The organism is Candidatus Tumulicola sp. (assembly GCA_035601835.1).
Taxonomy (GTDB): Bacteria; Vulcanimicrobiota; Vulcanimicrobiia; order Eremiobacterales; family Eremiobacteraceae; genus DATNNM01.
The window spans coordinates 1-95,550 of sequence record DATNNM010000014.1 but is presented as its reverse complement, the minus strand read 5'-3'; the positions used below and the strand labels follow the sequence as shown (position 1 = coordinate 95,550).

The following is a 95,550-nucleotide window of genomic DNA, read 5'->3' as shown; positions in this document are numbered from 1 at the left end:
TGCATCTGCAGCGCGCTGATTTCCTCGAACAGAACGGCACGCTGTACATCGCGCTGCGCGCGGTGACCAAGGCGGTCGGCGCGCAAGTGCAATTCGATGCGAAGAAGAACGCCGTGACGGTCACGACCGTGCTGCGGCAGATCGTCATGCACCTCGACGATGTCAACGCGACCGTCAACAACGACCACGTGAAGATGGATTCGGCGCCACGCAAGATCGCGGGGCGCGTGCTGGTGCCCTTGCGCGCGTTGAGCACCCTGCTCGGCGGCAATGTCAGCGTGGATCCGAAGAAGCATGAGATCGACGTCGCGTTTCGCGCCGGCTCCTCGGGCGATCAGCGAACGCCGCCTCCCGCTAGGACTGCTGACACCCTTGAGGGGACCGTTGTCGCGGTGGCGACAGACAGCGCGCCGCCGGCGGTGCAGATCGACGTCAACGGCGAACAGTACACGATCACCGTTCCGGTCGGCACGAAGATCCAGTTCCGCGACACGCGCGGCGCGACCGCGGGCACAGGGATACTGGCGCAAGTCAAGCCCGGCGACACGCTGATCGCCACGCTGGACGCGGCCGGCCATCTGCTTTCGGTCGCCGACATCTTCTCAGGGACGACCGGCACCATCGCGAGCGTGTCGGGAACGAGCATGGTGCTCACCAACGGCAAGGTGATCGCGGCTGACGCAACCACGACCAGCGTCGAGCTGGACGGCAAGAAGGCCGCCATGCGAGATCTCAAAGCCGGCGATCTCGTCACGGTGCGTTCGGATCCGAGGTCGAACAAAGTGCGAACGATTGTGGCGCTCACGCCGGGCGGTATGGCGACCAGCGGAGCAGCCACACCGAACCCGCTTCAGTCGGTCGTCGGAGACGTCCGCATCGGTGACGTGAGCGACAACGCGCACCGGCCGTTCCGCGCCGGCCAGTCGGTGCAGGTGTCGATGGATGGCACGCCGGGCGGCGTGGGCGCCTTCGATTTGGGCGATGTCGTGCTCGACAATGCGATGAAAGAGATCCGGCCTGGCCACTACGAGGGCGCGTACGCGGTAGCGGTCGGGACCAACATCATCGATGCGCCGATCCTCGTGAAGCTGACCAAGGGCGGGCTGACGGCGCACGCCGTCGGACCCGATCCGTTAAGCATCTTCACGGAGCCGCCGCAGGTGAAGGAAACCGCCCCGCTATCGGGAGCGCGCATCAACACGACCCGGCCGAGCATCTACGTGACGTTCGCGACCATCGGCGGCAAGGGGATGGACCCGGGCTCGTTGCAACTTCTCGTGGACGGCAAAGACGTCAGCGCGCAAGCCACGCGCACCTCCGCTTTCGTCACGTACTTTCCGGCCGCGGATCTGCACGCGGGCAGGATCAGCGTTGAAGTGAAGGGCTCGGACGTCGCCGGCAACCCCCTTGACTATACGTGGTCGTTCGTCATCGCAAACGGGTCTTGATCAAATGAACTTCGACTTGCGGACACGCCGCTGGGGCGCGATAGGCGCGCTTGCGTTGTGCGCGCTGGCCTACGGCTGCAGCAGCAGCAGCGCGCCGACCGACACGCTGGTCTTCGGCCGGAATAAGGACGCGGTCAAGCTCGATCCCGCCGTGGTGACCGACGGCATGTCGCTCAACGTCTCGATCGTGACGATGGAAGGCTTGACCAGCTACAAACCCGGTTCGTTCGAGATCGAACCCGGCCTTGCGACAGCATGGACGATGAGCCGCGACGGCATGCTGTGGACGTTCACCCTGCGCCGCGGCGTGAAATTCCAGGACGGCACCGATTTCAACGCGGCGGCGGTGAAGATCAACTTCGATCGCTGGCGCAACAAAAAAGACAAACTGCACCTGCTGCTCAAGGGCGACTACTCCTATTACGAGAGCCAATTCGGCGGCTTCCCCGGCGTCATCACAGACGTGAAAGTGCTCGCTCCGGACAAGGTGCAGATCGTTTTGACCCATCCGGTGGCGCCGATGCTCGCTAACCTGGCGATGCCGACGTTTGCGATGTCATCGCCGACGGCCATGGAGAAGGAGGGGGAAGATTATTTCCGCCAGCCGGTCGGCACGGGTCCGTACCAAGTGGCCGAGTGGGTGAAGGACGACCACATAACCTTAAAAGCGTTTGACGGCTACTGGGGCGGCAAAGCCAAAGTGCCCACCGTGGTCCTGCGCGATATCCCCGATGCCTCCACGAGTCTGCTCTCATTGCAGCGCGGCGACATCGACGGCTGGGAATATCCGCAGCCGAACGATCTCATCGTCATCGCCAAGGATCCGAAATTGGTCATCTACCATCAACCGGCGAACAACCTCATGTACTTGGCGATGAACAATCAGAAGAAGCCTTTCGACAACATCTACGTGCGCCGGGCGATCAACGAAGCCATCGATGCTCGGGCGCTGGTCAAGAATTTTTACGACCCGTCCGCCATCGTCGCGGACGAGTTCTTGCCGCCTGCGGTCTGGCCGCACGGCGTCAAGGTGAGCTATCCGTACGATCCGGCCGATGCGCGCAAACTGCTGGCGCAGGCAGGACCCGAGTACGCACACGGCTTTTCGACCACGCTGTGGTACATGACGCTGCCCCGCCCCTACCTGCCGCAGCCGCAGCGCGTGGCTGAAGCGATTCAGGCCAATCTCAAAGCGATCGGCATCAGCGTCAAATTGGAAGCATTCGAATGGGGCACGTATCTGCAAAAGGTCCAGAACGGCGATGCGAATATGGCGCTATTCGGCTGGACGGGCGACAACGGGGACCCCGACAATTTCATGTATGTGATCCTCGATAAGGATAGCGCGACGCCGCCGGGAGCGCAAAACGTGTGCTTCTGGAAGGACGAAGACTTCCACGCGCTCATGAAGCAGGCGCAAATCGCGCCCGATATGGCGGCGCGCTCGGCGCTCTACAAGAAGGCCCTGCAGCTGATCCACGATCAAGCGCCGTGCGTGCCGTTGGTCCACACCTCGCCGCCCATCGTGTTCAATAAGCGGGTGAAGGACTACCGGCCGAACCCCGACAGCGCGGAGCTCTTCCAGCACCTCTCGCTCTCGGCGAACTAGTCGATGGCTTCCTCCGCGCTCGAGACATGCGTGTTCTGCAGCATCGTCTCCGGCAAGATCGCGACGCCGTTCGTGTACGAAGACGACGCCGTGGTCGCGTTCGCCGATATCCGTCCGATCGCGCCCACGCACATCCTCGTCGTGCCGCGCGAGCATCACGAGACCTTGGCGGAGTTGGTGAAGACCGGAACTGCGGGCGATCTGTTGGGCCGGCTGATGAAAGTCGCCGGCGAGCTCGGCGCAGCTCGAGCCCCCAAGGACGGCGGCTATCGGGTCGTGGTGAACAACGGCGCCGCCGCCGGCCAAACGGTCTACCACGTGCACGTGCACGTGCTGTCAGGACGCCACTTCGCGTGGCCGCCGGGTTAGCGTGATGACTGAACATCCAAAGAAAATCGGGATCGTCGGCGCCGGCCGCATGGGCGCCAACATCGGCCGCCGCCTCAAAGACGTCGGCTACACGCTGAGCGCGGTGTTCGACTCGCGCCCTGTGGTCACGGCCGGGGTGGCGAGCGAACTCGGCGCGGAGGCGGCGTCCTCCCTGGCGCGCGTGAGCGAGCTCGCCGATACGATCGTGACTGTGGTGAGCGACGATCGCTCGATGCGCGAGATCTTCTCGCCTTCTGAAGACAGTCTGCTCTACCGCGCGCAAGGCAAGCTCTTCGTGAATTGCGCGACAGTTTCTCCGCAGGTACACGTCGACGTCGAGGCGTTAGCGTTGCGCGCCGGCGCGCAGTCCCTCGAAGCGTGCATGGCGAGCTCGATCACGCAGGCGCGTGACGGCACGCTGTATCTCATGTGCGGCGGCAGCCGCGAGGCCTTCGACCGCGCGCGGCCCATGCTCGAGAAGATGAGCGGCTCGTTGAAATACATCGGACCGGCGGGCTCCGCTGCGAAGGTCAAAGCGCTCGTCAACATGGTCATGAACATCAACACCGCGGGCTTGGCGGAAGGGCTGGGCCTCGGCGCTGCGCTGGGTCTCGATCTCGACATGCTGCGCGAAGTGTTCTCCCAAACCGGTGCGAACTCGCGCGTCTTGGAGACCGACGGCGCCGATATGCAGAACCGGGAGCACGAGGTGTACTTCTCCGCGGCGCACGCGGCCAAAGACTCGGGGATCGCCCTGGCCCTCGCGCAGGAGGCCGGGCTGGAGGTGCCGCTGGCGGAGGCTGCGCTCGGCCAGTACGAGCGCATGAGGGCGCTGGGATTGGGCGAACTGGACAAGTCCGGCATAGCCGAACTCACATTCCGGGGCCGAAAAGGCTCGGTTAGGCCGTAACCACGGACCTTTAGGTCCGTGTACCGGGACGAACTTCGCAAACCCAGGTCGGTTTATGGCGCCCGCTGAAGTACCCCAAGACTCCGAAAATGTTGCGGGCTGGTGCCCGCATCTTGCGTCAGGAGGGGCCGCGCGGCTCCTTGACGCGGAGACGTAATAGAGCGAAAAAGGGGGTGTCCCAATATGGAAACGAGAGTCGGATCCAACGAATCCATCGACAGCGCCCTCAAACGCTTCAAGAAGATGTGCCAAAAATCAGGCGTGCTCGCCGAAGCGCGCCGTCACGAGCACTACGAGAAACCGAGCGTGCGGCGCAAGAAGAAGTCCGCCGCAGCGCGCAAGCGCCGTTCGTAGTCCTTCGTAGTCCAAAGAGCAAAGGGGGCGACCAAGGGTCGCCCCTAATTTCTGAGAACGCATGGAAACAAAGACCCCGCACGAGCGCCTGAGCAATGACCTGAAGACCGCCATGAAAGCCCGCGACGCCGAACGGATGGCGACCCTGCGGATGGCGATCTCCGCGATGAGCTATCGCCGCATCGAACGCAACGCCGAGCTGACCGTCGACGAGCAAGAAGACGTGCTGCGCAAGCAGGTCAAGCAGCGCGATGACGCCATCACCGAGTATACGAAGGCTAAGCGCGCCGATCTCGCCGACAAAGAAGGCCGCGAGCGCGTGATCCTGATGGAATATCTGCCGCCGGAGTTGAGCGAAGCCGAACTGCGCCGCCAGGTGGACGAATTATTGAAGCCACTCGGTCCGCAAGTCAAGTTCGGTGACGCCATGAAAGTGGTCATGCCTGCCTTGCAAAAGAAAGCCAACGGCAAGGCCATTGGGGAGGCTGTGAAAGCAGCGTTGGCCGCGAGGGCGTCATGAGAAAGTTTTCCGGGGCGCTACGACTTGCGTTTGTGGCGTTCTCCGCCGGCGCCTTGCTGCTCGGTTTGGCGGGGCTCGGAGCGCGCGCAAAAGATTCCTCGCTGGTGCAGGTCGTGAAGATCGACGGGAACATCGACCCCGGCATGGCGCATCGCGTGCAGCGCGCCGTGGACGACGCCAAAGCCAACGGCGCGCGCGCGATTCTGGTCGTCGTCAACACGAACGGCGGCGTGGTCGACGATGCCAACGACATCAAAGATGCGCTCTCGACCTCCGGCATCCAGACGATCGCGTACGTCTCAGGCCGCGCGTGGTCCGCGGGTGCGCTCATCTCCCTGGCCTGCGACAAGATCTACATGGCACCCGGCTCCAGCATCGGCGCCGCGGAACCGGTGCTGTTGCCGCCCGGCGGGCAGATGGCGCCGGCGGGGGAGAAAGTGATCGCCGCGCTCCGCTCGGAGATGATCTCGCTTGCGGAAGCGCACCATCGCAATGCAGACATCGCCGCCGGCATGGTGGATCCGAACGTCGTCATCCCTGGGCTGAAGAAGAAGGGGCAGATCCTTTCGCTGTCCGCGCAAAAGGCCGTGCAACTCAAGTTCGCAGACGGCATCACCAGCAGCGACGTCGCCTCGCTTGAAGCCGCCGGCATTCGCCAAGCGCGGCTTTCCACGACCGAACCCAGCCTGGGCGAGCGCATCGCGCAGTTCGTCACCGATCCGATCGTGTCGGGGCTGCTGCTCACCATCGGGTTTTTGGGATTGCTGATCGAGATGCAGACGCTTCATCTGGTCGCGGGCGTCATCGGCATACTCGCGTTGGCGCTCTTTTTCGGAGGTCACATCATCGCAGGCGCATCCACGTGGGTGATCACCGCGTTGTTCGCGCTTGGCGTTGTGGCGCTGCTCTTCGAATTGCACGTGCTGCCCGGACATGGCATCGCGGGGCTCGTCGGGGGCTTGCTTATCCTTGCGAGCATCGTCCTCGCATTCGGCGCCGCCTTTTGGGTCCAAGGCTTGCTGTACACGTCGCTGTCGCTGCTCCTGTCGGTCGTGGTGTTCTTCGTGATACTCCGCTGGCTGCCGGAAAGCGCGTTCTTGCGGCGCCTCGCGTTCGCCGGCGCGCAAGCGCCCGGAACCGGCTACACCGCCGTGCCCGCTCCGACCCACCTGATGGGCAAGCAAGGCATAGCGGACTCTTTGCTGCGCCCGGTCGGCGTCGCCACCATCGAGGGCGTGCGCTACCAAGTGCAAACAGCGGGTGAGTTCATTCCCGCGCAGACCCGCATCGTGGTGTCGCGGATCGAAGGCGGCACTATTTTCGTCACCCGCGCTCCAGTATAGAAGGGGACCACCGTGACCCTAGGCGTTATCGGCGTTTTCATCGTCGCCATCATCGTCCTCGTCGGATTCTTTTGGTTTCTATGGCTGTTCCCGTTCGGTCTGTGGATCCGCTCGCAGGCGGCAGGCGTGCGGCTGGGCATCCTCAGCCTGGTGCGCATGCGCCTCATCAACATACCGCCATCCATCATCGTGGATGCGCTCATCATGGCGCGCAAAGCCGGTCTCGACGTCACGGATGCGCAATTGCAGGCTCAGTACTTGTCCGGCGGACACCTCGATCGCGTGGTGCTCGCCCTGATCGCCGCGCAGCGCGCCGAGATCCCCCTCGAGTGGCAGCGCGCGTGCGCAGTCGACCTGGCGGGGCGAAACCCGCTCGAAGCCATTCAAACGTCGGTCAATCCCAAGGTCATCGAGACGCCGATATTCCAGGGCGTCGCCAAAGACGGCATCCAGCTGAACATCAAGGCGCGGATCACCGTCCGGACCAACATCGATCGCTACGTCGGCGGCGCGGGAGAGCCGACCGTGATCGCGCGCGTCGGCGAGGGCGTGGTCGCGGCCATCGGCGGCAGCGAGAACTATAAAGAAGTGCTCGAGAACCCGGACCACATCAGCAAGACGGTGCTCGCCAAGGGTCTGGATGCCGGCACCGCATTCGAAATCGTTTCCATCGACATCGCCGACGTGGACGTCGGGCGCAACGTCGGCGCCGATCTGCAGACCGCGCAAGCCGAAGCTGACCGCCGCGTCGCCCAGGCGAAGGCAGCCGAGCGACAGTACGCTGCGATGGCGCAAGAACAAGAGATGAAGGCGCAGACGCAAGCCATGCGCGCGAAGGTCGTCGAGGCGGAAGCGCTTGTGCCGGCGGCGATCGCCGATGCGTTCCGCAGCGGTCATCTCGGCGTCATGGATTACTACCGCATGCGCAACGTGCTCGCCGACACCGAGATGCGCCAATCGATCTCGGGCGGCGGTACGTCGGGCAGCGGCGGCCAGGTGCCCCCACCCACAACGCCGCCGGCATCCGGCTCGTAGCCCTTGCTCCCACTTTCGCCGCCGGCGATCATTTCGCAGATCACTCGCGCCGACGACGGCGGAGGGGCGGTGGTCTTTTGGGTCGTCGTGGGCATCATCTGGTTGGTCTCACAGATAGCCAGCAGCCTCAGAGGGGCGCGCGCGGCACGCAGCAGAGCGCAGGCAGCCGCCGGGGCGCCGCAGGCCGGACGGCCGACGCGCACGCACTCGATCAAGGCGACAGCGCGCACGTTCCCGACTGTAGCCTCGCAGCAGACGGCACTCGAGGACTCCGAAACGGCACAAATCCCTGCGGCGCAGTACCTGGCCGGCGCGCCGCTCGGGAGGCAAGCCGACGACGCCGAACGCAGAAAGGTGTACGGGGACTTGCTCGCCAGCTTCGGCGGCAGCGCCGTTTCACCGGATGCGCCGCAGCCGCCGGCGCCGCCCGTCGCCGCTCCAGGCACCGCCGCGATCGCAGAGGCACAAGCGCCGTCACGCGGTGCGCTGCTAGGCGATCTTTTCGGGTCGCGCGGGCTGGCTTTCGCCATCGTCGCTTCGACGATCATCGGACCATGCGCCGGTCTTAAGCGCGAGCCGCAGGAGCCGGGCGGCTGGTAGGCCGCGCAAGAGTCACAAGAGCAAGCGTTTGGCGCAGGCATCGCACTCGGCGCGCATCTCGATCGCAAGTCTGCGCGATCGCGTGCGGCTGTTCGGGCAGCTGGACGAGAATCTCAACGCTCTCGAACGCCACGCGGACGTGACGCTTCGCGTGAGCGGAGACGAGCTGACCGTGACCGGGCGAGCGACCAACATAGAGTTGGCCAAAACGGCGCTTGAAGCGATGATCGCCTCCGCCGCCGGCGGCGCCGTGCTCACCCAGGCCGACGTCGTCGCGGCGATAGACTCCGTGCGCAGCCACGGCTCGACTACCGGTTCGACCAAAGTCAAACATGCCGCGCCCGTAGAGGACGGCGCAGCGCTGGCGACCACCCGTCGCGGCCGGCCGGTGCGGCCCCGAACGACGGGCCAGCGCGCGTTCGTCGACGCCGCCGAGAAAAACACGCTTACGCTCTGCATCGGTCCGGCGGGAACGGGGAAGACTTTTCTGGCGGTGGTGCTCGCGCTCGCCGCGCTCCGGGCCGGCCACGTCGAGCGCATCATCCTTTCTCGGCCGGCGGTGGAAGCGGGGGAGAAACTCGGCTTCCTGCCGGGCGACTACCAGGCGAAGGTCGATCCGTACTTGCGCCCGCTCTTCGACGCGCTCGCCGAGATCATGGAGCCGGCGGCCGTCACGCGAGCGGTCGAGCGCGGTCAGATCGAAGTGGCGCCGCTCGCCTACATGCGCGGCAGGACGTTGGCCGAGGCCTTTATCGTCCTGGACGAAGCGCAGAACACCACCAACGAGCAGATGAAGATGTTCCTCACGCGCATCGGTCAAGGCTCACGCATGATCGTGTGCGGGGACGTCACGCAGATCGATCTGCCCGCAGCCACAGAATCAGGCTTGGTCGCAGCCGCGCGCATCTTCGGAGGCGTCGAGGACGTCGGCGTCGCGCAGCTGACGGAAGCGGACGTCGTTCGTCACCCGCTCATCCGCCGCATCATCGAAGCGTATGCGCGCGCGAAGAAGTAAGGCTCCACAAAGCGGTCCGCGCGTCTACGTGCGCGGCGCTCGCCGCTACCCCGGTGCGGCGGGCGCGCTGAAGAACGCCACGCTTGCCGCGCTGGCCGCGGCAGCGCCGCACGTGCGCGGCGACGTGACGGTCGTGCTCACGGATGACGCCGCGATTCGGCGCCTGAATCGCGACTACAGAGGCAGCGACAAAGCCACGGACGTGTTGTCCTTTGAGATCAGCGACGGTGCGAAGCCGGAGGAACCGTTCGGCGACGTGGTCATCTCGGTCGAGACTGCAGCGCGCCAGGCGCGTCGCTATCGCGCGCGCCTCGAAGAAGAGATCCTGCGGCTCCTGGTGCACGGCACGCTGCACCTGTGCGGACACGATCATCACGAGCGCCGCTCGGCCGGGCGCATGCACGGGCTCACGAATCGGCTGCTCAAAAGTCTTTCCGCGGTATGACGAATCGCTCGTTCGCTCAGGCAGTGCGCGACGCGGTAGACGGCGTGGGGCGCACGCTGCGCGAGCAGCCAAATTTTCGCATCCAAATAGTGCTCGGCGCGCTCGCTGTCGGCGCGGCGGCGCTCATGCATTTCGCTGCCTGGCGCTGGGCGGTTCTCGTGTTGACCATCGCACTGGTGCTCGGCGCCGAACTCTTCAACACCGCACTCGAGCACGCGGTCGATTGCGCATCGCCAACGGAACACCCCTTGGCCCGAGCGGCCAAGCACGCGGGGGCGGGCGCCGTGCTCGTGATCTGCCTCGGCGCCTTGGCGGTTGGGGTTTGGCTGTTCGGCGGTGCGTTCTGGCACTTCTAATGAAGCTTGTGGTATGCCGGACTTTAGTGCGGCTTTGTCGAATCCGGGTGAGATAAATGGCGGATCCTAGGTTGCCGGCCCTCCTGGGTATTTTCTTCCTCGTCGTTCTCGCAGGTCTGTTCGCTGCGTCCGAAGCCGCGCTGCTCGGTTTGAGCCGCCTTCGGCTCCTGCGGCATGACGAAGACGCGGTCAACAAGTCTCTCGCCAAACTCCTCGACGATCGCAACCACTACCTGACGACCATGCTGGTCGGCAACACCATCGTCATGCTGTCGGCGGACTCGCTCGCGACGTGGCTCGCGATCCAGTACGGGCACGACATCTGGCAGCCGGTGCTGCTGGCGACCGTGATCATGACGCTGTCCATCCTGATCTTCGCCGAGATCCTTCCCAAAATGGTGGTGGTTCAGGACCCGCTCAAATGGGCCCCGAGACTGTCATGGTTCCTGCACGTCATGGGAATCGTGCTGCGGCCGATCACCTGGATACTGGTGGGCTTCACGTCCTTCATCATCCGGCTTTTCGGCGGCGACCCGAGCGCACACGGTCCCTACGTCACGGAAGACGACATTCGCGCTCTCGTGAACGTCGGCGAGACACAAGGCGCGCTCGAAGAAGAAGAAAAGCAGATGATCCACTCGATCTTCGAGTTCGGCGACACGATCGCGCGCGAAGTCATGACGCCGCGAACGGACATCGTGGCGGCCGACGTCGCGGATCCGGTCTCCACCGGCGTCGACCTCGTCATCCGCGAAGGCTACTCGAAGCTGCCGGTGTTCGAAGAGAAAATCGATCATATCATCGGAGTCGTGCACGACCGCGAGATGCTGGGAGCGGTGACCCGGGGTGAGCTGTCGCGGCCGCTGCGCTCGCTCATGCGTCCCGTTAAAGCCATACCCGAGAACAAGAAGGTGCACGAACTGCTGCGCGAGATGCAGGCGGAAAAAGTATCGGTGGCGATCGTGGTCGACGAGTACGGCGGGACAGCCGGCTTGATAACCATGGAAGACTTGCTCGAAGAGATCGTCGGGGAGATCATGGACGAATTCGATGCAGAGGAACAGGACCACCCGCCGGTCATCAAACGCCTGGGCGACACCGAGGTGGTCGTGGATGCCCGTATGAGCATCGACGACGTCAACGAGCAGCTTGGGCTGAACCTTCCGACCGCTGACTTTGAGAGCATAGGCGGCTATGCGTTCGGTATGTTCGGTCGTGTCCCGGCGCCGGGCGAGCAAGTGGCGATCGGCACCGGTCTGACGCTGGTCGTTGAGGAAACCGCGGGAAGAAGGTTGCGTTCAGTCCGCATAAAGAAAGCACCATCTACAAATGGCGCCGGTTTCGCAGTGCCGAGCGGCGAGCAGCAACCGATTCACAACGGCAAATCCTAACATCTGAGGAGACCACGGTGCCCAGACTCGACGAGAAGCAGATCGAAGCGCTCGCCAAAAAAGCCTGGGAAACCTGGCTTTTCGCGTACGCTCCCTATTCGCAATTTCGCGTCGGCGCCGCGCTCTTGGGCGCCGACGGTCGCGTGTTCACCGGAGCCAATGTCGAAAACGCGTCGTATGGGCTGGCGATGTGCGCGGAGCGAGTCGCCGTAGGCGCCGCCGCGGCTGCAGGGGTCCGCTCGTTCGTGGCGATCGCCGTCGCCGGGGATGATCCCGATGGCGTGATGCCATGCGGAGCGTGCCGCCAAGTGCTGGCCGAGTTCTCGGAAAACATGCTGGTGCTGCGTTGCCGGCCAGACGGCTCGTACGTCAAGACGTACTTGCGCGCTCTCATGCCCGCCCCGTTCTCGGGGCACACGTTCGCGGAAGCCGAAGAGCGCCTCGAAGTCGCCGGCCGCTCTTAATCTAGTCCAATCCTTTTTGTAATGCCGGGGCTTTAGCCCCGGAGTCCGAACCCAACCCCTGATGAAAGAGTACAGCGTCGAAGCATTCGTGCTGCGCTTGAGGCCGCTCGGCGAAGCCGATCGGATCCTCACCTTGTTTTCACGCGAGCGCGGCAAGTTGAGCGCAGTGGCAAAAGGCTCGCGCGCCACGCGCAGCAAGTTCGGCGCCCGCCTCGACTTCTTCGCGCGATCGCGTTTGACGCTGCACACGGGCCGCAACTTGGACATCATCACCGGCGCCACGCTCGTAGCCAACGCCTGGGATAAGTTGGTGGACCCCGATGTCTTCGCGTCGGTGGGGTATGTCGCAGAGGTCATCGACAGCCTGTGCGAGCCGGACATGGCCGTGCCCGAGATCTACGATTTGCTATGCGAGCTGCAGACGCTCGTCGAACGAGGCGAGGCCACGGCATCCATGCTGCCGGCGATCGATCTTCGATTGTTGGGCGCGCTCGGCTTGGCTCCGGAACTCGAAGCGTGCGCGCGCTGCGGCTCCGCGCTCGGCCGACGCCCGCTGTCCGGTGGGCGATGCAAGCTTTCTCCGCAGGCGGGTGGGCTTGTATGCCGGCGCTGCGCGCTCGGTCTTGGCGGGGTTGCGGCGGATCGAGACGGCACTGCGGTCGCGGACAGAACCGCTTTCAGCGTCAGCGCGAGCGAACTACGCATGCTTCAAGCATTGCGCGGCATGCCGTTGCAGCTCGCAGCCGCTCGGCCCGAAATCGCGGCGCTGCGCAGCCGCACGCGCCCCTTCGTCGAGTATCAACTCGGGCGGCGCTCCAAGGCGTTGTCCGTGCTCGACGTGCACGCGCGACCGCGCGGCGCTCGACGAAACGTGCGGGAGCGGGCGGCGGGCGCGTGAGCGACGCGCTACTCGGGGTAGATGTGGGCAGCGTGCGCATCGGACTCGCGATCAGCGAGCACCCGGATCTGCCGGCGATGCCGCTTCTGACCTTCAAGCACGAGAGTCGCGCGCGCGACATCGAGCGCATCGTGGAGCTGGCCCAAGCGCGCGGCGCGCGCCGCATCATCGTGGGCAACCCGATGCGGCTTGACGGATCGGCCGGGCCGGCCGCGCAGAAAATGGACAAGTTCGTCGCGGAGCTGCGCGCGCGCTTCGCGGGAGACGTCGTGCAGGTGGACGAGCGGCTGACCACGGGCGCAGCGCAGGCGAAATTGCTTGGCGGGGAGCTATCGCCATCGCGGAGGCGTGAAGTCGTGGACCAGCTAGCCGCGGTGGAGATCCTCCAGACGTACCTGGCGCAAGCGAAGCACGGCAGCTGACATGCGGCGAGCGATCCTTATCATCGCCATCGTCGCCGCAGCGTTGGGACTGCTCGTCGCGGCGGCGCTCGCGTGGTTGGTGTATGGCGACCGCTCGCTGCCCGCGCAAAGCGTCACGCTTATGGTCGAGCGAGGCAGCGGCGTAGCGCAGATCGCTTCGCTTTTGAAAGAACACGGCGTGGTGCGCTCGACCCGGCTGCTGTCCGCATATCTGCGCTGGCGCGGCACGGCGACGCGGATCAACGCTGCCGAGTATACGTTCAGTGCGCGCGAAACGCTGCCGGAGGTCACCGCCGTTTTGGAAAGCGGCGGCCGTCCGCCCACCACCTGGATCACGATTCCGGAAGGCTTTACGGCGCTGCAGATCGCGCAGCGGCTCTCGGCTATGCGCTTGCCCGCGGCCGCCGATTTCATGCACGTCGTGCGGACGCGAAGCGTGCGCTTCGGCGCCGCGCACAGCAACGGGCTGGAGGGCTTTCTGTATCCCGAAACTTATCAAATCGCGTTGGAGGCAAACGCTGAAGACATCGCTGCGCGCATGACCGAGCAATTCGGGCGGGAGCTGCCCCGCGACTACGCCGTCGCCGCGAAGCGGCTGGGCTACAGCCTTCCGCAAATCGTCACGATCGCGTCGATCATCGAGCGCGAGGCGAAAGCCGACGCCGAACGGCCGGTCATGGCGGGCGTGTATTACAACCGGCTGCGGCGGAAGATGCCCCTGGAGGTCGACGCGACCATCGAGTACGCATTGCCCAAGCACAAGTACGCCCTTTCGTTTCGCGATCTTGCGGTGGACAGCCCATATAACACCTACACGCACGTGGGCCTGCCGCCGACGCCGATATCCAACCCCGGTAGGCGCTCGATCCTCGCGGCTCTCCACCCGCGACCCACCACCCACCTGTACTACGTGTACTGCGGCAAAGGACGCCATGAATTCTCCGACACGCTCGCCGAGCAGCAGGCGGCCGAGCAGCGCTGCTTGCACTAGGGCGCTCACGCGGGTGCGTTGAAGGGGGGAACGACATGCACGAAGAGGTACACGCGCGCGCTGAACGCGTCGAGCTGCAAGACAAGATCGTGGTCGCGACCTCGCGCGAGGGCGCTTTGGACTCACCCGAAGAATTCGAGTTCGAAGTCGTCGGTATCGTCGAAGAAGCCGGCAGCGCGGCGAACTACGCGGTTTGCTATAGCGAAGGGCTCGATGAGTTCATCGTCACCGACGACACCGGTACGCTGCTTCCCGATGACAAGCTCGCCCAAGAGATCCTGAACGATTTTCTCGCTCAAGCATCCGACGGTTCGAAGGAGAACGGCTCATAGAGTCTGGCGTGGCGCTCCGTATGAAGCACGGGAACGGGTTGACGGAACGCCGAGAGCGGGTCGTCTTGTTCCTGTCGGCAAGCGTGGGGGAGGGGCACACGGCAGCCGCCCAGGCGGTCTGCGCTGCGCTGCGCGAGCAGAGTTCTCAGACGCGCTGCGAGGTCGTGGACTCGTACCGCTACGCGTCTCAAGTGTTCCACAAGGTTGCGAGCAACGGGTACATCGGCATCGTCAAAGTGCTGCCGCAGTTGTACAAGTTCGTCTACGACCAAGCCGAGCGCGCGACCAAGGTGTCGTCGTTCAAGAAATGGCTGCATCGCTACACCGCCGTCAATCTGCGCCAGCTGGTCTCGACCATGCGGCCCGACGTCGTGGTCTGCACGCATGCGTTTCCGTGCGGCGTCATGGCCGAATACAAACGCGAGTTTTCAGACGCCCCTCCGGTGGTCGGCATCGTCACGGATTTCGTCGTGCATCCGTTTTGGATCCACCGCAACATCGACGGCTATGCCGTGGCCACGCCGGCCATGCGTCAGATGCTCATCGCGCGCGGCGTTCCCGAGGGCCGCATCGCCGTCACCGGTATCCCGGTGGATGCGCGCTTCGGGCGCAGCGTTTCCAAACGAGAGGTGCGGCGGCGGCTCGGCATCGACGTCGATCGAACCACGCTGCTGCTCATGGGAGGCGGACTCGGCATCGGCCCGCTCGAGAAATCAGTCGTCGGCTTGGATCGCTTGCGCTGCGATTTTCAAACCGTAGTGGTCGTCGGCAAGAACCCGGCGCTGGAACGGCGCTTGAAGGCGACCGCGCGCACCCTGCGCCACCCCATGACCGTCGTCGGCTTCGTGCCGAATGTCTTCGATTACATGCGCGCGGCGGACGTCTTGGTCAGCAAGCCCGGCGGTCTCACGAGTTCCGAATCGTTGGCGGCCGAGTTGCCGATCGTGATGCTGAAGCCACTGCCTGGTCAAGAAGAGCGTAACACGCGCTATCTTGAGGACAGCGGCGTCGGAATCCGGGTGCAAACGTCGAAGGAGTTGGTGCACGAGTTGGACCGCTTGTTGGGCGATCCTGAGGCGCTCGAACAGATGCGAGTCGCCGCGCGCAGGTTGGCCAAGCCGTTCGCCGCGCAGGCCGTGGCGGAGATGATCGCGTCGCTCGTTCCGGCTTGAAGTCGGGTCAGCGGCTGTGGTACACTGACGAACGTCCCGCGGAGAGATGGCCGAGTTGGCTGAAGGCGGCGGTTTGCTAAACCGTTATAGTGCTGTAAAGGCGCTATCGAGGGTTCGAATCCCTCTCTCTCCGAATCATCAAGTGCGTGCGCTCGTAGTTCAGCTGGATTAGAATGCCAGACTACGAATCTGGAGGTCGGGGGTTCGAGTCCCTCCGAGCGCGATCGCAACAACTGCGGCCGTCGGCAGCGCCCGGCGGCCGCACCTACGTCTTGCTAGTCGAACGAATGTAGCGACTCGAGCGAAGCTCGAGTGTAGTGCCGGGGCTTTAGCCCCGGAAAGAATGTAGCGACCCGAGCGGAGCTCGGGTGTAGTGCCGGGGCTTCCCCGGAAAGAATGTAGCGACCCGAGCGGAGCTCGGGTGTAGTGCCGGGGCTTTAGCCCCGGAACGAATGTAGCGACCCGAGCGGAGCTCGGGTGTAGTGCCGGGGCTTTAGCCCCGGAGCGGGCCTCGGTAGCTCAGAGGTAGAGCAGGGGACTCATAAGCCCTTGGTCGCAAGTTCGAGTCTTGCCCGAGGCACACGCTTTTTCTTGAGGTGAACCACGCGTCGCGAATGCATAATGCGCCCGTAGCTCAATTGGATAGAGTGTCGGCCTCCGAAGCCGAAGGTTGGTGGTTCGAGCCCACTCGGGCGCGCGGTACTGTCGAAACACGGAGACGATGAGCGTCACGACTTCCACCGACACCGGCTTCATGCGTAAGGCCTTGGAACTTGCCGAGACCGCGCAGCGCCACGGCGACGTGCCTGTCGGCGCCGTGCTGGTCATCGACGGCAAGATCGTGTCGGTCGGGTTCAATCAAAAGGAAGCCAATCACGATCCGACGGCGCACGCCGAGATGGTCGCACTGCGCCAAGCATCGGCGCATCGCGGCGGGTGGCGCTTGTCGGGTGCGACGATGTACGTCACCAAAGAACCCTGCGTCATGTGCGCCGCCGCATGCGTGGCCGCGCGGATCGATCGCATCGTCTTCGCATGCGCGGATCCCAAGGGCGGTGGAGCCGGATCGGTGCTCAACGTGTGCGATGATCCGCGACTGAACCACCGCGTCGCGGTCGAGCGCGGCGTGATGGAAGAGGAAGCTGCAGAGATGCTGCGTGCATTTTTTAGAGACCGTCGCGCGGACGAGCTTTGACCCGCGACGATCGGCAAAGGGGCGGCCGAGGCCCTCTTTGAAGGTCAACTATGGAGAGGTGGCAGAGCTGGTCGATAGCGCTCGCCTCGAAAGCGAGTAACGGTTAAACCCGTTCGTGGGTTCGAATCCCACCCTCTCCGCCATGCGTGACCAAGGAACCTAAAGACCCCGGTGTGCGTTACCGCCGTAACGGGGGACAATCGTACGTGGTCAGACTCGTTCGGGCTGTGCTCGCCGCCGGGCTGTTGTTGCTGCCGGGCATCGCATCCGCCGATGGCGACGGCGATATCGACGATTTCGCTGGCGGCATCCGATTCACGCGCGGCGGGACCACCTTCGTGAACTACGATTCGGCGTTGAAGACGCAGCTCGATGGGTTTTGGAACACGGCTCGCGCCGGCGTGTGCACGTCCATTTGGCAGCAGTTGAATGGAAGCGGCTATGCGATGCCGAGTCAGCAGGATTTCTTCACATGCTCGTTTCCGCCAAGCGGGGAGATGCGCGCCAAGGCGTTGACCGGAAACCGCGTGGGTGTGAAGTATGTCCTGCACGGCGCAAAAGTTCAAAGCTCGCATTATCCCGCGAACCCGAAACTCGTGCCGCCGAGCGCTACCTATGCAGCGACGTTCGACATGGAGATCGGGCTCGAGATCGACGTCAGCAACACACCGTTCACTATTGTCGGCGGCGCAGGATCAGTCGCACCGGCACCCGGTTTCTCGCTGCAGGCGCAGCCTCAGCCGCACGGCACCGTCGCTAATTTCGGTGCCCTGCTCACGAGCGCCGTGACGGCAAGCCATTTCTTGGACTCGTGGAAGCACCAGCTGGATATCTTGAGCGCGATCGTGCTGCAAGACCCGGCCAATAAACAGTACCCGCTGATCGCGCTCGGCATCAGCGGCGGCCACGTATTGGTCGCCCTCGATCAATTCAAGATCAACCCGAAGGCGCTCAGCGGGATGGCGTTGACCTCCGAAGGGCCGAGTCTCTCGTATCTGGAGTGCGCGAATCCGGTATCCGGCGATGCGGTTTTGCTTTCGGTCACCCCGTCGGCGGGCGAGACATCCGCCGAATTGCTGCTCCAGTATCTCGCGAGCGCGGGATGGCAGGACTACCCCGGCGTCGGAGCGCTGAAACCGCCGGCCTGGAAGGCGACCTTTTCGGTCGCGACGCTGCGCGCTCGTGGGGCGTCGTGGCGTTGGTCGAGCAAGGCGCTCGGAGGCGCGCACGGCGGCTGGGTGCCGTGGTGCGGCTTTAGCGTTGGCCCCGCGCGGGTGCGCATTTAAGGAGAGGTCGATGAATCGCTCCGTTATCGGGATAACGCTCGCCGTATTCCTCGGCGTGGTCGCCGGGCCATCGCTCGCGTCCGGGCCAAAGGCAAACGCGGTCATCTTTCCGGATCAGGGGCCGAGCGGCACGAAGATCATGCTCTGGGCGTGCGGCTTCGACCCGCATCCCTGGCCCAACGGCGCAACGCCCGACCATTTCGAGATCACCGTGGACAACACGACTGTGGTCGCGACCGTTCCGGTGAGCCGATGCAACAACGTCAGCGTGGGTTTTGGGCAGAACACGCAAAACCCGCCGAGCATCACCGTGAGCGGCGCGCCGGGGAAGCACAACATCTTCGTGACGCTCATCTTTTCTAATGGGGTTGGGCTGATGGCTCCTGCGGTCCCATTCACGATAACGGGCTCGCCCAAGATCCTTTTCTGTTCCAGCTGCATCGCTGCGACGCCGACGCCGACGCCGGCGCCTCTCGGGGCGCAATTCAGCCCGCCGCCTCCCGGCGCTTTCACGCTGACGATCACCGGCATCAATTCGTGGGCTCCAAGCTCTGGGCAACCGTTCACGCTGAACTACTCGCTCACCGACAATTGGAAGACATTTGGGCCCAACGCCAGCACCGCGGTCGCGGCTAAACTCGATGGCGTGCTGCTCAACTACTGTCAGCCCATCACCTCGTTCAACCTCGGACAAACGATCAATGGAGGCGTGACTGCGACCGCGCCGGCCCCGGGGCAGCACACCATCGATCTGTATTACGTGCTCGGCCTAGTGCCGGCATGCCCAGGTTACACGCCGTCCGGCCGGCTGCGGCTGATCGGAAACGGGGTACTCGCGCAAGCCAGCCTGACGTTCATGTCGAGATAAAAGAGCATGGATGGCTGGGTGCGCGCTTGAACTTGACGTGCTTGGCCACTGGGGGAGAGGTGCTGGAGTGGTCGATCAGGCACGACTGGAAATCGTGTAGGCGCTAAAACCGTCTCGAGGGTTCGAATCCCTCCCTCTCCGCCATTTGCAAGGAACCTGTAGCCGCACGGCTGTAACCATGCCGAGCCCCGGGCCCCGCGCGACGAAAACCCGCTAACCCCGTCAGGACCGGAAGGTAGCAGCGGCGTGTGGGACCTTTCGAGTGCCGCGGCCAGCTCGGGGCAAAAGCTCCCCCGCCTTTTTATTTTCATAAGGCTGGTGAGGCTTTGGTGGGACACTTGGATGACGGTCACAGGCGCGTTAGAGGGAGGAGTGGTATGCTTGGTTGCGAAGGCAGGGTGGTGCCTGTCCCGTGAATGACGTTAGCACGTCTTTAGGGGCTGGGTTGAGCACTGCGGCAATCTTTCTTATCGTAGCTTTATGCGCCGCATGCTCCATCGCCGTAACGGCGATCTACCACTGGGCCGTCGCGCGGCCGAGGTTCCGATCTTCCGGGGACACCGTATCTGAGACGGGCCCGGAAAACAACACGGAGAGCCTTGGAGCGCTGCGCGACCGGATGGCTGCCCTTGAGGCGGCTTCCGCAGACGCCCTGCAACACGTCGGGTTCGTGCGCTTCAACGCATTCCCGGACGTCGGATCAGAACTCTCATATGCTTTGGCCGCGATCGATGGGCGCGGTAATGGTTTTTTGATTTCGAGCATCTATTCGCGCGAAGAAGTGCGGACGTATGCGAAGGCCGTCCGGAACTTCGCCGCCGACAAAGAGGTCAGCGCTGAGGAACAGCGCGCGCTCGAGATCGCCGTGACCGCTTCTAAATCGAAAAAATAGGGGGAGATGGGTGCCGAAGGGATTGTTATCGCCGGATAAGCGTATCGTCATCAAGATCATTCCGCATGACGCCGCATCCGTGTACAAGCTCGAAGTGACGCACCGTCATGTGGCAATCGGGCTGACCTGCGTGCTGGCTGTCGTCGCGGCGCTGTTCTTCGATCATGAAGTGCAGGTGCGCGCCGCTGAAGCGCAGGTGAAGGCGCTCCAGAAGGTGACGACGTCTCAGCGTCAGCAGTTGGTCAATTTCTCGAACCAGACCAACTATATGTGGCGCCAGCTGCACCAGATCCAGCATGAGAATCAGGTCATCCGCCGCCTGACGGCCACTCCCGCGCCCCACCCGCCGGTCGGAACGGCGAAGCAAGCCAAACCGTTTGCGATGCTTGCGCCGGAGCCGGTCGCCGTTGCGCCGCTACCCGTCGCTGTAGTGCCGATGCACGCGCCGCCTTCGCCGACGCTGTGGGCACAAGTGGTCGCGCTGGCCCGCGCCTACCAGGACAGCACGGTGACGTTTGCGAGCGAGTCAGCGCAGATGTCGGTGCTCGCGATCGAGCTGGACCACACCTATTCGGACGCGCTGGTGCTCAAGGGCAAGGCGCTTGCTTTGGCCGAGGCTCGGCGCGAAGAGGCGATGGCCCGGCAGCGCGCGCTCGACGCGATGCCGTCCATCTGGCCGACCGAGGGAAGCATCACGGGTTGTTTCTGCTATCGGAGCTACCCGGATCGCGAGTTCCACCCCGGCGTCGATATCGTCAACGACTACGGCGCACCGGTGTACGCCACCGCATCCGGTACCGTCATCCTGGCCGGCTGGGATTCTGGGTATGGCGAGAAGGTCGAGATCGACCATGGCAACGGCTACGTCACGTGGTACGGTCACAACACCGAGTTGCTCGTGAGCGCCGGGCAGAGCGTGCATAAGGGCGAGCTCATAGCGCGCGTCGGCTCAACCGGCTTCGCGACAGGACCGCACGTCCACTACGAGGTCTTGCTGAACGGAACCCCGGTGAATCCCGAGCCGTTCTTGTCGGGCAGCGTCCTGCCGCAACTTCCCCAGATCAGCTCGTAAACCTCAAGCCCCGGAATCGCGACGCCGTTCGGCGAACGCCTGCGGTGTGCCTAACGCCGCCCATCCAGTGTGCGCATGTCCCATCGCGTAGCCGTCTCGCGCACGAACGCACGCGTGCGCAATTTCTGCATCACCGCTCACATCGATCATGGCAAGACGACCTTGTCCGACCGGCTGCTGGAGATCACCGGCACGCTGGCCGCGCGCGATATGACGGATCAGGTGCTCGACTCGATGGATCTCGAGCGCGAGCGCGGCATCACGATCAAAGCGCATCCGGTCACCCTGCAATATCAGGCTCGCGACGGCGAGACCTATGAATTGAACCTGATCGACACGCCCGGGCACGTGGATTTTTCGTACGAGGTGTCGCGTTCAATGTCGGCGTGCGAGGGGGCGCTGCTGGTGATCGACGCAGCGCAGGGCATCGAAGCGCAGACGCTCGCGAACTATTACTTGGCGGATGAGGCGAAGCTCGAGATCATCCCGGTCATCAATAAGATCGACTTGCCTTCGGCGAATCCCGATGCGGTGATTCGCGATGTGGAGGAGACGTTGGTGATCGAGGCGTCGCGCGCCATCAAGGCGTCGGCGAAGGAAGGCATCGGGATCGAGGAGATCCTCGAGGCGATCGTGCGCTACGTGCCGCCGCCGAAGGGCTCGGCCGAGCACCTGCGGGCGCTGGTCTTCGACTCGCACTACGATGCGTATCGAGGCGTGATCTGTTACGTGCGCGTGGTGGATGGAGCGCTGCGCTCGGGTATGAAGATCCGCTCGATGGTGAGCGATCGCGTTTTCGAGGTCATGGAGGTCGGTACGTTCCAGCCGGAGATGCGCCCCGCGGAGATGCTGGATCTCGGCGAGGTGGGCTACGTGATCGCCAACGTCAAGTCGCTGTCCGAGATCGCGGTCGGCGATACGCTGACCGACGCGAATTCACCGGCGCACGTGCCGCTGCCCGGCTACCGTAAGGTGACGCCGATGGTGTACTGCGGGCTGTATCCGAATGAGGGAGTGCACTACGGCGACCTGCGCGACGCGCTGGAGAAGTTGAAGCTGAACGACGCGTCGCTGTCGTACGAGCCGGAGTCCTCGATCGCGCTGGGGTTCGGCTTCCGCTGCGGTTTCCTCGGGCTGCTGCACATGGAGATCGTGCAGGAGCGGCTCGAGCGCGAGTATGGGCTGTCGCTTATCGCGACGTCGCCGTCGGTCGTGTACCACGTACGCACAAATGCCGGTGTGGAGATGACGATCGACAACCCGGCGAAACTGCCGGCGCCGCCCGAGATCGCGAGTCTGCAGGAGCCGTTCGTGCGCTGCTCCATCATCTCGCCGGCGGAGTATATCGGGCCGATCATGGATCTGTGCCAAAGCAGGCGCGGTACCATGCTGTCGATGGACTACATCTCGCCCCAGCGCGTGATCTTCCAGTACGAGATGCCGCTGGCCGAGGTGATCATCGACTTCTTCGATCATCTGAAGTCGCGCACGAAGGGCTATGCGAGTTTGGATTACGAGCTCATCGGTTACCGCGAGGGCGATTTGGTGAAGCTCGATATCCTGTTGAACGGCGAGTCGGTCGACGCGCTGTCGTTCATCATCCATCGTGACAAGGCGCCCCTGTGGGGCCGCTTGCTGGCCGAGAAGTTGAAGGAAGTGATCCCGCGGCAGATGTTCGACGTGCCGATCCAAGCCGCGATCGGCAACAAAGTCGTCGCGCGCGAGACCGTCAAGGCGATGCGCAAGAACGTGCTCGCCAAGTGCTACGGGGGCGACATCACGCGCAAGCGCAAGCTGCTGGAGAAACAGAAAGAAGGCAAGCGGCGCATGAAACAGGTGGGCAACGTCGAGCTGCCTCAAGAGGCGTTCATGGCCGTGCTGCAGTTGGAACGCAGCGGCGGCTAGTCTTGACGCTGCGGCTCGATCCGCGGGTGGCTATCGCAGTCGCGACGCGCAACGCCGACAAGTTTCGGGAGATCGCGGCTGTGTGGGGCGACCGGCTGCCGCTCTTGGTGCTGGCGGGTGACGAGTATCCCGATGTCGACGAACGCTTCGAAACGTATGAAGAGAACGCAGTGCTCAAGGCCCGCGCGTTGGCGCAAGTGCGCGGCGGTCCGGCGCTTGCCGACGACTCCGGGATTGAAGTAGAAGACCTGGATTGGGACCCGGGCATACGATCTGCGAGAACGCCTTCGCCGGATTCGACCCCGGAGCAGCGCAACGCCGACCTCTTGCGCCGGCTTGGTTCGATTCCAAGCTCGAAGCGCCGCGCGCGCTATGTGTGCGTGTGCGCGCTTGTCGTACCAGACCACGAACCTCTGATCGCGAGCGGCGAGGTCGAAGGTTTGATCGCCGACGCACCGCGCGGCACTGCGGGATTCGGCTACGATCCGATCTTTTTCTATCCGCCGTTCGCGTGCACGTTTGGCGAGACCGACGGTGAGAAGAAGAACGCCGTATCGCATCGGGGCAACGCGGTGCGCGCACTGCTACAAAAGTTCCAATAAAACACAAAACGGATTAGACATGTTCACGCGCGTGCGTGATATCGTTTACATGGATCAACTCTCGCTTGTCAAGAAATGCGCCAGGTGCAAACAGAGCAAACTGCTCCGAGAGTTCCCTCTTCGGCGACGGAATGGCTACTCCAGAAACGCCTACTGCTTTCCGTGCAAGCTAGCGTACCAACGAGAGAACTATCACAAGTATTCCGAGAACCACCAGCGGCTAGTCCATAGGAACTCGAAACGATACAGATCTCGAAATCGGGAGCTCATCACAGCGTACTTACTAGCGCACCCTTGTGTCGACTGTGGTGAGTCCGACCTGAGAGTGCTTGAGTTCGACCACGTGCGGCCTGACAAAGTTTCGTCGGTCAGCCGCTTGGCGGCACAGGCCGTGAGATGGGAACGCGTTTTGGCGGAAATGGAGAAGTGCGAGGTAAGGTGCGCGAATTGTCATCGCCGAAAAACGGCGAAGCAATTTGGATGGGAGGCGGGACTCGAGTTGCGGATAAGGGAAGTGAAATCCCACTACGGGCGGTAGCTCAGCTTGGTAGAGCGCTCGGTTTGGGGCCGAGAGGTTCGCAGGTTCAATCCCTGTCCGCCCGATTTTTCGTGCGCCCGTAGCTCAGATGGATAGAGCACCCGCCTTCTAAGCGGGTTTTGTCGTGGGTTCGAGTCCCGCCGGGCGCGCATTTTCAAACGGTGCAACCTCGCTGACACGCGTGACAACCATTCTCGGATCGCTCGTGTTCCTAGTCATCGCACCGGGAACCGTAGTGGGTTTCGTTCCGTGGTGGATCTCGCGATGGCATCGGCAGCCGCCGTTACTTGGGGTCGAAGCGATTCCGTATATCGGGGGCATTCTGATCGCGATCGGCTTGTACGTTCTGCTCGATTCATTCGCGCGTTTCGCGCTGCAGGGCATCGGCACGCCGGCGCCGATCTTGCCGACTCGGCACCTCGTGGTCTCCGGTCTATACCGCTTCGTCAGAAACCCGATGTACCTCGCCGGTTTGGCGTTGATCGTGGGCCAGGGCTTGCTTTTCGGCGATCCTCGCCTGCTCGTCTACGGCATCTGTGTCTGGATCGTGGCCCACCTGTTCGTCCGGCTCTACGAGGAGCCCACTCTGCAGAGAACCTTCGGGGCCGAATACCGCCGCTTCTGCGACAACGTGCCACGCTGGATTCCGCGCCTGACGCCCTGGCGCGGTAACGGCTGAGTAAACCACCGCCGCCGGTCGCGATTCGGACGGCCCGCTGCTAGACTAAGCAAGAGGGGAACTCGCAATGAAATTTCGCTTTGCGCTTGCGTTGCTTGGTCTTGCTGCTCTCATCGGCTCCTTCGCGCCTGCCCAGAAGGCGATCGCCGACCTTCCGATCCGCCCGTTCCCGGTCTACGACAACATGTTCTTCCGCGGAAAACTCGACACGACCGGAGACGGCCTGATCATCTCCAACATCCTCTACGAGGGCTCCATCTGGCCGCATCACACAAACGAAGGCAAACTGCCGGACCGAAACGCCTACCGCAAACTCGTGCGCAGCCACAACAAGAACCCCGGACCCTTGGTCATCGACATCGAGCTCTTGCCGGTGAAGGGTCCAAACGCCAAAGCCAACATGGAAACGCTTGCCACCCTCGCCGACTGGGCGCACGAGGACGCGCCGGGCAAGGTCATCGGTTTCTACGGTAGCGAGACTTTGACCAAGGTCCCGGCCGTCGATCTGCCGCTTGCGCGCGAACTAGCCAAGCACGTCGACGCGTTCTTCCCGCCCATGTACACTTTCGACGACGATAGGGCGAAGTGGGCCCAGCGCGCAAAACAAGAGGCCGACGAAGCGCGCGACCTAGGACCCGGCAAGCCCGTGTACTTCTATCTCTGGCCCCAATATCACGACAACACGCCGAAGCAATTCCAGTGGGTGGATTCGTCATACTGGAAATTCCAACTCGATAACGCGCGCCGCGACGCGGACGGCATCGTCCTGTGGGGCTCGAGCAAGTTCGATTGGGACAACTCAACCGGCTGGTGGACCGCGACGCAAGCCTTCATGCGGTCGCTTCAACCGCCGCCGGGTGCGCGCTATTGAGAAGCCTTGGCGAACGAGTCTGAGAGGCGCTCGAAGGTGAGATCCGTGGTGATCGAGTTGGCTCCGTCCGCCGAACTCGCCATTCCCCGCTCTTGGAGCGTGCCGGAGATCGGCACGAGAAGCGCGGGACTGTATCTGATGCTGCCGCGCGTGGTGAGGTTCATCCCGCGCGCAGACTTGAGCTTCACCTGCTGCAGCTCGTCCAAGAGCACGGTCGAACCTTCCGCTTTCGAAACCGTGTAGTCGTCGATGACATCCACGACATCGTTGCGCGACTCGACCTCCCATTTCGACCCCTGATCGAACGACCGGCCGCCTCCTCCGAACAGCCTGCCGAAGAACGGCATGAGGTAACGGCTGCAGATGCTGACGTCCATATCGCCGAAATTCGTCACGCCGTTCGGCGCCACGATCAGGTCGAAGGTCGCGGGCGTGCTCCTGCCGTGCAAGGCTTCGACGACGCGCACCAGCAGATTATCGTTCTGGATGCCCATGATATCCACGGTCACCGTGCCGTCGTCGCGCGAAAACTTGCGATTGGACGTCGGATTGGGATCGAAGATGACCGGGCCGCCGGGAATCGGATTGGGCATCGCGCCGCCATAGTGCTCGACAGCGACTTCCTGCCTCCGGAAGAACGACACTTTATACACCACTTCTCGCAGTGGTTGAGTCGCCCCCGCGGGCGCCGGGGCGGGCGTCGCATTCAGAGCAATCGCGAAAACAAATGGCACGATCATGTTCGCACCTCAGCTGTTGATCGAATCGGAAATGCGTTCGAAATGCACGCTCGTGACGATCTGGTTCGTCGACTCCGCAGTGCTTCGCGAGGCCCGCTCCTCGAAGTCGCCTGACAGCGGCGCCTGCTGGGCTGGGTCATACCTCACCTTGCCGCGCGTGACGAGATCCATGCCGCGCGCCGCGGTCACCGAAACAGTCTGTAGTTCGTCGAGCAGCACCGCCGAGCCGGCGACGCCGGTGACGGTGAAGAGGCTGACCACGTTCGCGGCCTCCGTGCGGATGTTGAGATCGAACCGGGTGCCGGGCGAGAACGATCGGCCGCCGCCAAAAGCCCGGCCGAAGAACGGAAGCGTCAAGCGTTCAAGGACGCTGAAATCTTGGCCGTTGAAAAGCGGCACGCCCTCGGACGTCACGAAGCCCGTGAACACGTTGGGTCCGGAATGCGAGCGCAGATTCTCCGTGATGCGAACCGATACGGGACCATCGCGCACGTTGAAAAACTCGACCTTGAGCGTGCCGTCGTCCAACGTCATCGCGGTCTTAGCGCTGGGCGCCGGTTCGTAGATGGAAGGCATGACGGGTCCGGATCCGCCGTAGCCTCCAGACGTATTGCTGGCGGCCGGCTGCGACACCAAGCCGCCGTACGTCTCCGTCGTCAGTTCTTGACGGCGCGCGAACGCCACTTTGAACACGACCGTCCGATACGGCGCTGCTGCAAGAGGTGCGGGCGTAGCATCGAGTGCGAGTGCGAACACGAGCGGGGCGAGCATAGCGGCTCCTTGCGCCCTGACCGGCATGGATCCGTGTGCGATAAGGGGGTTCAAGCCCGTGCAGGGAAGGTCCCGCGTGTTTTGGAGAGCAGGAACGGAGTATGCTGAACACCACCATCGATGCCGTCGGTGTGGAAGAGCGGGCCGCAAGTCTCGCGACGCGCAGCATCAAGACCTCCGCCAAGATCACGGGCCTGCATCTCGCGATATCCATGACGGATCTCACCACGCTCGAGGGCAAGGACACCCCCGGACGCGTTCTCCAACTCTGCCGCAAGGCGGTGCGGCCGGACCCCGATTACGCAAGCGTCCCCTCGGTGGCCGCGGTGTGCGTCTATCCAAACCTCGTGCCGGCCGCGAAGAAAGCGCTGCAAGGCTCCGGCGTGCGGGTTGCCTCCGTCGCGACGGCGTTTCCAAGCGGCCAGGCGCCGCTCGACGTAAAATTGGCGGAGACTCGCGATGTCGTGGCCCTCGGCGCCGACGAAGTGGACATGGTGATCGATCGCGGCGCGTTCCTGGCCGGTCATTACGCGCAAGTCGCGGAAGAGATCGCGGCCGTGAAGGTCGCATGCGGGGGCGCGCTCCTGAAAGTTATTCTGGAGACCGGCGAGCTCGAGACCTACGACAACGTGCGCCGGGCCAGTCTGCTCGCGATGGAGGCGGGCGCCGACTTCATCAAGACCTCGACCGGCAAAGTGATGCCGTCGGCGACGCTTCCGGTCACCTTGGTGATGCTCGAGGCGGTGCGCGATTTCGAAGCGCGAACGGGGCGCAGGGTCGGAGTCAAGGTTGCCGGCGGCATCCGCGCATCGAAACAAGCCTTGCAATACCTCGTCGTGGTGAAGGAAACCCTGGGTGATGATTGGCTCACCCCGAACCTGTTCCGCATCGGTGCGAGTTCGCTGCTCAACGACGTGCTGATGCAACTCCACAAGCAGCGCTCCGGAAGTTACCAGAGTGAAGACTATTACACGCGCGACTAAAGCCGAGCTGGCGAAGGGCTGGGAGTATGCGCCAGCCCCCGAAGCGCACGACTACATCAAGTTGCGCTCCCGCTACGGCCTCTTCATCGGCGGCAAATGGCTGGCGCCCCATTCGCGCAAGTACTTCGCGACGATCAACCCCGCGACCGAGGAGAAGCTTGCCGACATCGCGCTAGGCGATCCGGAAGATGTGGATCGCGCCGTGAAAGCCGCGCGCCACGCATACGATCGCTACTGGCGCCGCCTCGCACCGGCGGCTCGCGCGAAATACATCTATCGCATCGCGCGCGCGATCACCGAGCGCAGCCGCGAGCTCGCGGTGCTCGAATCGATGGACGGCGGCAAACCGATCAAGGAGTCTCGCGACGTCGACATTCCCCTGGCCGCCGCGCACTTTTTCTACTACGCGGGCTGGGCCGACAAACTGGACTGGGCCTTTCCTAACGCCGTGCCGCGCCCGTTGGGCGTCGCCGGCCAGATCATCCCATGGAACTTTCCTGTGCTCATGGCGGCGTGGAAGATCGCCCCGGCGATCGCGTGCGGGAACACGGTCGTGCTCAAACCGGCGGAGACGACGCCGCTCACCGCGCTGCTCCTGGCGGAGATCATCGAGCAGGCCGACCTGCCTCCCGGCGTGGTGAACATCTTGACCGGTCCCGGCCCTACGGGGAGCGCGCTCGTCAACCACCCGGCGTTGGACAAGATCGCTTTCACGGGATCGACCGAAGTCGGCAAGATCATCGCAAAGGCGTGCGCGAAGCGCAACCGGCACGTCACGTTGGAACTCGGCGGCAAGGCGGCCAACATCGTGTTCGACGACGCGGCGATCGATCAGGCCGTCGAGGGCATCATCAACGGCATCTTTTTCAACCAGGGCCACGTGTGCTGCGCCGGGTCCCGGCTGCTCGTTCAAGAATCCGTGCACGAAGCCGTGGTGGAGAAACTGCACCGGCGCATGCAGAGCCTGCGCGTCGGCGACCCGCTCGACAAGAACACCGACATCGGCGCGATCAATTCGAAACAGCAGTTGAAGAAGATCGAGGAATTGGCGGCCAGCGGCGACCAGGACGGCTGCCGGCGTTTTCAGACCGAGTGCGCCTTGCCCGCGCGCGGCTACTGGTTCCGTCCGACGTTCTTCACCGGGGTTGCGCTCTCGCATCGCATCGCCCAAGAAGAGATCTTCGGCCCCGTGCTTTCGGTCATGACGTTTCGCACTCCCGAAGAAGCGGTGGACAAGGCGAACAACACGCGCTACGGCCTCTCCGCCGGGGTGTGGACCGACAAAGGCAGCAAGAATTTCAAGATCACCTCGCAGCTTCGCGCCGGGGTCGTGTGGGCGAACACGTTCAACAAATTCGATCCAACGTCGCCATTCGGCGGCTACAAAGAGAGCGGCTTCGGTCGCGAGGGCGGCCGCCACGGCTTGCTTCCGTATCTGGAGCTGACGTGAAGCCCGCGCGCCTGCCGGTTCGCAAGACCTACAAGCTGTTCGTCGGCGGCGAGTTCGCGCGTTCGGAATCAGGCCGAACGATGGCGATTGCGCGGCGCGACGGCACGCATCACGTCGCGCGCGCCACGCGGAAAGATGTGCGCGATGCGGTGCGAGCCGCGCGTGGAGCGTGGGCCGGCTGGCGCGGCCGGACCGCCTACAACCGCGGACAGATCATCTATCGTCTCGCCGAGATGATGGAGTCGCGACGCGAGCAATTCGTGGACGTGCTTCTGAGCGGAGGCGCGACGGCGCGAGAGGCAGCGCGCGAATTCGAAGCCGCGGTCGATCGCGCGATCTGGTACGCGGGCTGGTGCGACAAGATCGAACAAGTGCTGTCCACCAAGAATCCGGTGGCGGGCCCGCATTTCAACGTCAGCAGCCCTGAGCCCACCGGGGTCGTGGGCGTGCTCGCGCCCGCGCAGCCCTCGCTGCTCGGCCTGGTATCAACGGTGATCCCTCCCTTGAGCGGCGGCAACGTGGTCGTCGCGCTCGCCCCATCGTCAGACCCGCTGAGCGCCATCGCCTTCGCTGAAGCAGCGGCCACGAGCGATATGCCCAAGGGCGTGTTGAATATCCTGACGGGCGAGCCGGCGGAACTGCTGCCGCACGTGGCGGCGCATTTCGATGTGAATGCATTGGACATCTGGACGGCGGACTCAGGCCTAGCGGAGCGCGCTCATGTGGCCGCGTGCGAGAGCGTCAAGCGCGTGCGTCGCAGCGGCACGCGCGATCGCAAGTTCTGGTTCGGCGACGCTTCGCAAAGCCCGCGCTGGATCGAAGCGTTCATGGAAATCAAAACGGTGTGGCACCCCGCCGGCGTGTAGAGCGGCAACGTATAAGAATTAGACAATTCTGCATCGCGCGTGATAATACGCGCATGTGGAAACGTTGCCCACGGTGCTCGCAGCTATTGCCGAGTGACCGGTTTGATACGCGAAGTCCCAGGGCGTCAAGACTACGAAGCTACTGCAAGCCCTGCCAAGAGGAGTATCAACGGTGCTACTATCGAGCCAACGCGGCCCGGTACAACGGGCACAGACGTCGGAACATGCGGCGCTACCGGTTGCGAAACCAACAGAAGGTCGATGCGTACCTTTCCTCTCACCCTTGCGTCGATTGCGGTGAATCGGATCCCGTCGTCCTCGAGTTCGACCACGTCAGAGGATTGAAGCTGGAGAGCGTAGCCGTCTTGGTCGGACACGGTGACTCTTGGGAACTTATCGAGGAGGAGATGGCCAAATGCGAAGTACGTTGCGCGAACTGCCACCGACGAAGGACGGCACAACAGCGCCGATACAAGGCGGGAGCCCGAAAGTACGAGGAGGAATAGAAAGTCGCAGCGCGGTGAGTGTAGCTCAGTTGGTTAGAGCGTCGGCCTGTGGCGCCGAAGGTCGCGGGTTCGACCCCCGTCATTCACCCCATTCCCCCTGCGCCTGTAGCTCAATTGGATAGAGTTCCAGACTTCGAATCTGGCGGTTGAGGGTTCGAGTCCCCCCAGGCGCGGTCAAGCTGCCCCGTTAGCTCAACGGTAGAGCATCCGGCTTTTAACCGGGTGGTTCCGAGTTCAAGTCTCGGGCGGGGCACATCACTTCATCGGCAGACCAAGCTCATTCGCGAAGAAAATGTATTGCGCCGAGCGGTCGCCGAGCCGCTGGCTGAACGATGCGCCGATGCCGTGGCCAGCCGCGCGGCGCGTCAGCAGCACGATCGGATTGGCGCCCGCGTTCGCCGCCTGCAATCGCGCGATCATCTTTCTTGACTGCCACGGCGCGACGCGCGGATCGTTCTCACCGGTCACCATCATCACGGCCGGATACTTCGTGCCCGCCGTCACGTGATGATACGGCGAGTAGCCATACAACGCGTCGAAGAGATCCTTGTTCTGCACGGTGCCGTACTCGCTGACGTTGAAGCGTCCATTAGGCGTGAGCTCGACGCGCAGCATGTCGTAGATCCCGGCGAAGCTCGCCACGGCGCGGTAAAGCTCCGGATGCTGCGTCAACGCTGCGCCCATCAGCAAGCCGCCGTTGCTGCCGCCGACGATGCCCAGCCGTCCGGGCGCCACCCATCCCGAAGAAATCGCCTTTTGAGCGACCGCCGCAAAGTCGTCGTAGTCGTTCTGCTTGTGCGTGAGATTGCCGCCCAAGTGCCACGCTTCACCGAGTTCGCCGCCGCCGCGGATGTTGGCGACGATGTAGACGCCGCCACGTTCGATCCAGAACAGAGCGGAGCCGATGAAGAAGGGCCCCTGTTCGAGCCCGTAGCCGCCGTAGGCCGTGAGGATGCCCGGTGCCGTCGCATTCGCAGCGGCGCCGCGCTTGTGGAGGACCGTGAACGGCACCCGCGTGCCGTCGCGCGACACCGCATACTCCACGGTGAAGGCGACGTCCGAATAATCGGCCGCGGGCTTCAACTGATACAGCGTCGTGAGCGCGCCGCTTTGCGCATCGTAGCGCACCCAGCGCTCCGGTGTGGTCCAGCCCGCGTACTCGATGAGCGCGGCGGAGCTTCCGGGCTCAGCCGCTATGGTGCCCACGCTGATGCCGCGCGAGGGCAGCGCGACCGTGCGCACCAACATGCCGGCCGCCGTGAACTGCCGCACGCGCCACGCGGGGCCCCACACCTCCCGGGTCAGGAAGCCCCCGCGAATAGCATAGATCCCGCGCACCGCCCAGTCGCCTTGCGCGAGCACCGTGCGCGATTTTCCGTGCGGATCGATCGCTACGATCTCGCCGCGCGGGTGCCCGGTAGTCTCGATGACGTATAGCCGGTCGCCGACGAACGCAGCGGTGAGGACGCGCGTCTCGTCATCGCCCACCAACACGCCCGCGGAAGCGTCGACGACTTTGACCCAGCGTCCGCCTTCGCGCAGATACACGTTGCAGTACGAGCCGTCGCCGTAGTGCACGAGCGCCGCGGCTCGACCGTCGGGTGAGTCCATCGCATTCCACTCGGCCACAGGCGAGAAGCCCTTGCCAAGCGCGAGCGTATCAGCACTCGCGGCAGAGCCAAGTTTGTGATGGAAAAGAACCGAATTGAAGAACTCTTGTCCCTTTGGAACGCTGCCCGGAGCCGGCACGTGCGTGTAGACGAAGCCGTTTGAGTCGCCATCCCAAGCCAGCGCGTCGGTCGACGTGCCTCCCCCGACGCGCGGCAGGCTCTCCGCCAGAATTCGACCGGATCCGACCTCCACGACGTGCATCGTCGTCGCTTCGGCGCCGGCTTCTTGGGTCGCATACGCGACATAGCGCCCGTCCGGTGACGGCCAGTAACCTTCGATCGACACGAGCCCGCCCGCCGGATTGGTGTCCACGAGCGTTCGCAAGGCGCCGAGCGGCCACGCTTGGACGGCGAGCACCGGCTGCGCTTGCGGCGGAACCTCCCGCAAGGAGAAGAGCTTGCCCGCGACCACCTTGGCGCCGAACTGCTGTGGTCCGGTCAGCGCCAACTGCCGAAGTCGCGCGTTGATGCCGGCCTGGTCCTTGAAACGAGCGAACACGCCGTCGGCGTATTTGTTCTGCGCATCGATCCACGCGGATACCTGCGGCGAGCGATCGTTCTCAAGCCACCGATATGGGTCAGCCACTGCCGCGCCGAAGAACGTGTCGCTGACGCTTGCAACGCGCGTCGGCGGCGGACCCGAGGCCGCCAGTGCGAGCGTCGACGCAAACGCGACGAAAGCAACGACAAAAACGAGACTCCGTATCATCGCTAGACCTCCTAAGAAACGAAGGGTACAATTCGTGCGCATGTAGTAATATCCGCTTCGGCGAAATGCGCCGCGCGCGTCGTTAGCTCAATTGGTAGAGCAGCGGACTCTTAATCCGTTGGTTGTGGGTTCAAGTCCCTCACGACGCACCACTCGAACAAAACGGGGGCGACAAGTGGACACTCGACTTACAAGCGGAATCGCTTCCGCGGCACTCCTGGGAGCAGTCGCCGGCCTGATCGCGTCTCCGCCTGCCTGCAGGTTGGAGATGGCGCGCCGGCTTCGCTACGGCACCGCACGTCTTGCCCGCGTACTGCGCTCCGATCAAGACCGGCTTACGGCGGCCGTTTACGTCGGCGCGAGCACCATGATGCGCGTGACCGAGCAAGTCTTCGCGGCCGTGCGCGAAATGATTGCGAAGTCGCATTCGCCGATCGCAAAACTGCGCCGGGCTTTGGGGCAAGACGACCGGCTGCGCGAGCGGCCTATCGTCGTCGATGCCGTCGGGGACACGCTTTTGCTGCAGGGCGTCGTGTCTGACGACGAGGAGTGGCGCCGGGCCGATCTGCTGGCACGCGATGCGTCTCCGGACGGCACGGTGCGCAATCTCCTACGCGTGGAGCATCACGCCGAGGGCTAGCGCCCCGAACTGAGAGCAGTTCATGGAAAACGTAGATTTCCCATCGCTGGATGACCTGGAGTGGGCGGACCGCCGGGACGCTTGGATAAAAACTTACTTTGAGGAGATCGGAAAGGTAGCCGGGTCAACGAATTCGAGCGGCGCATCTCGAAGATTCGGCGATTTTGAGTTCGGCTACCGCGCGGTTGACGCTGGTGTCTACGAATGCTTCGTGGCGACAGATGCAAGCCTGCCTCCAATTTCAGGTGTTATTAGGGTCCGATGGGACCAGGAAGAGCCGGCAGACGTAGCGGCGGCAATATTGGCTCATTGGCGGCGAATCCGAGAAAATCCAATATAGGCGTGGGCAAGTGGCGGCATTACTGAATTTCCCTAACCGGTTTTGTCAACGCTGCGACGGCGGCAGCCAGGAACATCAAGACGGCGGAACTGACGAACATCGCCGTGAGGTTCCATTTCACTGCGAGACCCGCGAGCAGCAGCGAAACGGGTGCGAGTCCAACGGCCGCAAACATGAGCACGCTGGTCGCCCGGCCGAGCATTTCGCGTTCAACGCGCTGCTGGAACCAAGCGATGATGTGCACGTTCAAGAAGCCGGCCGCAGCGCCCATCGCCAGCAGAACGACTGCCAAGAGCCACGCGTGCGCCAGCAAACCGAGAAGCCCGGTGAACAACGCGATCAGCGCGCTCACCACGATCATCGTGACCCCACGCCGGCGCGGTTTATAGAGCCCAGCGAGAGCCGCGCCTATTAGCGAACCGAGGGCCACGGCTGAAACAAAGATGCTGAATGCCACGGGCGACGCAAAGTTCTGTTTGGCGATCCAGGCCAAGCCTATCGAGATCGGCCCAGAAAGGCAGAAGTTCAACGCCGCCGCGAGGATGAGCAGCGAGCGCAACGCAGCATCGCTGTTGATGTAGTGCAGCCCCTCAGCGATGGAGTGCAGCAGTCCTTTCTTGGCGGCGGTTTGTGAGCGTTGGGGGTCAGGCAACCGCCAGAGCGCGGCCATGACGAAGAGAAAACTAAATGCATCGATGAAAAATGCCCAAGCCACGCCAAACGCTCTGATGACGAGCCCGGCCGGTGCCGGACCCAGGATGGTCGTAAGCTGCTGGGTCATTTGCGTGACCGAGTTTGCTGCCGGCAATTGTTCCCGGTCCACAAGCGAGGGCAAGAACGTCTGAGCAGCGGGAGCCGCAAAGGCGTCAGCGACTCCAAAGAGTAGCGCGAGCACGTAGACGTGCCAGAGCTGGAGCGCATGGAACCAGACGAGCAGGCCGACTAAGGTGACGGACAGCGTGCGCGCAGACGTCGTCAGCATCCAGATTTTGCGCGCCGAAAAACGGTCGCTGACCGCTCCGCCCACCAGCATGAGCACGGCGACGGGGATCGTCGCCGTCATCATGATCGTGCCCAGCGCGAGGCTGGAGTTGGTCAGTTGAAGAACGAGCCACGGCAGCGCGACGAGGTAGAATTGATCTCCGAGATTTGAGACCGTACGGCCGATCCATAGCAGCCGGAAGGCAGGACTGCGTAAGGGGTGCCGGGCGGCATTCGAAGCGGAAAGGATTGTGCTTGCCATGAATGTAAATGTAAACCTACATTCACGTTCTGTCAAGACCCGATGGACGAGAGCGTTGGATTGAGCAGCGATGGTCCGAAAAAAGACCCTTGAACCGCAGCAGGCGCGCAGCAAGGAATCTCAGGCGCGCCTGATGCGAGCAGCCCGTGAGATCCTGAATGAAAAGGGGCTCGAAGCGGCGACCGTCCCGCGCGTCGCCGCTCGTGCCGGGCTTTCCGCGGGCTCGGTGTACCGGCGCTTCCCCGACAAGGACGCCCTAATACGAAGTGCGGTGCTGGATTTCGTGCAGCGGTTGGAGGCGGCGAACGCGGCGGTCCTGACGCCGAAGCTTGCCAAGCTTGGGTCGCTGTCTGACTTCGCCAAGATGGCCGTGAAGACGAGCCTTGCAGCCCACCGCAAGAACGCGCGGATGCTGCGCGCGATCCACCAGTTCATCTTGGCCCACCCGGACACGGCCTTCAAGAAGAAGGTTGTCGAGGTTGAGGTGCGGTCGGTTCAGCGTGTCGCCGACTTCTTGTTGCTCAAGCGGAAGGAGATCCGGCACCCGCATCCGGCAAAAGCGGTCACGTTCGCGCTGATGCTCCTCGGAGCCGCCTTGCAGGAGATCGTGGTGCTCGATGTCTTGCCCGAGATGGAGGACCCGCGCCTCCCGCGGAATGACGATGAACTAGCCCGCGAACTCACCCGCGTCTTCTTGAGCTACCTTGGAGTCAGCTACCGCGCCTAGCGCTATTTCAGGAAATCTGGTTACAAGAATGATTGCAGAAGCGCGATGGATGGCACCGATTAGCCGCGAACCCTTTTAAAATTAGCCTGGGCAAGTGGCGGAACTGGCAGACGCGCCGGACTTAGAATCCGGTGGGGTAACACCCTTGCAGGTTCGATTCCTGTCTTGCCCAGCCCGAGGCGCGACATGGACCTAAAGGTCCGTGGCTACGGTGTTGATCGGTCCGCGGCTACGGCCTAGCCAAAACGCTACATTAGGGGCTGTTTTTGGCCGATTATTAAGGAAGGGCGCGGCTGTAACCGCAAGCCTGCGCCGCAAGTCCTATAGAGGTCAGATGAAGAACCGCTGGGTCGTCGCGCTGGCCGGCGTGCTCGTAATGGTATGCTTGGGCACCGTGTACTCATGGAGCCTGTTCACCCAACCCCTGCTCGCGAGCTTCGGCTGGTCGAACACGACCACCACGTGGGCGTTCGCGCTCGCTAACCTCTTCTTAGGCATCGGCGCCGCTGTCGGCGGCCGCTGGCAAGACGTCAGCGGGCCGCGCTTTGTGCTTCTCGCGGCTGTGGTGATGTGGGGCGCGGGGAACATCCTGGCAGGCCTCGGCACACCGCAATTTGGTCCGCTGTGGCTGTACGCCACCTACGGCGTGCTGGGCGGATTAGGATTGGGCTTCGGATACATCGCCTGCGTGTCCGCGGTGATCAAGTGGTTCCCCGACGCGCGCGGTTTCGGCGGCGGCCTGATCATCATGGGCTTCGGCTTGGGAAGCTACATCTACAACAACGCCCTGAAATACATGCCGACGTTCACGGACGTGGCGAAGGCCGCGGGCGTCTACGCAAAGGCCAAAGCGGACGCGCTCGCAGCGCACGTCGCGTTCGATCACTATCGCTACTCGTTGGCGCCGAGCCAAGTCCACGATCTCATGACGATCTTCGTCATTTCCGGCATCGCGATCATCATCGTCGGCCTGGCCTGTGCCGTGTTCGTGGACAATCCGCCGGCTCTCTACATCCGCCCCGGCAGAGCCGCGGCTGCCACCCTGGCGACGCGTCCCTTCACGACCGAAGAAATGCTGACCACCGGGCAGTTCTACATGCAATGGCTGATGCTGTTCCTCAACGTCAGCTGCGGCATCTTGCTCATCAGCAACGCCGTGCCCATCATCCAAGAATTGAGCAAAGCGCCGGTCGCTGTCGCGGCAGCGGCGTACGCCACGGTCGCGCTCGCAAACGGCACGGGCCGCATCGTCTGGGGAACCCTCTCCGACTACATCGGCCGGAACGCCGCCTTCGTCTTCATCTTCGGACTTCAAGTCGCGGTGTATTTCACGCTGGGGCACCTCACCGACATCACGTTCATCGCGGCATCCTACTTCATCGTCTTGCTCTCGTACGGCGGCGGATTCGGCGTCATGCCGGCGTTCAACGCCGACTACTTCGGCACCAAGCATTTCGGCGCGAACTATGGCTTGGTGCTCACCGCGTGGGGCTGCGCTGGACTGCTCGGACCGCTGTTCATCTCGGCGGTGAAAGACGCCACGGGCTCGTTCAGCGGCGCGATCGTCCCGGCCGCAATCCTCCCCATCGTCGCGATGATCATCCCGTTCATCATCCGCAAACCCGAAGAGACGGCCGCCCCGGCGACCCTCCCGGCGGCGCAGTGACCGGCTCAGGCGCGTGAACGAGCGCTCCGTTTGGATCCGCATCGCGCAAAACGTCGCCACGACGTTGTGCACCCTTGCCTTCATCCTTTCGCTGGCGGGAGTCATCTTCTACGACGACGCGATCTCGCAGCGATCGCAGACACAAGCGATCCAAGTCGACGCAGCCGAACGCGAACGCATGCTGTCACAGCGCGTTCCGGAATTGCTGCTGGCAGTGCAGACCGAAGCCTCGGGACGGAAGTCCCCGCAAGCCGACATCGCAAACCTGCTCACGGCCTCGGAGCAGTTCGATACCGAACTGAACGCCTTCGTGCGCGGCGGCATCCTCACCGACTCGAGCGGCGCGCAATTGAACCTGGACCCGCTGCCGTCAGGTCCCGGCTTGACCGCTGCGCAACAGGCCCAAGCCTTGTGGCAGCCCCTCGCGCGTTTGATCGAAAAACTCAAAGGCGGCGATGCAGCCGCGCTGCCCCTGGCGGTCGCATACGCCCGCAAGAACGCAGGACCGCTGCTCGACCAGACCACAGCGCTCTCTCTAGCGGTGCGGGCCGCCTCAGCGCGCGCGCTCGTGCCGCTGACGGCACCACGCAATCTGTTCGGCGTCATCGGCATCCTCGGTTTTGTAGCTTTCGTCGGGCTGCTGTTCTTGCGAGTACAGGAAGGGCAGCGCGAAATCGAAGGCTACGCCATCAATCTCGAGGACAAAAACGTCGAGATCGATGCGCGCTCGCGCCAACTCGCGGAAGCGCAAGCCGGCACCGACCTGATCATGAACACGGTCACGCAGGGTCTGCTGCTGATCGATCCGCTGTATCGGATCTCCAGCCAATACTCGCGTGAGGTCAAGCAGATCCTCAGGCTGCCCGAGCCGGCGGGCGTGAACTTCCTGGCGATCATGCAGCGCATCCTCACCGAGAAGATGTACAACACGACGAAGGACTATTTGGCGCTGCTCTTCGATTCCGCCAAGAAAGAACGCGCCGTGCTCAAAGTCAATCCGCTCGACGAGGTCGAGGTCAACTTCCCCGATCCCCAGGGCGGCTTTCTCTTGCGTTTCCTCGAATTCACGTTCCGCCGCATCTACGATGGGACCACCATTCCGCGCGTGTTCGTCGCGGTAACGGACGTCACGGCCCGCGTCCAACTCGAGAATCGGCTGCGCGAATCGGAACAACTCAAGCGCCGGCAATTCGAGCTGCTCTTGAGCATCCTACACGTCGACCCCGTCCAGCTCGATGAGTTCATCAAGTTGGCCGAGGAGCAGCTTCACCAGATCAACGCCGCGTTGAAGACCGAGGATCTCACGGCCGGCGGGACCCCGCAGCTCAACCTGATGCGCGAGCGGCTCAACACCGTGTTCCGCTGCGTGCACAACATCAAGGGAAATGCTGCTTACTTGCACCTCGACTATTTCCAGGAAGTGGCAGAACAGTTCGAAACCAAGCTGTCCGACCTGCGCAGCCGTAAATCGCTCAGCGGCGACGACTTCTTGGCGGTCGCAATCGCTCAGTCGCAGATGCGCTCAGACCTTGAGGAGCTCGGGGAACTGCGCGAGAAGCTTGTGGGCATCCAGCGCGTGGTCGCCGCGCCGGCGCACGCAACGCCGCCGGCTCCGGGGTCCGCCGCACCGGCCACTCGCGACGACATCCTCGCCGGGGTCGAGGGACTCGCCCGATCGCTGGCGCTCAAGCTCGGCAAAGAGATCAAGGTTGAGACGAACGGTTTCGACACGCGCGACGTGGCGCCCGATCGGAGGCCGCTGCTGCGCGACGTGCTCATCCAACTCACGCGCAACAGCCTCGCGCACGGCGTGGAAGACCCGCAAGAACGGCTACGCTTGGGCAAGCCCCGCTCGGCGACGATCAGCATCCGCAAGCGCGATAAAGTCCCCGCGAACTTCTTCGGGTTCACGTTTCGCGACGACGGCCATGGCCTCGACCCGGTCAAGATCAGGTCGCGCGCAGTCGAAAGCGGCTTGCTCACCGATGCCCAGGCGCGCAGCGTCGATGACTCTCAACTCGCGAGTCTTATCTTCGCGCCAGGTTTCTCGACCAGGAACGGTTCGACCGCCGAAGCCGGCCGCGGCATGGGCATGGATATCATCAAGCAGCGGGTGGTCGACGAATGGGGCGGCGAAATCTCGGTACAAGCCGTGCCCGGGCGTTTTTGCGAGTTCTCCTTCATGTTGCCGAAATGACCGCGCGCGGCGAGACGAGGATGATGAAACTGCTGATCGTCGATGACTCGAACGTGATCAGGCGCGCGATCGAGCGCATGATCGGCGGGCAGCGCTTTGAAGAGGTCCGCACGGCCGGCAACGGCGTGGACGCGCTCAAAGAGTTCGATGCTTTCGAGCCCGACGTCGTCACGATGGACATCACGATGCCCGAGCTGGACGGACTGTCGTGCGTGGATGCGATCCTGGCCAAGAAGCCGGACACTCTCATCCTCGTCATTTCAGCTCTAGCCGACAAGGCCACGGCGGTCGAAGCGATCAAGCGCGGCGCGCAGGGGTTCCTGCTCAAACCCTTCACCCCCGAGATGCTCGATACAGAGCTCACGGAACTGTTCGAGAACTGACAGCATGACGGAAGAAGAGATCCGCGTGTTCATCAACGGGACGGCCAACTATTTCAAGACGATAGCCGAAGTGCCCGCGCAGATCGGCACGCCGTTTTTGAAGGAACCGGCGGACCAGATCATCTCCGACTTTTCGGCCATCATCGGCATCACGGGCCTGCACCGCGGCTGCGTCTACTACACCGCACCCCGCCTGATGGTCCAAAAGCTGGTGCAGCAGCTGGGTGAGACCGACGTCTCCGACGACATGTGCGCGGACTTTGTGGGCGAGATCGCCAACACCATCTCCGGCAACGCGCGCGAACACCTGGGCCGCAACTTCCTCATCTCGGTCCCGGTGGTGCTGCGTGGCCGTCCCGAAGCCATCCACTTCCCGAACAACGTCGCGACGTTCGTGATCCCGGTGCTGTGGGACGGGCACCGTTCGTCGCTCATCGTCTGCCTGAAAGATGAAGAGCCGCTGTCGATGAACGGAGCCGTATCGTGACGGACAGCGACCTCAATCTCTTCGTCGGGATCGTCGTCAACTATTTCCAGAAGATCGCGCGCCAGAAACCGCATCTGCGCGAGCCGGTCATCGAATTCCGGCCGCCGAGCTTCCTGGACTATAGCGGCTTCATCCGCTTGTCCGGCTCGAACGAAGGGTGCATCTATATCACCATGCCGAGCGCTTTTCTGACCGAAGTGCTGCATCGCATCGGCGAGAAGGATGTCGACGACAGCTTGCGCCGCGACTTGGTCGGCGAGATGGCGAGCACGATCGCCAGCAACGCGCGCGAGCAGTTCGGCAATCAGCTGCATATCTCGGTTCCCGAGACCATCCAGGATGGCCAGCAGCCTTCGTTCGCCATCCCCTCAACGCGCTTCATGCTGCCGATCGAGTGGAACGACCAACTCGCGTATCTCGGCATCGCGCTAGCCTCATGAGTCAGCAACTGTGAAACGCTTCACGCCGTTCACGCCGAAAAGCGTCTACACCCGGTCGGCGCACTTCGAGACCAGCGCCATCGGGGTGCTCATGCAGCCCTACGAGTGGGAGTTCGTGCTCGCCTTGGACGGCGTGACCTCCGCCGGCGATGTCGCGTGGTCGATCGGACTCGACGTCGCGTATCTCGAGGCGCTGTGCGAACATCTGCACACGCTCGGCCTCGTGTCGCTGCGCCAGGTGACGCTCGAAGAATACTTGCAGCAGAAGGGAAGCCCAGTTGCGCCGCCGGCGACCGAAGCGCTGATGGTGATCGATCACACGCCGGTCGAGCAAACACCCGCCGAACGCGCACCCGTCGAACTTGCGCCCGCCGCGGAAGCCCCATTCACCACCCCCGAAGCGCCGCCGCTGCCCGAAGAGCATCCGGTCTTCGACCACGCACCGCCTCACGGACCGGTGTATGAAATCCCCTCGGATGAGTTCGTACCTCAGCCGCGGGAGCCGCTGCCCGACGTTTTCGCGCCGTTGCCGGACGAATATGGCGAAAGTCCCGCAGCGCCGCTTGAAGAGCCGGCGCCGCTGTCGTTCTCGTTGAAACGCACGGTCACCGGCATGCCCATACGCCCGTTGTTGGATTTCATCGTGCAGCGCGCGGGAGGTTCGAGCGTTCCCAAATTGCTTCAGCAGCTCGCCGTGTATCGCGTCTTCCGCAAGGTGCCGAACGACCTCGTGCTAGCCGGGAATCTTCCCTCGCTCAGCTTGACCGATGCGAACTTCGAACTGCAGAACAAAGAACTGTACGACGCGATCGTGCACGCGATCGAAGAGACATTCGGCGTCGCCTACAGCGGAGACAGCGCGAATTAGTGGCCGCCGGGCGGCTTCGGCGGCCCGATCTCCTTCAAGCGCTCGCGCGTGACCCACAAGAAAATAAAAAGATACAGCGCTCCGCCGACAACGAGGACGGTTGCAAGAAGAGTGCCGCCGTTCATGCGCGCGTCGTTCGCCGCGTTCAGCGCTTTCCCCGCGGAGGAGAAGGGAGGCTCGCGGATAATCTCCATCGTTCGCCGCGCGGAAGTAGCTCAGCGGTAGAGCATCGCCTTGCCAAGGCGAGGGTCGCGAGTTCGAATCTCGTCTTCCGCTCCACCGTTAAAGGAAAGCATTGACCGCCACCGTCACCAAGCTCGCTCCGACCGAAGTCCAACTCGATATCGAAGTTTCCGCTTCCGATCTCAACGAGGCGCGGGAGCGCGCCTTCCGCAAGCTCGTCAAGCAGCACCGCGTCCCCGGCTTCCGGCAGGGCCACGTGCCACGGCGCATCTTCGAGCAGCATGTCGGGGCCGAGCGCATCGACCATCAGGCGATGGAAGACGTGGTGCCGGATGCCTATACCAAGGCGCTCAAGGAACACAATCTTGAACCCGTCGATCGCCCCAAGATCGACCTCGAGCGCGTTGACGATGGCCGCGCACTGCGCATCAAGGCTACGGTCGCGGTCCGCCCGGACATCGAGCTCAAAGATTACCTCGGCGTGCCGATCGGCAAACCCGCCGTGCACGTCTCGGACGAGGACGTCGAACGCAGCTTGCAATCGTTACGGAAGCGCGCCGCGACGCTCGAACCGGTCACGGATCGTGGCATACAAGCAGGCGACGTCGTGACGCTCGACTACGAAGGCACGATCGACGGCCAGCCGTTCGAGGGCGGCGCAGCGCACGGCCACACCACCGAAGTGCTGCCGGAGAAGTTCACCCCGGGTTTTGCCGAGCAGCTCTACGGCGCGAAACCCGGCGAAGAGCGCAGCGTGCGTGTGACGTTCCCCGCCGCCTACCACGCGCAAGCGGTCGCGGGCAAAGACGCGCTTTTCCAGGTCTCCGTGCACGACGTCAAGGTACCGGTGCTCCCCGAACTCGATGACGCCTTCGCCAAGCAGGTCTCGGAATACGAAAGCCTCGATGCGCTGCGCGACGACGTCCGGCGCCGGCATCAAATCGTGGCCGAAGCCCGCGCTCGCGAAAGCATGGAGAGGGAATTGCTCGGCGTCCTTGTCGCGCGCCACGATTTCCCGTTGCCAGGCGTTCTGGTCGAGCGCGAAATGCGCAGCATGCTGGCCGACGCCAAGGATTCTGTTGAGAATGCGGGGCGATCGTGGGAGGCGTACCTGCGCTCGCGCAACACGACCGAAGAGCAACTCCGGGAGGAGGTCAAGGGCGACGCGGAACGGCGCGTAAAGGCGGCGCTCCTGATCGAGCAGATCGCCAAGACCGAGAAGATCGAGGCCACCACGGCCGACCTTGAAGGGGAAATCGAGCGCCTAGCCCGCTCGACCGGCCGGTCCCGCGGAGCGGCCGTCGAGATGCTCCAGCACAGCGGGGACCTGGGCCGGCTCATGGATGCCATCCGACGCGACAAGACCATGGCCTTTCTTGTCGAAAAGGCTAGTGTGACGGAGAAGGCCCCGGAAGTGACCGCGGGCCCAGAACCCTCCGGCGACGAAACGATAAGCAGTTAAGGAGAGTCATTAAAACATGGGACACCTGGTGCCGATGGTCGTCGAGCAGACCGCCCGCGGCGAGCGCGCCTTCGACATCTTTTCGCGCCTGCTCAAAGAGCGGATCGTCTTCGTGACGGGCGCGATCGACGACAACCTGGCCAATCTGGTCATCGCGCAGCTGCTGTTTTTGGAAAAAGAAGACGCAGACCGCGATATCGAGATGTACATCAATAGTCCGGGCGGATCGCTTTCAGCGGGACTTGCCATCTACGACACGATGCGGTTGGTGAAACCCGACGTCGCGACGCTGTGCGCCGGCATGGCGGCAAGTGCGGCCTCGGTGCTGCTCACCGGCGGGGCCAAAGGCAAGCGTTATGCCCTACCTTATTCGAAGGTCATCATCCATCAGCCGTGGGTCTCGCAACTGGGCGGGCAGGCAACCGACCTCGAGATCCATGCGCGCGACCTTATAAAAAGCCGTCGCGTTCTTGCCGATATCTATGTGGAGACCACGGGACAGACGCTCGAGAAAATCGAACGGGACCTCGAGCGGGACTACATATTGACAGCACCCGAAGCGGTGGACTACGGCATCGTGGATTCGGTGATCACCAAGGCATCACGCGAAGCCCAGGCCGCCAGCGCTTTGAAACCATCAGCCGCGTAAAGGATACGGATGTTCAGGTTCGGAGACGAAAAGGGGCAATTGAAGTGCAGCTTCTGCGGCAAGTCGCAGGAGCAGGTGCGCAAATTGATCGCCGGCCCGGGCGTGTACATCTGCGACGAGTGCATCGAGCTGTGCAACGAGATCATCGAGGAAGAGCTCTATAAGAACGTCGACGAGAGCCTGCGGCTGCGCAACATCCCCAAGCCCAAAGAGATCAATCACATCCTCAACCAATACGTGATCGGTCAAGACCGGGCGAAGAAGAGCCTAGCGGTCGCGGTCTACAACCATTACAAGCGCATCAATTCGACCCAGACCGGCTCCGACGACGTCGAGCTTCATAAGAGCAATATTCTTCTCATCGGGCCGACCGGATCCGGCAAGACCTATCTCGCGCAGACGCTGGCCAAAATCTTAGACGTGCCGCTCGCGATGGCGGACGCGACGTCGCTGACGGAAGCGGGCTACGTCGGTGAGGACGTCGAGAACATCCTGCTCAAACTGATCCAAGCCGCCGACTACGATGTGAAGCGTGCCGAAAAAGGCATCGTGTACATCGACGAGATCGACAAGATCGCGCGCAAGAGCGAGAACCCCTCGATCACGCGCGACGTGTCGGGCGAAGGCGTGCAACAGGCGCTGCTCAAGATTCTCGAGGGCACGACCGCCAATGTGCCGCCGCAGGGCGGACGCAAACACCCGCATCAAGAGTTCATCCAGATCGACACGACCAACGTGCTGTTCATCTGCGGCGGCGCGTTCGACGGGCTCGAACGGATCATCGAAGGCCGCGTGGCCAGCCAAAGCTTGGGCTTCCGAGCGAGGCCCGAGAGCAAGACCGACAAGAAGATGACCCGGCTCTTGCAGGCCCTGCTGCCCGAAGACCTGTTGCGCTTCGGCCTGATCCCCGAGTTCATCGGCCGCTTGCCGATCGTGGTGACGCTCGAAGCGCTCGACGAACTCGCGCTGCGCCGTATCCTCACCGAGCCGCGCAACGCGCTGGTGCGCCAATATCAGAAGATATTCGCGATGGACGGCATCGAGCTGACGCTCACCAAAGAGGCGCTGGCGGCGGTCGCGCATCGCGCGCAATCGCGCAAGACCGGCGCGCGCGGTCTACGTTCGATCCTCGAAGAAGTCATGCTCGACGTCATGTACGATCTGCCGTCGCTCACCAACGTCAAGAAGTGCATCATCAATAAGGAAGTCATCGAGGGCGCGCAGACGCCGGTGCTCGTGCCCGGCAACCAACCCAAAGACGTCCCCGCCTAACCGCCACATTCTCGATTCGAATGTAGTGCCGGGGCTTTAGCCCCGGGCCCTTCTTGTTTGATCCGGGCAGGGCCCTCGTGCGTTCGCCCGAACAAAGCGAGCGTGGCACAAGAGCTTGGGCCGATGCTCGACAAGTACGATCCCGCCGCGATCGAAGCCGCGTGGTACGCGCGCTGGGAGACCGAGGGCGCGTTTCACGCTGAGCCGGATCCCTCGCGACCGCCCTTCGTCATCTCCATGCCGCCGCCGAACATCACGGGCCGGGCGCACATGGGTCACGGCTCGACCTATACGCCGATGGATATCCTCACCCGCTGGCACCGCATGCGGGGAGATAACAGCGTCTGGCTGCCGGGTCAGGACCACGCCGCCATCGCGACGCAAAACGTCATCGAGAAGGAGCTCGCGCGTGAGGGCCTGACGCGCCAGGACATCGGCCGCGAGAAATTCCTTGCGCGCGCGTGGGAATGGCGCCGGACGTACGGGGACATCATCTACAAGCAATTCCGCGCTCTGGGTTTCGGGCCAGATTGGGCGCGCGACCGCTTCACCATGGACGAAGGCCTCAGCCGCGCGGTCGTCAAGGTGTTCGTCGCGCTGTACCGCGAGGGGCTCATCTACCGCGGCACGCGGCTCGTCAATTGGTGCCCGCGTTGCGGCACGACGCTGGCCGACACCGAGGTCGAGCACGAAGACCGCCCCGACACGCTGTACTATGTCCGCTATCGAGCCGAAGACGGCGGTGACGGAGTCGTGATCGCGACCGTGCGGCCCGAAACCATCTTCGCCGACGTCGCGGTAGCGGTCCATCCGGATGACGAGCGCTACAAGCAGTTGATCGGGAAGCTGGTCCTACGGCCGTTGTCACCGCATCCGATACCCGTGATCGCGGATGCAGCGGTCGTGCGCGAGTTCGGCACGGGCGTGCTCAAGATCACCCCGGGGCACGACTACACCGACGCCGAGATCGGCGAGCGTCACGGTCTGCCCGCCATATCGGTGATCGGCATCGACGCGAAGATGACGGACGCGGTCGAAGCGGAATTCGCCGGCCTCGACCGCTTCGCGGCTCGCGGTCTCGCGGTCAAGCGCTTGCGCGAGCGCGGTCTGCTCGTGAAGGAAGAGCCGTACGCCGTGAGCGTCGGCACCTGCTACCGCTGCGACACCATCGTCGAACCGCTGCTGTCCCTGCAATGGTTCGTCAAAATCAAGCCGCTGGCCGAACCTGCGCTGGCGGCAACGCGCACGGGCCGCATCCGTTTCGTGCCGGAGCGCTACACGCGCACGTACGAAGATTGGATGGAGCGCATCCGCGATTGGTGCATCTCGCGCCAGCTATGGTGGGGCCATCGGCTTCCGGTCTGGTATTGCCCCAGCGGCCACGTCACGGTCGCCGAGACGGCGCCGGGCGCGTGTGAGAACTGCGGGGGCAAAGAAGTCAAGCAGGACGACGACACGCTCGACACGTGGTTCTCCGCGGCGCTGTGGCCGTTCTCGATCCTCGGTTGGCCCGAGCAGACGCCGGAGCTCAAGGCTTGGTATCCCAATCAGGTGATGGTCACCGCGCGCGAGATCATCTTCAACTGGGTCGCGCGCATGGTCATGATGGGGATCAAGTTCGCAGGCGGCATCCCTTTTTCGACGGTGCTCATCACCCCGCTCATCCTCGACGAGGAAGGGCGCAAGATGAGCAAGTCGCTCGGCAACTCGCTGGATCCTATGGACTTGGTGAAGAGCTACGGCGCGGATGCGACCCGCTACGGGATCGTGTCGCAGATGCACGGTTCTCAAGACGTCCGCTTCGCCGTATCGAAGTGCGATGCCGCGCGCAAGTTCTGCAACAAGATCTGGCAGGCGGTGCGCTTCGCCCTCGATCTCGACCTCAGCCCCGATGCGCCCATCCCAAACGCCAAAGCCTGGACGCTGCCGGATCGCTGGATCATGGACGAGTTGGCCACGACGATCCGGCGGGTGACTGCGGCGCTCGAGGCGTTCGATTTCTCCGAAGTGGCCGAGACGATGTACGCGTTTGTTTGGAACAAGGTCTGCGACGTGTATCTGGAGATCGCCAAGGACCGGGCCCCAACCCGTGCTCCGCTATTGCGCCACGCCCTTGCAACCGCGCTGCAGCTGCTGCACCCCATCATGCCCTTCGTCACCGAAGAGCTGTGGCAGCGCCTGCCGCACGAGGGGAAACGGATCGGCTCGTCTGCTTGGCCGACTTCCGCGACCGGCCGCGAAGACGAAAGCGCGCGGCGCGACATGACGAGACTTTTGGAATTCATCGACGCGGTGAACTCGCTGCGCGCGATGCCGAAGCTGCCCTATCGAGAGATGCGCGACGTCACCGTCGTGGGCGCCGATGCCGCGCTGCTCGAACTGCTCGCCCGCGAGCAGAACGTGGTCGAGCGGCTGGCTCGGGCAGCCAAGGTGCATGCGCCGGCATCGGGGGACGGCCGGCCTGCTCACGCTGTCACCCGGCGACTTGGCAGCATGGAGATATTGCTGCCCGTCGATGAAGCCTATCTTGAAAAAGAACGCGCCGGATTGCGCAAAGAGCTCGACCGAGCAGGCGTGGAGGCGGAGGCCATCGAGCGCAAGCTGAAAACAGGCTTCGTGGACAAAGCGCCGCCGGCCGTGGTGGAAAAGGAACGCGCGCGCTTGGAAGAACTGCGCGCCGCGATCGCGCTCAGCCGCGAGCGCCTCGCCAGCCTTTGATGCTTGAGGATCACTAGGGAGGATGTATCATGCCTAAATTCCTCGTTCAAATCTCATACACGACCGAGGGCGTGCGCGGCCTTCAAAAAGAAGGTGGCACGGCGCGGCGCGCCGCGGCGCAAAAGCTCGTGGAAAGCGTCGGCGGCAAGCTCGAGGCGTTCTACTTCGCTTTTGGCGCAGCAGACGTCATCGCGATCGCCGACGTGCCCGATAACGTGGCCGCGTTCGCCACGGCGCTGGCGACCGTTGTGACCGGCACCGTGAAGTCGCAGACGACCGTGCTCGTCACGCCTGAAGAAGTCGATCAAGCCGCGAAGAAGGCGGTCAGCTTCCGCCCCGCGGGAGGCTAAAGTCTGAGGCGGGACTGGCTCTTCGCGTAGTCGCCAAGCCACTCCATCTTCGGATGCATCGCGTAGAGGTCAGCCTCGACGAGATACGCGATGATGTTCTTGTGCCCGAAAGCCTCGTTGCGCAAGGCCGTGGCGCGCTGGATCTCATCGAAGTAGACATCGGGCAGCGGCGACGAGACGATCGCTAGGCCCAAGTCCGCGATGATAGGGTCGCGCATCGCCAGGTGCTCCGCTAAAAGCCGATCGGGCGCCGCTCCGGGAAAGATCTTCCATAACTTGCGCGGCAGACGCCTGACGTAGTGCAGTCCTGCCGTGCTGGGATTGAACCTGCCCCACGCGGCGATGGACCAGCCGTCGTTCAGAATGGTGAGCAGCGAGACTCCGAGCTCGACGGACACCACGAGTCCTGCGGCTGCGTTGATCTCGGCAAAGCATTGATGCCCCGGATGGAACAGAAGACGCGCAAACCCGCGGACCGGCGTCGTGCCCAAGGGACCGGCCAAGCCGTAATCGCGCTGCCGCACGAAGCCGAGCGCCTCGAGCGATGCCGTCAACGCGCGCAGTTGCTCGGCGAGCGGTCCGGCGGCGACCTCGGCATCGATCGTGACGAGGGGCCGGTTGCCTGCCTGCACAGGCGCGAGCGCCTGTCGGACCCGCATCGCGCCCCACAACACTCCGATGATCCCGCCAAGCAGCGCGCCACCGACAAGGAAGAGACCGGCAGCGCGAACAGGCACGTCCTGCGTAAGGGCGATGAGTATCGCGAGGCGGGAAACCAACAGCCCGGTGAAGATACCGGATAGGCCCCACAACACGAGCGGAAACGTCTTCCACCTCGATCGCCGGACGATCATATCCCGGCTTTCGACGGGCATGCCCCCGGCCCCGGCACTGCGTTCGCAAGGTCCGTCCTTTCCGGTGTCAAAACTCCACCATCCTTGGAGGAGGGCCATCCCATGCGAAGCTCCACGCATCGTCTCATCGCCATTTCCGCGAGTGCTTTCGTCCTCGCGATCTCACCACCGGCGCTGGGCGCGAGCACCGATCAAGCCCTCAGTATCAACAAGAGTTTCATCGAGTGGGCGTTCGGATTCAAACTCGACTCCGCGACGCTTCAATCCATCCGCCAGGGCATTGTCGTCGACACGGCAAGCGACCCGGCCGGATCGCAGTCGAGCCTCGACAACATGAGCACCGTCATGGCTTGGGTCGCAAAGCACTCGCCTTCGGAGAGCCGTCTGTTACGCAGCGTCGTCGAGCCGAACCTGGTCGCGCAGTGGCAGACGGATACCGGATCTTCCGCTTTCGCTTCGAAGGCGGTGATCGCAGCATGGCGCAAGCACAACAGGATCATCGCGGAGGGAAGACCACCGCTGCGCCGATCCGTCGTGAACGCCTACATCGCGATGTATGAGTTCACCGCCAAGCAAGCCGGAAAGCCGGTTCCGGCGGCGATAGCGGACCACGCGGGATTCGCGAGGCGCGTCGCGGGCCAATACGCAGCCGCGCCGGCCGACTCGCAGATGAAATTCAATCAGATCCAACCGCTGTGGTTGTCGTTCCAGGCCCTTTGGGCGCAGTCCACACCGGCGCAACAAAACGCCCTCCGTGCGGCATTCCGCGCGAAGCCGGTCGCCGTCCGACCGCCGCCAACGGCCGCTCCGCAATCGGGTCTTAGCGGCAACGTCAGCGCAGAAGAAAAATACAAAGAGCACCTGTTCGTGCAGAACGAGGGTCAATCCATGATGTCGAACTGGTCAAACCCCTTCTAGCCTTTGACTCTTCGCAGTTCGGTCCGCTTCGCCGTTGTCGCGTTCGCATTCGCTGTCGTGCCGGAAATGTGCGGCGAGCCCATCATAGAGGACCGAGGCGGCCTCGAGCCCGTGGGCAAAGGTACCTGCTTTTGGGCGTCAAACGTCTCTCGTCCACCCTGAGGAGGACCAGCGCATGCGAAACGCTTCGATTCGTTTCATCGCCGTGTTTGCAAGCGCCCTCGCGCTCGCCATTTCACCCCCCGCATTGGCTTTAAGCACAGATCAAGCCGAGAGCGACATCACGAAGTTCGTCGAGTGGGCGTTCGGATTCAAACTCGACGCGGCAGCGGTGCAGTCCATACGCGACGGCACGGCCATCGATATGTCGAGCGACCCGTCCGGCGCGCAAGCCACCGTCAACGACATGGACAACGTGATGGCGTGGGCGGCAAAACACTCCGCTTCGGACAACGCGATCCTGCGCAGCCTCGTCGAACCGCAAATCATCGCAGCTTTCCAGGCGGATACGGGCGCTTCAGCGGCAACCGAGAGAACCCTGGTCGCGGCTTGGCGCAAGCACAACAAGATCATCGCTGAGGGAACGCCTCCGCTGCGCCAATCGGTCGTCGACGCCTTCATCGCGATGTACGAATTCACCGCCAAGCAAGCCGGGAAGCCGGTGCCTGCGGCGATCGCGGACCACGCCGGTTTCGCGAGGCGCATCGCCGGGCAGTATCCGGGTGCTCCGGCCGAAGCGCAGATGAAGTTCAACCAGTTCGTGCCGTGGTGGTTGTCGCTTCAAAGCCTTTGGGCGCAGGCAACGCCTGCCGAACAACATGCCTTGCGCGCGGCATTCCGCGGAAAGCCGGTCGCCGCTCAACCTCCTCCGACGCCTGCACCGCAATCCGGTCTGAGCGGCAACATCTCGACCGCACAGCTGATCAAGAAAATAGAGATGCAACATTGGACGTCGAGCCAGGCTCAACACATGATGGAGGGCTGGTCGAGCGTTTTCGGCCACTTCTAAAATCATGCTCCGCCGCTTGATGTGCGCTTTCGCCCTCGTGGTTGCACTTGCGGTCTTGCCGGCCATGGGCGATGTAGCGCCACAATCCAACGAGGATTGCCTCAACTGCAAGCACCTGCGCTGCCTCGAGAGCTTGCTCGACCAGCGTAAGGCGATCGCCAATGCCTACGACGAGTTGGCGACATCGCCGGTCATTCAAGTTCGCGATGCGTCCGGCACACCGGTGGACGTCATCGACGATACCGGCATGAGCGAGACCCTGCGCCGCGCAGAGCTGAACGAGATCGTCTGGAAGCTTGCGGTGTTCGACCAATTCGAACGTGCTCGGCTGTTGCGCCTCCCGTCGCCGGAGTGCGGCGCGCCGGCAACGGAGGAGGTGGCCGCGCGGACCGATCAGATAAAGTGCGAGATTCAAACCGCACCTCTGAATGCTGCGATGGCTGCGATGCCGTGCAGACAATTGGCCGAAATGATACGAGCGCACGAGATCCAGCACGCCAGCGAATGCAACCTCCGCAAGCATCACCGAAACGACCAATGGCCCTACAAGTGGCCGACGCCGGCGGGCGTGGCGCACGAGGAGGCCGCGGCATACAGGGTCGAGGCTGCGACGATCCAAAAACTCATCGATAAGATCCAGGAGCCGCGACTCGAGTCAGAGGCTGTGATCGTCTTTCGATCCCCCGCCCCGATGGGGACGATCCGAATGACCCAGACAGGTCTGTTCACGTTCAAGGTCAGCGAAGGGACGCCGCAGCCTGTCACCGGCGAAGGCGTAACATCGTTAGTGGTCGACACGTCCGGCAGCCAGTGCAGGATGAGCGGTCTCCAAGGCATCAGGAACTTCAAGGTCGGCGGTCAAATCTCGGGCGGCGTCGCGACGCTCAAGGTCACTGAGGTGGGGTACAAGGCGACGACGTTCAGGATCACATGTCCTCGCGGCTTCGGATGGGGTCCGCCGGCGCCACAGACGCCGGGCACGATACAAATGAAGTGGAAGGACGGCGAATCCGTCTCAAAGACGCTCTTCGACATGCCGCAAGGGACAGGCAAGTTGAGCTACACGTTGCACCTCAAGTGCAAGAAACGCCAGGGGTAGTCATCGCCGAATCCAGGTTGGGCGAACTGCACGTCGTTCTCGGTGGAACAGGCGGGGCGGGCGCAAGTGTGGTCCGAGAACTCGCCGCGAACGGCAAGCGCGTGCGCGCGGCAAGCCGACGGCGGCACAATGACCCGGAAGTCGAGTGGGTCGTTCTCGACGCGCGTCAAGCAGACGATGTGAAGCGCGCTTGCGCGGGCGCGAGCGTTGTCTACCATTGCGCCAACGTGCCCTACCGGGATTGGGAGGCCCAATTGCCGGTGATCGCAGATGCGGTCATCGCAGCCGCCGCTGCAGCGGGTGCAACGCTCGTCGTCATGGACAATTTGTACATGTATGGACCCGTCGACGGCCCCATGACCGAGGCCACGCCGCGCCGGCCCGTGGGTCACAAGGGACGGCTGCGCAGCGAGTTGGAGAAGAAGTACTTGTCGGCTCACCGCAGCGGCACGGTGCGGCTGACGATTGGTCGCGCATCCGACTTCTATGGCGCTTTCGGCTTGAGCGCCCCGTTAGCGCTGGCCATCGATCCCATGCTGCAGGGAAAGCGCGCGTCCTGGATCGCCAATCTCGACGCACCGCACACGCTGAGCTACCTGCCCGACGTGGCCCGAGGGCTCATCACGCTCGGCGAGCGATCTGAAGCACTTGGTCAAATTTGGCACATCCCGGCGGCCGAGCCGCTCACCGGACGGCAGTTCATCACGATGGCCGCTGAAGCGATAGGACGTCATGCCGAAATGTCTCGCATCACGCTGCCGATGATGTGGTTGGCGGGATTATTCGATGCGCAGATCCGCGAGGCGACCGAGGTCTACTACCAGTTCGCCAAGCCATTCGTCATCGATGCTGCGAAGTTCACCAATGCCTTCGGCGGCCATGTCACAGCTCATCGGGAGGCAATCCCCGTGACGGTCGAGGAACGGCGTCGACGTCCGGCAGGCTCGTCGCAGCGGGGGGCCGAATAAGCAAGTCCGGTCAAACTGCCTTGACCTCCGAGCTTCGCTCGGCGCGCTATACTGTCGGAGAGGACGCCGCCCGGTTTTGAGCACGACGAACGCTTCAGCCCAACAAGAGAAGCGCGTCGTGCTTTCTGCTTCCGCCCTCCAGCGCACGATCGAGCGGCTCACCGATCAGATCATCGAGCCCAACGGCGCCAGCAAGAACCTGGTCATCATCGGCATCCGTAAGGGCGGCGAAAGCCTCGCGCGCCGCATACACGGTCAGATCAGGCTGCGCACCGGCGTCGACGTGCCGCTCGGCTTTCTCAACATCACGCTATATCGGGACGACGACGCGCCGCGCGAGATGCCGCAAAGCGACATCACCGAAGATCTGCAGGGCAAAGAAGTCGTCATCGTGGACGACGTGCTCTTCACCGGCCGTACTATCCGCGGCGCGCTCGACGCGATCACCGACATGGGCCGGCCGCAAGCAGCGCGCCTGTGCGTGCTCATCGACCGCGGCCTGCGAGAGCTGCCCATCCAAGCGGATTACGTGGGCCGCTTTGTCCCCACGTCGCGCGACGAGCACATCCACGTGGAGCTGCGCCCGGAGGCCTCCGACGACGACCGCGTGGTCATCTACGGGCCGAAATGACAGGCGCGCGCCATCTCCTCGACCTCGACGACGCGCAACGACCGCTCATCGAGTCGTTGATCACGCGCGCACGCGCCTTCAAACGCGGCGTCACCGATTCCAGCGTCCGCCTCAAAGGCAAGATCGTCCTCGGCATGTTCTTCGAGCCGAGCACGCGCACTGCGACCTCCTTCGCCGCAGCTGCGCACCGGCTCGGCGCTTCCTGGCTTGACTTCGCGACCGAATCTTCGTCGCTGATCAAAGGCGAAACGCTCGAAGACACGATGCGCACGATCAGCGCGATCGGCGCCGATGCGCTGGTCGTGCGCCATCGCGAGAGCGGTTTTCCGCATGCGCTCGCGCGCTATTTCAGCGGCGCGGTGCTCAACGCCGGTGACGGCTGGCACGCCCACCCGACTCAAGGCTTGCTCGACGTCATGACCCTGATGGAGGAATTCGGTTCGCTCGAGGGCCGCACGCTCGTGATCGCGGGCGACATCAAGCACAGCCGCGTGGCGCGCTCCGCTGCAAAGGCAGCCTCGCTGATGGGCGCTCGCATCGTGTTGTGCGCGCCGCCGCTGCTGCTACCACCGTCATCGCCGGGCTGGGGCTATGCCGCGCTCTCGGCTGACCTGGATGAACATCTGCCGACCGCCGACGCGATCATGCTCTTGCGCATTCAAAAGGAACGCGGCGACGGCGCCGAGCTGCCGGCGCACGAGGACCTTGCGGGAGGCTATGGTCTGACGCTCGCGCGCGCTAAGGCCCTGCCGGCGCATGCGATCGTCATGCACCCCGGCCCCGTCAACCGCGGGGTCGAGATGGACGGCGCGCTCGTGGCCGGCGAGCGGAGCCGCATCGAGCGGCAAGTCGAAAACGGCGTCTACGTCCGCATGGCGGTGCTCGAATGGGCGCTCGGACGGGCCCAGGAGCGGCGATGAGGGTGCAGCCGGGCGGCGCCAAAGCTGAGAATCGCGACTTCGTCGGCGCGCGCGTCATCGATCCGATCCTTGGACTCGACGCAAGACGCACGATCGTGGTGCGCAACGGGCTGGTCGCCGCGCTGCTGGACGGCGCGCCATCGGCCCCCGATCCGCACACCGAACGGATCGACTGCACCGGCATGGTGCTGTGCCCCGGCTTCATCGACCCGCACGTGCATGCGCGCGACCCCGGCGATCCGCACAAGGAGACCCTGGCCACGGCACTCGCCGCGGCGGCGGCCGGCGGCTTCACGGCGGTCGCCGCGATGCCAAACACGCGGCCGCCGTTGGACACGCCGCTGTCCATCCGCCGGCTCATCGAAGACGCGGCGCTGCTCCGCAGCGCTCGCTGTTATCCGGTCGGGGCGGTCACGCTCGGCCGCGAGGGCGAGGCGCTCGCGCCCCTGCGCAGCATGGCAGCGGCCGGCGCGGTGGCGTTCTCGGATGACGGAGCCGTCACGCGCTCGCTCAAAGCGCTGTATCACGCGGCGCGGCTGATCGCAGACCTGCCGCAGGCGCTAATGTCGCACTGCGAAGATCCGTCGTTCGAAGACGCGCTGATGCACGAGGGCGACGTGAGCGATATTTTGGGAGTTCCCGGCATGCCGGCGGTCGCTGAAGCCGCCATCGCGGCACGCGATGCCCTGATCGCCCAAGCCACCCACAAGCTGTGGCACCTCTGCCATGTGAGCGCGAAGCAGACGATCGACGTGCTGCAGTGGGCGCGCTCCGCGGGTATCCGCATCACGGGCGAGGTCACGCCGCATCACCTGCAGCTCACGGACGTCGAGCTCAAGGGTTTCAATGCGCGCATGCGCGTGAACCCGCCGCTGCGCACCGACGCCGATGTCGCCGCGCTGCGAAGAGCCGTGAGCGAGGGCACCATAACGATTTTCGGGAGCGACCACGCACCGCACGCCGAATACGAAAAAGAGCCGCCGCTCTCCAACGCCTGCGTGGGGTTCTCAGGCTTGGAGACCGCCGTCGGCGCGACGTTCGATGCGCTGCCCGACGTGCCGCTCATGACGATGGTCGCCAATTTTTCGAGCAACGTGGCGGCCCTGCTCGGCGTTCGCGGCGGCACGCTCGCGGTCGGTGCGCCGGCCGACATCACGGGATTGTTCTTGGACAAGCCTTGGACGGTCGACCCCGATCGCTTCAAGTCGAAAGGCCGCGTGACGCCCTTCGCCGGCCGCACGTTCAAAGTGCGGCCCGCCATGACCGTCGTCGGTGGGGCGATTCTCCATAGAGATGCAGGCTAGTATGAGAGCGCGCTTGCTGCTGGCGGATGGAGGCTCATACGAGGGCCAGGGCATCGGGCCCGAGGGCATCGCTCTCGGTGAAGCCGTGTTCTTCACCGGCATCACGGGCTATGAAGAGGCGCTCACCGATCCATCCTACGCCGGACAGATCATCGTGTTCTGCTATCCGCTCATCGGCAACTACGGCATCGATCCCGCCGTCCGGCAACACAAGACGATCTGCTGCGCGGGCGCCGTCTTCAAACGCGTGAGCGCGCATCCGAGTCACTATCGCAGCGCCGGACGCGTCGATGAGTGGATGGCGGCAAGCGCCGTGCGCGGCATCCAAGGCCTAGACACGCGCGCGCTGGTCATCCGCCTGCGGGAAGCGGGCACCATGCGCTCGGTGCTCGCGGTAGGAGAAGAAGCCATCGCGCGCGCGCCTGACGCCCTGCGCGATTATATCGGGGCGCCGCTCGCGACGCCCGATCTCGTGCGTGCGGTCGAGTCTCACGGCGAGCTGCAGCGCAGCGGCGGGAACATCCGCGTTGCGCTGCTCGACTGCGGCGCCAAAGAGAACATCGCCAACTGCCTGGCCGCTGCAGGCGCAGAAGTGCTGGAGGCGCCGTTCACGACGACGTTCGACGAACTGCTGGCGATGAAGCTGGACGGCTTGGTGGTCAGCAACGGTCCAGGCGACCCCTCCGAGCTGACGGGAGTCATCGAGACGCTGCGGCGCGTGATCGAGTATGGCCGCCTGCCGACCTTCGGCGTGTGCCTCGGCCACCAAGTGCTCGCGCTCGCGCTCGGCGCCACGACGTATAAGTTGAAGTACGGGCACCGGGGCGGCAACCAGCCCGTGCAGCACGTCGCTGACGGCGAGGTCGTCATCACCGCGCAGAACCACGGCTATGCGGTTGACGCGTCCACGCTGCCCGCCGACGTCGAGCAGACCATGATCAACCTCAACGACGGCACCAACGAAGGGTTCCGCCACCGCAGCCTGCCGATCTCCTCGGTGCAGTTCCATCCGGAAGCGTCGCCCGGTCCGGCGGATGCTCGTCACCTCTTCGCCGATTTCGTGAAGACCCTGCGGTGAGGAACGGTACGCCCGGGTCAGTGCTCGTCGTCGGTTCTGGACCGATCGTCATCGGCCAGGCAGCCGAGTTCGACTACGCCGGCGTCCAGGCGTGCCGCTCCCTTAAAGAGGAAGGCGCGCGCGTGGTGCTCGTCAACTCGAACCCGGCGACCATCATGACCGATCCGGAGATCGCCGACGCGGTCTATCTGGAGCCGCTCGTGCCTTCGCACGTGGAAGCCATCATCGCGCGCGAACGCCCTGAGGCGATGCTCGCGACCCTCGGCGGCCAGACCGGACTCAATCTCGCAGTGGCGCTCGCGGAGCGCGGCACGCTCGAGCGCTACGGCGTCAAACTGCTTGGAACGCCGCTGCGCACCATCAGATTGGCGGAGGACCGCGAGCTGTTCAAGCAGGCCATGATCGACATCGGCGAGCCGGTGCCGGAATCGGCGATCGTCCGCAGCATCGAGGAGGGGCTTGCGTTCGCACTTCGCTCGGGCTATCCGCTCGTGGTCAGACCCGCGTATACGCTGGGCGGCACCGGCGGCGGCATCGCCCACGACGAGTCCGAGCTGCGGGAGATCGTGCGCTCCGGTTTGAGCGCCAGCATCATCCATCAGGTGCTGCTCGAGACCTCGCTGCTGGGCTGGAAAGAGGTCGAATACGAAGTCCTGCGCGACGGCGCCGACAATTGCATCGTGGTCTGCAACATGGAGAATATCGACCCGATGGGGGTGCACACCGGCGATTCCATCGTGATCGCGCCCTCGCAAACGCTTTCCGATCGCGACTACCATCGCCTGCGCAGCGCCGCGATCAACATTATCCGGCATCTCGCCGTCGAGGGCGGCTGCAATATCCAGTTCGCGCTCGATCCGCGCAGCGATGCGTACAACGTGGTCGAGGTCAACCCGCGCGTGTCGCGCTCCTCCGCGCTGGCGAGCAAAGCCACCGGCTATCCGATCGCCAAGATCGCGGCCAAAATCGCGCTGGGCCGCACGCTTCCGCACATCGACAACCCGGTCACCGGCGTGACGAAGGCCGCTTTCGAACCGACGCTCGACTACTGCGTGATCAAGATCCCGCGCTGGCCGTTCGACAAATTCCCGCTCGGTGACGCGCGCCTCGGCACCCAGATGAAATCGACCGGCGAGGTGATGGCCATCGGGCGGACCTTCTCGCAGGCGATGCTCAAGGCCGTGCGCGGGCTCGACATCGGCCGCGACACGCTCACCGGTTGGACGCACGAGCAATGGAGCGACGACGAGCTCACGGACGTGCTGCGAGCGCCCACCCACGAGCGGCTCTTCGTCATCGCCGAATGTCTGCGGCGCGGCCGCTCAGTCGAGTCCATCGCCGAGACAACCAGCATCGACGCGTTCTGGTTGTGGGAACTCAAAGAGCTTGTCGAGTGCGAGGAACACCTGCGCAAGGGTGCTGATGTGGTCCCTGCCAAGCTGCTGGGCTACGCGAACACCACGATCGCGAGGCTCACGCAGAAGCCGCTGCCCGATGTGCGCGCCGCAGGCGGCGAACAAACCGCGCCCGCTTACAAGATCGTCGACACCGCAGCCGCCGAGTTCCCGGCGCGCTCGCCTTACTATTACGCGACGGTAGGAGAAGAAGACGAACTGCGCAAGCCGCAGCGGACCAGTGTCGTGGTGGTCGGCAGCGGGCCGATCAGGATCGGCCAGGGCATCGAGTTCGACTACTCGTGCGTGCACGCGGCGTGGGCGCTCCACGAAGCCGGCGTGGACTCGGTCGTCCTCAACAACAACCCGGAAACGGTCAGCACCGACTTCGACATCTCGGACCTGCTGATATTCGAACCGCCCTGCGTCGATGAGGTGGAGAACGCCGTCCGCGCCACCGGAGCGAAGGGCGTGCTGCTCGGTTTCGGCGGTCAGACGCCTATCAATCTCGCGCGCGATCTCGCTGCTCGCGGCGTCAAAGTGCTCGGCACGAGTCAGCAGGCGCTCGACCTCGCCGAAGACCGCGAGAAGTTCGACGCGGTGGTGGCCAAACTCGGCGTAGCGCGGCCGGCGGGCAAGACCGCGCTTTCGTTCCGCAAAGCGCGCGAGATCGCCAGGGAGATAGGCTTCCCCGTGCTGGTGCGCCCTTCGTATGTGCTCGGCGGGCGCGGCATGGAGATCGTGTATAATGAAGCGCAACTCGCGGCATACGCCGAGAGCGCCCCGCCCATCCAGCCGCACGCGCCGCTGCTGGTCGATAAGTATCTCGCCGGCATCGAAGTCGAAGTCGACGCTGCGTTCGACGGCCAGGACATCATCATCCCGGGCATCTTCGAGCACGTCGAGCGGGCCGGCATCCACTCCGGCGATTCGATGGCGGTGTACCCGACACAGAACATCCCACCCGACATCGAGCTGCGGATCGTCGACGTCACCACGCAATTGTGCAAAGAGCTCGGCATCCGCGGTCTCATCAACGTGCAATACATCTTGTACGGCGGCGAGCTGTACGTGATCGAGGCCAACCCGCGCGCGAGTCGCACCGTGCCGATCATCGCCAAACTCACCGGCGTGCCGCTCGTCGGGGCGGCGACCCACATCGCGCTGGGCGGAAAGCTCAAGGACATGGGTCTCGCCCTCGGACTGCTGCCCCGTCCGGACTTCGTGGCGGTGAAGATCCCCGTCTTCTCGTTCGCGAAGCTGCGGCGCGTGGAGACGATGCTCGGTCCCGAGATGAAATCGACCGGCGAAGTCCTTGGCCTCGACTCCACCTACGCCGGCGCTCTCTTGCGCGGCATGCTGGGCGCCGGCCTGACACCGCCTCCGCCGGGCGGTGGTATTTTGTTGTCGATCTCCGATGCCGAGAAGGAGGCCGCGGTCGAGCTGGCAAGAGCCTTTGCAGAAATGGATTATCAACTGTTCGCCACCACCGGCACGTGGAAGATGCTCGACGCGCACGGCATCGGGGCCACGCGCGTGAACAAGATCGCCGAGGGTTCGCCGCACGTGGTGGACCTGATCGCCGGCGCCGGCGTCGACTTGGTCGTCAACGACGCCTCGGCTTCGTCGCAGTCGCAAAGCGACGGCTACCGGATTCGGCGCGCGGCCGTCGAGGCGGGTGTGGCCTGTCTCACGTCGCTCGATACCGTGCGAGCGCTCCTCGTCGCGCTTTCGGCGCGCGATGACGAACCCGTGCGCGTCCGGCCGCTGCAAGAGTATGTCGCCAGCCGCATGACGGTCGCATAGGGAGTCCGGAACCGTGCGCGCACGCGTCCTTCATCTCACCATCGCCTTCATCGCCCTGTTCGTGCTGCTGGCGGCGCAGGAGATCCGGGTCCAGTTGGTCGACCGCGCCCGCACCAACGCGCGCGCCGGTAATCCGCGGCGCAGTCTCACCAACGAACTGCGAGGCGCTTTGCTGGACGCACGCGGCGTCGCGCTCGCGCAAAGCAAAGCCGGTAAGCGCATCTATGGCGCGGGCGCATCGCTGTCGCAGCTCGTCGGCTACTCGTCAGCCGTCTACGGCGAGTCGGGCCTCGAGGCGGCGCTGGATTCGATCCTTTCCCCGCCCGATGAACGGCTCACAGGGGTCGGCGATGCCGCCGGTCTGTTCCGCAAGAATGCAGGCAAGGGCGGCCAAACGGGAAGCGACGTGGTGCTGACGCTGCGTGCCGACATCGCGGCCATAGTCGACCGGGCGCTGCCCGGTTCCATTCGGGGCGCGGCGCTCGTGATGGATCCTCGCAACGGCAACATCCTTGCTGCCGTCAATCGTCCGACGTTTGACCCCAACACCTTGGCGGCGCAATGGAAAACGCTGCGCTCCAGCGCGCAGTCTCCGCTGCTCGATCGCGCGCTCGCCGGCTTGTATCCGCCCGGCTCGACCTTCAAGATGGTCACCGCGAGCGCGGCGCTCGACACCGGCACCGTCGTGCCGAGCGACACCTTCTCCGATCCGGGCTATTTCGAGGTCGGCGGTTTTCGCATCCGCAACGCCGAGAACGAAGTCACCGGCACGCAAAATTTCACGGGCGCGTTCGCGCTTTCGAGCAACGTCGATTTCGCGCAGATCGGATTGAAGCTCGGTCTCGACGGGTACTACGACTACCTGCACCGTTTTCACGTGGGAGACGAGCCAGGCCTTGCCGTTCCGACCGCCCAAGATGAAGTGCCCGCCAAGGCGACGATCGTGCCTTCCGAGCTTGCCCAAATGGCATTCGGTCAGGGCGGGCTGGCGGTGACGCCGCTGCGCATGGCTCTGATCGCTTCGACCATCGCCAACGGCGGCGTGATGATGCGGCCGCAGCTGGTCAAAGAATTTCGAGTCAACGGCAGGCTTCCGCTGTCCGTGCCGCCGACCCGCTGGGAGCGCGTGCTCTCCGAAACCACCGCGTCGCGGCTGCGCGACATGATGATCGCCGTCGTTCGCAGCGGCACCGGGACCGCCGCGCGCATGCCGCGAGTGACGGTCGCCGGCAAGACCGGCACTGCGACGCACGTCGGGGCTCCTCCGCACGCATGGTTCGTGTGCTTTGCGCCTGCGGAGCGGCCGCGCATCGTGGTGGCGGTCGTGGTCGAAGACGCAGGCTACGGAGGCGTGGTCGCGGCGCCGATCGCGCGCAAGATCCTCGAGGGCAGCCTGCCGCTGTATCCGCGATGACCGACATCATCTACAACGATCGCTATCGGCTCGACGCCAAGATCGGCGAAGGCGGCATGGCGATCGTCTATCGAGGTTACGATCTGTTGCTGCGCAGACAGGTCGCCATCAAAGTGCTGCGCCCGCAGTTCGCCAAGGATGCGGAATTCGTAGCGCGTTTCGTGTTCGAGGCGCAAGCCGCGGCAAAACTGTCGCACCCGAATATCGTGAACACGTACGACGTCGGACATGTCAACGGCAGCCACTACATCGTTGAGGAGTACGTTCCCGGCGAGACGCTGGCCGCTCTCATCGAGCGCCAGGGCAAGCTGCCCGAGTCCACCGCGGTGCTCTATGCCCGCCAGATCTGCGCGGCGCTCGCGGCCGCGCACCGCCAAGAGCTGCTGCACCAAGACATCAAGCCCTCGAATATCTTGATCACTCGCGAGGACGTCGTTCGCATCACGGATTTCGGCGTCGCCCACGCGCATGGCCCCGACGAGCTGGCGCGCTCGGCTCGATCCTCGGGGGAGCGCGCCGATACGTTGCTCGGCTCGGCTGCCTACTGTTCGCCTGAACGGCTGACCGGCGAGGGCCTGAGCGAAGCCAGCGATCTGTACAGCGTCGGCGTGGTTTTGTACGAGATGCTCACCGGCGTTCGGCCCTTCATCGGCCCCTCGAACGAAGCGATCGCCGCCGCGCATCTGTCGGATCCGATTCCCGATCCGGCGTCAGCCGGCGTTGAAGTCAGCCCAGCGATGCAAGCGATCGTGCGCAAATTGCTGCAGAAGCTCCCCGGCGATCGCTATCAGTCCGCGGGCGAGGTGCTCGCAGCGCTGCGCAAGGCCCAGCGCGGCGAGATCGACGAAGCCGCGGCCTTAGGCCCAGGCACGGCGACCGAGGTGCTGCGGCGACGCGCGCGCGACGCCGCCGATGCTGCCGCGAGGGTGAGACTTCCGGACGAGCCCGCGCGCTGGCGCACCGGGAGCGCGATAGGCTGGGCCGCCGGAATCGTCGCCGCCATGGTGGTCATCGCTCTCATTGTTTCGCAGCAAGCGGCGTCGCGCAGTTTGCGCATGCCGGACCTCACCGGAAAATCAGTGGCCGAAGCTGTGGCGGCGCTGCGCACGATCGGCGTGGATGCCGTCGCCATCCAGCAGCGAACCGATGACGCGGTTCAAGGCGGACTCGTGGACGGCAGCGATCCGGCGGTCAACGTGCGTTTGAATCCAGGACAGACAGTGACGCTCAAGGTCAGCAGCGGGCCGGCGCTCCTTGATGTGCCAAACGTCATCGGACAAGACCCGAGAGTCGCGATGCAATTTCTCGCTGCGAAAGGCTTTGGGGTGCGCCTCGGCAACTCGATCAGCAGCACGTCCGTGAAGCAAGGGCTCGTTGCGGCTAGCAACCCGGCGCCGGGCGCGCCGGTCGAAAAGGGCGGCACGGTCGCGCTCTTGGTGAGCAAAGGACCGCCGATCATCGCCGTGCCCAACGTCGTGTCGCTGACGTTGGATGAGGCTCGCAAGCAGCTCGCGTCCGCGGGCCTAAAGCTGCAGGTGAATCAGACGGTAGACGTGCCGAATATCCCGGCCAACACGGTCTTGAGCCAAGATCCGGCGGAGCGGAGCAACGCATCGCCGGGTTCGACCGTGATGGTAGACGTCAGCGGCAGCGGCCCAGCGACTCTGGACGTGCCCAGCATAGTCGGCATGAACATCGACGATGCGCGTCGAGCGCTGGCGCAGGCCGGCTTGAGCGCCGGTATCGTGACGCAAGCGGCGGTGCCCAATCAAACTCCCGGCACGGTCGTCAGTCAGATTCCCGGCGCTTATGCAAAGGCGCCCCCGGGAGGCGCTGTGGACTTGATCGTGGTGGCGGGTGCGGCTCCCGCTCCACAAGCTTCAGCCGCGTTAGGTCCGGTTCCCGACGTGACCGGCATGAGCGTTGAACTGGCCAAAGCCGCGCTCGAGCGCGCCGGCTATCGCGTCGATCGCGTCACGGTATTGCCCGGCGCCGCCCCGAATGCGAAAGTCGTCGGAACCGATCCCGCGCCCGGCGTTGCGCCTGCGGCCGGCTCGAACGTCGTCAACCTCGTCGTCGGCAACAAATAATTTTCGGCCGTTAATGTAGCGTTCCGAGCGAAGCTCGGACGACCGAAGGTCGCGCCCTTTAACTACCGAATTAATCATTCCGTGCGAGTGCTCGGCGTCGATCCCAGCTTGCGATCCACGGGCTACGGCGTCGTCGATTATGACGATAGCCGGTTTCGGCTTATCGAAGCGGGCACGATCGAGACGCGCGCGACGGATGATCTTGCCGGACGCCTCGGCGACATCGCGCAGAGCCTCGCAAGCGTGATCGCGGCGACGCAGCCCGCTGTCATGGTCGTCGAAGCCGTGTTCGCGCGGGCCGTCAACCCGAAAACGACCATCCTCATGGCGCACGCCCGCGGGGCGGCGCTGGGCGCGGCAGCCGGGCGCGGCCTTGTCGTGCACGAATTCTCGGCGACGACCGTCAAACGCGCGCTGGTCGGGAGCGGCTCGGCGAGCAAGGACCAAGTCGCGAAGATGGTCGTCCGCTTGCTTGGCTTGAGTCGCACGCCGAGGCCGGCAGACGTGACGGACGCGCTTGCCATCGCCATCGCATTCGCCCATCGCAACGGACGAGCCCATTGATGTTCTCACGCATCGAAGGCGTGCTGCGCGAGAAGCATCCCGACTCGGCGCTGGTGGAGACCGGCGGCCTGTGCTACGAGATCATGCTGCCGGGTTGCGTGGTCGACAAGATCGTGACCATCGAGCCGGGTCAGCCGATCAAGCTCGAGATCTTTTCCTACCTTCAAATGGACGGCAACCGCGGCACCGCGACCTACGTCGGCTTCACCAACGCGGTGGAACGCGAGTTCTTCGAGGCGTTGCTCTCGGTGGCGAGCATCGGGCCGAAGACGGCGATGCGCGCCTTTGCGCGTCCGATGGCTGAAATAGCCCGCTACATCGATGAAGGCGACCGGACCGCGCTGCGCAAGCTGCCCGGCATCGGCGATCAAAAGGCCAAGGACATCATCGCCAAACTGCAAGGCAAGGTCGCCCGCTTCGGACTCATCCAAGGCGAGACTCGCGCCGCGCAGCCGCAGCCCGATTTCGTCGCCGAGGCGGTCGAAGTGCTGCTGCAGCTGCAGTATCGACGGCCGGAAGCGGAGCGCATGGCGAAGGAAGCGTTCTCGGGCAACGGAAGCGTGACGAGCGCCGAGGAACTTCTCAACGAGATCTACCGCCGCCAGCAGAGGACCACGTGACGCCACGCAAGACCATAGCGACGGCCGGTGAGGGCGACCAATCGCCCGAACGCCACCCGCTCGTCGCCCCCTCGGAGACGATCGAAGATCAGATCATCACGGTCACGCTGCGCCCGACCGGCTTCGATCATTACGTGGGGCAGCGCAGCGTGGTCGAGAACCTCAAGATCTCCATCGCGGCCGCCAAAGGGCGTGAGGAGCCGCTGGACCACATGCTCCTGCACGGACCGCCGGGGCTTGGAAAAACGACGCTCGCGAACATCGTGGCGCGCGAGATGGGCGCTAAATTCCAACAAGCCTCCGGGCCGACGCTCGAGCGGCCCGGCGATCTGGTCGGCATCCTGACCAATCTGCAGCGCGGCGACGTCCTTTTCATCGATGAGATCCACCGCCTGAGCCACGTCGTTGAGGAGTTCCTCTACCCGGCGATGGAAGACTTCGCGATCGACTTCATGGTGGACCGCGGCGCATACGCGAAGACCATCAAGATCAGTCTGAAGCAGTTCACGCTGGTCGGCGCGACCACGCGCGCCGGTCTGCTGACCGCACCGCTGCGCGAGCGCTTCGGCATCGTGCATCATCTCGACTATTATGGCGCCGATGATCTGTGCCGGATCGTGGAGCACTCAGCGCAGGTGTTGGGCGTTTCGATCGACGCCGGCGGCGCCGCAGAGATCGCAGGCCGCGCGCGAGGGACGCCCCGCATCGCCAATCGGCTGCTGCGGCGAGTGCGCGACTACGCGCAGGTGAAAGCGGGCGGACGTGTCGACCGAGAGGTGGCGCAGGCCGCGCTCGCCCTCGAAGGCATCGACTTGCTCGGACTGGATCCGCTTGACCGCTCGTTCCTCAAGGCGCTCATCGTCCAGTACGGCGGCGGGCCGGTCGGCATCAGCGCGCTGGCGGCAAGCGTCAATGAAGAAGAAGACACGCTGACCGACGTCGTGGAGCCGTTCTTGATCCAGATCGGATTCTTGCAGCGCACAGCGGCGGGCCGCCGCGCGACGGCAAAGGCCAAAGCGCACCTCGGCTTGGCCGGCGTTGGAGACCAACCACGGCTCCTTTGAGGTGTGCCGTGCTCGCCGCCGTGCTGACGCTTCTCGGCACGCGCGTTGACGCCGCGCCGATCCGCGTCCAACTTTTGAACCACCAGTTCCAGACCGTTATCTCCTCCGACGGCGGACTCATCGTGCGCGCGCCGGGTAGCGGATCCAACGATCCTTTGGTCCAGCCCGAGATCACAACGGTGCTCTCCGTCCAACCGCAAGCCGCAGGTTTGCTGGTCGCCGACGCCGTGCAAACCGGTCCGAAGATCCTCGTGACGCCGCTGACCTTGTCACAGCTCTTTGTCAACGGGCGTCCGTATCGAGGCGCGCTCCTCATCGGGCGCAACGGCGACGGCACGCTCGACGTCGTCAATCAACTCGACCTCGAGGAGTACCTGTATGGCGTGGTGGCGGCCGAAATGAGTCCGGATTGGCCCGACACCGCGCTCCAGGTGCAGGCGATCGCGTCGCGCTCGTACGCGGTCGCGCGGGCCCGCTTCAACGCCTACGACGGCTTCGACGTCAAGGCGGGCGAGCAGGATCAGGCGTACGGCGGAGCCGGCGTCGAAACGCAGTCGGCCGTGAATGCCGTGGATGCGACCCACGGCGTGGTCATCGTGTACAACGACCACATCGTCAAGGCGTACTACTCATCGTGTGACGGCGGCTATACCGCCGACGGAAGCGCGCTTGAGGACCCGCAGCCCTATCTTCGCGCCGCACCCGATCCGTACGCCTCCGAGTCCCCGCACCTCGCGTGGAAGGCGAGCGTGCCGCTGGCGGACTTCACGCAAGCCCTCCGCGCCGGGGTTGGCGACGTCGGCGACGTCGCGGCGATTCACCTTGGCCCGGCCGATGAATCGGGCCGCTTGATCTCCGTGACCGTGGTGGGCAGCGCGGGATCGCGCACGATATCCGGAACGCTGTTCCGCAAACTCGCCGGCACGCACGTGGTCAAGAGCACCCGAATAGCGGCGATCGACATCGACGGCGATGTCATCAGCGTCACCGGTTCCGGATTCGGGCACGGCGTGGGCATGAGCCAATGGGGCGCCAAGGGGATGGCTGACGCCGGATTCGGCATCTATCAGATCCTCGGCTTTTACTATCGCGGTACGATGCTCTCGAAGATCTGATGTGGATCCGTACCGCACCGACACCTACGACTACGTCCTCCCGCCGGAGCTCATCGCGCAAACGCCGGCGGACCGGCGCGATGCGTCGCGGCTGCTAGTCTTCGGGGATCCGCTCGCCCATCACACGTTTTCGGAACTGCCCGAGCTGCTGCGCCCCGGCGACCTGCTCGTCGCCAACGACACGCGCGTGCTGCGCGCTCGCTTTCTGCCCAAGCGCAGCAAGGGCGGCGCGGCGCAAGTGCTGCTGCTTCACCCGGCGGCTGAGCCCGGCGCATGGGAGGCGGTGGTCCGGCCGGGCGCGCGCGTGCGCCCAGGCGACAAACTGACGCTGGACCGTGACAGCGGCATCGAGATCCTCGCCCGCGGCGACGAGGGAACGCGCATCGTGCGTTTCTACGGCGTGACCGTAGAAGAGGCGATGCTGCGCTTCGGGCTCGTGCCGTTGCCCCCGTACATCCGCACCGCTCCAGCCGATGCCGCCGAGCGCTATCAAACCGTCTACGCCGCGCATGACGGCTCCGTGGCCGCGCCGACAGCCGGCTTGCACTTCACGCCGGCTCTGCTGGAACGCCTCAGCGAACGCGGCGTCGCTTGGACCACGATCACGCTTGATGTCGGGGCCGGCACGTTCCGCCCCGTCAGCGTTGAAGATCTTCGCGACCATCATATGCACGCGGAACGCTACGAGATCGGCGAAGCAACCGCACGTTCCATCAACGAAGCGCGACGCGAAGGACGTCGGGTGATCGCCGTGGGGACCACGGCCGCGCGAGCGCTCGAAGACGCGGCGCGTTTATCGACCGATGGCCGGGTCGAGCCCGGGTCGCGCTGGACGGATCTGTTCATCTCTCCCGGCTTCACCTTCAACGTCGTCGACGCGCTCATCACCAACTTTCACTTGCCGCGTTCTACCCTGCTCATGCTCGTCTGCGCCTTCGCCGGCACGGCGAACGTCCTCGGCGCATACGAAGAGGCGGTGCGCGAACGCTATCGCTTTTATTCGTTCGGAGATGCGATGCTGCTCACGAGGAGGCCTGAACGAACTGCGGAAATGTGACCATGCTTGGAGAAAGGATCCCATGAGGCTCATCGCGTTTGCTCTCGCGTTCGCTTTACTGTCGTGGGCCGTGGCGCAGGCCGCCGGCGCCCCCACGACGCTTACGGTCAAAGCCACAGCGGACATCTACAGCGCCGGACTAGCCACAGCCGACAAGGAGCGCGGCGGCACGCTCCCGCCATCGGTACCGGTGATGCCAGGAGCCAAGGTCACCATCCTGTCGACCTCGGGCAAGATAGGCTGCTGCGGCACATTGTCCACGATGTGGGGCCCGCAAGGCGGCAACCAATTCAACGGCACGACGGTCACCCCGGCTCGCGGCATCTCGGGTATCCGACACGCTTCGAAGGAAATGTTCGTCGTCGGGCTCTTCGCTTCGGGGACGGCGTCCAGCGGCGCCGGTCCGAGAACGCTCGACGTGACGCTCGCGGCGTCCAACGCGTCAGTCTCGCCCGCGCTCTATCAAGTGTTCTACATCGGCGCCGGGAAAACCGCGACGGGCGACAAGCTGGTCATCAAAGCGCCAGCCGGGGCGACGCGTCTGTACCTGGGCTTCGCTGACGCGAGCGCTTTCAACGGCACGCCCGGCGCCTACGTCGACAATCCGGGCAAGGTGACGATCAAGCTCAAAGTTCAGTAGAGAGTCCTAGCGCCCTCGAGCGTCTCTTCGTGGAAGTTCGCTTGATACGCGATCATGTCGGTCGTCCGCGGGAACTGCGGATGGGCGCGCCGTTCCGTAAGCGTTAGGCTCGAGCCGGCAGTGCGCAGCATGCCGAGCCGCCTCATGCCGGCCAGCGCGGCGCGAACCATGCGAGCCGGATTCCTGCGCAAGTCCGGGTCGACGAACAACGCGGCCGGCAGCTCGCGCAGTTGTTGCGCAATCGCGTCGCTCGCTTTAAGCGCGGAGAACGGGCGCGGCTCCTTGCGAAGCCACGTGGCAAGCAGCGCGCTGGTGGTGACGGGCCGCACAGCTTTCACCTGTGCGTCGAGCGCGGTAGCCGTATCAGCCGGCGCCAAGCGATACAACATGGAGAGGCGCCGCCCGACGAACGGATCGTAGCTGATCGCGGCGATCCAAATCCGGGCCATCGGCGCGAGCCTTGACAAAAGGCCGCGAAAGGGCTGTATTTTTCCGTCGCCGCTGTAGCGCCCCTCAGGCGCAAGGAACAGCGTCGCGCCGTCGCTCACCAGACGCACGAAGGTCGCGCTATCGGCGTCGAGCTGCGTGCGGGTCATCTCAAGCGACTCGCTCCGATATGGCTCGCGCAACTCCGACAAGGACACGTAGCTGCGGGCGGGTTTGAAGTACTTGGAGCTCAGCAGATCGGAAAGATCCTTCATGCCGGCGGGCAGTCGCGAAAGCGCCCTGTCGCGAAAGACGTCGGTCAATGGCAGATCGCCGTGACGCTCGAGCAACGAGCTCGCCAAGCCGACGAACGGCCGGGTGTGCAGTTCGTTTTCGATCGGTTGCATGCCGATCGCGCCGAACAGGGGCCCGAACTTCGACCGCCGCAAGGCGAAGTTCAGCCACGGGATCCGCTCCGCCATGAAGCCCGGCTCGAACATGCGCCGCGACGACACCGCGAAGATCGGATAGCGCCATGACCACGAGCGCACGCTCAGCGTAGCCACGATCACGGCCGTCTCGATCTCCTGCTGATGGTTGATGACGAGAAGTGCCGGCCCGCGCTTCCGCGGCAACACCCCACCCCAGCCGCGGATGCGATAGGCAAGGTGATAGTACGCGGTCACGGACAGCACGGCCAGCGAACGCAGCGGCTGGAGCCACAGCGGCGCGACCGCTAAGGCGCTAGCGACGTTCTTTTGCTGCATCCGCCGGGGTGACCAGCACCGTTTTGAAATCCGTGTACCACACAAGCCCGGGCTTACCCACGCTCTGGCGGCGCACGTGCTTGCGCTGCGTGTAGTCCACCTCAACCTTGCCGGCATCCGAGCCGCGGCTTTGCCCGGCGGCTAGCGCTGCGGCGGCGAGGACCTGCGCTTCCGTAGGTTTCGCCCGCGCGCGGGGCATCTTGAGGATGACGTGCGCGCCCGGCATGTTGCGTGCGTGAAACCACAAGTCATCGGGCCGCGCAACCGAAAACGTGAGCCGGTCATTTTCCACAGGCGAGCGCCCGACAAACGCAACAGCGCCGTCGCCCACATCCACGGCGCGCTCGGGGCGCTTTGCCGGTTTTTGCTTCGAGACCCGCGCCGACACGCGCCGTCGAGCGCCGATCGCCTTGCCGACCTCCTCGTAGACGGTTGCGGCATCGCGCGCATCCATCGTCTCCGCGCGATCGAGCTCCCACACCAGCTGATCCCAAAACGCTTTGTTCTGCGCCAACGCGCGGAGCCGCGCTTCGATCTGCGGCAACCCGCTGCGCGCTTTCTTGTAGCGCTTGAAGTATTGCGCGGCGTTGGCTTTCGCGGTCAGCAGCGGATCGAGCGCGACGCGCAGACCGTCGGTCGCCACCAATTCGCGCGCGCGCGGCTCGATCGCGGCGAGATTCGCATAGATGGCGTCACCCGCCAAGCGCAGCGCATCCGCTTCGGCTGCCCGCTGTCGCGCCGCTTGCAGCGATGCCACCTCGGCATCACGGCGCTGCAGCATCACGGTGAGACGCTTACGCAATGCGATCGCCGCAGGGATGCCTCGCTCCTTGGCGCCTTGTACGATCCGCTCCGCGCTGAGCTCGGCGAGCGAAGCCACCTGCGTGCGTTCGCCGGTGGCCCAGGACAGCGGTACGACATGGCAGGCGATGATCTCCAGGCCGCGCCGATAGGCGATGATCGGAGCCGTCAGGTCGCCCGAACGGGCCGCGACGATGGGGCGCAACTCATCCCAAAGCTCGAGCAACCGCCGCGAAAGCTCTTCCCGAGGGACGCCTTCCGCAAGAGCGCGCTCCACGATGTCGCGCGCCAGCGGCGGCGTGCACGTCGGGTCGAAATCTCCCAAGAGTTTCGCCAGCGCTCTTGTCTCGGTCGGTTCGCTCGCGGCGAGCACGGCGGCTGCGAACTGCGCCCGATCCAGCCGCTGCCGGCGCGCCGGCGGAGCCTCATACAGCTCGCCGACCGCGATCGCGCGCCCGCCGTCATCGCCCGAGAACTGCTTTGCCGTGGCCAGCACCGACCACGCCCCGCCCTCGAGCGGACGCAGCACGAGCGCATTGGCTTTGCGCGGCTCGAGTTCGATCGTCACGCGATGCATCGCAGGCACCCCAAACGCCGAACGAGAAATGGTGTCCACGTTGAGAATTCGGTCGTTAGGAACGGCGTGGACGGAAGTGACGATGCTGCCGCGCAATAAAGGCGCGACACCACCAGCCCAGCCGCCCGCGCCGTTTTCGCTTTCAGTCGGCTCGCGTTCCAGGAGCGCGACGACCGGCGCATTCGGTTCGATAGAGGCGCGGAGCACGAGCTCCGTGCGCCTGCGATAACAGGCGATCGAGAGATGTTGCGGCCCGCTGCGCACATCCTGAACGCGAGCTTCGGCGAGCGCGGCGTGCAGTTCGCGCGCGAGGCGCTCGACCATCCAACTGTCCAGCGTCATCGATGAAGGAGAACGTTCTGGCCCAGATCGTCGCGCGCAAACCCGTTCTCCTGGTCGTCTCGGGTCCGTCCGGATCCGGCAAAGACAGCGTCATCGCGGCGCTGCGGATGGTCGAGCCGAACATCGCCTACGTGGTCTCGGCGACGACCAGGCCGCCAAGGCCCGGCGAGGTCGAGGGCGAGCACTATCGCTTTCTGAATCGGGATCAATTCGAAAAACTCGCGGCGGCGGGTGAATTCATCGAGACGCGCGAGTACGCGGGCAACTTGTATGGCACGCCACGCCGCTTCGTTGACGAGGCCGTGCGTTCCGGCCGCGATGTCGTGCTGAAGCCTGAGGTCAATGGAGCCCGCGCCGTCAAAGCCGCGTATCCGCAGGCGGTTTTGGTGTTCCTGACGGCGCCGTCGGACGATGCGCTTGCGCAGCGCCTCGAACGGCGCAATACGGACACCGCGGACGCCATTGCGGTGCGCTTGGAGACCGCGCGGCGCGAAGCCGGCCACGCCAAAGATTACGATTATCTCATCGTGAATGATGAGTTGGACAAGGCCGTCAGCCGCCTCAGCGCGATCCTGACCGCCGAGGGCCTACGGGTGAGCAGACTCTAAGACATGTGCGGAATCGTAGGATATATCGGGCCGAGAAACGTCGTCGGCGTGCTCATGGACGGGCTGCACCGCCTCGAGTACCGCGGCTACGACTCCGCCGGCGTGGCGCTCATCGACGGCGAGAATGTCGTCGGGATGAAGCGCGTCGGCAAACTCGGCAACCTGGCCGAGGCCCTCAAGCAGCACCCGCTGCGCGGCACGGCGGGCATCGGTCACACGCGCTGGGCGACGCATGGCAAGCCCAGCGATACTAACGCGCATCCCCACCTGGATTGCCACGGCCGGATCGCCGTCATCCACAACGGCATCATCGAGAACTACGCTCCGCTGCGCGCTGAGCTCATCGCCAAGGGCCACACGTTCGCCAGCGACACCGATACCGAAGTCGTCGCGCACATGCTCGAGGATTTCTACGAAGGCGACCTTTTGGCGGCCGTGCGAAAGGTCTTGCGCGCGGTGCACGGCGCCTACGCGCTGGGCGTGCTCTCGGCCGACTCACCCGACCAGATCGTGTTCGCCCGCAATGGCGCGTCGCCGTTGATCGTCGGCCTCGGTGAAGGCGAGACGTTCGTGGCGTCCGACATCCCCGCGATCCTGGATTACACGCGCAAGCAGCTCGTGATCCAGGAAGGAGAAGTGGTGGTGGTCACGCGCCACGGCGCTTCCATCACGACTTTCACGGGCGAGAACGTCGATCGCGAAGTGACCTACATCGCTTGGGATGTGCGCGCTGCGGAAAAAGGCGGCTTCAAGCACTTCATGCTCAAGGAGATCTACGAGCAGCCCAAGGTCGTGCGCGACACGCTCGCCGGGCGCATTCGCGAGGACGGACGCATCGATCTCAGCGACATGGGCTTGAAGCCCGAGCAGCTGAAGAAGATCCGCAAGGTTTCGATGTTCGCCTGCGGCACGGCGTTTCACGCCGCCATGTACGGCCAATATCTGATCCGCGAACTCGCGAAGCTGCCGGTCGAGTTGGAGCTGGCCTCCGAGTTCCGCTACTCCCATCCGGTGTTGGATGGCGAGACTTTGGCGGTGGCGGTGTCGCAGTCAGGCGAGACCGCCGATACGTTAGAAGCCGTGCGCGTCGCCAAGGCCGGCGGCGCGCTGCTGCTCGGCGTGTGCAATATCGTCGGGTCCGCGCTCTCGCGCACGGCCGACGGCACGCTCTACACGCACGCCGGTCCGGAGATCGGCGTCGCAGCGACCAAGACGTTTTCGGCTCAGTGCGTCGCGATGGTCCTGCTTGCGCTCTATCTCGCGCAAGAACGCGGCAGCGGCGATCCGGCCCTGCTCAAAGAGGTCGTAGCCGCATTGCGCGACCTGCCGGCGGATGTCGACCAAGCGCTCAATATCAACGATGAGGTCCTGCCCGTCGCGCGCCGCAACGAAAAGGCGAAGACCGTCTTATTCCTCGGCCGTCACGTCAATTTTCCCATCGCTTTAGAGGGTGCGCTGAAGCTCAAGGAGATCTCATACATCCACGCCGAGGGCTACGCGGCCGGCGAGATGAAACACGGGCCGATCGCCCTGCTTGAAGCAAGCGTGCCGGTCGTGGTGCTCGCCACTCGCGGTCCCGTGCAAGAGAAGATCTTGAGCAACATGCAGGAGGCCAAGGCGCGCGAGAGCCGCATCATCGCGGTGGCCAATGCGGGCGACGATGCGGTCGTCGAAGTCGCTGATGTGGTGCTCAACGTGCCTGCGACGCACCATCTGATCGCGCCGATCGTCAACGTGGTTCCGCTGCAGCTGCTCGCCTATCACATCGCGGACCGCAAGGGCTGCGACGTGGATCAGCCGCGCAATCTGGCGAAGACCGTCACCGTCGAATAAGGAATCATCACATGCATAAGGGTCAATATCTCGGCCTTCTGTCGGCCGCGATCCTCGCCGGCTTCCTCGGCGGATTCTGCGCCGCGAGGATCTCCCAGCCAACGCCCGCGCTGGGCGCCGCTGCCAAAGTCGTCAAAGCGCAGACCTTTGAGCTCGTCGATGCCGATGGGAATAAGCTGCTGCAGATCGGCCCGCGCGCGGCGATCACATTATACGACCGGAGCGGACACTCGCGCGTCGAGTTTCAAAGTTATGCCGCCTCGGGACCGAGCCTGACGTTCTCGAACCAGGCCGGTAAAGGCCAACTCGGCATCGGGTTCGCAACCACATCGACGGGGGAACAGATCCCCGCGATTTTCGTTGCGGACAAAAACGGCAAGGGGCGCATGCAAATCGAGCTCGAGAAGGACGGATCGCCGTCGATCCAACTCTACAAGCTTGACGGTAGCACGTGGTCGGCGCCGTAGACGCTAGTCTTGGCGCGTGTTTTCCGAGCTGAACCTGGCTCTGGGAGCGAGTTGCTTCAAGCGCGCGAGCACCTTCGTGGCAAGCGCATAATCCGAGCGCTCGAAGAAATTCATGTTAAAGCCATGCTTGCGCAGCGTACCGATGTTATCCACCTCGGTGACGTCATGACCGGCGCGTCCGGTGATGACGATGAAGTGATCGCGCGGAAAGTACTCAACGTCCTTCATCGCACCCAGCTTGATCCTATCTATCCTCGCTCCGTCATTGAGACTGTAGACGAGCGAATCGCCGGACAGCGACAGCGAGCAAAGATGATACGTCTTGCCGGGCGTGGAGGGGTTGAGGAACCCTTTCCACGTCGCTATGACTTCGTCGGCGACGGCGGGGCGCGTCGCATCGATTGCGAGCCCGGCCGCGAGGCCTGAAATACAAAGCAAGAATGCGGCAAAGCGAATGAGTCGCGTTTTCATTGACACGCCTCCAAACCCGGATACTAGGCCGGTTTTCTGCGCATGGATGGAGCGCCCCTAGCGGGAAGAAGCCGCACATGCAAACCGTCTCCGGCGGACCTCGCTCAGACGGGCGCAAGGATGACGAAGCGCGCCCATTTCGCGTCACGACCAATTACCTGCAGCACGCCGAAGGCTCTGCGCTGGTCGAGATCGGCCGTACGAAGATCTTGTGTGCGGCGACCGTCGAAGGCAAGGTGCCGATCTTCCTCAAGGGTCAGGGTCAGGGTTGGGTCACGGCGGAGTACGCCCTGCTGCCGCGCTCGACCGCAGAACGCACGCAGCGCGAATCCGCCAAAGGCCGCATCGGCGGCCGGACGCACGAGATCCAGCGCCTCATCGGACGCAGCCTTCGCTCGATAACCGACCTCAAGGCGCTTGGTGACCGCACCATCACGCTGGACTGCGACGTGCTGGAAGCCGACGGCGGCACGCGAACCGCAGCGGTGACGGGCGCCTTCATCGCACTTGTACTCGCGCTCGTGCGCTTGCGCTCCGAAAACGCATTGCGCAGCTGGCCGCTTTTCGATTGGCTGGCCGCGACGTCGGTGGGGATCCTCGAAGGACGACCCATCCTGGATCTGGTCTATGAAGAAGACTCGCGGGCGCAGGTCGACATGAACGTGGTGATGACCGGCGACGGGCGCTTCGTCGAGGTCCAAGGCACGGCCGAAGGCGCGCCGTTTCCAAAAACCGATCTCGACCGTCTGCTTTCCTTGGCCGGCCGGGGCATCGCGCGTCTCATCGAGCAGCAAAGAGCGGTGCTCGAGCCCTTTGGCCTGCCTGATTTCGGCCGGAAACCCGCCGCCGCACGCTGAACCTTTCCCGGGTCATGGACGCTAGGGCTCTTCTCGCGCTCCTCGAGCCTTACCACATAACCGACAACGGCTTGCTGCGCGCCAAACGCGAGGCAGAGCGGCGTGGCGATGCCGCTTCGTGCGCGGCTCTCGAGCATGCCATCCGGCGTTACTTCGCCTCGTTGGAGCGCGAGACGCTCGCCCATCTCAGCGGGCTCGAGCGCAAATTCGACGACCTCTACCAACGCCAGTACAATCTTCAAGCCGAGCGCGGCGTCGCGGAGCGCCGGCTGCAGGGTGCGCGTTCCGTCCTCGCGGCGCTTGGCGACGGCCGGCCGGCGGCGGCTGATGTTGCGCCCAAGCCGAGCACTGCTCGATGATCGCGCAGGTCGCGGGCAGCGCGCTCGGCCGGTTTTTCGCATACGCCGGCGGGCTCTCGATGATGCTGGCGGACGCGCTGCGCTTCGCCTTCACGCTGCGCATCCGGCCGACGGAGATCCTGCGCCAAGCGTTTTTCCTCGGCGTGCAGTCGTGGCCGATCATCACGCTGACCTCGCTGTTCACCGGCCTTGTGATCTCGCTCGAAGCCGCAGCGACCGCCGTGTCGTTCGGCTTGCAGAGCTATATCGGGGGCAGCGTGGCTTTCGCGACCTTCCGCGAGTTGGGCCCGATGCTCAGCGGCATCGTGTTCGCCGGTCGCGCAGGCGCGGCCATCACGGCGGCGCTGGGCTCGATGAAAGTGACCGAGCAGATCGAGGCGCTGCAATCTATGGGGGCAAGCCCGACGAAGGTGCTGGTCACGCCGCGGCTTTTGGCGTGCGTGCTCATGCTGCCGCTGCTGACCATCTTCGCCGACATCGTAGGCATCTGCGCCGGCTACATCATGGCGTGGCAACGGGTGCACCTGAGCCAGTACGAATACTTCCATTCCGTTCAGGTCACGGTCGACACCAGTGATTTCCTCAAAGGACTGGTCAAGGCGGTGGTCTTCGGGATCATCGTGTCGATGGTCGCGTGCTATGAGGGCTTCAACGCGAGCGGCGGCGCCGATGGAGTCGGCAAGGCGACGACGCAAGCGGTCGTCGCGTCGATCATCCTCATCTTCGCCGCGAATTTCTTGCTGTCGTTCCTGCTGTTTGCGCCATGATCGGCGAGCGCGAGCCAGGCCGGCGCGGCGTCAGCGGGCCTCCAAAGGGGAACGTGGCCATCAAACTCGACAGCGTAGAATTGCGCTTCGATCAAAAGATCGTGCTCTCAGACTGCACCCTGGAGGCGCTCCGCGGTCAGGTCACCGGGGTGATCGGGCTCTCCGGCGCCGGCAAGTCGACGATCCTGCGCGTGATGAACGGGTTGCGCCATGCCAGCGGCGGCCGCGTGACCGTGAACGGGGAAGACATCACGGATTGGCCCGAGCGCGAGCTCATCGAGATGCGCAAAGGCATGGGCTTCTCGTTCCAGCATGCCGCCCTTTTCGATTCGCTCAACATCGCCGAAAACGTCGCCTATCCTCTCTACGAGCATACCACGCTCTCCAAGGCGGAGATCGACAAACGGGTGAGCGAGACGCTTGCGGCGCTCGGCCTGGCCGGGGTGGAAGAGCGCATGCCCTCGGAGCTCTCCGGCGGCATGCAGAAGCGGGCGGGTTTTGCACGCGCCATCGTGAATGACCCTGAAATCATCCTTTTCGACGAGCCCACGACCGGCCTTGACCCGATCATGACGCACATCATCGTGAGCACCATCAAAGACATCCAGGCACGCCTGAAGGCGACGTGCGTGGTGGTTTCGCACGACATGCCCTCGATGTACGCCGTCTCAGACCGCATCGCCATGCTGTTCGAGGGTACGATCATAGAGACGGGCACCCCGCTGCAGATCCGGCAGTCGCCGAACCCCATCGTGCAGCAGTTCTTGCAGGGAAGCGAACTTGGGCCGATACCTTTATAGCGCGGCCCAACGCGGCAACGGCGCCACAATGCAACAGATCCGCGTCGGCATCTTCACCGTGCTGGCGCTGCTGGGCGCTTTTGTCGTGATCGTGGTCGTCAGCAATCTCGGTCTGAAGGCGCGCGGTTATCAGATCGCCGTGCATTTCGTCGACGTCGGCGGCCTTCAGGAAGGCGCAACGGTCCTGCTCTCGGGCGTGACGGTGGGGGAAGTGACCAAGATCGTGCTGCTGCCGGATCAAACGGTCGACGTGATCGCCACCATCGACAAGAACAAAGTGATCCTGAAAGGCTCGCAGTTCCTCATCGCGACGTCACTCACGGGTCAGGCCACGCTGCTCATCCGCCCGCCGCGCGATTACGTCGCGGCCGAGCCGATGGCGCATGGCGTGCCGCCGGAGTTCGAACAGCCATGGGGCGCGCTGCCGGCGACCATCGCCGATTTGGTGGGCGGCGCCGAGGCGCGGATGAAGAGCCTCGATAAGACGCTGGCGTCATTCAACCGAGAGCTGCCGCGCTTGGCTGCGAAATTCGACGCGATCGCCACCCACACGGACGCGCTGATCACGCACACCGACACCAACCTCACCGCCCTCGCGGAGACGATGCGTTCGACCGCGACACAATTGAACGACGTCGTAGCCAAGAGCGGCCACAACGTCGAGCAACTCACCACGAATCTGAACGGATTGGTGACCGCGAACAAGCCGCGCCTTCAAGAGCTCGTGGATAGCCTATCCTCGACGGCCAAAAGTCTCAACACCTCGATGCAGAACTTCGCGTCGTTGACCAGCGACCCAAGCCTGCACAAGAATGTCGTGGAGACGGCGGCAAACATCAAAGATGCCAGCGAGCGGATGAAGCAGGTCGCATCGGACCTGCAGGGCATCACGGGCGATCCGAAGGTCCAATCCCAATTGAAAGGCGCCGTGTACGATCTGAGCTCCGCGATCGCCAAAGCCAACGATATCCTCGGCACGTTCTCCTCAGCGGAAGCGCACAGTTCGCCCCTCCCCGGCGCAACGCCGGCGGCAGGCGGCACGCCGGTCCCGGGGTCAGGCTCACAGCCTCGTGGGCACGGCCTGGGCGGCATGAACCTCATCGAGAGCCAGGTTCGCGAGTCCTGGATCCGCAAGGGCAACGGCGGACCGACGAGCGACGTGAACATCACGCTCTTGCCGCGTTCTTCGACGAGCGTGACCTTCGGCGTCAACGACCTCGGCTACAACAGCTCGTTCAATTTCCTCATCAACAAACGGGCCACGCCGAACTTCACCCTCTCCGGCGGCGTGCTGTATTCGAAGCTCGGAGCCAAAGCCGTCTTTCAGCCGGGCGCGCTGGGCGTGGACGCGCGGTTCTACGATCCAAAGCACCCGACGCTCGACCTTTATGGCGACGTGCGCCTGTCCAAGCGCCTGCAGCTGTTCTACGGCGAACGCAACGTGATGGGCTCGGCGACGCCGTCGCCGACGTTCGGTATTCAAGGCTCCTTCTAGCGGTTCTAGGCGCGTGATACCATACCGCGACGAGGGCAGGCTTCCAAGCCTCCCCGTCATGACGTACCTGCTCATCGGCGTGAACGTGGTGGTGTTTGTCTACGAGTTGGCGCTAGGCGCCGACTCGCCGGCACGTCTGGAGCATTTCGTGCGAGCGCTGGGCGTCACGCCGTATTATATCTGGCATCAGGTCCAAGTGCCGGCGCCGGCGCCGCACCCAGAAGGCCTCACGCTCATCACCGCACTCTTCGTGCACGCCGGCTTTCTGCACATCGCAGGCAACATGCTGTATTTGTTCATCTTTGGACCGGACATCGAGTATCTGACGGGCCCGATCCGGTTCTTGATTTTCTACCTCGTCTGTGGGATCGCCGCAGGCCTCGCACAGGTCATCGCGTTTCCGGGATCCGAGGTGGTCGCGATCGGCGCCTCCGGTGCGATCGCCGGGGTGCTTGGCGCGTTCATCGTGTATTTCGGGGGCAACCGGATCGACGCGGTGCTGCCCATCGGCTGCATCCCTTTGTTTTTGCAGCTGCCCGCGTTGGTGGTCATCGGCTTCTGGTTCGTGCTGCAGGTCCTGTCGGTGCAGTTGGAGACCGGCACCGGCGGCGGCGTCGGCTACCTCGAGCACATCGTCGGCTTCGTGGTGGGGCTCATCGTCATCGGAGCGTTCAAAGTGCGCGAGGCTCCCCGCGTATGGGGCTAGGTACAACAGGACCTGTTGTCCCCGAGGGGCTCGTAGCAGTCGTCAAGCGCGATTGCCCGACCTGCGAACTTGTCGTGCCGGTGCTGCAGCAGCTCGCGCGTGAGGCGCCGCCGCTGACCGTGTTCTCCCAAGACGATCCGGCGTTTCCGCCCGGCCTGCCTGTTCGTGACGACCGGCAGCTCGACGCGTCGTTCGCGTTCGACGTCGAAATAGTGCCGACGCTCATGCGCGTCGACGGCGCGGGCCGCGTGACCGCAAAGACTCAGGGCTGGAAGCGCGAGGATTGGGAAGCGCTGACGGGCGTCTCGGGGCTTGGCGCGGAGCTGCCGGGCTTTCGACCGGGCTGCGGCTCGCGCACGCAAGATCCGGACGTCGCGGACCGCTTTGCCTCGCGCGGCGGCGGATCGGCCTTGCGTTCGCGGCGCGTCGAGATCGGATCTGGCGAGGATGCCATCGAGGCGTGCTTCGAGCGCGGCTGGAGCGACGGCTTGCCGCTCGTGCCGCCGACGCCCGAGCGCGTCTTGCGGATGCTCGAGGGCACGACGCGCAAGCCGGATGAGCTGGTCGCGCTCGTGCCGCCGGACTTGGCGGACTGCACTGTCGAAAAGGCCGCGATCAACGCGGTGATGGCGGGCTGCCGCCCGGAGTACTTCCCCGTCGTCTTGGCGGCGATCGAAGCGGCGTGCAGCGACGAGTTCAACATCCACGGCGTGCTCGCCACCACTATGTTCGTCGGCCCCGCGATCATCGTGAACGGACCGATCGCGCGCGCGATCGGCATGAACTCCGGCGTCAACGCGCTCGGCCAGGGCAATCGCGCGAACGCGACCATCGGCAGAGCGCTGCAGCTCGTCGTGCGCAACGTCGGCGGCGGCAAACCCGGCGGCGTGGATCGCGCTACGCTCGGGAACCCGGGCAAGTACACGTTTTGCTTTGCAGAAGCAGAAGAGGGATCGCCCTGGGAAGCGCTGTCGGTTGAGCGCGGCTTCGCGCCCAGCGCGTCGACCGTCACGCTTTTCGCAGCCGAAGGCGTGCGCGGCATCGTGGACCAAAAGTCACGCAGCGCCGAATCGCTGGCGCGCTCGTATGCGGGCTGCTTGCGCGCCGTCTGGCATCCGAAACTTGCGCTCGTGACCGACGCCGTCGTCATCGTTTCCCCCGAACATGGGCGCGTTTTTCGCAATGACGGCTGGTCGAAGGCGCGCCTGCGGGAGCGGCTCTTGGAGCTGTTGACCGTGCAGGGAGACGAACTCGTCGTCGGCGCGGGCGGCTGCGCCGAAGGGATGCCGCCGCAAGTAGCCGGCAAGCCCGTGCCTAAGTTCACGCCCGACGGATTGCTTTTCGTGCACGCCGGCGGCGACGCCGGCATGTTCTCCGCGATCTTGGCGGGTTGGGCCCGCGGTCCGGTCGGCAGTCAACCGGTCACTCGAGAGGTGCGTACATGAGCGCTTTGCTGGACCCAACCGGGGAAAGAGAACCCGTAGCGCGACCGCGCGCGCCGCGACTGAGCGGCGTGAGCGGCAAGACGCTCGGGCTGCTCGATATCTCGAAACCGCGCGGCGATGTTTTTCTCGACCGGCTCAGCGAGTTGCTGGTGGCACGCGGCGCACGCATCGAGCGCTTCCGCAAGCCCACGTTCACCAAGCCCGCGCCGTTGGATCTCAGGCAGCAGATCCACGCCAAGTGCGAGGCCGTCATCGAAGCGCTGGCCGACTGAGGCTCGTGCTCGTCGTGCAGTGTGCACGACATCGTGGGACTGGAGAGCTGGGGCATCCCATCCGTGATGGTGTCCTCGATCGCGTTCAAGGGCGCTGCCGACAGCCAAGCGCGCGCGCTCGGCGCGGATCCTGCACGCGTATTCGTGGCGCACCCGATCCAAGACCGCACCGATGAGGAAATGCGCGCCCTTGCACAGGACGCGCTCGACGAAATTGTGAGCGCGTTGGTGCAGGTCGCCTAACGGTCGTGCCGAAACGGGCAGCAACGCAACCTAGGTGCAGGGGCTGTGGTTTTTTCCGTTCGTTTGATGAGGAGTTACCGATGAGAACATTCGTTGCGGCCGCCGTCGTTGCAGCAGGCGCCGCTTTGACCTTTGGTTGCAATTCAAGCACGACTACTCCCATAAACCCGCTGCCGGCGTTCACGCATTTCTACACGGCGTCGAACGCGTCTACGCCTGCGCCGCAGATCTGGCAGTTCGCGTTGCCGCTGAGCAACTCGTCGTCCCCAACCGTCACGATGCCGGGCAACGGGGCGACGAACGTCAAATCCATCGCGTTCGATCGGTTCGGCGATATGGTCGCCGTGAATAATCAGGGTACAGGCAATGTCTACATCACCGCCTATGCGCCGTTCGTGACGTCGGCCAGCACGCCGATCGCGACCATCACGACGGGGTTCACCTGCTGCGCGTATGTCGTGGCGGTGGACCCGGGCGGCCTTGTGTGGACCTGTAGTACCATTGGGGCCTGTTACCAGTACCCGGGGCCGTACAGCGGCAGCGTCTCGCCGGCGCCGAGCATCACGCTTTCGGATCTGCTCGTCCGGCCCGAGGGACTCGCCTGGAACGCCGCCGGCGACCTCTTCATAGCCAACGAAGGCACTGGGGGAAACATCATCCGCTTCAACCATCCGGTTACGAACGGCGAAACACATAGCGCAGTTCTCAATACCGGCGGCGAGACTATTATCGGGCTCGCAATGGATGGCGCAGGGAACCTGTACGCCGGAAGTCACAGCCTTGGACACCTACTCCGCTTCAACGCCAGCAATCAAGCTAATGGCGCCACGCCGGACTTTGTCGATACAGCGACCGGAAGTACGGACATTTACAGTCTCGCCATCGACGCGGCGGGCAACCTGTACGCCGCCGATCTCCAGAATGGCAAAATCCTGGTCTTCCCGACCGTCGCGACGTCGTTCTCGAACACGCTGGCACCAACGGTCGTGCTAACGCCGCCGAGCGGTAATCCGGAAGCGGCGGCCATCGGACCATAGCGACGAAGAAAAGCGCGCCCTCGCTGAGGGCGCGCTTGATGACATTCGAGTTCTGTAGTGCCGGGGCTTTAGCCCCGGAGTTCCTTACGCCGCTGTCTTGATCGGGACTTGACGGTGCTCGTCGAGATCGAGCAGGTCCGGCCACGTGGTGACGTCGGTGCGGCCCGGCGCGACCGTGTCGCGCAGCTCGAGGAAGTACTTCTCGCCTTCGCTGCCGGCTTCCGGATGCAGCTCTTCGATAGTCTTGTTGTAGGCATCGATCTGGGTGCCGCTCCTGCCCTTCAGGAAAGCGTCTTTGACCCAGCGCTCGATCGCGGCGTCGTCCTTGAGCTCGGCGACCTTCTTGGCGTAGGTCTCGTGGTCGATGCCCAAAAGGGCGAAGGCTTTTTGGTCCATGCCGCAGTTGTAGTGGTACTCGCCCAAAGTCCCCGCGTTGAAGGCTCGAGCTTTGTCGGTCGTCCGGCCGAGCATGTTCAGACCGGCGAATTTCGCCTTCGCGCTGCGCGGGAAGGTCTTGGTGAGGTCCATAATCGTTGGGGCTCCTTTCGAGGCCTGGCGGGCCCTTGGCGGGCCGCAAACGCAGGCTAGAAGTGGTTGAATTGTGATTGTCAGGCACTATCTTACTTGACTTATGGATAAAAAGATAGTAATATCTATTTTGACCTATAATCACCCAAAGGATAGCGACAACCAAATGACCTACACGACCAAGCTTGCCTGCCCGATCCAGCGCACCGTGGCGATGATCGCGGACAAGTGGAAAGTCATCATCATCTGCAACCTCGGTGAGAAGACCATGCGCTTCGGTGAACTGCAGCGCGCGCTGGAAGGCGTGACGCCGAAGGTGCTGACAAGGCAGTTGCGCGACCTCGAAGCCGACGGCTTGGTCACTCGCACCGTGCATCCGGAGGTGCCGCCGCGCGTCGAATACGCGCTGACCAAGCTCGGCGAAGGACTGCTGCCAATCCTCGGCAAGCTGCACGATTGGGCCACGGAGCATTCATCGGTGTTGCTCGGACGGCGCGAGTCCAGCTCGATCCCGGCGGCCTAGCGTTTTTTCCGGTACCCCTTGGGGCCTCAACGGCTCATAATCATAGCATGACTCAAAATATCTCGGCCGGCGGCTCGCTGCTGGCTCTTTCCAACGACCTCGCCGACGCCGTCGACCGCGCGGGTCGCTTCACTGTTGCCGTGCACGCGCGCCATCGTTCGCCCTCCAGCGGCGTCCACTGGCGTCAGGGCGTCATCGTTACGGCCGACCACACCATTCGCCAGGAAGACGACATCTCGGTCACGTTTCCGGATGGGCGTTCGGTCGCTGCCACGCTGGCTGGGCGCGACTCGGACACCGACCTGGCCGTGCTCAAGGTGGAAGCGGGCGGCGTGCCCGTTGCGCAGTTCGCCGGCGCCGAGGAGCTCAAGGTCGGACATCTCGTCATCGCCGTCGCCCGCGCCGGCGACGACGGTTTGCGCGCGAGCAGCGGCGTGGCAAGCGCCGTCGGCGGAGCATGGCGGACGTGGCGCGGCGGACATGTCGAGCAGTTCATCGCGCTCGACCTCAACCTGTATCCAGGTTTTTCCGGCGGCCCGCTGATCGACTCGAGCGGCGGCGTGATCGGGATCAACACCTCGGCGCTCTCGCGCCGCTTCGATCTCACGCTCCCAGTGGCGACCGTGAATCGAGTCATCGATCAATTGCTGACGCGTGGGCGCATCGCGCGCGGCTACCTCGGCATCGGCATGCAGCCCGTGCGTCTATCGGATGCGCTGCGGCGCGCGGCGGGCGTCAACGGCGACGGCGGCGCGATCGTGGTGGCGGTCGAGCCGGAGGGCCCGGCCGAACGCGGTGGCATTTTCGTGGGCGACATCATCGTCGCGCTCGACGGCACGCCGATCGAAGACACGGACGACGTGCTGACGCAGCTCGGATCCGACCGCGTCGGCAAGGCCCTACGTCTAAGGCTGGTGCGCGGCGGGGCTGCCACCGAGGTCAGCGTGACGGTCGGCGAGCGACCGCAAGAATGAGCGCGATGATCGACACCGGCGGAATCTTAAACCGCGACCTGGCCGAAGTCGCCGATCGGCTGCGCCGTAGCACCGTCCAGGTGATGGCGCCGCGCTCGGGCGGCGGATCCGGCGTGATTTGGCGCGCCGACGGCGTGATCGTCACGAACGCCCACGTCGTGGCTCGCGGCGGCCGCGCGCGCGTCGAGCTTTCCGATGGCCGGACGTTTGAGGCACGCGTGACCGCTTCAGACGCTCGGCGCGATATCGCCGCTCTCGAGGTGAACGCGACCGGCTTGCGACCGGCCGAGATCCGGGACTCCTCGACGCTGCGGGTGGGAGAGCTCGCGTTAGCTGCCGGCAATCCGCTCGGTCTCGTCGGCGCGATCACGGCCGGGATCATTCACGACACGGGCAACGCTCGCGGGGCCGGACGCTGGATTCAGGCGGACCTGCGCATCGCGCCCGGCAACTCCGGCGGCCCGCTGGCGGACGCCGCAGGGCGCGTGGTGGGCATCAACAGCATGATCTACGGCGGACTCGCCGTCGCGGTGCCGAGCGCGGCGATCGAACATTTTCTGCGCGGCGGCGACGCGCGCGCGCAGCTCGGCCTGACGACCGGCCCCGTGGCTGTTCGGTTGCGCGGCGATCGGCCGACCCTTGGCCTGATGATCTTTGAAGTCGCTCGCGGAGGCGCGGCAGAAGAAGGGGGAGCGCTTCCGGGTGACGTCGTCGTCGGCATCGCGGGCAAGCCGATCGATGCGCCGGATTCGGTCCAAGCGGCCGTGGGCGAGGCGCAACCGGGCGACGTTGTAGCCCTTGACATCTTACGTGCCGGCTCGACCGTGCAACACACGTTTCGTTTGCGGGCCGAGTCCGAGGGGGCCGCAGCAGCGTGACGCGCGTAGCCATCGCTTCCGACTCAAGCGTGATTCAGCGGAGCTTGCGCGAGCTGATCGCCGCCAACCCGGCGCTTGAGCTCGTCGAGCGGCGGCCGGATGTGCCTGACCGCCGCAACGGCGGCGATCGGTTGCCCGCCGAGGTGGTGCTGCTCGACGGCGATCTCGAGGCGATCGAGCACCACGTGCAGCGCGCCAAAGATGGCGCGGGAGACCGCCGCGGAGCGCCGTGGGTCATTGTGCTTGCCGATCATCCGGTGCCCGGCACCGCGGCGCAGGCGCTGCGCGCAGGAGCGCGCGGCGTCTTGCCCCGTGATGCGGGTGCGGCGGAGGTCAGCGCGGCCATCGAAGCGGTCGCCGCGGGTCTTATCGTCGTGCACCCCGACGCTGCCGCCACGCTCGTCCCTGCGAGCAGTTCAGCCGTCCTAGAGGCGCCCGGTCAAGCGCTCACACCGCGCGAAATCGACGTGCTCCGGATGCTCGCCGAAGGGCTCGGCAACAAGACGATCGCCACGCGCCTGGGCATCTCGGAGCATACCGTGAAATTCCACGTCGGCTCGATCTTCGTCAAACTTGGCGCCGCCAGCCGAACCGAAGCCGTGGCGCGCGGAGCCCGCCAAGGGCTCATCATGCTCTAGGCGAACACTCTTTAGCGTCGTGCCCGAGAAGAAGTTCGACAAGCAAAAAGAGGTCATCAAGCAGTTCCGTAAGTTCGGTTTTGCGGTCGGCGCGACGACCAGAACCGGCGCTATTCTCGTTGAATTGCGCGGCAACGATCCGGTCCGCGTCCTCGTGAATCTTGACGGCAGCGTGCTGCACGTCTCAGGCGACGTCACCCGATTTGACTGGGGCAAATTCGACCGCAAGTGACGTGAAGGAACGGCGCCTGCGCGCTGGAAGCCTGCCCTCGGTCGCGCCGTCAATTCAGGCGTGGCACCTGCCATATAAGGAACGTGGAGCGATGTATAAAGTCGTCAAGCTTGTGCTCTTGGCTGTTGTGCTCTCGGCGCTGCCGGCGCTCCCTGCGCTCGCAGACGCGTCGCGCGACGCGACGCGAGAGGCCCTCCGAGCGACTCTCACGACCTATGGGCCAGGCGACGCGGGCGTGACGTTTCACCAGAGCACCAAGAACCCGTACAACTTCGTGGGATCGTTGACGACGGGATTGAAATACGCGCAGTCGATGGAAATCGTGATCAGCGTGACCGACCAACAGACCATCGGCTTTCGCGTCTACCCGCACTACAACGGCGGTTACATCAACGTCCTCAAGGCGAAAGACCAGACAGGTCTGATGAAACATTTGCTCTATCTCAGCGACCAGAACTTCCTGTTTTGGGGCTGCGACGATACCTACGACTGCTTTACCGCCTTTACGATCACGCTGGAATCCGGCTACCCCGAGCAGGTGATCCGCATCGTGCTGCGCAGCCTCCCCAACCAAGACAAGTACGTCGGCCAACTCATACCTTATCTCTAAACACAGGGCCCGAGACTTCAAGACCAGATCGCCCCTGCAGTAGAAGAGCAAGCTGGGACTAGTCGCAATTGTCCTAGACCACGAGCAAAAGCCAGGAGTTTTCGAATCCCGAGGCCAATTAGCACAAACTAGTATTTGTGCTAATCGCTAGAAGGGGTGCTGTGCCGAAACGAGGTCCGGACGAGAAGCCGAAACCGTTGATCAACGCCTACACGGGAAGGCCTGATGGCCGATGCCGCGATTCAACGCCGGCCGATCCGCTGGTCATGGAATTCGTGCAGGAAGTGGCCAGCTCGAGGCGCAGCCCGCGAACCACGCGTGAATACGCGCGTGACGTAGAGGTGTTCGGCGCCTTCCTACAAGGGCGCGACCCGGCGGCTGCCGACGGCCGGCCATATAGGGGCCCGTTTACACAGCTGTTCCAGAAGGCGACCGTTTCATCCGTGCGGAGATTCATCATGCATCTCGGCACGCTGCGGTATAAGGAGGCCGCCATCCGGCGGAAGCTGGCGGTGTTGCGCCGCTTCTTCGCCTACCTGAAACGCGAGGGATATCGGAGCGAGAACCCTGCCGCCGACGTCCAAAACATTCGCTTGCCGAAGCGGCTGCCGAAGGCGATCCCGGTCGAAGATGTCATGAGGTTGATCGGCACGCGCCCGGAGGCCGGCCAACCCGAACTGCGTTGGAGGCGAGACATCGCGATTCTGGAGCTTCTCTATGCCAGCGGCATGCGGCGCGCAGAACTCGTCGGAATCAGCGTCAGCGACGTCGACTTTACGGACCGCACCATCCGCGTGATTGGTAAGGGCAATAAGCAGCGAATCGTGTTCTTCAATCATGCCACTTCGGACGCACTGCAAGCATACCTGAGAGTTCGACCTCGCTGCCGGGAGGGGGCACTTTTCGTGAGTCGGCAGGGCCGCCGGCTAAGCTACCCGCAAGTCGGCCACATTTTCGCGGCTTACGTAAAACTGAGCGGTCTTGAGGGAAAGGTCACGCCGCATACCATGCGCCACTCCGTAGCGACCCATCTCCATAAGAGCGGAGTCGATCTGATGACGATCAAGGATTTCTTGGGCCACGAAAGCATCCAAACCACGCAGATCTACGCCGAGATGACTCAGGATCACGTTCGCAAGAGCTACGAAGAGCATCACCCACGCGACCGCGCCGACAACCAAGGTATCGTGCTGCGAAGACGCGGCGTGCGCAAATGAGCAACGTCTTTCAAAGATCGCTTCAAGACCTTGCGGATCGCAGATTGTCCGACGACCCGAAGCTTCTCTCGGATATCTGGCGCCTAAAGATCCAGCTCAATCAAGGGCGCTTTGATCGCGCGTGGGTCGATGCGCTCGTGCAGACTTACAGTGACAGATACGACGTGTACGATGCCTACGGCTTCGCTTTGCTCTGGTCGGCACTGCTGACCGGGAACGTGTATCACGCAGTCCTCGAAATCGGATACGAGTGCGGTTCAGATCGCGATCTTTCGAGGAATAGCGCGATTCTTTCGTCATTGACTCATCTCGCGGGATCCGATGGCCGTCACGTGCGCTGCCAAGCCGAGTTTTGGGGTGGCCTGAGCGACTCCGACGGTTTCTTTAAGTGGTTTGACCCGATGAAACTCCAATCCCACGTTTCACACGTTGCTTCGACGCCTTGTCGGAATGACGCGTTGCTCCTTGCTAGGGGAGAGTTACCCCTTGAAGTGGGCCTTACAAGCGTCGGCACCAGTTACGCACATATTTTCTCAGAGGGCGGGCTGGCTAGATGGCCATACGGTTCGACACGGCTGTACCTCTTCTACGCACCGGCCGCTCCTGATACTGCAATACGCGAAGAGGGAGCTTCGAGCGCCTGATGCCTCGAGCAAAAAGCGTATTCCCAACCGATCCGATCATCCTCGAGTGGGCCGCAAGCTTATGTGGCGCCGGACGAAGCCCGTTGTCGATTTCCGCATACATCGGAGACTTGGAGTTGTTCGGAGCTTTCCTCGCCGGCGCTCCGGTGAATGAATCTCCACATGGCAAGCTTTGGCCGCGATTAAGCACGGCGACCACCAGGCAGGTGCGACAATTCGTTCAAGAGTTGACCGGGACCAGAGGATACAAGCCATCGGCGATTCGACGCAAACTTGCCGCATTACGCTCTTTTTACGGCTTCTTGGGTCGCGTGCGCAAGCGTGAGGACAACCCTGCTGCTGATGTTGGGCGTCCAGTTCGAGGCAAGCTCACACCAAGCGTCCTAAACGAACGGGAGGCGTCCATCCTGCTGCGGACGAGTCCCGAATATGGGGTCCAGTGGTTGAAGTCCCGGGATCGGGCCATTATGGAGATGCTCTACGCCACCGGCGTCCGGCGCGCTGAGATAGCGGCGCTCAACGTCGAGGATGTCGATCTAGAGTCGCGGACCATGCGAGTGATAGGAAAGGGCCGGAGGCAGCGGCTGGTCGTCTTTAATCAGACCACGGCGGACGCACTTAGAACCTACCTAGGTGTGCGGCCACGGTCCCTCGACAGCGCGCTTTTCTCAGGCCGCACGCGTAGACGCCTCAGTCCGCGGCATGTTTGGGAAATTTTCAACCGGATCTACAAGACGAGCAAGCTCCGGGTAAAGGCAAGCCCCCACAAGCTCAGACGTTTCTTTGCGGTGCACGTTCTAGAGCGCGGTGTCAGTCCCATCAACGTTCAGGAGCTTCTCCGCCACGAGGGCCCACCCGCGACCCAGGTCTACGCCGATGTCTCTTCTGAACATAATAAACAATTAGAGGTCTCAGGATAGAAAAAGAGGCGGGCCGCAATCGGCTCGCCTCTTCTTCGTCCGAGCTTTTTCGATTTCAATACTCGGCGTAGCTCTTGATGATCACTTTGCCCGGGAACTTCAGCGTGAGGCCGAGCGCGTTGGGATCGCACTGGAACCCTCCGCCGCTGCCGCCGCCTGCGAAGATCGCGTTGCCGCCGGTCACGAGAGCGCCGAAGATGTTGCCGTTTCCGTGCATCGTCGTATCGCCCTTGACCCAATACAGCGCGCCGGTGTCGCTATTGCCGCCCATGTCAGCATTGCCGTTCACCACGAACACGCTCTGCTGGCCGGACTGAAGCGTGAATCCCGAATTGCCGGTGGAGCTGTAATCGCCGTTGATGACCACGACGACGTGTCCGGTGTAGTTGAAGTCCTGCAATCCGGAGATGTGCAAGGCTGCATCATAGAAGATGATGCAACCGTATGTAGGAGCCGATAGCGGGCAGGCAAAGGTCGTCGGCAGCGAGCCGCTGCTCGGGACGTACAGGCTGGTCCCGCCGGCCTGCGCGATCGTCTTCGCGTCAGCGACAAACGAGCCCATAGAAGCCGTCGGCAGCGTCACTACCGGGGTGTTGACGCCTCCGGGCGATGGGTTAAGCGTGTCGGTAGTACCCGATGCCGTGGAGGTGCCTTGATCAAAACCTACCGTCGCGGTGATGTTGCCGTTCGCGTGCACGGTCGCGTCGTCTTTCCCTGGATGGCATTCGGTGATGCCGATCTTGTGGTTCCAGTTGCCTTGCACGTCGCCGCCGGCGTCCATAGCATCGTTGGGAAACTGTTGATTGATGCCGGTCGGCTGGATGATGGCTTCGACGATCGCGGTGCGCAGGCCGTCCGGACTCGTCCCGGTGCTTTGCACGTACCCCATGCCCGGAGGAATGGTCATCGCCGCGCCGGTGGAGTCCGTGCCGGGCTTGCCGATGCCGCCCGAAAAGTTGGGCGTGATGGTATACGCGAAGGTGTAGGTGTTCTTAAGCGTCCCGTTGCCCGGCGTGGTGCTCACGATCGCCACATCGAGCTTGTCCATCGCGGCGTTGAGCCCGGCTTCCGCTGCATCCCAGGTGAGCGTCTTGACTTCCGTGTTGCGCGCGTTTCCGGCGACGTTTTGCGCGTTGGCGAGCATGGCCAGTCCGACGAGCAAGAGTATGACGATCACGAGGAGCGCGAAGATCATGGCAAAGCCCCGGTTTCCCCGAGGCGAGGCGAATGTTTTCGACATCATTTTGTTCTCTTCCAAACTGTTAGTTGCGGGTGTTGACGTTGCTCTGAAGGGTCGTTTCATTCGTGTGCCCGCCGTCCGTGGCTTGCGCCTTGAACTTGAACCCCACGATGCTGTTGGTCGAGTCCATATAGGTCTGGAGATCGGTCACGCCGGTTGCGAGCAGCTCCGCGTCGGTGGCGCTGATCGCGGTATTCACCGAGCTGTTGTCGGCGCCCGTGAACGTGCCTGGCTGGATGGTTGCGGTGGTATACTTGAACATCAAATTCGTTTTCGTCGCGTCGTTGGGATCCGCAGCAAGCCAGTACACATTGAAGCCTTGCCAGACGGGCTGCCCGTTCGTCGGGTCCCACTTCGGCTGGCCGTTGCCATTCACTCGAGGCGTCGCGATCACCAGGACGGCCGTCGACGTCATCACGCTGGGCGAAGTGCAGGTCGAAGGTGCCGGATACGTGCACGCGTACACCGCGGAGGGTGACGTCATGCGCAGGTCGCGCTCGATCCTGTACATCGTGCGGGTCGCTGCCTGGATCGTGTCGACCTTCGCCTGCTGGCGGTTCGGCTGCGACATGAGCGGCGCGATGACCAGCGTGCCCAGCGTGCTGAGCAGGCCGAAAATAACAATAACCGTCAGCAGCTCAGCGAGGCTGAACGCGCGCGAATACTTATTTCTGCGAGACGATGTACGATTCAACGCTGACGCTCCGATTCTCAGAAGCCTCGGTCCACGTGACCGTGACGACGCAGTCCCACTCGAGGCCCGACACGGCGTTAGGAGCTGCCGTACAATTCGGCGTGATCGTGAAAACGCCGGGGCTCGCTGCTTGGATCGTGCTGTCTTGGTTCGATAGACCTGCATCCACAGCGACGCTTGGCGCGGCCGGCAAACCCGTGATCTTGCCGTTGGTGGTGGCGTATTCCCGAATCCTGTCAAGGTATTGCTGACCGACGTCGATCGCCTGCATGCGCTGGCTGTCGCGCATCGTACCGCCGATCGTCGCCGGCACGATAGCCACGAGTCCGAGCACAGCCGACACAACCAAGACGATTGCGATCAGCGCTTCGATTATGGTAAAAGCCCTAGCGGCACCAAAGGGCCGGGGGCCCCAAGTTTTAGTAATCATCTGTTGGTAAGATAGCACCTGACGGGCAAATGTGACATGAGGGACCTCATAAACTTATGCAGTTGTGATCCCCCACACACCCATTTATACTATCGGCCTGCCAGGCCCCGTGGGCGTATGTCCCGTTCGGGACACCCTCATCAACCCTTAATCTTGACCGTTCCGGAGGCCGAGCGGCCGAACTCTTCGGGGGCGAATTGCAGGTACCCCTGCGCGCCCGGCCACGCATAGGTCCCCGGGGTGACTGACCGGACCAGGTAGTGGAAACTGTACACGCCGGGCTCGAGACGATCCGCGTAGGCCACCACGCGATCGCGGTAAATCGTCTGGTAATCGATGCTCCAGCTGTCGCTTTGCGCCTGATAGTAGCTGCTGGAGGTCATAAACGACTGATCCACAGCCTCGAAGCCGGCCGGCAGCGGGTCCGAGATGATCACGTGGTCCACGCGGTGGTCGGCGATGACCTCCAGGCCGATGTCGAAAACGCGGCCCACCCCCAGCTCCAAGGGCGTATCGTTCCGCGCGATGCCAAAGCGCCTGATGACCGCATTTTGGTTCGCAGGCCGCAGCACCCGCGTGACCCTCAGCCCATTGAGGATTCCGGGCTGACTTCCGGCCAGCAAGTAGCGGTAGGCGACGAAATAGTGCAGCGTGCCTGTGCCTGACTTCGAGAGCACGAGGTCGGCGCGGCCGCGCGGCAGGTCTTGCATCGGCAGCGAGATGTCGCGGCTCGGGTTCTCGTAGCCTTCGAAGCGAACGCTGGCAAGCGATTGCGCCGCCAGGATCACACTCGCCGAGAAGTTGGGCGGGGTGGATTCGGCGCGCATGTAATCCACGAGCGCGGTGAGCGCCTGCCCGTCATCGTACGGACAGCGCCAGGTCCCGTTGCGCCGCAGCGCCAGCAAGCTCTGCAGCAAGCGATCGACGATCTCGGGCTTGATCTGCCGGGCGACCGCCAATCGCAGCGCCTCCGACTGCACCGTGGTCGTGGAATCCATCCACCACCAGCCCTGCGGCACGTTCACGATGGCGAGCCGCCCCGTCTCGTAGATCTTCTCCTGCAGTTTCGCCCACATCTGGCTGGCCTGGCCGCTGTGGCCGGACGCCTGCGTTAACAACCGCGCCAGCCGGAATTGCGCCGCTAAATCGACCTTGTCGCGCATCTGATAGATGCTATCAAGGAAGTCGGGTCGATTCTCGCCCAAGCCCGAGAGCCCGCTTAGCGCGCGCAGGCGCAGATCGGCGACGCACAGTGCGTCGCAATATTGTTCGTGCTGTTCCGGATGCGCCAGCACGTCTTGCAGGTAACGCGTCAGCCCGGCAACCAGCGGATCGGCCACCTTGATGCCTGCCGCTTGCGCGCGCCCAAGCGCCTCCGCCGCGTACGAGCTGGTATAGGGATCCGACTCCCTGGCGCCCGGCCAATAGCTGAAGCCCCCGTCCGCTCGCTGCAGCTTCTGCAGGGCCGCCAGCGCCGCCGCCGCTTCTTCTACCGCCGTCGAGACGCCGCGCGCCTGCGCGCCTTTGGCGCCGAAACGGTCATCGAGCATCTTCACGTTGGCCGCGATCAAAAGACGCGTCGTCGCTGGTTCAAGCATCTCGAGCAAGTCGCTGTCTTCGCGCAGCACCCGGTGCGCGGGCGCGCTGACCTCAGGCAGGAGCGTGCTGGCGATCGAGACGTCCAGACCCCCCGCTTCGTTGACCACGTTGCTCGCCACATTGATCGGGATGCTCACGCGGTCTTTGGTCGTTCCCGACTCCACGGCTTGCTCCGTGATCGGCAACACGCGCAATTCGAATGGGACCTGAAAAGCATCGCCAACGGTCCCGGCGCGTGCCGTGAACTGCACCGAAGCAAGCCCGAGCCCGGTTGCGGTCATCGGGAACCGATAGCCCTGGGTACCGGACGCCAGCGGCGCCGCGAATTCGTGCTTCGCATCGCGCTTGCCGCCCTCGAGGAAGCTGATGCCGCCGGCGAGCGCGCCGCTGATGTTCAACGTGCCGGTAAGGCCCGCGCTATTGGTGACGGTGAGCCCGCCCATGAACACGTCGCCGGGCCTCGCGAACTGCGGCAGGATCGGATTGATGAGGAACGGCTTGCTCGTCCTGAAGGTGGCTTCGCCGGACCCGAAGCGGAAATTCTGCGCAGCGCCAGCGTCTGTGGCTGCCACGGCGACCACCATCACGCGCCATGTGGTCAGGTCGTCGGGCAGCTTGAACGTCGCGCGCCCGTGACCGCTCGCGTCGGTCAGCAGACTCGCGTCGTAGTAGGCGAGTTGTTGGAAATTGTTCCGAACGCGGA

The 95,550-nt window shown here is 63.9% G+C and carries 97 protein-coding genes, 14 tRNA genes and 1 other RNA gene; 98 read left to right on the top strand and 14 right to left on the bottom strand.

The genetic code is table 11. The features are described 5' to 3' along the window. The 37 genes from VN934_09740 to VN934_09560 all read left to right on the top strand — a co-directional run. On the top strand, window positions 1–1,448 hold a 1,448-nt coding region (locus VN934_09740), incomplete at its 5' end, for a copper amine oxidase N-terminal domain-containing protein (GenBank protein ID HXM19067.1). A 16-nt stretch (window positions 1,449–1,464) separates the two neighbouring features. Continuing rightward, window positions 1,465–3,057, top strand: a complete 1,593-nt coding sequence (locus VN934_09735) for an ABC transporter substrate-binding protein (GenBank protein HXM19066.1) — start codon at window positions 1,465–1,467, stop codon at window positions 3,055–3,057. 3 nt (window positions 3,058–3,060) lie between these two features. Continuing rightward, the gene (locus tag VN934_09730; protein HXM19065.1) at window positions 3,061–3,426 is read left to right on the top strand and encodes an HIT domain-containing protein; all 366 of its coding nucleotides are present in this window, start codon (window positions 3,061–3,063) and stop codon (window positions 3,424–3,426) included. A gap of 4 nt (window positions 3,427–3,430) precedes the next feature. Then, window positions 3,431–4,336, top strand: a complete 906-nt coding sequence (locus VN934_09725) for an NAD(P)-dependent oxidoreductase (GenBank protein HXM19064.1) — start codon at window positions 3,431–3,433, stop codon at window positions 4,334–4,336. 183 nt (window positions 4,337–4,519) lie between these two features. Further along, complete coding sequence (gene rpsU, locus VN934_09720) at window positions 4,520–4,690, top strand: 30S ribosomal protein S21 (GenBank protein HXM19063.1); 171 nt, start codon at window positions 4,520–4,522, stop codon at window positions 4,688–4,690. A 61-nt stretch (window positions 4,691–4,751) separates the two neighbouring features. Continuing rightward, the gene (locus tag VN934_09715) at window positions 4,752–5,210 is read left to right on the top strand and encodes a GatB/YqeY domain-containing protein (protein ID HXM19062.1); all 459 of its coding nucleotides are present in this window, start codon (window positions 4,752–4,754) and stop codon (window positions 5,208–5,210) included. After that, window positions 5,207–6,553 (top strand): NfeD family protein, encoded by a 1,347-nt coding sequence (locus VN934_09710; protein HXM19061.1) that lies wholly within the window; start codon window positions 5,207–5,209, stop codon window positions 6,551–6,553. The genes VN934_09715 and VN934_09710 overlap by 4 nt, the downstream gene beginning before the upstream one ends. A gap of 12 nt (window positions 6,554–6,565) precedes the next feature. After that, window positions 6,566–7,588 carry a flotillin-like protein FloA gene (gene floA / locus VN934_09705; protein ID HXM19060.1) on the top strand — a complete coding sequence of 341 codons (1,023 nt, stop codon included), beginning with the start codon at window positions 6,566–6,568 and terminating at the stop codon, window positions 7,586–7,588. Window positions 7,589–7,591: 3 nt separating this feature from the next. Next, window positions 7,592–8,188, top strand: coding sequence for a hypothetical protein (locus tag VN934_09700; protein ID HXM19059.1), 597 nt, complete (start codon window positions 7,592–7,594; stop codon window positions 8,186–8,188). 28 nt (window positions 8,189–8,216) lie between these two features. After that, window positions 8,217–9,203 (top strand): PhoH family protein, encoded by a 987-nt coding sequence (locus VN934_09695; protein ID HXM19058.1) that lies wholly within the window; start codon window positions 8,217–8,219, stop codon window positions 9,201–9,203. Further along, window positions 9,184–9,648 (top strand): rRNA maturation RNase YbeY, encoded by a 465-nt coding sequence (ybeY, locus tag VN934_09690; protein ID HXM19057.1) that lies wholly within the window; start codon window positions 9,184–9,186, stop codon window positions 9,646–9,648. Before VN934_09695 ends, ybeY begins: the two co-directional genes overlap by 20 nt. Further along, entirely contained in the window at window positions 9,645–10,004 is a 360-nt protein-coding gene (locus tag VN934_09685; GenBank protein HXM19056.1) for a diacylglycerol kinase family protein, read from the top strand. The genes ybeY and VN934_09685 overlap by 4 nt, the downstream gene beginning before the upstream one ends. Window positions 10,005–10,060: 56 nt before the next feature. Then, a complete protein-coding gene (locus VN934_09680) occupies window positions 10,061–11,395 on the top strand; it encodes a hemolysin family protein (GenBank protein HXM19055.1) in 1,335 nt (444 codons plus the stop codon). Window positions 11,396–11,412: 17 nt separating this feature from the next. Further along, complete coding sequence (locus VN934_09675) at window positions 11,413–11,859, top strand: cytidine deaminase (protein HXM19054.1); 447 nt, start codon at window positions 11,413–11,415, stop codon at window positions 11,857–11,859. 61 nt (window positions 11,860–11,920) lie between these two features. After that, complete coding sequence (recO, locus tag VN934_09670) at window positions 11,921–12,757, top strand: DNA repair protein RecO (protein ID HXM19053.1); 837 nt, start codon at window positions 11,921–11,923, stop codon at window positions 12,755–12,757. After that, the gene (gene ruvX / locus VN934_09665; protein HXM19052.1) at window positions 12,754–13,179 is read left to right on the top strand and encodes a Holliday junction resolvase RuvX; all 426 of its coding nucleotides are present in this window, start codon (window positions 12,754–12,756) and stop codon (window positions 13,177–13,179) included. Before recO ends, ruvX begins: the two co-directional genes overlap by 4 nt. 1 nt (window position 13,180) lies before the next feature. Further along, a complete protein-coding gene (gene mltG / locus VN934_09660) occupies window positions 13,181–14,170 on the top strand; it encodes an endolytic transglycosylase MltG (GenBank protein ID HXM19051.1) in 990 nt (329 codons plus the stop codon). A 35-nt stretch (window positions 14,171–14,205) separates the two neighbouring features. Further along, entirely contained in the window at window positions 14,206–14,502 is a 297-nt protein-coding gene (locus tag VN934_09655) for a hypothetical protein (protein HXM19050.1), read from the top strand. Between the two features lie 8 nt (window positions 14,503–14,510). Continuing rightward, entirely contained in the window at window positions 14,511–15,674 is a 1,164-nt protein-coding gene (locus tag VN934_09650; protein HXM19049.1) for a glycosyltransferase, read from the top strand. 40 nt (window positions 15,675–15,714) lie between these two features. Then, window positions 15,715–15,807 (top strand) — tRNA-Ser (locus VN934_09645). Between the two features lie 15 nt (window positions 15,808–15,822). Continuing rightward, window positions 15,823–15,897 (top strand) — tRNA-Arg (locus VN934_09640). A 285-nt stretch (window positions 15,898–16,182) separates the two neighbouring features. Then, window positions 16,183–16,254 (top strand) — tRNA-Met (locus VN934_09635). Window positions 16,255–16,297: 43 nt separating this feature from the next. Continuing rightward, window positions 16,298–16,371, top strand: a tRNA-Arg gene (locus tag VN934_09630). 24 nt (window positions 16,372–16,395) lie between these two features. After that, window positions 16,396–16,869, top strand: coding sequence for a tRNA adenosine(34) deaminase TadA (gene tadA, locus VN934_09625; GenBank protein ID HXM19048.1), 474 nt, complete (start codon window positions 16,396–16,398; stop codon window positions 16,867–16,869). A gap of 52 nt (window positions 16,870–16,921) precedes the next feature. Next, a tRNA-Ser gene (locus VN934_09620) sits at window positions 16,922–17,012 on the top strand. A 63-nt stretch (window positions 17,013–17,075) separates the two neighbouring features. Beyond that, on the top strand, window positions 17,076–18,155 hold the full coding sequence (locus VN934_09615) for a hypothetical protein (protein HXM19047.1): 1,080 nt from the start codon (window positions 17,076–17,078) through the stop codon (window positions 18,153–18,155). Between the two features lie 10 nt (window positions 18,156–18,165). Beyond that, window positions 18,166–19,023: a hypothetical protein gene (locus VN934_09610; GenBank protein HXM19046.1), complete on the top strand. Its 858-nt coding sequence runs from the start codon at window positions 18,166–18,168 to the stop codon at window positions 19,021–19,023. A gap of 53 nt (window positions 19,024–19,076) precedes the next feature. Further along, window positions 19,077–19,167 (top strand) — tRNA-Ser (locus tag VN934_09605). A 42-nt stretch (window positions 19,168–19,209) separates the two neighbouring features. After that, an RNA gene (gene ffs, locus VN934_09600) (signal recognition particle sRNA small type) lies at window positions 19,210–19,308 on the top strand. Window positions 19,309–19,435: 127 nt separating this feature from the next. Then, the gene (locus tag VN934_09595; protein ID HXM19045.1) at window positions 19,436–19,915 is read left to right on the top strand and encodes a DUF4446 family protein; all 480 of its coding nucleotides are present in this window, start codon (window positions 19,436–19,438) and stop codon (window positions 19,913–19,915) included. A gap of 10 nt (window positions 19,916–19,925) precedes the next feature. Continuing rightward, window positions 19,926–20,987, top strand: a complete 1,062-nt coding sequence (locus tag VN934_09590) for a peptidoglycan DD-metalloendopeptidase family protein (protein ID HXM19044.1) — start codon at window positions 19,926–19,928, stop codon at window positions 20,985–20,987. Between the two features lie 75 nt (window positions 20,988–21,062). Beyond that, the gene (gene lepA / locus VN934_09585; protein ID HXM19043.1) at window positions 21,063–22,892 is read left to right on the top strand and encodes a translation elongation factor 4; all 1,830 of its coding nucleotides are present in this window, start codon (window positions 21,063–21,065) and stop codon (window positions 22,890–22,892) included. Window positions 22,893–22,894: 2 nt separating this feature from the next. Then, a complete protein-coding gene (locus VN934_09580) occupies window positions 22,895–23,494 on the top strand; it encodes a non-canonical purine NTP pyrophosphatase (GenBank protein HXM19042.1) in 600 nt (199 codons plus the stop codon). Window positions 23,495–24,022: 528 nt separating this feature from the next. Then, window positions 24,023–24,097, top strand: a tRNA-Pro gene (locus VN934_09575). Window positions 24,098–24,105: 8 nt separating this feature from the next. After that, a tRNA-Arg gene (locus VN934_09570) sits at window positions 24,106–24,181 on the top strand. A 32-nt stretch (window positions 24,182–24,213) separates the two neighbouring features. Next, window positions 24,214–24,711 carry an isoprenylcysteine carboxylmethyltransferase family protein gene (locus VN934_09565; GenBank protein HXM19041.1) on the top strand — a complete coding sequence of 166 codons (498 nt, stop codon included), beginning with the start codon at window positions 24,214–24,216 and terminating at the stop codon, window positions 24,709–24,711. Between the two features lie 67 nt (window positions 24,712–24,778). Next, the gene (locus tag VN934_09560; protein HXM19040.1) at window positions 24,779–25,582 is read left to right on the top strand and encodes a hypothetical protein; all 804 of its coding nucleotides are present in this window, start codon (window positions 24,779–24,781) and stop codon (window positions 25,580–25,582) included. Here the strand turns inward: VN934_09560 and VN934_09555 are convergent. Both VN934_09555 and VN934_09550 read right to left on the bottom strand, forming a co-directional pair. After that, window positions 25,576–26,322, bottom strand: coding sequence for a hypothetical protein (locus VN934_09555; protein ID HXM19039.1), 747 nt, complete (start codon window positions 26,320–26,322; stop codon window positions 25,576–25,578). The two genes, VN934_09560 and VN934_09555, sit on opposite strands and share 7 nt — an antisense overlap. A 9-nt stretch (window positions 26,323–26,331) precedes the next feature. Then, complete coding sequence (locus VN934_09550) at window positions 26,332–27,093, bottom strand: hypothetical protein (GenBank protein ID HXM19038.1); 762 nt, start codon at window positions 27,091–27,093, stop codon at window positions 26,332–26,334. A 101-nt stretch (window positions 27,094–27,194) separates the two neighbouring features. Between VN934_09550 and deoC the strand changes: the two genes are divergently transcribed. The 6 genes from deoC to VN934_09520 all read left to right on the top strand — a co-directional run bounded on the left by deoC (window position 27,195) and on the right by VN934_09520 (window position 31,151). After that, on the top strand, window positions 27,195–28,076 hold the full coding sequence (gene deoC, locus VN934_09545; protein ID HXM19037.1) for a deoxyribose-phosphate aldolase: 882 nt from the start codon (window positions 27,195–27,197) through the stop codon (window positions 28,074–28,076). Continuing rightward, window positions 28,051–29,526 carry an aldehyde dehydrogenase family protein gene (locus tag VN934_09540; protein ID HXM19036.1) on the top strand — a complete coding sequence of 492 codons (1,476 nt, stop codon included), beginning with the start codon at window positions 28,051–28,053 and terminating at the stop codon, window positions 29,524–29,526. Before deoC ends, VN934_09540 begins: the two co-directional genes overlap by 26 nt. Then, window positions 29,523–30,392 carry an aldehyde dehydrogenase family protein gene (locus VN934_09535; protein ID HXM19035.1) on the top strand — a complete coding sequence of 290 codons (870 nt, stop codon included), beginning with the start codon at window positions 29,523–29,525 and terminating at the stop codon, window positions 30,390–30,392. The genes VN934_09540 and VN934_09535 overlap by 4 nt, the downstream gene beginning before the upstream one ends. 520 nt (window positions 30,393–30,912) lie before the next feature. Next, window positions 30,913–30,989: transfer RNA gene (locus VN934_09530), tRNA-His, on the top strand. Between the two features lie 8 nt (window positions 30,990–30,997). Beyond that, window positions 30,998–31,071, top strand: a tRNA-Arg gene (locus tag VN934_09525). An 8-nt stretch (window positions 31,072–31,079) separates the two neighbouring features. Beyond that, a tRNA-Lys gene (locus VN934_09520) sits at window positions 31,080–31,151 on the top strand. A 2-nt stretch (window positions 31,152–31,153) separates the two neighbouring features. On the opposite strand, the gene VN934_09515 is transcribed toward VN934_09520, so the two are convergent. Then, window positions 31,154–33,277, bottom strand: coding sequence for a prolyl oligopeptidase family serine peptidase (locus VN934_09515; protein HXM19034.1), 2,124 nt, complete (start codon window positions 33,275–33,277; stop codon window positions 31,154–31,156). 76 nt (window positions 33,278–33,353) lie between these two features. Here VN934_09515 and VN934_09510 point away from each other — a divergent pair. The 3 genes from VN934_09510 to VN934_09500 all read left to right on the top strand — a co-directional run bounded on the left by VN934_09510 (window position 33,354) and on the right by VN934_09500 (window position 34,257). Next, window positions 33,354–33,429 (top strand) — tRNA-Lys (locus VN934_09510). Window positions 33,430–33,452: 23 nt separating this feature from the next. After that, window positions 33,453–33,917, top strand: coding sequence for a BON domain-containing protein (locus VN934_09505; GenBank protein HXM19033.1), 465 nt, complete (start codon window positions 33,453–33,455; stop codon window positions 33,915–33,917). A gap of 22 nt (window positions 33,918–33,939) precedes the next feature. Then, window positions 33,940–34,257, top strand: coding sequence for a hypothetical protein (locus VN934_09500; GenBank protein ID HXM19032.1), 318 nt, complete (start codon window positions 33,940–33,942; stop codon window positions 34,255–34,257). 19 nt (window positions 34,258–34,276) lie between these two features. Here the strand turns inward: VN934_09500 and VN934_09495 are convergent, their stop codons facing one another. Further along, complete coding sequence (locus VN934_09495; GenBank protein ID HXM19031.1) at window positions 34,277–35,500, bottom strand: MFS transporter; 1,224 nt, start codon at window positions 35,498–35,500, stop codon at window positions 34,277–34,279. Between the two features lie 70 nt (window positions 35,501–35,570). On the opposite strand from VN934_09495, the gene VN934_09490 reads away from it, so the two are divergent. From VN934_09490 to VN934_09455, 8 genes are all read left to right on the top strand, one after another. Then, window positions 35,571–36,227 carry a helix-turn-helix domain-containing protein gene (locus VN934_09490; protein HXM19030.1) on the top strand — a complete coding sequence of 219 codons (657 nt, stop codon included), beginning with the start codon at window positions 35,571–35,573 and terminating at the stop codon, window positions 36,225–36,227. An 88-nt stretch (window positions 36,228–36,315) separates the two neighbouring features. Then, a tRNA-Leu gene (locus VN934_09485) sits at window positions 36,316–36,399 on the top strand. Window positions 36,400–36,561: 162 nt separating this feature from the next. Continuing rightward, the gene (locus VN934_09480) at window positions 36,562–37,893 is read left to right on the top strand and encodes an OFA family MFS transporter (protein ID HXM19029.1); all 1,332 of its coding nucleotides are present in this window, start codon (window positions 36,562–36,564) and stop codon (window positions 37,891–37,893) included. Between the two features lie 13 nt (window positions 37,894–37,906). Beyond that, a complete protein-coding gene (locus VN934_09475; GenBank protein ID HXM19028.1) occupies window positions 37,907–40,090 on the top strand; it encodes an ATP-binding protein in 2,184 nt (727 codons plus the stop codon). A gap of 20 nt (window positions 40,091–40,110) precedes the next feature. Beyond that, entirely contained in the window at window positions 40,111–40,473 is a 363-nt protein-coding gene (locus VN934_09470) for a response regulator (GenBank protein ID HXM19027.1), read from the top strand. 4 nt (window positions 40,474–40,477) lie between these two features. Further along, a complete protein-coding gene (locus VN934_09465; protein ID HXM19026.1) occupies window positions 40,478–40,960 on the top strand; it encodes a chemotaxis protein CheX in 483 nt (160 codons plus the stop codon). After that, entirely contained in the window at window positions 40,957–41,400 is a 444-nt protein-coding gene (locus tag VN934_09460) for a chemotaxis protein CheX (protein HXM19025.1), read from the top strand. The genes VN934_09465 and VN934_09460 overlap by 4 nt, the downstream gene beginning before the upstream one ends. 10 nt (window positions 41,401–41,410) lie before the next feature. Continuing rightward, complete coding sequence (locus VN934_09455) at window positions 41,411–42,268, top strand: hypothetical protein (protein HXM19024.1); 858 nt, start codon at window positions 41,411–41,413, stop codon at window positions 42,266–42,268. Here the strand turns inward: VN934_09455 and VN934_09450 are convergent. Further along, window positions 42,265–42,462: a hypothetical protein gene (locus VN934_09450; protein HXM19023.1), complete on the bottom strand. Its 198-nt coding sequence runs from the start codon at window positions 42,460–42,462 to the stop codon at window positions 42,265–42,267. The genes VN934_09455 and VN934_09450 overlap by 4 nt on opposite strands. A gap of 10 nt (window positions 42,463–42,472) precedes the next feature. On the opposite strand from VN934_09450, the gene VN934_09445 reads away from it, so the two are divergent. From VN934_09445 to VN934_09420, 6 genes are all read left to right on the top strand, one after another. Next, a tRNA-Gly gene (locus tag VN934_09445) sits at window positions 42,473–42,547 on the top strand. A gap of 16 nt (window positions 42,548–42,563) precedes the next feature. Then, window positions 42,564–43,913 carry a trigger factor gene (gene tig, locus VN934_09440; GenBank protein ID HXM19022.1) on the top strand — a complete coding sequence of 450 codons (1,350 nt, stop codon included), beginning with the start codon at window positions 42,564–42,566 and terminating at the stop codon, window positions 43,911–43,913. A gap of 16 nt (window positions 43,914–43,929) precedes the next feature. After that, on the top strand, window positions 43,930–44,562 hold the full coding sequence (locus tag VN934_09435; GenBank protein ID HXM19021.1) for an ATP-dependent Clp protease proteolytic subunit: 633 nt from the start codon (window positions 43,930–43,932) through the stop codon (window positions 44,560–44,562). Window positions 44,563–44,601: 39 nt separating this feature from the next. Next, window positions 44,602–45,834 (top strand): ATP-dependent Clp protease ATP-binding subunit ClpX, encoded by a 1,233-nt coding sequence (gene clpX, locus VN934_09430; GenBank protein ID HXM19020.1) that lies wholly within the window; start codon window positions 44,602–44,604, stop codon window positions 45,832–45,834. A gap of 102 nt (window positions 45,835–45,936) precedes the next feature. Further along, the gene (locus VN934_09425; protein ID HXM19019.1) at window positions 45,937–48,552 is read left to right on the top strand and encodes a valine--tRNA ligase; all 2,616 of its coding nucleotides are present in this window, start codon (window positions 45,937–45,939) and stop codon (window positions 48,550–48,552) included. 29 nt (window positions 48,553–48,581) lie between these two features. Beyond that, the gene (locus VN934_09420) at window positions 48,582–48,902 is read left to right on the top strand and encodes a GYD domain-containing protein (protein HXM19018.1); all 321 of its coding nucleotides are present in this window, start codon (window positions 48,582–48,584) and stop codon (window positions 48,900–48,902) included. On the opposite strand, the gene VN934_09415 is transcribed toward VN934_09420, so the two are convergent. Continuing rightward, complete coding sequence (locus VN934_09415) at window positions 48,899–49,756, bottom strand: hypothetical protein (GenBank protein HXM19017.1); 858 nt, start codon at window positions 49,754–49,756, stop codon at window positions 48,899–48,901. The two genes, VN934_09420 and VN934_09415, sit on opposite strands and share 4 nt — an antisense overlap. 102 nt (window positions 49,757–49,858) lie before the next feature. On the opposite strand from VN934_09415, the gene VN934_09410 reads away from it, so the two are divergent. From VN934_09410 to VN934_09330, 17 genes are all read left to right on the top strand, one after another. After that, complete coding sequence (locus tag VN934_09410; protein ID HXM19016.1) at window positions 49,859–50,674, top strand: hypothetical protein; 816 nt, start codon at window positions 49,859–49,861, stop codon at window positions 50,672–50,674. A 175-nt stretch (window positions 50,675–50,849) separates the two neighbouring features. Then, window positions 50,850–51,683, top strand: coding sequence for a hypothetical protein (locus VN934_09405; GenBank protein HXM19015.1), 834 nt, complete (start codon window positions 50,850–50,852; stop codon window positions 51,681–51,683). A 4-nt stretch (window positions 51,684–51,687) separates the two neighbouring features. Continuing rightward, complete coding sequence (locus VN934_09400; protein ID HXM19014.1) at window positions 51,688–52,782, top strand: hypothetical protein; 1,095 nt, start codon at window positions 51,688–51,690, stop codon at window positions 52,780–52,782. Continuing rightward, on the top strand, window positions 52,761–53,750 hold the full coding sequence (locus tag VN934_09395) for an NAD-dependent epimerase/dehydratase family protein (protein ID HXM19013.1): 990 nt from the start codon (window positions 52,761–52,763) through the stop codon (window positions 53,748–53,750). Before VN934_09400 ends, VN934_09395 begins: the two co-directional genes overlap by 22 nt. A 76-nt stretch (window positions 53,751–53,826) precedes the next feature. Beyond that, complete coding sequence (pyrR, locus tag VN934_09390; GenBank protein HXM19012.1) at window positions 53,827–54,381, top strand: bifunctional pyr operon transcriptional regulator/uracil phosphoribosyltransferase PyrR; 555 nt, start codon at window positions 53,827–53,829, stop codon at window positions 54,379–54,381. Continuing rightward, entirely contained in the window at window positions 54,378–55,301 is a 924-nt protein-coding gene (locus VN934_09385; protein HXM19011.1) for an aspartate carbamoyltransferase catalytic subunit, read from the top strand. The genes pyrR and VN934_09385 overlap by 4 nt, the downstream gene beginning before the upstream one ends. Further along, a complete protein-coding gene (locus tag VN934_09380; GenBank protein ID HXM19010.1) occupies window positions 55,298–56,605 on the top strand; it encodes a dihydroorotase in 1,308 nt (435 codons plus the stop codon). Before VN934_09385 ends, VN934_09380 begins: the two co-directional genes overlap by 4 nt. A gap of 1 nt (window position 56,606) precedes the next feature. Beyond that, window positions 56,607–57,683: a glutamine-hydrolyzing carbamoyl-phosphate synthase small subunit gene (carA, locus tag VN934_09375; GenBank protein HXM19009.1), complete on the top strand. Its 1,077-nt coding sequence runs from the start codon at window positions 56,607–56,609 to the stop codon at window positions 57,681–57,683. Continuing rightward, window positions 57,680–60,883 (top strand): carbamoyl-phosphate synthase large subunit, encoded by a 3,204-nt coding sequence (gene carB / locus VN934_09370; protein ID HXM19008.1) that lies wholly within the window; start codon window positions 57,680–57,682, stop codon window positions 60,881–60,883. Before carA ends, carB begins: the two co-directional genes overlap by 4 nt. 13 nt (window positions 60,884–60,896) lie before the next feature. Next, entirely contained in the window at window positions 60,897–62,297 is a 1,401-nt protein-coding gene (locus VN934_09365) for a penicillin-binding protein 2 (protein HXM19007.1), read from the top strand. Beyond that, window positions 62,294–64,387: a Stk1 family PASTA domain-containing Ser/Thr kinase gene (gene pknB, locus VN934_09360; GenBank protein HXM19006.1), complete on the top strand. Its 2,094-nt coding sequence runs from the start codon at window positions 62,294–62,296 to the stop codon at window positions 64,385–64,387. The genes VN934_09365 and pknB overlap by 4 nt, the downstream gene beginning before the upstream one ends. A gap of 81 nt (window positions 64,388–64,468) precedes the next feature. Further along, on the top strand, window positions 64,469–64,951 hold the full coding sequence (gene ruvC, locus VN934_09355) for a crossover junction endodeoxyribonuclease RuvC (protein HXM19005.1): 483 nt from the start codon (window positions 64,469–64,471) through the stop codon (window positions 64,949–64,951). Next, window positions 64,951–65,571 carry a Holliday junction branch migration protein RuvA gene (ruvA, locus tag VN934_09350; GenBank protein ID HXM19004.1) on the top strand — a complete coding sequence of 207 codons (621 nt, stop codon included), beginning with the start codon at window positions 64,951–64,953 and terminating at the stop codon, window positions 65,569–65,571. Before ruvC ends, ruvA begins: the two co-directional genes overlap by 1 nt. Further along, window positions 65,568–66,635, top strand: coding sequence for a Holliday junction branch migration DNA helicase RuvB (ruvB, locus tag VN934_09345; GenBank protein ID HXM19003.1), 1,068 nt, complete (start codon window positions 65,568–65,570; stop codon window positions 66,633–66,635). Before ruvA ends, ruvB begins: the two co-directional genes overlap by 4 nt. An 8-nt stretch (window positions 66,636–66,643) precedes the next feature. Next, window positions 66,644–67,750 carry a SpoIID/LytB domain-containing protein gene (locus VN934_09340; protein HXM19002.1) on the top strand — a complete coding sequence of 369 codons (1,107 nt, stop codon included), beginning with the start codon at window positions 66,644–66,646 and terminating at the stop codon, window positions 67,748–67,750. Between the two features lies 1 nt (window position 67,751). Continuing rightward, a complete protein-coding gene (gene queA, locus VN934_09335; GenBank protein HXM19001.1) occupies window positions 67,752–68,807 on the top strand; it encodes a tRNA preQ1(34) S-adenosylmethionine ribosyltransferase-isomerase QueA in 1,056 nt (351 codons plus the stop codon). Between the two features lie 22 nt (window positions 68,808–68,829). Next, a complete protein-coding gene (locus VN934_09330; protein ID HXM19000.1) occupies window positions 68,830–69,447 on the top strand; it encodes a hypothetical protein in 618 nt (205 codons plus the stop codon). Here the strand turns inward: VN934_09330 and VN934_09325 are convergent. Then, a complete protein-coding gene (locus VN934_09325; GenBank protein ID HXM18999.1) occupies window positions 69,441–70,640 on the bottom strand; it encodes a hypothetical protein in 1,200 nt (399 codons plus the stop codon). The two genes, VN934_09330 and VN934_09325, sit on opposite strands and share 7 nt — an antisense overlap. Further along, window positions 70,618–72,360 carry an NFACT RNA binding domain-containing protein gene (locus VN934_09320; GenBank protein HXM18998.1) on the bottom strand — a complete coding sequence of 581 codons (1,743 nt, stop codon included), beginning with the start codon at window positions 72,358–72,360 and terminating at the stop codon, window positions 70,618–70,620. The genes VN934_09325 and VN934_09320 overlap by 23 nt, the downstream gene beginning before the upstream one ends. Window positions 72,361–72,362: 2 nt before the next feature. Here VN934_09320 and gmk point away from each other — a divergent pair, with 2 nt between their 5' ends. Genes gmk through VN934_09305 form a run of 3 tightly spaced genes read left to right on the top strand, consistent with a single transcriptional unit; the run spans window position 72,363 to window position 75,268 of the window. Further along, complete coding sequence (gene gmk, locus VN934_09315; protein ID HXM18997.1) at window positions 72,363–72,968, top strand: guanylate kinase; 606 nt, start codon at window positions 72,363–72,365, stop codon at window positions 72,966–72,968. Window positions 72,969–72,971: 3 nt separating this feature from the next. Further along, a complete protein-coding gene (gene glmS, locus VN934_09310; GenBank protein HXM18996.1) occupies window positions 72,972–74,801 on the top strand; it encodes a glutamine--fructose-6-phosphate transaminase (isomerizing) in 1,830 nt (609 codons plus the stop codon). An 11-nt stretch (window positions 74,802–74,812) separates the two neighbouring features. Further along, window positions 74,813–75,268, top strand: a complete 456-nt coding sequence (locus VN934_09305; GenBank protein HXM18995.1) for a hypothetical protein — start codon at window positions 74,813–74,815, stop codon at window positions 75,266–75,268. Between the two features lie 3 nt (window positions 75,269–75,271). On the opposite strand, the gene VN934_09300 is transcribed toward VN934_09305, so the two are convergent. Then, entirely contained in the window at window positions 75,272–75,739 is a 468-nt protein-coding gene (locus VN934_09300) for a hypothetical protein (GenBank protein ID HXM18994.1), read from the bottom strand. Between the two features lie 77 nt (window positions 75,740–75,816). On the opposite strand from VN934_09300, the gene rph reads away from it, so the two are divergent. The 9 genes from rph (at window position 75,817) to VN934_09255 (ending at window position 83,720) form a co-directional block, all read left to right on the top strand. Then, the gene (rph, locus tag VN934_09295; protein ID HXM18993.1) at window positions 75,817–76,596 is read left to right on the top strand and encodes a ribonuclease PH; all 780 of its coding nucleotides are present in this window, start codon (window positions 75,817–75,819) and stop codon (window positions 76,594–76,596) included. Window positions 76,597–76,610: 14 nt separating this feature from the next. Next, the gene (locus VN934_09290) at window positions 76,611–76,955 is read left to right on the top strand and encodes a hypothetical protein (GenBank protein HXM18992.1); all 345 of its coding nucleotides are present in this window, start codon (window positions 76,611–76,613) and stop codon (window positions 76,953–76,955) included. Continuing rightward, window positions 76,952–77,722 (top strand): ABC transporter permease, encoded by a 771-nt coding sequence (locus VN934_09285; protein ID HXM18991.1) that lies wholly within the window; start codon window positions 76,952–76,954, stop codon window positions 77,720–77,722. Before VN934_09290 ends, VN934_09285 begins: the two co-directional genes overlap by 4 nt. Beyond that, entirely contained in the window at window positions 77,719–78,522 is an 804-nt protein-coding gene (locus VN934_09280) for an ATP-binding cassette domain-containing protein (GenBank protein HXM18990.1), read from the top strand. Before VN934_09285 ends, VN934_09280 begins: the two co-directional genes overlap by 4 nt. A 28-nt stretch (window positions 78,523–78,550) precedes the next feature. Then, a complete protein-coding gene (locus VN934_09275) occupies window positions 78,551–80,017 on the top strand; it encodes an MlaD family protein (protein HXM18989.1) in 1,467 nt (488 codons plus the stop codon). Window positions 80,018–80,030: 13 nt separating this feature from the next. Continuing rightward, window positions 80,031–80,723 (top strand): rhomboid family intramembrane serine protease, encoded by a 693-nt coding sequence (locus VN934_09270; GenBank protein ID HXM18988.1) that lies wholly within the window; start codon window positions 80,031–80,033, stop codon window positions 80,721–80,723. Beyond that, window positions 80,714–82,168 (top strand): hypothetical protein, encoded by a 1,455-nt coding sequence (locus VN934_09265; protein HXM18987.1) that lies wholly within the window; start codon window positions 80,714–80,716, stop codon window positions 82,166–82,168. Before VN934_09270 ends, VN934_09265 begins: the two co-directional genes overlap by 10 nt. Continuing rightward, window positions 82,165–82,683, top strand: a complete 519-nt coding sequence (locus VN934_09260) for a UGSC family (seleno)protein (protein HXM18986.1) — start codon at window positions 82,165–82,167, stop codon at window positions 82,681–82,683. Before VN934_09265 ends, VN934_09260 begins: the two co-directional genes overlap by 4 nt. Before the next feature lie 80 nt (window positions 82,684–82,763). Beyond that, window positions 82,764–83,720 carry a hypothetical protein gene (locus VN934_09255; GenBank protein ID HXM18985.1) on the top strand — a complete coding sequence of 319 codons (957 nt, stop codon included), beginning with the start codon at window positions 82,764–82,766 and terminating at the stop codon, window positions 83,718–83,720. Between the two features lie 84 nt (window positions 83,721–83,804). Here the strand turns inward: VN934_09255 and VN934_09250 are convergent, their stop codons facing one another. Then, a complete protein-coding gene (locus tag VN934_09250) occupies window positions 83,805–84,248 on the bottom strand; it encodes a DUF5069 domain-containing protein (GenBank protein ID HXM18984.1) in 444 nt (147 codons plus the stop codon). Window positions 84,249–84,414: 166 nt separating this feature from the next. Here VN934_09250 and VN934_09245 point away from each other — a divergent pair, with 166 nt between their 5' ends. From VN934_09245 to VN934_09205, 9 genes are all read left to right on the top strand, one after another. After that, window positions 84,415–84,771: a helix-turn-helix domain-containing protein gene (locus tag VN934_09245; protein HXM18983.1), complete on the top strand. Its 357-nt coding sequence runs from the start codon at window positions 84,415–84,417 to the stop codon at window positions 84,769–84,771. A 47-nt stretch (window positions 84,772–84,818) separates the two neighbouring features. Beyond that, a complete protein-coding gene (locus tag VN934_09240; GenBank protein HXM18982.1) occupies window positions 84,819–85,745 on the top strand; it encodes a trypsin-like peptidase domain-containing protein in 927 nt (308 codons plus the stop codon). Then, the gene (locus tag VN934_09235; protein ID HXM18981.1) at window positions 85,742–86,623 is read left to right on the top strand and encodes a trypsin-like peptidase domain-containing protein; all 882 of its coding nucleotides are present in this window, start codon (window positions 85,742–85,744) and stop codon (window positions 86,621–86,623) included. The genes VN934_09240 and VN934_09235 overlap by 4 nt, the downstream gene beginning before the upstream one ends. Beyond that, window positions 86,620–87,261: a response regulator transcription factor gene (locus tag VN934_09230; protein HXM18980.1), complete on the top strand. Its 642-nt coding sequence runs from the start codon at window positions 86,620–86,622 to the stop codon at window positions 87,259–87,261. The genes VN934_09235 and VN934_09230 overlap by 4 nt, the downstream gene beginning before the upstream one ends. A gap of 19 nt (window positions 87,262–87,280) precedes the next feature. Then, window positions 87,281–87,493 carry a hypothetical protein gene (locus VN934_09225; protein HXM18979.1) on the top strand — a complete coding sequence of 71 codons (213 nt, stop codon included), beginning with the start codon at window positions 87,281–87,283 and terminating at the stop codon, window positions 87,491–87,493. Between the two features lies 1 nt (window position 87,494). After that, the gene (locus VN934_09220) at window positions 87,495–88,103 is read left to right on the top strand and encodes a hypothetical protein (protein HXM18978.1); all 609 of its coding nucleotides are present in this window, start codon (window positions 87,495–87,497) and stop codon (window positions 88,101–88,103) included. A 161-nt stretch (window positions 88,104–88,264) separates the two neighbouring features. After that, entirely contained in the window at window positions 88,265–89,320 is a 1,056-nt protein-coding gene (gene xerA / locus VN934_09215; protein HXM18977.1) for a site-specific tyrosine recombinase/integron integrase, read from the top strand. Next, window positions 89,317–89,964, top strand: coding sequence for a hypothetical protein (locus tag VN934_09210; GenBank protein ID HXM18976.1), 648 nt, complete (start codon window positions 89,317–89,319; stop codon window positions 89,962–89,964). Before xerA ends, VN934_09210 begins: the two co-directional genes overlap by 4 nt. An 83-nt stretch (window positions 89,965–90,047) precedes the next feature. Beyond that, window positions 90,048–90,884, top strand: a complete 837-nt coding sequence (locus VN934_09205) for a tyrosine-type recombinase/integrase (protein ID HXM18975.1) — start codon at window positions 90,048–90,050, stop codon at window positions 90,882–90,884. Window positions 90,885–90,939: 55 nt separating this feature from the next. Here VN934_09205 and VN934_09200 read toward each other — a convergent pair whose 3' ends face one another. The 4 genes from VN934_09200 to VN934_09185 all read right to left on the bottom strand — a co-directional run. Beyond that, window positions 90,940–92,079 carry a hypothetical protein gene (locus VN934_09200; GenBank protein ID HXM18974.1) on the bottom strand — a complete coding sequence of 380 codons (1,140 nt, stop codon included), beginning with the start codon at window positions 92,077–92,079 and terminating at the stop codon, window positions 90,940–90,942. Between the two features lie 67 nt (window positions 92,080–92,146). Then, window positions 92,147–92,818: a prepilin-type N-terminal cleavage/methylation domain-containing protein gene (locus VN934_09195; protein ID HXM18973.1), complete on the bottom strand. Its 672-nt coding sequence runs from the start codon at window positions 92,816–92,818 to the stop codon at window positions 92,147–92,149. Beyond that, window positions 92,790–93,152, bottom strand: coding sequence for a hypothetical protein (locus tag VN934_09190; GenBank protein ID HXM18972.1), 363 nt, complete (start codon window positions 93,150–93,152; stop codon window positions 92,790–92,792). Before VN934_09190 ends, VN934_09195 begins: the two co-directional genes overlap by 29 nt. Window positions 93,153–93,388: 236 nt before the next feature. Further along, window positions 93,389–95,550: alpha-2-macroglobulin family protein (locus tag VN934_09185; protein ID HXM18971.1), on the bottom strand; the 2,162-nt coding region annotated here is incomplete at its 5' end.

Bases quoted from the DNA above. Each gene is read 5' to 3' on its own strand.
- VN934_09470 (HXM19027.1), top strand. From the start codon at position 40,111: ATGATGAAACTGCTGATCGTCGATGACTCGAACGTGATCAGGCGCGCG.
- VN934_09285 (HXM18991.1), top strand. From the start codon at position 76,952: ATGATCGCGCAGGTCGCGGGCAGCGCGCTCGGCCGGTTTTTCGCATAC.
- VN934_09410 (HXM19016.1), top strand. From the start codon at position 49,859: ATGCGAAGCTCCACGCATCGTCTCATCGCCATTTCCGCGAGTGCTTTC.
- VN934_09245 (HXM18983.1), top strand. From the start codon at position 84,415: ATGACCTACACGACCAAGCTTGCCTGCCCGATCCAGCGCACCGTGGCG.
- VN934_09550 (HXM19038.1), bottom strand. From the start codon at position 27,093: ATGCTCGCCCCGCTCGTGTTCGCACTCGCACTCGATGCTACGCCCGCA.
- VN934_09495 (HXM19031.1), bottom strand. From the start codon at position 35,500: ATGGCAAGCACAATCCTTTCCGCTTCGAATGCCGCCCGGCACCCCTTA.
- VN934_09385 (HXM19011.1), top strand. From the start codon at position 54,378: ATGACAGGCGCGCGCCATCTCCTCGACCTCGACGACGCGCAACGACCG.
- VN934_09685 (HXM19056.1), top strand. From the start codon at position 9,645: ATGACGAATCGCTCGTTCGCTCAGGCAGTGCGCGACGCGGTAGACGGC.
- VN934_09400 (HXM19014.1), top strand. From the start codon at position 51,688: ATGCTCCGCCGCTTGATGTGCGCTTTCGCCCTCGTGGTTGCACTTGCG.
- VN934_09305 (HXM18995.1), top strand. From the start codon at position 74,813: ATGCATAAGGGTCAATATCTCGGCCTTCTGTCGGCCGCGATCCTCGCC.
- VN934_09250 (HXM18984.1), bottom strand. From the start codon at position 84,248: ATGGACCTCACCAAGACCTTCCCGCGCAGCGCGAAGGCGAAATTCGCC.
- recO (HXM19053.1), top strand. From the start codon at position 11,921: ATGAAAGAGTACAGCGTCGAAGCATTCGTGCTGCGCTTGAGGCCGCTC.
- ruvA (HXM19004.1), top strand. From the start codon at position 64,951: ATGTTCTCACGCATCGAAGGCGTGCTGCGCGAGAAGCATCCCGACTCG.
- carA (HXM19009.1), top strand. From the start codon at position 56,607: ATGAGAGCGCGCTTGCTGCTGGCGGATGGAGGCTCATACGAGGGCCAG.
- VN934_09480 (HXM19029.1), top strand. From the start codon at position 36,562: ATGAAGAACCGCTGGGTCGTCGCGCTGGCCGGCGTGCTCGTAATGGTA.
- VN934_09490 (HXM19030.1), top strand. From the start codon at position 35,571: ATGGTCCGAAAAAAGACCCTTGAACCGCAGCAGGCGCGCAGCAAGGAA.
- VN934_09275 (HXM18989.1), top strand. From the start codon at position 78,551: ATGCAACAGATCCGCGTCGGCATCTTCACCGTGCTGGCGCTGCTGGGC.
- VN934_09680 (HXM19055.1), top strand. From the start codon at position 10,061: ATGGCGGATCCTAGGTTGCCGGCCCTCCTGGGTATTTTCTTCCTCGTC.
- VN934_09610 (HXM19046.1), top strand. From the start codon at position 18,166: ATGAATCGCTCCGTTATCGGGATAACGCTCGCCGTATTCCTCGGCGTG.
- VN934_09320 (HXM18998.1), bottom strand. From the start codon at position 72,360: ATGACGCTGGACAGTTGGATGGTCGAGCGCCTCGCGCGCGAACTGCAC.
- pknB (HXM19006.1), top strand. From the start codon at position 62,294: ATGACCGACATCATCTACAACGATCGCTATCGGCTCGACGCCAAGATC.
- mltG (HXM19051.1), top strand. From the start codon at position 13,181: ATGCGGCGAGCGATCCTTATCATCGCCATCGTCGCCGCAGCGTTGGGA.
- VN934_09330 (HXM19000.1), top strand. From the start codon at position 68,830: ATGAGGCTCATCGCGTTTGCTCTCGCGTTCGCTTTACTGTCGTGGGCC.
- VN934_09515 (HXM19034.1), bottom strand. From the start codon at position 33,277: ATGATACGGAGTCTCGTTTTTGTCGTTGCTTTCGTCGCGTTTGCGTCG.
- VN934_09435 (HXM19021.1), top strand. From the start codon at position 43,930: ATGGGACACCTGGTGCCGATGGTCGTCGAGCAGACCGCCCGCGGCGAG.
- deoC (HXM19037.1), top strand. From the start codon at position 27,195: ATGCTGAACACCACCATCGATGCCGTCGGTGTGGAAGAGCGGGCCGCA.
- VN934_09465 (HXM19026.1), top strand. From the start codon at position 40,478: ATGACGGAAGAAGAGATCCGCGTGTTCATCAACGGGACGGCCAACTAT.
- VN934_09450 (HXM19023.1), bottom strand. From the start codon at position 42,462: ATGGAGATTATCCGCGAGCCTCCCTTCTCCTCCGCGGGGAAAGCGCTG.
- VN934_09715 (HXM19062.1), top strand. From the start codon at position 4,752: ATGGAAACAAAGACCCCGCACGAGCGCCTGAGCAATGACCTGAAGACC.
- VN934_09280 (HXM18990.1), top strand. From the start codon at position 77,719: ATGATCGGCGAGCGCGAGCCAGGCCGGCGCGGCGTCAGCGGGCCTCCA.
- VN934_09200 (HXM18974.1), bottom strand. From the start codon at position 92,079: ATGATCTTCGCGCTCCTCGTGATCGTCATACTCTTGCTCGTCGGACTG.
- VN934_09255 (HXM18985.1), top strand. From the start codon at position 82,764: ATGAGAACATTCGTTGCGGCCGCCGTCGTTGCAGCAGGCGCCGCTTTG.
- VN934_09655 (HXM19050.1), top strand. From the start codon at position 14,206: ATGCACGAAGAGGTACACGCGCGCGCTGAACGCGTCGAGCTGCAAGAC.
- VN934_09210 (HXM18976.1), top strand. From the start codon at position 89,317: ATGAGCAACGTCTTTCAAAGATCGCTTCAAGACCTTGCGGATCGCAGA.
- VN934_09730 (HXM19065.1), top strand. From the start codon at position 3,061: ATGGCTTCCTCCGCGCTCGAGACATGCGTGTTCTGCAGCATCGTCTCC.
- VN934_09405 (HXM19015.1), top strand. From the start codon at position 50,850: ATGCGAAACGCTTCGATTCGTTTCATCGCCGTGTTTGCAAGCGCCCTC.
- VN934_09420 (HXM19018.1), top strand. From the start codon at position 48,582: ATGCCTAAATTCCTCGTTCAAATCTCATACACGACCGAGGGCGTGCGC.
- VN934_09725 (HXM19064.1), top strand. From the start codon at position 3,431: ATGACTGAACATCCAAAGAAAATCGGGATCGTCGGCGCCGGCCGCATG.
- gmk (HXM18997.1), top strand. From the start codon at position 72,363: ATGAAGGAGAACGTTCTGGCCCAGATCGTCGCGCGCAAACCCGTTCTC.
- rph (HXM18993.1), top strand. From the start codon at position 75,817: ATGCAAACCGTCTCCGGCGGACCTCGCTCAGACGGGCGCAAGGATGAC.
- VN934_09560 (HXM19040.1), top strand. From the start codon at position 24,779: ATGAAATTTCGCTTTGCGCTTGCGTTGCTTGGTCTTGCTGCTCTCATC.
- VN934_09235 (HXM18981.1), top strand. From the start codon at position 85,742: ATGAGCGCGATGATCGACACCGGCGGAATCTTAAACCGCGACCTGGCC.
- lepA (HXM19043.1), top strand. From the start codon at position 21,063: ATGTCCCATCGCGTAGCCGTCTCGCGCACGAACGCACGCGTGCGCAAT.
- VN934_09300 (HXM18994.1), bottom strand. From the start codon at position 75,739: ATGAAAACGCGACTCATTCGCTTTGCCGCATTCTTGCTTTGTATTTCA.
- VN934_09240 (HXM18982.1), top strand. From the start codon at position 84,819: ATGACTCAAAATATCTCGGCCGGCGGCTCGCTGCTGGCTCTTTCCAAC.
- VN934_09380 (HXM19010.1), top strand. From the start codon at position 55,298: ATGAGGGTGCAGCCGGGCGGCGCCAAAGCTGAGAATCGCGACTTCGTC.
- glmS (HXM18996.1), top strand. From the start codon at position 72,972: ATGTGCGGAATCGTAGGATATATCGGGCCGAGAAACGTCGTCGGCGTG.
- VN934_09290 (HXM18992.1), top strand. From the start codon at position 76,611: ATGGACGCTAGGGCTCTTCTCGCGCTCCTCGAGCCTTACCACATAACC.
- VN934_09325 (HXM18999.1), bottom strand. From the start codon at position 70,640: ATGCAGCAAAAGAACGTCGCTAGCGCCTTAGCGGTCGCGCCGCTGTGG.
- rpsU (HXM19063.1), top strand. From the start codon at position 4,520: ATGGAAACGAGAGTCGGATCCAACGAATCCATCGACAGCGCCCTCAAA.
- VN934_09555 (HXM19039.1), bottom strand. From the start codon at position 26,322: ATGATCGTGCCATTTGTTTTCGCGATTGCTCTGAATGCGACGCCCGCC.
- VN934_09265 (HXM18987.1), top strand. From the start codon at position 80,714: ATGGGGCTAGGTACAACAGGACCTGTTGTCCCCGAGGGGCTCGTAGCA.
- tadA (HXM19048.1), top strand. From the start codon at position 16,396: ATGAGCGTCACGACTTCCACCGACACCGGCTTCATGCGTAAGGCCTTG.
- VN934_09710 (HXM19061.1), top strand. From the start codon at position 5,207: ATGAGAAAGTTTTCCGGGGCGCTACGACTTGCGTTTGTGGCGTTCTCC.
- VN934_09500 (HXM19032.1), top strand. From the start codon at position 33,940: ATGGAAAACGTAGATTTCCCATCGCTGGATGACCTGGAGTGGGCGGAC.
- VN934_09415 (HXM19017.1), bottom strand. From the start codon at position 49,756: ATGATCGTCCGGCGATCGAGGTGGAAGACGTTTCCGCTCGTGTTGTGG.
- ybeY (HXM19057.1), top strand. From the start codon at position 9,184: ATGCGCGCGCGAAGAAGTAAGGCTCCACAAAGCGGTCCGCGCGTCTAC.